Origin of the sequence: Sphaerisporangium rufum, assembly GCF_016863395.1 — a bacterium.
GTDB lineage: Bacteria > Actinomycetota > Actinomycetes > Streptosporangiales > Streptosporangiaceae > Sphaerisporangium > Sphaerisporangium rufum.
This window is the reverse complement of the sequence record NZ_BOOU01000041.1, coordinates 1-112,960: the sequence shown is the minus strand read 5'-3', so window position 1 is coordinate 112,960 and position 112,960 is coordinate 1. Positions and strand designations below refer to the sequence as shown.

At 74.2% G+C, this 112,960-nt stretch carries 105 protein-coding genes (1 of these 105 cut by a window edge); 57 read left to right on the top strand and 48 right to left on the bottom strand.

The annotated features are described in order from the left end of the window. The 3 genes from Sru01_RS14070 to Sru01_RS14060 form a co-directional block, all read right to left on the bottom strand. A protein-coding gene (locus Sru01_RS14070; RefSeq protein WP_203984850.1) for a thioredoxin domain-containing protein crosses the window boundary here: on the bottom strand, window positions 1-1,408 show its 5' portion. 563 nt of this gene lie to the left of the window's left edge; the window shows 1,408 of its 1,971 coding nt (coding positions 1-1,408); it begins with the start codon at window positions 1,406-1,408; the stop codon falls past the left edge of the window. Between the two features lie 109 nt (window positions 1,409-1,517). Beyond that, window positions 1,518-3,506: an ABC transporter ATP-binding protein gene (locus Sru01_RS14065; protein ID WP_239137405.1), complete on the bottom strand. Its 1,989-nt coding sequence runs from the start codon at window positions 3,504-3,506 to the stop codon at window positions 1,518-1,520. Beyond that, entirely contained in the window at window positions 3,503-5,368 is a 1,866-nt protein-coding gene (locus tag Sru01_RS14060) for an ABC transporter ATP-binding protein (RefSeq protein WP_203984849.1), read from the bottom strand. The genes Sru01_RS14065 and Sru01_RS14060 overlap by 4 nt, the downstream gene beginning before the upstream one ends. A 333-nt stretch (window positions 5,369-5,701) precedes the next feature. Here Sru01_RS14060 and aspS point away from each other — a divergent pair, with 333 nt between their 5' ends. Beyond that, window positions 5,702-7,000, top strand: a complete 1,299-nt coding sequence (gene aspS / locus Sru01_RS14055) for an aspartate--tRNA(Asn) ligase (protein WP_203984848.1) — start codon at window positions 5,702-5,704, stop codon at window positions 6,998-7,000. Window positions 7,001-7,050: 50 nt separating this feature from the next. Here aspS and Sru01_RS14050 read toward each other — a convergent pair whose 3' ends face one another. Then, entirely contained in the window at window positions 7,051-8,877 is a 1,827-nt protein-coding gene (locus Sru01_RS14050; RefSeq protein ID WP_203984847.1) for an ATP-binding cassette domain-containing protein, read from the bottom strand. A 303-nt stretch (window positions 8,878-9,180) separates the two neighbouring features. Between Sru01_RS14050 and Sru01_RS14045 the strand changes: the two genes are divergently transcribed. From Sru01_RS14045 to Sru01_RS13985, 13 genes are all read left to right on the top strand, one after another. Next, window positions 9,181-11,952 carry an AAA family ATPase gene (locus Sru01_RS14045; RefSeq protein ID WP_203984846.1) on the top strand — a complete coding sequence of 924 codons (2,772 nt, stop codon included), beginning with the start codon at window positions 9,181-9,183 and terminating at the stop codon, window positions 11,950-11,952. Between the two features lie 202 nt (window positions 11,953-12,154). Beyond that, window positions 12,155-13,195, top strand: coding sequence for a TauD/TfdA family dioxygenase (locus tag Sru01_RS14040; protein WP_203984845.1), 1,041 nt, complete (start codon window positions 12,155-12,157; stop codon window positions 13,193-13,195). 30 nt (window positions 13,196-13,225) lie between these two features. Next, window positions 13,226-14,365: an amidohydrolase family protein gene (locus Sru01_RS14035; protein ID WP_203984844.1), complete on the top strand. Its 1,140-nt coding sequence runs from the start codon at window positions 13,226-13,228 to the stop codon at window positions 14,363-14,365. A gap of 42 nt (window positions 14,366-14,407) precedes the next feature. Then, the gene (locus Sru01_RS14030) at window positions 14,408-15,523 is read left to right on the top strand and encodes a radical SAM protein (RefSeq protein WP_203984843.1); all 1,116 of its coding nucleotides are present in this window, start codon (window positions 14,408-14,410) and stop codon (window positions 15,521-15,523) included. Further along, complete coding sequence (locus tag Sru01_RS14025; RefSeq protein WP_203984842.1) at window positions 15,516-16,433, top strand: TauD/TfdA family dioxygenase; 918 nt, start codon at window positions 15,516-15,518, stop codon at window positions 16,431-16,433. Before Sru01_RS14030 ends, Sru01_RS14025 begins: the two co-directional genes overlap by 8 nt. Continuing rightward, the gene (locus Sru01_RS14020; RefSeq protein ID WP_203984840.1) at window positions 16,430-17,425 is read left to right on the top strand and encodes a Gfo/Idh/MocA family protein; all 996 of its coding nucleotides are present in this window, start codon (window positions 16,430-16,432) and stop codon (window positions 17,423-17,425) included. Before Sru01_RS14025 ends, Sru01_RS14020 begins: the two co-directional genes overlap by 4 nt. Further along, entirely contained in the window at window positions 17,422-18,570 is a 1,149-nt protein-coding gene (locus Sru01_RS14015; RefSeq protein ID WP_203984838.1) for a Rieske 2Fe-2S domain-containing protein, read from the top strand. The genes Sru01_RS14020 and Sru01_RS14015 overlap by 4 nt, the downstream gene beginning before the upstream one ends. Further along, window positions 18,557-19,336 carry an ABC transporter ATP-binding protein gene (locus tag Sru01_RS14010; protein WP_203984837.1) on the top strand — a complete coding sequence of 260 codons (780 nt, stop codon included), beginning with the start codon at window positions 18,557-18,559 and terminating at the stop codon, window positions 19,334-19,336. Before Sru01_RS14015 ends, Sru01_RS14010 begins: the two co-directional genes overlap by 14 nt. Beyond that, entirely contained in the window at window positions 19,329-20,096 is a 768-nt protein-coding gene (locus Sru01_RS14005; protein ID WP_203984836.1) for an ABC transporter permease subunit, read from the top strand. Before Sru01_RS14010 ends, Sru01_RS14005 begins: the two co-directional genes overlap by 8 nt. Further along, a complete protein-coding gene (locus Sru01_RS14000; RefSeq protein WP_203984835.1) occupies window positions 20,093-20,851 on the top strand; it encodes an ABC transporter permease in 759 nt (252 codons plus the stop codon). Before Sru01_RS14005 ends, Sru01_RS14000 begins: the two co-directional genes overlap by 4 nt. A 34-nt stretch (window positions 20,852-20,885) precedes the next feature. Beyond that, window positions 20,886-21,917: an ABC transporter substrate-binding protein gene (locus tag Sru01_RS13995; protein ID WP_203984834.1), complete on the top strand. Its 1,032-nt coding sequence runs from the start codon at window positions 20,886-20,888 to the stop codon at window positions 21,915-21,917. Further along, complete coding sequence (locus Sru01_RS13990; RefSeq protein ID WP_203984833.1) at window positions 21,910-23,157, top strand: glycosyltransferase; 1,248 nt, start codon at window positions 21,910-21,912, stop codon at window positions 23,155-23,157. Before Sru01_RS13995 ends, Sru01_RS13990 begins: the two co-directional genes overlap by 8 nt. After that, window positions 23,150-25,105: a hypothetical protein gene (locus Sru01_RS13985; protein ID WP_203984832.1), complete on the top strand. Its 1,956-nt coding sequence runs from the start codon at window positions 23,150-23,152 to the stop codon at window positions 25,103-25,105. The genes Sru01_RS13990 and Sru01_RS13985 overlap by 8 nt, the downstream gene beginning before the upstream one ends. 384 nt (window positions 25,106-25,489) lie before the next feature. Here Sru01_RS13985 and Sru01_RS36460 read toward each other — a convergent pair whose 3' ends face one another. The 3 genes from Sru01_RS36460 to Sru01_RS13970 all read right to left on the bottom strand — a co-directional run bounded on the left by Sru01_RS36460 (window position 25,490) and on the right by Sru01_RS13970 (window position 31,633). Beyond that, window positions 25,490-26,215: a deaminase gene (locus tag Sru01_RS36460; protein WP_307812019.1), complete on the bottom strand. Its 726-nt coding sequence runs from the start codon at window positions 26,213-26,215 to the stop codon at window positions 25,490-25,492. Then, complete coding sequence (locus Sru01_RS13975; RefSeq protein WP_203984830.1) at window positions 26,212-26,934, bottom strand: RibD family protein; 723 nt, start codon at window positions 26,932-26,934, stop codon at window positions 26,212-26,214. The genes Sru01_RS36460 and Sru01_RS13975 overlap by 4 nt, the downstream gene beginning before the upstream one ends. A 289-nt stretch (window positions 26,935-27,223) precedes the next feature. Then, on the bottom strand, window positions 27,224-31,633 hold the full coding sequence (locus tag Sru01_RS13970) for a cation-translocating P-type ATPase (protein WP_203984828.1): 4,410 nt from the start codon (window positions 31,631-31,633) through the stop codon (window positions 27,224-27,226). 131 nt (window positions 31,634-31,764) lie between these two features. On the opposite strand from Sru01_RS13970, the gene Sru01_RS13965 reads away from it, so the two are divergent. Next, a complete protein-coding gene (locus Sru01_RS13965; RefSeq protein WP_203984826.1) occupies window positions 31,765-32,994 on the top strand; it encodes a hypothetical protein in 1,230 nt (409 codons plus the stop codon). A 422-nt stretch (window positions 32,995-33,416) separates the two neighbouring features. Next, window positions 33,417-34,574, top strand: a complete 1,158-nt coding sequence (locus tag Sru01_RS13960) for a hypothetical protein (RefSeq protein ID WP_239137404.1) — start codon at window positions 33,417-33,419, stop codon at window positions 34,572-34,574. Here the strand turns inward: Sru01_RS13960 and Sru01_RS13955 are convergent. The 4 genes from Sru01_RS13955 to mca form a co-directional block, all read right to left on the bottom strand. Continuing rightward, window positions 34,563-35,594: a hypothetical protein gene (locus Sru01_RS13955; RefSeq protein WP_203984824.1), complete on the bottom strand. Its 1,032-nt coding sequence runs from the start codon at window positions 35,592-35,594 to the stop codon at window positions 34,563-34,565. The genes Sru01_RS13960 and Sru01_RS13955 overlap by 12 nt on opposite strands. Window positions 35,595-35,684: 90 nt before the next feature. Continuing rightward, window positions 35,685-36,005 (bottom strand): GNAT family N-acetyltransferase, encoded by a 321-nt coding sequence (locus Sru01_RS13950; RefSeq protein WP_203984823.1) that lies wholly within the window; start codon window positions 36,003-36,005, stop codon window positions 35,685-35,687. After that, a complete protein-coding gene (locus Sru01_RS13945) occupies window positions 36,002-36,358 on the bottom strand; it encodes a hypothetical protein (RefSeq protein WP_203984822.1) in 357 nt (118 codons plus the stop codon). The genes Sru01_RS13950 and Sru01_RS13945 overlap by 4 nt, the downstream gene beginning before the upstream one ends. Before the next feature lie 277 nt (window positions 36,359-36,635). After that, entirely contained in the window at window positions 36,636-37,517 is an 882-nt protein-coding gene (gene mca / locus Sru01_RS13940; protein ID WP_239137403.1) for a mycothiol conjugate amidase Mca, read from the bottom strand. A gap of 138 nt (window positions 37,518-37,655) precedes the next feature. On the opposite strand from mca, the gene Sru01_RS13935 reads away from it, so the two are divergent. The 3 genes from Sru01_RS13935 (at window position 37,656) to Sru01_RS13925 (ending at window position 40,154) form a co-directional block, all read left to right on the top strand. Then, window positions 37,656-38,078, top strand: a complete 423-nt coding sequence (locus Sru01_RS13935) for a DUF4307 domain-containing protein (RefSeq protein ID WP_203984821.1) — start codon at window positions 37,656-37,658, stop codon at window positions 38,076-38,078. A gap of 89 nt (window positions 38,079-38,167) precedes the next feature. Then, entirely contained in the window at window positions 38,168-38,668 is a 501-nt protein-coding gene (gene greA / locus Sru01_RS13930; RefSeq protein ID WP_203984820.1) for a transcription elongation factor GreA, read from the top strand. A gap of 202 nt (window positions 38,669-38,870) precedes the next feature. After that, a complete protein-coding gene (locus Sru01_RS13925) occupies window positions 38,871-40,154 on the top strand; it encodes a C40 family peptidase (protein ID WP_239137402.1) in 1,284 nt (427 codons plus the stop codon). Between the two features lie 146 nt (window positions 40,155-40,300). Here the strand turns inward: Sru01_RS13925 and Sru01_RS13920 are convergent, their stop codons facing one another. Then, the gene (locus tag Sru01_RS13920; protein WP_203984818.1) at window positions 40,301-40,909 is read right to left on the bottom strand and encodes an acyl-CoA-like ligand-binding transcription factor; all 609 of its coding nucleotides are present in this window, start codon (window positions 40,907-40,909) and stop codon (window positions 40,301-40,303) included. A gap of 97 nt (window positions 40,910-41,006) precedes the next feature. Between Sru01_RS13920 and abmR the strand changes: the two genes are divergently transcribed. From abmR to phoH2, 4 genes are all read left to right on the top strand, one after another. Then, window positions 41,007-41,528: an ATP-binding transcription factor AbmR gene (gene abmR, locus Sru01_RS13915; protein ID WP_203984817.1), complete on the top strand. Its 522-nt coding sequence runs from the start codon at window positions 41,007-41,009 to the stop codon at window positions 41,526-41,528. Window positions 41,529-41,894: 366 nt separating this feature from the next. Continuing rightward, window positions 41,895-43,697 (top strand): phosphoenolpyruvate carboxykinase (GTP), encoded by a 1,803-nt coding sequence (locus Sru01_RS13910; RefSeq protein WP_203984815.1) that lies wholly within the window; start codon window positions 41,895-41,897, stop codon window positions 43,695-43,697. A gap of 168 nt (window positions 43,698-43,865) precedes the next feature. Beyond that, window positions 43,866-44,627, top strand: coding sequence for an isoprenyl transferase (locus Sru01_RS13905; protein WP_203984893.1), 762 nt, complete (start codon window positions 43,866-43,868; stop codon window positions 44,625-44,627). A 309-nt stretch (window positions 44,628-44,936) separates the two neighbouring features. Further along, a complete protein-coding gene (phoH2, locus tag Sru01_RS13900; RefSeq protein WP_203984892.1) occupies window positions 44,937-46,205 on the top strand; it encodes an RNA 5'-3' helicase PhoH2 in 1,269 nt (422 codons plus the stop codon). Window positions 46,206-46,370: 165 nt separating this feature from the next. Here the strand turns inward: phoH2 and Sru01_RS13895 are convergent, their stop codons facing one another. Genes Sru01_RS13895 through Sru01_RS13885 form a run of 3 tightly spaced genes read right to left on the bottom strand, consistent with a single transcriptional unit; the run spans window position 46,371 to window position 49,062 of the window. Beyond that, window positions 46,371-46,958 (bottom strand): hypothetical protein, encoded by a 588-nt coding sequence (locus tag Sru01_RS13895; RefSeq protein ID WP_203984814.1) that lies wholly within the window; start codon window positions 46,956-46,958, stop codon window positions 46,371-46,373. Beyond that, a complete protein-coding gene (locus Sru01_RS13890) occupies window positions 46,955-48,391 on the bottom strand; it encodes a sensor histidine kinase (RefSeq protein WP_239137401.1) in 1,437 nt (478 codons plus the stop codon). Before Sru01_RS13890 ends, Sru01_RS13895 begins: the two co-directional genes overlap by 4 nt. Beyond that, window positions 48,388-49,062, bottom strand: a complete 675-nt coding sequence (locus tag Sru01_RS13885) for a response regulator (RefSeq protein ID WP_203984813.1) — start codon at window positions 49,060-49,062, stop codon at window positions 48,388-48,390. Before Sru01_RS13885 ends, Sru01_RS13890 begins: the two co-directional genes overlap by 4 nt. A 379-nt stretch (window positions 49,063-49,441) precedes the next feature. On the opposite strand from Sru01_RS13885, the gene Sru01_RS13880 reads away from it, so the two are divergent. Both Sru01_RS13880 and Sru01_RS13875 read left to right on the top strand, forming a co-directional pair. Next, window positions 49,442-50,152: an aggregation-promoting factor C-terminal-like domain-containing protein gene (locus Sru01_RS13880; protein WP_203984812.1), complete on the top strand. Its 711-nt coding sequence runs from the start codon at window positions 49,442-49,444 to the stop codon at window positions 50,150-50,152. Window positions 50,153-50,274: 122 nt separating this feature from the next. Continuing rightward, a complete protein-coding gene (locus Sru01_RS13875; protein WP_203984811.1) occupies window positions 50,275-52,290 on the top strand; it encodes a glycosyltransferase family 2 protein in 2,016 nt (671 codons plus the stop codon). Between the two features lie 7 nt (window positions 52,291-52,297). Here Sru01_RS13875 and Sru01_RS13870 read toward each other — a convergent pair whose 3' ends face one another. Then, complete coding sequence (locus Sru01_RS13870; protein WP_203984810.1) at window positions 52,298-52,906, bottom strand: NAD(P)-dependent oxidoreductase; 609 nt, start codon at window positions 52,904-52,906, stop codon at window positions 52,298-52,300. A 78-nt stretch (window positions 52,907-52,984) separates the two neighbouring features. Between Sru01_RS13870 and Sru01_RS13865 the strand changes: the two genes are divergently transcribed. The 3 genes from Sru01_RS13865 to Sru01_RS13855 all read left to right on the top strand — a co-directional run bounded on the left by Sru01_RS13865 (window position 52,985) and on the right by Sru01_RS13855 (window position 54,884). After that, window positions 52,985-53,392, top strand: a complete 408-nt coding sequence (locus Sru01_RS13865) for a winged helix-turn-helix transcriptional regulator (RefSeq protein ID WP_203984808.1) — start codon at window positions 52,985-52,987, stop codon at window positions 53,390-53,392. Between the two features lie 302 nt (window positions 53,393-53,694). After that, a complete protein-coding gene (locus Sru01_RS13860; protein WP_203984806.1) occupies window positions 53,695-54,237 on the top strand; it encodes a sigma-70 family RNA polymerase sigma factor in 543 nt (180 codons plus the stop codon). Continuing rightward, entirely contained in the window at window positions 54,234-54,884 is a 651-nt protein-coding gene (locus Sru01_RS13855) for a permease-like cell division protein FtsX (protein WP_203984804.1), read from the top strand. Before Sru01_RS13860 ends, Sru01_RS13855 begins: the two co-directional genes overlap by 4 nt. A gap of 157 nt (window positions 54,885-55,041) precedes the next feature. On the opposite strand, the gene Sru01_RS13850 is transcribed toward Sru01_RS13855, so the two are convergent. Together Sru01_RS13850 and Sru01_RS13845 are read right to left on the bottom strand one after the other, a co-directional pair. Beyond that, a complete protein-coding gene (locus Sru01_RS13850) occupies window positions 55,042-55,476 on the bottom strand; it encodes an ATP-binding protein (protein ID WP_203984803.1) in 435 nt (144 codons plus the stop codon). A gap of 17 nt (window positions 55,477-55,493) precedes the next feature. Further along, the gene (locus tag Sru01_RS13845) at window positions 55,494-55,811 is read right to left on the bottom strand and encodes a hypothetical protein (RefSeq protein WP_203984802.1); all 318 of its coding nucleotides are present in this window, start codon (window positions 55,809-55,811) and stop codon (window positions 55,494-55,496) included. A 174-nt stretch (window positions 55,812-55,985) separates the two neighbouring features. Between Sru01_RS13845 and Sru01_RS13840 the strand changes: the two genes are divergently transcribed. The 3 genes from Sru01_RS13840 (at window position 55,986) to Sru01_RS13830 (ending at window position 58,020) form a co-directional block, all read left to right on the top strand. Next, a complete protein-coding gene (locus Sru01_RS13840; RefSeq protein WP_203984801.1) occupies window positions 55,986-57,347 on the top strand; it encodes a helix-turn-helix domain-containing protein in 1,362 nt (453 codons plus the stop codon). A gap of 58 nt (window positions 57,348-57,405) precedes the next feature. Further along, complete coding sequence (locus Sru01_RS13835) at window positions 57,406-57,609, top strand: hypothetical protein (RefSeq protein WP_203984800.1); 204 nt, start codon at window positions 57,406-57,408, stop codon at window positions 57,607-57,609. 141 nt (window positions 57,610-57,750) lie between these two features. Beyond that, window positions 57,751-58,020, top strand: coding sequence for a type II toxin-antitoxin system VapC family toxin (locus tag Sru01_RS13830; RefSeq protein WP_239137400.1), 270 nt, complete (start codon window positions 57,751-57,753; stop codon window positions 58,018-58,020). Between the two features lie 143 nt (window positions 58,021-58,163). Here the strand turns inward: Sru01_RS13830 and Sru01_RS13825 are convergent, their stop codons facing one another. Further along, the gene (locus Sru01_RS13825) at window positions 58,164-58,886 is read right to left on the bottom strand and encodes a DUF433 domain-containing protein (RefSeq protein WP_203984799.1); all 723 of its coding nucleotides are present in this window, start codon (window positions 58,884-58,886) and stop codon (window positions 58,164-58,166) included. 102 nt (window positions 58,887-58,988) lie between these two features. On the opposite strand from Sru01_RS13825, the gene Sru01_RS13820 reads away from it, so the two are divergent. Together Sru01_RS13820 and Sru01_RS13815 are read left to right on the top strand one after the other, a co-directional pair. Next, complete coding sequence (locus Sru01_RS13820; protein ID WP_203984797.1) at window positions 58,989-59,516, top strand: AAA family ATPase; 528 nt, start codon at window positions 58,989-58,991, stop codon at window positions 59,514-59,516. 128 nt (window positions 59,517-59,644) lie between these two features. Continuing rightward, window positions 59,645-60,607: an RDD family protein gene (locus Sru01_RS13815; protein WP_203984795.1), complete on the top strand. Its 963-nt coding sequence runs from the start codon at window positions 59,645-59,647 to the stop codon at window positions 60,605-60,607. Window positions 60,608-60,705: 98 nt separating this feature from the next. Here the strand turns inward: Sru01_RS13815 and Sru01_RS13810 are convergent, their stop codons facing one another. Then, window positions 60,706-61,359, bottom strand: coding sequence for a response regulator transcription factor (locus tag Sru01_RS13810; RefSeq protein ID WP_203984793.1), 654 nt, complete (start codon window positions 61,357-61,359; stop codon window positions 60,706-60,708). Beyond that, on the bottom strand, window positions 61,356-62,579 hold the full coding sequence (locus Sru01_RS13805) for a sensor histidine kinase (RefSeq protein WP_203984791.1): 1,224 nt from the start codon (window positions 62,577-62,579) through the stop codon (window positions 61,356-61,358). Before Sru01_RS13805 ends, Sru01_RS13810 begins: the two co-directional genes overlap by 4 nt. Window positions 62,580-62,743: 164 nt before the next feature. On the opposite strand from Sru01_RS13805, the gene Sru01_RS13800 reads away from it, so the two are divergent. Next, window positions 62,744-63,625, top strand: coding sequence for a CPBP family intramembrane glutamic endopeptidase (locus Sru01_RS13800; RefSeq protein WP_203984789.1), 882 nt, complete (start codon window positions 62,744-62,746; stop codon window positions 63,623-63,625). Between the two features lie 28 nt (window positions 63,626-63,653). On the opposite strand, the gene Sru01_RS13795 is transcribed toward Sru01_RS13800, so the two are convergent. From Sru01_RS13795 to Sru01_RS13770, 6 genes are all read right to left on the bottom strand, one after another. Then, window positions 63,654-64,586 carry a CU044_5270 family protein gene (locus Sru01_RS13795; RefSeq protein ID WP_203984787.1) on the bottom strand — a complete coding sequence of 311 codons (933 nt, stop codon included), beginning with the start codon at window positions 64,584-64,586 and terminating at the stop codon, window positions 63,654-63,656. Beyond that, the gene (locus Sru01_RS13790; RefSeq protein WP_203984786.1) at window positions 64,586-65,137 is read right to left on the bottom strand and encodes an RNA polymerase sigma factor; all 552 of its coding nucleotides are present in this window, start codon (window positions 65,135-65,137) and stop codon (window positions 64,586-64,588) included. The genes Sru01_RS13795 and Sru01_RS13790 overlap by 1 nt, the downstream gene beginning before the upstream one ends. 290 nt (window positions 65,138-65,427) lie before the next feature. Next, window positions 65,428-66,843, bottom strand: coding sequence for a class II fumarate hydratase (locus Sru01_RS13785; RefSeq protein ID WP_203984785.1), 1,416 nt, complete (start codon window positions 66,841-66,843; stop codon window positions 65,428-65,430). A gap of 133 nt (window positions 66,844-66,976) precedes the next feature. Further along, entirely contained in the window at window positions 66,977-68,935 is a 1,959-nt protein-coding gene (locus tag Sru01_RS13780) for a serine/threonine-protein kinase (protein ID WP_203984784.1), read from the bottom strand. A 42-nt stretch (window positions 68,936-68,977) separates the two neighbouring features. Next, on the bottom strand, window positions 68,978-70,198 hold the full coding sequence (locus Sru01_RS13775) for a serine/threonine-protein kinase (protein ID WP_203984783.1): 1,221 nt from the start codon (window positions 70,196-70,198) through the stop codon (window positions 68,978-68,980). 96 nt (window positions 70,199-70,294) lie between these two features. After that, window positions 70,295-71,950 carry a fumarate hydratase gene (locus Sru01_RS13770; protein ID WP_203984782.1) on the bottom strand — a complete coding sequence of 552 codons (1,656 nt, stop codon included), beginning with the start codon at window positions 71,948-71,950 and terminating at the stop codon, window positions 70,295-70,297. A gap of 197 nt (window positions 71,951-72,147) precedes the next feature. Between Sru01_RS13770 and Sru01_RS13765 the strand changes: the two genes are divergently transcribed. The 7 genes from Sru01_RS13765 (at window position 72,148) to iolD (ending at window position 79,112) form a co-directional block, all read left to right on the top strand. Beyond that, on the top strand, window positions 72,148-72,462 hold the full coding sequence (locus Sru01_RS13765; RefSeq protein ID WP_203984781.1) for a hypothetical protein: 315 nt from the start codon (window positions 72,148-72,150) through the stop codon (window positions 72,460-72,462). Between the two features lie 233 nt (window positions 72,463-72,695). Further along, window positions 72,696-73,679, top strand: coding sequence for a Gfo/Idh/MocA family protein (locus Sru01_RS13760; protein WP_203984780.1), 984 nt, complete (start codon window positions 72,696-72,698; stop codon window positions 73,677-73,679). Further along, a complete protein-coding gene (locus tag Sru01_RS13755) occupies window positions 73,676-74,575 on the top strand; it encodes a TIM barrel protein (RefSeq protein WP_239137399.1) in 900 nt (299 codons plus the stop codon). Before Sru01_RS13760 ends, Sru01_RS13755 begins: the two co-directional genes overlap by 4 nt. Beyond that, window positions 74,572-75,552: a 5-dehydro-2-deoxygluconokinase gene (gene iolC / locus Sru01_RS13750; protein WP_203984778.1), complete on the top strand. Its 981-nt coding sequence runs from the start codon at window positions 74,572-74,574 to the stop codon at window positions 75,550-75,552. Before Sru01_RS13755 ends, iolC begins: the two co-directional genes overlap by 4 nt. Then, a complete protein-coding gene (locus tag Sru01_RS13745; RefSeq protein WP_203984776.1) occupies window positions 75,545-76,426 on the top strand; it encodes a Cgl0159 family (beta/alpha)8-fold protein in 882 nt (293 codons plus the stop codon). Before iolC ends, Sru01_RS13745 begins: the two co-directional genes overlap by 8 nt. Beyond that, window positions 76,426-77,268, top strand: coding sequence for a 5-deoxy-glucuronate isomerase (gene iolB / locus Sru01_RS13740; RefSeq protein WP_203984774.1), 843 nt, complete (start codon window positions 76,426-76,428; stop codon window positions 77,266-77,268). Before Sru01_RS13745 ends, iolB begins: the two co-directional genes overlap by 1 nt. Further along, window positions 77,265-79,112: a 3D-(3,5/4)-trihydroxycyclohexane-1,2-dione acylhydrolase (decyclizing) gene (gene iolD / locus Sru01_RS13735; protein ID WP_203984772.1), complete on the top strand. Its 1,848-nt coding sequence runs from the start codon at window positions 77,265-77,267 to the stop codon at window positions 79,110-79,112. The genes iolB and iolD overlap by 4 nt, the downstream gene beginning before the upstream one ends. Window positions 79,113-79,127: 15 nt before the next feature. Here iolD and Sru01_RS13730 read toward each other — a convergent pair whose 3' ends face one another. Beyond that, window positions 79,128-80,393, bottom strand: coding sequence for an MFS transporter (locus Sru01_RS13730; protein ID WP_203984771.1), 1,266 nt, complete (start codon window positions 80,391-80,393; stop codon window positions 79,128-79,130). Window positions 80,394-80,489: 96 nt separating this feature from the next. Further along, a complete protein-coding gene (locus Sru01_RS13725) occupies window positions 80,490-80,891 on the bottom strand; it encodes a hypothetical protein (protein ID WP_203984770.1) in 402 nt (133 codons plus the stop codon). A gap of 434 nt (window positions 80,892-81,325) precedes the next feature. Between Sru01_RS13725 and Sru01_RS13720 the strand changes: the two genes are divergently transcribed. Beyond that, entirely contained in the window at window positions 81,326-82,018 is a 693-nt protein-coding gene (locus Sru01_RS13720) for a DUF1707 SHOCT-like domain-containing protein (RefSeq protein WP_239137398.1), read from the top strand. Window positions 82,019-82,122: 104 nt separating this feature from the next. Here Sru01_RS13720 and glpX read toward each other — a convergent pair whose 3' ends face one another. Continuing rightward, window positions 82,123-83,157 (bottom strand): class II fructose-bisphosphatase, encoded by a 1,035-nt coding sequence (gene glpX, locus Sru01_RS13715; RefSeq protein WP_203984769.1) that lies wholly within the window; start codon window positions 83,155-83,157, stop codon window positions 82,123-82,125. 144 nt (window positions 83,158-83,301) lie between these two features. On the opposite strand from glpX, the gene Sru01_RS13710 reads away from it, so the two are divergent. Next, window positions 83,302-83,898 (top strand): TetR/AcrR family transcriptional regulator, encoded by a 597-nt coding sequence (locus Sru01_RS13710; protein ID WP_203984768.1) that lies wholly within the window; start codon window positions 83,302-83,304, stop codon window positions 83,896-83,898. Between the two features lie 62 nt (window positions 83,899-83,960). Then, entirely contained in the window at window positions 83,961-84,509 is a 549-nt protein-coding gene (locus tag Sru01_RS13705) for a DUF4245 domain-containing protein (protein ID WP_203984767.1), read from the top strand. 28 nt (window positions 84,510-84,537) lie between these two features. Here the strand turns inward: Sru01_RS13705 and Sru01_RS13700 are convergent, their stop codons facing one another. Beyond that, window positions 84,538-85,113, bottom strand: coding sequence for a TetR/AcrR family transcriptional regulator (locus tag Sru01_RS13700; protein ID WP_203984766.1), 576 nt, complete (start codon window positions 85,111-85,113; stop codon window positions 84,538-84,540). A gap of 85 nt (window positions 85,114-85,198) precedes the next feature. On the opposite strand from Sru01_RS13700, the gene Sru01_RS13695 reads away from it, so the two are divergent. Continuing rightward, complete coding sequence (locus Sru01_RS13695) at window positions 85,199-85,558, top strand: DUF4267 domain-containing protein (RefSeq protein ID WP_203984764.1); 360 nt, start codon at window positions 85,199-85,201, stop codon at window positions 85,556-85,558. A gap of 240 nt (window positions 85,559-85,798) precedes the next feature. Here the strand turns inward: Sru01_RS13695 and Sru01_RS13690 are convergent, their stop codons facing one another. From Sru01_RS13690 to Sru01_RS13675, 4 genes are all read right to left on the bottom strand, one after another. After that, window positions 85,799-86,212 carry an SRPBCC family protein gene (locus Sru01_RS13690; RefSeq protein WP_203984763.1) on the bottom strand — a complete coding sequence of 138 codons (414 nt, stop codon included), beginning with the start codon at window positions 86,210-86,212 and terminating at the stop codon, window positions 85,799-85,801. A gap of 103 nt (window positions 86,213-86,315) precedes the next feature. After that, window positions 86,316-86,555, bottom strand: a complete 240-nt coding sequence (locus tag Sru01_RS13685; RefSeq protein WP_203984762.1) for an exodeoxyribonuclease VII small subunit — start codon at window positions 86,553-86,555, stop codon at window positions 86,316-86,318. Between the two features lie 154 nt (window positions 86,556-86,709). Continuing rightward, entirely contained in the window at window positions 86,710-87,924 is a 1,215-nt protein-coding gene (gene xseA / locus Sru01_RS13680; protein WP_203984761.1) for an exodeoxyribonuclease VII large subunit, read from the bottom strand. Between the two features lie 133 nt (window positions 87,925-88,057). Next, the gene (locus Sru01_RS13675) at window positions 88,058-89,458 is read right to left on the bottom strand and encodes a hypothetical protein (protein ID WP_203984760.1); all 1,401 of its coding nucleotides are present in this window, start codon (window positions 89,456-89,458) and stop codon (window positions 88,058-88,060) included. A 186-nt stretch (window positions 89,459-89,644) separates the two neighbouring features. Between Sru01_RS13675 and Sru01_RS13670 the strand changes: the two genes are divergently transcribed. Next, window positions 89,645-90,616: a 4-hydroxy-3-methylbut-2-enyl diphosphate reductase gene (locus tag Sru01_RS13670; RefSeq protein ID WP_203984759.1), complete on the top strand. Its 972-nt coding sequence runs from the start codon at window positions 89,645-89,647 to the stop codon at window positions 90,614-90,616. 37 nt (window positions 90,617-90,653) lie between these two features. Here the strand turns inward: Sru01_RS13670 and Sru01_RS13665 are convergent, their stop codons facing one another. Together Sru01_RS13665 and Sru01_RS13660 are read right to left on the bottom strand one after the other, a co-directional pair. After that, a complete protein-coding gene (locus tag Sru01_RS13665; RefSeq protein WP_203984758.1) occupies window positions 90,654-91,475 on the bottom strand; it encodes a DUF6542 domain-containing protein in 822 nt (273 codons plus the stop codon). A gap of 67 nt (window positions 91,476-91,542) precedes the next feature. Continuing rightward, window positions 91,543-92,994 (bottom strand): DNA recombination protein RmuC, encoded by a 1,452-nt coding sequence (locus Sru01_RS13660; RefSeq protein ID WP_239137397.1) that lies wholly within the window; start codon window positions 92,992-92,994, stop codon window positions 91,543-91,545. A 95-nt stretch (window positions 92,995-93,089) separates the two neighbouring features. Between Sru01_RS13660 and ychF the strand changes: the two genes are divergently transcribed. Continuing rightward, entirely contained in the window at window positions 93,090-94,166 is a 1,077-nt protein-coding gene (ychF, locus tag Sru01_RS13655; RefSeq protein ID WP_203984755.1) for a redox-regulated ATPase YchF, read from the top strand. A gap of 111 nt (window positions 94,167-94,277) precedes the next feature. On the opposite strand, the gene Sru01_RS13650 is transcribed toward ychF, so the two are convergent. The 3 genes from Sru01_RS13650 to Sru01_RS13640 form a co-directional block, all read right to left on the bottom strand. After that, window positions 94,278-95,078 carry a MerR family transcriptional regulator gene (locus tag Sru01_RS13650; RefSeq protein WP_203984753.1) on the bottom strand — a complete coding sequence of 267 codons (801 nt, stop codon included), beginning with the start codon at window positions 95,076-95,078 and terminating at the stop codon, window positions 94,278-94,280. 224 nt (window positions 95,079-95,302) lie between these two features. Then, a complete protein-coding gene (locus Sru01_RS13645) occupies window positions 95,303-96,133 on the bottom strand; it encodes an alpha/beta fold hydrolase (protein ID WP_203984751.1) in 831 nt (276 codons plus the stop codon). Window positions 96,134-96,569: 436 nt separating this feature from the next. Continuing rightward, window positions 96,570-97,001, bottom strand: coding sequence for a MarR family winged helix-turn-helix transcriptional regulator (locus Sru01_RS13640; RefSeq protein WP_203984749.1), 432 nt, complete (start codon window positions 96,999-97,001; stop codon window positions 96,570-96,572). A 94-nt stretch (window positions 97,002-97,095) separates the two neighbouring features. Here Sru01_RS13640 and Sru01_RS13635 point away from each other — a divergent pair, with 94 nt between their 5' ends. Further along, window positions 97,096-97,368, top strand: a complete 273-nt coding sequence (locus Sru01_RS13635; RefSeq protein ID WP_203984746.1) for a hypothetical protein — start codon at window positions 97,096-97,098, stop codon at window positions 97,366-97,368. An 80-nt stretch (window positions 97,369-97,448) separates the two neighbouring features. Here Sru01_RS13635 and Sru01_RS13630 read toward each other — a convergent pair whose 3' ends face one another. Continuing rightward, a complete protein-coding gene (locus tag Sru01_RS13630) occupies window positions 97,449-97,769 on the bottom strand; it encodes an ArsR/SmtB family transcription factor (RefSeq protein WP_239137396.1) in 321 nt (106 codons plus the stop codon). Window positions 97,770-97,918: 149 nt separating this feature from the next. On the opposite strand from Sru01_RS13630, the gene Sru01_RS13625 reads away from it, so the two are divergent. Continuing rightward, window positions 97,919-98,599, top strand: coding sequence for an NADPH-dependent F420 reductase (locus Sru01_RS13625; protein WP_203984744.1), 681 nt, complete (start codon window positions 97,919-97,921; stop codon window positions 98,597-98,599). Next, window positions 98,596-99,051: a RidA family protein gene (locus tag Sru01_RS13620; protein ID WP_203984742.1), complete on the top strand. Its 456-nt coding sequence runs from the start codon at window positions 98,596-98,598 to the stop codon at window positions 99,049-99,051. Before Sru01_RS13625 ends, Sru01_RS13620 begins: the two co-directional genes overlap by 4 nt. A gap of 98 nt (window positions 99,052-99,149) precedes the next feature. Here the strand turns inward: Sru01_RS13620 and Sru01_RS13615 are convergent, their stop codons facing one another. The 4 genes from Sru01_RS13615 to Sru01_RS13600 all read right to left on the bottom strand — a co-directional run bounded on the left by Sru01_RS13615 (window position 99,150) and on the right by Sru01_RS13600 (window position 102,434). Beyond that, window positions 99,150-100,019: a CPBP family glutamic-type intramembrane protease gene (locus Sru01_RS13615; protein WP_203984740.1), complete on the bottom strand. Its 870-nt coding sequence runs from the start codon at window positions 100,017-100,019 to the stop codon at window positions 99,150-99,152. Between the two features lie 92 nt (window positions 100,020-100,111). Continuing rightward, on the bottom strand, window positions 100,112-100,906 hold the full coding sequence (yidC, locus tag Sru01_RS13610) for a membrane protein insertase YidC (protein ID WP_203984738.1): 795 nt from the start codon (window positions 100,904-100,906) through the stop codon (window positions 100,112-100,114). A gap of 59 nt (window positions 100,907-100,965) precedes the next feature. Continuing rightward, the gene (locus Sru01_RS13605; protein ID WP_203984737.1) at window positions 100,966-101,277 is read right to left on the bottom strand and encodes a hypothetical protein; all 312 of its coding nucleotides are present in this window, start codon (window positions 101,275-101,277) and stop codon (window positions 100,966-100,968) included. Window positions 101,278-101,414: 137 nt separating this feature from the next. Further along, complete coding sequence (locus Sru01_RS13600; protein WP_239137395.1) at window positions 101,415-102,434, bottom strand: glycoside hydrolase family 113 protein; 1,020 nt, start codon at window positions 102,432-102,434, stop codon at window positions 101,415-101,417. A gap of 115 nt (window positions 102,435-102,549) precedes the next feature. Between Sru01_RS13600 and Sru01_RS13595 the strand changes: the two genes are divergently transcribed. From Sru01_RS13595 to Sru01_RS13580, 4 genes are all read left to right on the top strand, one after another. Beyond that, on the top strand, window positions 102,550-103,170 hold the full coding sequence (locus Sru01_RS13595) for a TetR/AcrR family transcriptional regulator (protein WP_203984735.1): 621 nt from the start codon (window positions 102,550-102,552) through the stop codon (window positions 103,168-103,170). Between the two features lie 3 nt (window positions 103,171-103,173). Beyond that, on the top strand, window positions 103,174-103,713 hold the full coding sequence (locus Sru01_RS13590) for a thioesterase family protein (protein WP_239137394.1): 540 nt from the start codon (window positions 103,174-103,176) through the stop codon (window positions 103,711-103,713). A gap of 213 nt (window positions 103,714-103,926) precedes the next feature. Next, complete coding sequence (locus tag Sru01_RS13585; protein ID WP_203984733.1) at window positions 103,927-104,331, top strand: DoxX family protein; 405 nt, start codon at window positions 103,927-103,929, stop codon at window positions 104,329-104,331. Between the two features lie 163 nt (window positions 104,332-104,494). After that, window positions 104,495-105,118, top strand: coding sequence for a hypothetical protein (locus Sru01_RS13580; RefSeq protein WP_203984729.1), 624 nt, complete (start codon window positions 104,495-104,497; stop codon window positions 105,116-105,118). A gap of 105 nt (window positions 105,119-105,223) precedes the next feature. Here the strand turns inward: Sru01_RS13580 and Sru01_RS13575 are convergent, their stop codons facing one another. The 3 genes from Sru01_RS13575 to Sru01_RS36205 all read right to left on the bottom strand — a co-directional run bounded on the left by Sru01_RS13575 (window position 105,224) and on the right by Sru01_RS36205 (window position 108,838). Continuing rightward, window positions 105,224-105,445 (bottom strand): hypothetical protein, encoded by a 222-nt coding sequence (locus Sru01_RS13575; protein ID WP_203984727.1) that lies wholly within the window; start codon window positions 105,443-105,445, stop codon window positions 105,224-105,226. Between the two features lie 149 nt (window positions 105,446-105,594). After that, window positions 105,595-106,815, bottom strand: a complete 1,221-nt coding sequence (locus Sru01_RS13570; protein ID WP_203984725.1) for a helix-turn-helix domain-containing protein — start codon at window positions 106,813-106,815, stop codon at window positions 105,595-105,597. Between the two features lie 106 nt (window positions 106,816-106,921). Then, a complete protein-coding gene (locus Sru01_RS36205) occupies window positions 106,922-108,838 on the bottom strand; it encodes a serine/threonine-protein kinase (RefSeq protein WP_275412167.1) in 1,917 nt (638 codons plus the stop codon). Window positions 108,839-109,561: 723 nt separating this feature from the next. Here Sru01_RS36205 and Sru01_RS13560 point away from each other — a divergent pair. The 3 genes from Sru01_RS13560 to Sru01_RS13550 all read left to right on the top strand — a co-directional run. Then, window positions 109,562-110,488, top strand: coding sequence for a conjugal transfer protein (locus tag Sru01_RS13560; protein WP_239137392.1), 927 nt, complete (start codon window positions 109,562-109,564; stop codon window positions 110,486-110,488). 120 nt (window positions 110,489-110,608) lie between these two features. Then, the gene (locus Sru01_RS13555) at window positions 110,609-110,878 is read left to right on the top strand and encodes a hypothetical protein (RefSeq protein ID WP_203984881.1); all 270 of its coding nucleotides are present in this window, start codon (window positions 110,609-110,611) and stop codon (window positions 110,876-110,878) included. 38 nt (window positions 110,879-110,916) lie between these two features. Further along, window positions 110,917-112,960 (top strand): TcpE family conjugal transfer membrane protein (locus Sru01_RS13550; protein ID WP_275412166.1); only part of this gene is annotated, 2,044 nt, incomplete at its 3' end.

Below are 112,960 nucleotides of genomic sequence, written 5' to 3'. Positions count from 1 at the left end.
TCTCCCCGGTGACCCCGTACAGCGCCAGCAGGCCCTCGGCCACGTCGGCGTAGTCCTCCAGCACGCCCGCGTTGCCGCCGGCCCGGCCGTCCCGGGAGGTGCGCAGCAGCCGGCCGCCGGAGATGTGCACCCGGTCCAGCAGCCCGGCCGCCTCCCGGGCGGCGTCCACCAGGTGCGGCAGGCCGAGCAGCGCCCCGGTCTCCGCCAGCGCCGCGATGGCCAGCCCGTTCCAGGCGGCCACCACCTTGTCGTCCCGGCCGGGACGCACCCGGCCGGCGCGCGCGGTGAGCAGCTCGGCGCGCACGTCGTCGAGCATGTTCCGATCGTCGGGATCGGCGGGCAGCCGCAGCACCGAGGTCCCGTGCTCGAACGTGCCCTCCTCGGTCACTCCGAAGGCCGCGGCGGCGAAGGCGCCGCGCTCGGCGCCGAGCACCTCGCGCAGCTGGGCGGGTGTCCAGACGTAGAACCGGCCCTCCTCGCCCTCGCTGTCGGCGTCCAGCGCCGAGGCGAAGCCGCCCTCGGGGGTGCGCATCTCGCGCAGCAGCCACCCGGCGGTCTCCAGCGCCACCCGCCGGGCCAGCGGCGACCCCGACGCGCGCCACCAGTGCGCGTACACCCGCAGCAGCAGGGCGTTGTCGTACAGCATCTTCTCGAAGTGCGGCACCACCCAGCCGGCGTCCACGCTGTAGCGGGCGAAGCCGCCGCCGAGCTGGTCGTAGATGCCGCCGCGGGCCATCGCCTCCAGGGTCGCCTCGGCCATCCGGGTCGCCTCCGGGGTGCCGTGGCGCAGCAGGAATTCCAGCACCATGGACGGCGGGAATTTGGGCGCGCCGCCGAAGCCGCCGCGAGCCGTGTCGAACGTCCCGGCCAGGTCGCGCACCGCCGCCTCGGTCACCTCGCGGCCCGGCAGCGGGCCGTCGGGGAGCGTGCCGGTCCCGGCCAGGGCCGCCACGACCTTGGCGCCCTGGGAGACCACCGCGTCCCGCTCGGTGGCCCACGCCTCCGAAACCCCGGCGAGCAGCCGCTGGAAGTGCGCGCGAGGGAAGTAGGTGCCCGCGTAGAAGGGCTCGCCGCCCGGGGTGGCGAAGACGGTCATCGGCCAGCCGCCCTGGCCGGTCATCGCCGTGGTGGCGTTCATGTACACCGCGTCCACGTCCGGCCGTTCCTCGCGGTCGACCTTGATGTTGACGAACCCGTCGTTCATCATCCGGGCGGTGCCCGGGTCCTCGAACGACTCGTGCGCCATCACATGGCACCAGTGGCAGGCGGAGTAGCCCACCGACACCAGCAGCGGGACGTCCCGGCGCCGCGCCTCGGCGAAGGCCTCCTCGCCCCACTCGAACCAGTCGACCGGGTTCCCGGCGTGCTGGAGCAGGTACGGGCTGGTGGCGTGCTGCAAGCGGTTCATCGGGTCCCCTCCCCGTGCGGGCCGCCGGACGCGTGGCGGCGCGGCCGCACCCATTCCCCGTTCTTCTCACCCTAGACCGGCCGCCGCGCGTCCCGGCGGCCGCCGAGGTTCACCGGTAGGCACGCGCCTGGAGTCCGTACAGCTCGGCGTACAGGCCGGCTGCGGCGAGCAGGGTGGGGTGGTCGCCATGCTCGGCCACCCGCCCCCGGTCCAGGACGACGATCTTCCCGGCCATCTTCACCGTGGAGAAACGATGCGAGACGAACAGGGTGATCGCGCCGGACCGGCGGCCGGCCGCGCCGGAGGACGCGGCGTAGCGTTCGAACAGCGCGTGCTCGCCTGCCGCGTCCAGGGCGGCGGCCGGCTCGTCCAGCACCAGCAGCAGCGGGTCCTCGCGCATCAGGGCGCGGGCCAGGCCGAGCCGCTGCCACTGGCCGCCGGACAGCTCGGTGCCCGGACCGTAGCCGTGCCCGAGAAAGCCGGCGAGCCCGCCCGGTACGGCCGCGACGATCGGGTCGGCCTCGGCCCGCCCGATCGCGCCCCGGACCGCCGCGTCGTCGGCCAGCCGGGGCAGGTCGCCGGTGCCCACGTTCTCCCGCAGCAGCAGCTCGAAGCGGGCGAAGTCCTGGAACAGCGCGGCCACCCGGGGCCACCAGTCGGTGACCGGGACGGCGGCGAGGTCGACGCCGTCCACCAGGACGCGGCCGGAGGTGGGCCGGTAGAGGCCGCAGAGCAACTTGACCAGCGTGCTCTTGCCGGCGCCGTTTTCGCCGACCAGTGCCACCGAGCCGCCGGCGGGGATGGTGAGGCTGACGTCGTGCAGCACCGGCCGGTCGGTGCCCGGGTAGGTGAAGCCGACGTTCTCCAGCACGATGCCCTCGCGCAACCGGTCGGGGACCCGGGCCCGCGCGGCCGCCGGACCGGGCCGGGCCGCCGCGCCGCCGGGCGGGAGGGCCGGCGTGGCGGTGGCACCCGCCGGACCGGGCGTGGACATGGCGCCGGTGGCGGAGACGGTGCCGGCGGAGGACACACCATCGATGGGGGACGGGGTGCCGATAGGGGACGGAGTGCCGACGGGAGACACGGTGCCGGCGGGGGCGACGGCGCCGGCCGATGAGGTGGTGCCGGCGGCCGGCCGGGGAGCGGCCAGCGCGGTGAGGCGGTCCAGGGTGCGGGCGGTGCCGTGCAGCGTGGTGAGCAGGGTGGCCACCCCGGCCACCTGCGCACTCACCTGGACGGCCAGCGCGATCACCATGATCACATCACCGGCGCCGGCCCGGCCGGCCACCGCCTGCCACAGCAGCAACGTGACCGCGCCGCCGTAGGCGACGGCGAAGGCGAGCTGGCCGAGGGCGTTGAGCGCGGCGGCCCGCAGTTGCGCCCGGCGCAGCGCCGTGCTCGCCGCTCGCCACGACCGGTCGTGCTCGTCCAGCAGCGGCCGCTCGGCCTGGAACAGCCGGATCTCCTTGATCGACGCGGGGTCGGTGGCGAGCCGGAGCAGATGGCGGGTGCGGCGGGTGTGCTCGGCGGTCTCCTCCTTGGCCCGCTCCACCAGCCCCTGGGCCCGCCGGCCGATCAGCACCGACGGTACGGCCGCGAGCGGCAGCAGGGCGAGCAGCGGGTCGAGGGTGGCGAGGAGCACCGTGGTCACCACCAGCTGGAGTCCCAGCCCGCCGAGCTGGAGCACTGACTCGACGGCGGTCCGGGTCCGGCCCAGGTCCTCGCGGACGAGGTTCACCGTGTCGGCGAAGGCGGGGTCGTCCAGCCGCTCCAGGCTCCCCGGCCCGTTGACCTGGGCGATCAGCTCCTCGTTGAGCGTGCTCTCGGCCAGCTCGCCGACCTCGAAGTAGTACAGATGCGCGAAGTGCCCCAGCATCAACTCCATGATCAGCAGCACTGCCACGGCGCCGGCGGCCAGCGCGGCGGGCCCCGCCCGCCCGGCGACGGCCGCGTCGGTGAACTCCCGCAGCCCGGCCGCCGCGAGGGGAGTGGCCAGGTAGCCGGCGCCCATCAGCGCGATCGCCTTGACGAGGCGGGCGCGGTCGGCGCCGGCGGCGATCCGCAGCACGAACCCCGCGGTGGTCGCGATCCACTTCACTTGCCCGCCTCCGTTCCGGTCCGGAACCGTCGTGCCTGCAGGTGGAACAGGTCCGCGTACCGGCCGCCGGCCGCCAGCAGTCCCTGGTGATCGCCCTGCTCGACCACCCGGCCGTGTTCGAGCACGGCGATCCGGTCGGCCCGCCGCACCGTCGAGAAACGATGCGAGATGATCAGCGTGGTGAGTCCCGCGGTGATCGCCAGGAACCGGTCGTGGAACTCCGCCTCCGCCCGGACGTCCAGCTGGGCCGTGGGCTCGTCCAGCACCAGGATGGACGCGCCCCGCTCGACGGCGAGGAACGCGCGGGCCAGCGCGATCCGCTGCCACTGCCCGCCGGACAGGTCCCGCCCGCCCGCGTACTGGCGGGACAGCGGGGTGGCCAGGCCGGCCGGCAGCGCCTCGATCACCTCGAGCGCGCCGGCCCGGCGGGCCGCCGCCAGCAGCGCCGCCTCGTCGTCCAGCGCCTCGGGGGCGCCGAGGCCGATGTTGACGCCGGCGGGCAGCTCGTAGCGGATGTAGTCCTGGAAGATCACGGCGATCCGCCGCTGCCAGTCCCGCGGGTCCAGCCGCCGCAGGTCCTCGCCGTCCACCGTGATCCGGCCCTCGCCCGGGTCGTACAGCCGGGTCAGCAGCTTGACGAGCGTGGTCTTGCCCGCCCCGTTGAGCCCGACGATCGCGGTGGACCGGCCGGCCGGCAGTTCCAGGTCGAGCCCGGCCAGGACCGGCCGGTCCTTCCGGTATCCGAAGCCGACGCCGTCGAAGCGGATGGCCCGCCGGAGCGGCCGCGCGGCCGGCGGCGCGCCGCGCGGAGCGGTGGTGGTGGCGGTGGTGGCGGCGGCGGACACCCGGCTCTCCAGCTCCACCAGTGCTTGATAGGCGTTCAGCCCGTACTGGGTCTGCACATCGCTTTCCGGGAAGAAGGCGCCGAACCGGATGGCGACCATGGACGCCTGCAGGGCGACCGAGAGTTCCAGCAGGCCGAGCCCGCCCCGTGCGGCGGCCTGCAGCAGCACCCCGCCGCCGGCCAGGCCCACCATGCTGTATCCCACGTAGGGCCACAGCAGGATGCGCCGCCGCCCGGCCCACAGCGCCCGCAGGTATTCCCCGGCATCGTCCCGGTGCCGCCGCCGGTACCAGCCGAGCAGCCCGAGGACGCGGAACTCCTTGGCGGCGGTGACCGCGGTGCCGGTGTCGCGCAGGTAGCCGACCCGGCGGCGCGGCGCGGACAGCTCGTGCCACAGCCGGCCCAGCCGGCCGAACGAGCCGCGCTGCCCGCGCCGGATCGCCAGCGCGGTGGCCGCCGCGACCCCGGCCGCGGCCGGGGAGAGCACGATCGCGACCAGGACCGCCGCGCTCGCCAGGTGGGTGTACCGGGCGATCAGCGTGATCGTGCCGGCCACCGCCTCGCCGGGGGTGGGCGGCAGCCGGCCGAGACCGTCCCGCGCGTCGCCGATCCGGCCGGCGACGTCGTCCCGTTCGAGGAGTTCCATCGGGGCGTCGGTCAGGGTCACCGACATCAGCCGCCGCGCGCACCGGGCGTCCACCCGCCGCGCGATCACCTCGCCCGCCGCCGCCTGGAACGGCACCAGGCACTGCTGCAGGACGTAGGCGCCGACGGCGACGGCCAGGGTGGCGCCCGCGGCCGCCAGGCCGCCGGTCGCGGCGAGCGCCGGAACCCGGCCGAGCAGCACGCTGGTGGCGACGATGAAGCCGGCCGGCAGCAGCCCGAGGATCACGTTCAGGAGTACCGCGGCGGCCAGCGGGCCGGCCCCGGCGTACGGCAGCAGCCGGGCCACGGCGGCGTGCCGGCCGGTGCGGGCGGACCGGCCCGGCCGGCCGGGCCACCTGGGCGCCCGGGTCACCGGTCCCGCCGGCGCGCCGCGGCCGCGATCTCGGATACACTCGGGCGCAAAGCTGCGACGAAGCCAAGTAGGCCTGGATCAGGCGAGTCAGCAGAGAGCCGCCGGTGCTGGAAAGGCGGCCTCGCCCCCCGGCCGAAGACCCTTCCGAGCTGCGGGGAGGAACGACGGCACCGCCAGGGCGGCCGTCCAATGCCCCGCCGGACGGCCTCCGTGACCGGGCCGCGACGAGGCCCCGCCGGCGGCGGGGCGAAGGTGCGGTGGCACCGCGAGTGCAAGGTCCCTGCTCGCCCGCGCCTGCCAGGGACTCCAGGGCGTTCTGACGGCGGAGTTTCCATGCGTATTCTTTCCTCCCAGGTGGCCGAGCATGTCGGGGAAACGGTGTGCGTCGCGGGCTGGCTGCACCGCGTGCGCGCGCTGAAGTCGGTGACCTTCGCGGTGGTCCGCGACCGGGCCGGTCTGGTCCAGGTGGTGGCCGCCGACGCCGAGCTGGTCAAGCGTCTCGGCGAGCTGCCGGAGGAGACGGTGGTCGAGGTGGAGGGCACCGCCACCGCCAACCCGCAGGCGCCCGGCGGCGTGGAGATCACCTCGCCGGTGCTGCGCGAGCTGTCCGACCCCGCCCTCACCCCGCCGTTCGACATCTACCGGCCGGTCGTGACCGCCGCGCTGCCCACCGTGCTGGACAACGCCGCCGTGACGCTGCGCCACCCGCGGCTGCGGGCGCCGTTCGAGATCTCCGCGGCCTCGGTGTCCGGGTTCCGCGGCGCGCTGGAAGGGCTCGGTTTCACCGAGATCCACACGCCCAAGGTGGTCTCCTCGGCCACCGAGTCCGGCGCGAACGTGTTCAAGCTCGACTGGTTCGGCCGCAACGCCTACCTGGCCCAGTCGCCGCAGTTCTACAAGCAGACGATGGTCGGCGTCTTCGAGCGGGTCTTCGAGGTCGGGCCGGTCTTCCGCGCCGAGCCGCACGACACCGCCCGCCACCTCGCGCAGTACACCAGCCTGGACGCCGAGCTCGGGTTCGTCACCGACCACCGGGACGTGATGGCCGTGGTCCGCGACGCGGTGGCGGGAATGGTCGCCGCCATCGCCGAGCGGGCTCCGGCGGCGGTCGAGCTGCTGAAGGTGGAACTGCCCGAGGTGCCGGCCGAGATCCCGTCGATCCACTTCGCCGACGCGCAGGAGCTGCTGGCCCGGGAGACCGACGAGGACCCGCGCGGCGAGCCGGACCTCGCCCCGGCGCACGAGCGCTGGTTGTGCGACTGGGCGGTCCGCGAGCACGGTTCGCAGTTCCTGTTCGTCACCGGCTACCCGATGGCCAAGCGGCCGTTCTACACCCACCCCGACCCCGAGCGGCCGGAGTTCTCCAACAGCTTCGACCTGCTCTTCCGCGGGCTGGAGCTGGTCACCGGCGGGCAGCGGCTGCACCGCCACTCCGACTACCTGGCCGCGCTGGCGGCCCGGGGCGAGAGCCCTGAGCCCTACGCCGGCTACCTGGCCGCGTTCGCGCACGGCATGCCGCCGCACGGCGGGTTCGCGCTCGGCCTGGAGCGGTTCGTCGCGCGGATGACCGGTGCGGACAACATCCGCTGGACCACGTTGTTCCCCCGCGACCTGCACCGTCTGACCCCGTGACCGGCACGCCCCCCACCGGCCCGGCGGGGGGCGGCGGAGCCGGACCCGGTTCAGGCGCACAGGTGCCGCTTCAGGCTGTACAGCGCGGGCCCGGCGAGCAGCGCGGCGACGGCGAGCAGCCAGGCGAGGTGCCCGGCGGCGGCGCGCAGGTCACCGGTGGTGACCAGCGCCCGGGACAGCGCCACCCCGTGGTACAGCGGCGTGGTCTCGGCGAACGCGCGCAGCGGGGCCGGTAGCCGCGCCACCGGGAAGAACACCCCGCTCAGCAGGGTGAGCGGGGTCAGCACCAGCGTGTAGAAGTAGGAGTAGGCGTTGATGGCCCGCACCACGCCGGTGAAGATCAGGCCGGCGCACGCGAAGACCAGCCCGAGCGGGAGCAGGGCGGGCACGGCGAGCGCCGCGGTCGCCGCGGGGGCGTGGCCGAGTGCCGCGACGATCCCGAGGTAGACGGCGGTGTAGACCAGGCAGCGGGTCATCGCCCACAGCAGCTCGCCGAGGGCGATGTCGGCCGGCTCCACCGGGCTGGTGACGGCGGCGTCGTAGCTGCGGGCGTGCCGCAGCCGGACGAACACGTTGTAGGTGACCTCGAAGACGGCGCCGTTCATGGCGGTGACCGCGAGCAGTCCCGGCGCGACGAAGTCCGCGTACGGCGCGCCGAGCGCGGCGCCGTTCACGTAGTACCCGAGACCGATGCCGAGGGCGGCCAGCGAGAAGACCGGCTCGAAGAAGTTGGGGACGATGGTCGTCTTGTAGGACTTGCGGAACAGGGTGAGGTCGCGCCACCAGATCCGGCCGGCCAGCCGGAGGGACGGCCGGGCGACGGCCCGGCGGGCGCGGCCCGGTGGTGGTGGCGGGGCGGCCTCGGGGCCGGGCGGTTCCTCCCGGTCCAGCACCTGCAGCGCGTCCTGCAGCGAGCTCGGGCGCACCAGCGGCGCCGCCACGGCCGCCCCGCCGTCCAGGGCGCCGTCCAGGGCACCGTCCGGGGCGGCGCCGGCGTCGAGCCTGTCGGGGGAGTCGGTGAAGACCAGCAGGCGGTGGCCCATCCGCAGGCTCGGGCGCCCGCCGGCCCAGGCGGGCGCGGGGGCGTCCCGCCGCGCGAGGTCCAGTTCCACCACGTAGGGGGGCACCGTCGCGGCGACCAGCCGCCGGGGGCAGCCGGATCGGCGGATCCGGCCGGCCCGCAGCACGGTGACCGTGTCGCAGAGCCGCTCGGCCTCCTCCAGGTAGTGGGTGGTGATGACCAGCGTCTTGCCGCCGGCGCACAGCGTGCCGAGGAGCTCCCACAGCAGGAGCCGGCTCTCCACGTCCAGCCCGGTGCTCGGCTCGTCCAGCAGGATCAGCTCGGGGTCGTTGACCAGGGCCCGGGCGATGAGCAGCCGCCGCTGCATGCCGCCGGACAGGGTGTCGGGGCGGGCCCGCGCGTGGGCGGTGAGGCCGACGGTGTCCAGCAGCTCGTCGGCGCGGGCGGCGGCGTGCCGGCCGGACAGGCCGTGGTAGCGGCCGAAGGTGGTGAGGTTCTCCCGGACCAGGATCTCGTTGTCGTAGGTCATGCCCTGCGGCACCACGCCGATGCGTGCCTTGACCTGGCGTGGGGCCCGCGCGACGTCGTGGCCGAGGACGCGGAGCGTGCCGCGGTGCGGGGCGAGCGTGGCGCTGATCATCCGCATGAGGGTGGTCTTGCCGGCGCCGTTCGGCCCGACCAGGCCATGCCGCTCGCCGGCCGGGACGGTGAGCGAGATCCCGTCGATCGCGACGTGGGTACCGTGCCGGCGATACAGGTCGCGGCACTCGATGGCCGGCGGGCGCCGGCGGGCCGGTTGCGGGGTGTCGCGCGTGGTGACCGGGGGTTTAGGGCTGACCGAATCAAAAACACTCAACGGTTGAAATACCTCTTCGTGAAGGTCGTGACGGTTCGGCGGCCGGTCCGGAAAGTTCCACCGGCCGGGTCGGTGGCGGTGGGACGGCCGGCGTGCCACCCCCGCGATCCGGCGAGCCGCCGCATTGGCATTCGATCAAGAGAACCGTATTCGACATACCGAATGGAGTAAACAAGACATTTCTGGCGTGAGCCTCCGGGAAAACCCTGAAGTTCTGCCATAAACTAGTGCTCTTCGCTCGATGGCGATGGTGATTCGCTCCACCGCCGGTGCCGGCGGGCGGGGCCGGCCCCGAGAGGAACCATGGACGTTTTCGGCCGGGCCCATGAAATAGGCACGATCGCGACCTGGATCGGCGACGCGGCGCCCGGCCCCCGGGTGGGGGTGCTCGTCGGTGATATGGGTGCCGGCAAATCGACGATCTGGTCCGCCGCGCTCGCCGCGGCCGGGTCCCGCCGGGTGCTCGCCTGCCGGTCCGACCCCCGCGAGACCGATCTGGCCTACGCCGGCCTCGGTGACCTCGTCCGGGGAGTGGAGGACTCGCCCGCGGTACGCGACCTTCCGGCACCGCTGTTCCGGGCGCTCGCCACGGCGCTGTGGTGGGAATACCCCGGCAGCGTGCCCCCCGACCGGCGGGCCGTCGCGCTCGCCGTGCTGGAGATGGTCCGGAGGCTGGCCGCCGACGACACGGTGCTGATCGCCCTGGACGACCTGCAGTCCCTCGACCCGGCGACCGAGGTCGTCCTGTCCTTCGTGCTGCGCCGCCTGGTCCACGAGCCGGTGAAGGTGCTCGCCACCGTGGGCGGCGGCCCGCACGGCGCCGACCACTGGCCCGCCCTCACCCAGGTCGTGCCCGCCGACCGGGTCACCCGCTGGGAGACGCCTCCGCTGTCCCTGGACGCCCTGGCGACGCTGGTCGAACGGCGGCACGGGACGGTCCTGACCCGGCCGGTGCTGCGGCGCCTGCACGAGGCGTGCGGCGGGAATCCGCTGTTCGGCCTGGAGATGGCCCGGCTGTGGGCCGGGCCGCCCGGCCCGGGCGGCGACCCGCCGCTGCCGGACAGCCTGCGCCACCTGCTCCGCGCCCGGATCTCCGCGCTCTCCGCGGAGGCCACCGAGGCGGCACTCGTCGTCGCCTGCGCGGTCCGGCCCACCGTGGCCATCATCGAGCAGGTGACCGGCGAGGTGACCGGGCTCGCCGAGGCGGTCGCCCGGCAGGTCATCGTGCTGGACGGTGAGACGCCGAGCTTCCGCAACCCGCTGTTGCGGGCCGCCGTGCTGGACGCCGCCGGTCCGCTGCGCCGGCGGGAGACCCACCTGAGGCTCGCCCGATCGGTGAGCGATGTGGAGGAACGGGCCCGGCACCTGGCCGTGACCACCAGCGGCCCCGACGCCGCGGTGGCCGTCACCCTGGACGCCGCCGCCCTGATCGCCGCCGGCCGGGGCGCCGCGCTCGCCGCCGGGGAGATGGCGGCGCACGCCGCCCGGCTGACCCCCGCCGACCAGCGAGAGATCGGCCAGCGCCGCCGGTTCACCGCCGCCCGCCATCTGATCGCCGGCGGCGACGGGGCGACGGCGCGCACCGTGCTGGAGGAGGCGCTGGCCCACTGCTCGCCGGGCCCCGGCCGGGCGAAGGCGTACTTCCTGCTCGGGCAGGCGATCTTCTGCGCCGGGGACGTGCCAGGCTCGATCACCCCGTTGCGGCAGGGGCGCGCCGAGGCCGCCGGCCAGGTCGAACTGGTCATCCCGATCACCGCGGTCCTCGCCTACTTCTGCATGCACCACGGTGACCTGCCGGCCGCCGTCGCCCAGGCCCGGGAACTGCTGTCGCTGGCGCGCGGCGCCGGCGACGCCGCCACCGCCGAGGCCGCCACCGCCATCCTGGCGGTGCTGGAGTTCATGGGTGGTGGCCCCGCTCCCGACCTGGCGCTGCCCGTCCACCGCCGCGGGCCCGACCCTCAGGCGCCGTTCCTGGTGGCACTGCGGATGCACGGCTATCTGAGCCGGAGCCGGGGCGACCTGCCGGCCGCCCGCGCCGCGTTCGGCGCGCTGCGCGAGGCGCTCGCCGACACCGGCGCCGCGGACTCGGCCGGCTGGGAGACGGCCTGGGCGGCCGAGGTGGAGTGCCTGGCCGGCGACCTGCGGGCCGCCGCCCGGCACGCCGATCTCGCCGCCCGGGCCGGGCAGGCGAGCGGCCGGCCCTCCGGCGCCGCGCTGCTCGCCGAGGCGCACCTGCTCGCCCGGCGCGGCGAGCTGGACCGGGCCCGCCGGCTCGCCCGTGACGGGCTCGCGGCCGCGCAGGCGGCGGGCCACCGCACGGCCGCGATCGGCGTGCTCGCCCTGCTGGGCTTCATCGAGCTGTCCGACGGCGATCTCATGGCGGCGCTGCGCCGGCTGGACGCCGCCGGCCGGTTGGCCGGGTCGCTCGGCGTCGTCCTGGACACCGTCCACCCGGCGGCGGGCGCCGACCACGTCGAGGCGCTGGTGAAGCTGGGACGGCACGACCAGGCCGCCGAGCGCGCCGATCGGCTGCACCGGGCCGCCCAGGCCGCGGGCCGCCCGGCCGTCCGCGGGCTGGCCGGCCGGGCGCGCGGCCTGCTGCTCACCGCGACCGGCTCGCCGAAACGCGGCAGCGGCGAGCTGCGGGCCGCCGCCGGGGAGTTCTCCGCGGCCGGCATGGCCTTCGAGCTGGGGCGCACGCTGCTCGCGCTGGGCGAGGCCGAGACCCGGCTGCGCCGGCGGGAGGCGGCCCGGCGGACCGCGGCGCGGGCCGGGGCGATCTTCACCGAGATCGGCGCCGACGGGTGGGCGGCCCGCGTGAGCTTGCGGGCACCGCTGGCCACCCCGGGATTCCTGACCCGCTCCGAGGCGCGGGTGGCCTTGCTGGCGGCCGAGGGCCGGACCAACCAGGAGATCGCCGGGGAGCTGGCGGTCGGCGTGAAGACCGTGGAGAGCCACCTGTCCAGCGCCTACCGGAAGCTCGGAGTGCGCAGCCGCACCGAGCTCGCCGTCCGGATGGCCGCGGGTCCGGACGCCGAGCGGCCGTCGTTCCCGGCCCGGCCGGAACATGTATAGGGGTTTCCCCAATGACTCGGCAAGCGGCCCGCTGTTTAATCGAGCTCTGCCGAACCGGTCCCGACATCGGGCGACGGAACCGCCGAAAGGAGTGGTAGGCGGTCCTACCTGATCCGGTTCGCCCGGACCCTCGCCGGCATGCTCGCCGGAATTCGAGGTTCCACGGCAAGCGATCAACTCCGCGAACGGAACGGACAATGTCATGCCAGAATCGCGTGAGCCGCTGACCGACATTTCGGTGGTGGAACTTTCCGACGAGGAGAGAGAGCTTTTCCGGTCGGAGATCACCCCGGTGACCGCCAACCCCTATCAGGCATTCGACCCGTTTATCGACCAGGTGCGCGAACGGCCGCGCGCGCTGCCCGAGCGGATGCGCTCGGCGCTCGCCGACCTGCGGGCCGCCCGGGGGCCGGGCGCGCTGCTCGTCCGAAACCTGCCCATCCCCCACGATCTGCCGCCCACCCCCCGGCGATCGTTCGCCGCGCTTCCGGAGATCCGCGCGGTGGGCACCGAGGCGGTCCTCGCCTGCGCCGCGGACGCGCTGGGCGAGCCGTTCAGCTACCTGGAGTGGGACTCCGGGCACCTGGTGCACAACAAGTACCCCATCCAGGCCCACCGGGACCTGCAGTTCGGCTCGAACGCGGTGGAGTTCCTGCTGCACACCGAGACGCCGTTCCGCGACGTGTCACCCGACTACCTGGCCCTGCTCTGCCTGCGCGCCGACCCCACCGGCCGGGCGAAGACCCGGGTGGCCGACATCCGCCGGGTGGTGGGCACGCTGAGCGAGGCCGAGATCGCGGTGCTCGCCCGGCCGCGGTACGCCTTCGAGACCGACAATCCGGTCGTCGTGCTCGACGGCCGCGGGCTGACCGAGCCGCAGCCGATCATCAGCGAGCGGGACGGGACCCGGGTCATCGAGTACGTGGGCGACCTGGTCGCCACCGACGCCGAGTCGCAGCGGGCGCTGGACGACCTCGGCCGGCGGGTGCTGGCGACCGCGGTGGACATCGCCCTGGAGCGGGGGGACCTGCTGGTCCTGGACAACGGGCGCGTCGTGCACGGGCGCAACGCCATCGTCCCCGCCTACGACGGCACCGACCGCTGGCTGCAGCGCATGCTCGTCACCACCCGGCTGCTGGACGGCACGCACCGGGCCGAGGGGCGGCTGGTGTCCGACCGGCGGTACGCCAACTACCCCACCGACTACCGGCAGGCCCTGCGACAGCCCGCCGCCCGGTCCTGACCGGCGCCACCGCGAAAGGAGGACCCGCGCATGTGGAATGGTCATCCGGTCGTCGACTCCGACGGGCACGTGGTCGAACCGGGCACGCTGTGGACCGAGTACATCGACCCGGAGTTCCGGGAGAACTGCCTGCGGGTGGAGCGCGATCCCGCCGACGGGGACCGCCTCATCATCGAGGGACGGCCGTCCCGGCTGATCCGCCGGCTCGGCGGCGTGCCGTACGACCCCGGCCGCCCGATCGTCGACTGGAACACGCTGCGCCGCGGCGAGTACGCCTCCTACCGGGAGTCGAGCCCGCCCGCGTCCTACGACGGCCCGGCCCGGCTGGCCTGGCTGGACGCCAACGGGATCGAGGCCACCGTGCTGTTCCCGTCGCTCGGGCTGATCTGGCCGCGCGAGCTGGACCCGGCCTCGCCGTACGCGGTCGCCCACCTGCGCGCCTACAACCGGTGGATCACCGATTTCGCCGCCGCCGCCCCCGACCGGCTGGTCCCGGTGGGGCAGCTGGCGCTGTCCCCGCACGCGCCGGTCGCGGCCGAGGTGGCGGCGCTGGCCGGCGCGGGGTTCCGGCACGTGATGCTGCCGCACGGCGTGGCAGGCGGCCTGGACGGCCTCGACCCGTTCTGGGCGGCCGTCCAGGAGCACGGCATGGTGGTGCACCTGCACAAGGTGGCGGTGCCGCACCTGCTGCCGATGCCGCTGCCGACCAGCATCTCCGCGCCGGGCGCGGGCGCCTTCTTCAACCACGTCAACGAGATCCTGCCCGGGCAGCTGTTCCTGGCCGGGCTGCTGGACGCCCGGGTCCCCGACCGGTACCCCCGGGTGCGGTTCGCCTTCCACGAGTGCAACATCGGCTGGCTGCCCGCCTGGCTGGAGCGGGCGCAGGAGTCGTTCGAGACGCTGCGCGAGACCGGGCGGCCCACTCCCGACCACCCGCCGCGGCACTACCTGTGCGACCGCGACGACTTCTTCTTCTCGACCGGGCTCGGCGAGCGGCTGGACGCGCTGCCGGAGGAACTGCACCCCCGGGTCCTGCTCGCCACCGACTTCCCCCACCCCGGCACCCCGTTCCGCCCGGCCGAGGAGTGGGAACCGGTGCTCGCCGGGCTGCCCGCGGGCCTGCGCCCGGCACTGCTCGGCGGCAACGCCCGGCGCCTGCTCGACAAGTGAGCTCGCCGGTCCCGGCGACGCCATCCTGCGACGGAGGATCACATGCCACGAGGCACTCCCCGTGATTCGCTGACTCCGCTGACCCTGGCCAATCTCGACCGCGTGCGCGTCGAGGAGGTCTTCCGCCTCGGCGCGCTGCGCGACGGCGTGCGCTTCGCGACCACCGCGATCCGGCTTCCCCTGCTGGGCCAGGTGCTGCCGCGGGTGGAACTCGTGATCAGCGGGCCGGACTTCCAGAAGAAGATCACGGTACGGGTGAACCAGTCGTCCCCGTTCGTGTTCGACGGCGCGCGCCTGCGCGCCTCGCTCAACGGCGCTGAACGGGAGGTCGCCTGCGAGCAGTTCGTCGACGACGACCGGGCGCCCACCGGCATGTACAACTTCGGGCTGCTGCGGGAGAACGGCACCCGCAGCTTCGTCTTCGACTACCACACCTACTGCGCCTACTCCTGCGACTTCTGCTTCAAGGAGAGCGAATGGGAGGTGCTGGCCGTCCAGGGCACCCGGACCGGCACCTACCAGGCCAACTTCGACAAGTGCCTGGAGTACGTGCGCGACCACGCCACCGACTTCCACACCAAGTACGACATCGTGTGGCTGTGCACCGGCAGCATCACCAACGAGGACCTCGAACTCGACCGGCACCGCCGGATGGCGCGGGCGCTGCGCGAGGCCGGCTACCGGGAAGGCGTCTACGTCTCGCAGGTGATCCCGCCGAGCCTCATCGGTGACCACGCCCGGCGGATCGAGTACCTGACCGCACTGCGCGAGTCGGGCGTGTCCCGGTTCAACAGCGGTATCGAGGTGGTGCGGCCGGACTACCGGCGCCGGCTCATCCACGGCTACAAATCCGGCATCACCTTCGAGGACTACGTCGACGTCTTCACCGACGCGGTCGAGGTGTTCGGCGTGCACAACGTGGGCAGCTGCCTGCTGGCCGGCATCGAACCGGCCGAGGACACCCTGCGCGGCCTGCGGACGATCGCCGAGCTCGGCGTGGTCCCCTCGCCCACGGTGTTCACCGCGTTCGTGGTCAAGCAGCAGCAGATCCCGTTCGTCTACGACCTCGACGGCCTGATCGACGTGCACGTCCGGTTCAACGAGATCATCGACGAGTTCAAGCTCCCGGTGTTCTCGGGGGTGTTCAGCCTTGCCTGACACCCGCCGCGGCGCGCGGCTGCGGCTGCCGCCGGGCCAGGCCGCGGAGGTGGCCCGGTGGTCGGCGGCCGGCGCGTCCGGCGCCTACGGCGGCGACCGGCCGGCCGGGGAGCCCGCCGAGGCGGCCGTCCCGGAGTGGCCGGCCGGCCTGGTTCCGGAGGTGGCCGCGGCGGCGGCGCGCTTCGGCCGGGACCTCGGCGCGGCGGGCGTGCTGCGCGTCGCCGGGGTGGCGGTCCCGGCCGGCCTCCCGCCGACCCCCGGCCGCCCGTACGTGGAGGTGCGCCGTCCGGTCGGCACCGAGCGGCTGCTGCTGGCGCTGGCCGGCCTGGCCGGCGAGGTGATCTCCTTCGCCGACTGGCACGGCGGCGACCGGGTGCAGAACCTGTACCCGCTGCCCGACCAGGCGACCGGGCAGAGCGCGAGCAACGCGGTCCACCTGGAGATGCACACCGAGACGGCGTTCCGGCCGAACACCCCCGACGGGGTGATCCTGCTGTGCCTGCGCCCGGACCAGGAGGCGCGGACCCTGGTGTGCGACCTGCTGGACCTGTGGCCGCGGTTCGACGAGGCCACCCGGCGCGCGCTGGCCGAGCCGGCCTTCGCCTTCCGGCTGCCCGGCGGCACGACGACCGAGCCGAAACCGGTGGTGACCCGGTGGCGCGACCGGCCGCGCTTCAACTACGCCGACGCCCTGTGCGCCACCGGACCCGGTCACGACGCCGCGCTGCGGACCCTGCGCGAGGCCATCGCGGCGGAGGCGGCCACCGTGACCCTGCGGGCCGGCGACCTGCTGTTCATCGACAACGTGCACGTGGTGCACGGCCGGACCGGCTACCGGCCGCGCTACGACGGCACCGACCGCTGGCTGCAGCGCTGCCTGATCCGGGCCGCTCCGGTGGGGGCGAGGTGACGGATACCGCGCCGCCGGTCCGGCTCGGGCTCGCCTGCACCGGCTGGATCGCCGACTGGGCGATCCACCGGCCGATCCGCGACGGCTCGCCCGCCGTGGTGGCGTTCGCGGCCTCCCGGGACGCCGCGCGGGCCCGCCGCTACGCCCGCGCCTGGTCCGTTCCGGCGGCCGGCGGCTGGGCCGACCTGCTCGCCCGCGACGACGTCGACGCGGTCTACCTGGCCACGCCCAACGCGACGCACCTGCCGCTCGCCCTGGACGCGGTGCGGGCCGGCAAGCACGTGCTGTGCGAGAAGCCGCTCGGCCGCGACCCCGCGCTGGTCGCCGCGCTGCTCGCCGAGGCGCGCCGGCGGCGGGTGATCGTCCGCGAGGCGTTCCACTACCGCGCGCATCCCGCCGTCGCCGCCGCCCTGGCGGCGGTGCGGGACGGGGCGGTCGGCGCCGTCCGCCGGATCGACGTCCGGTTCGGCTGGCGGCTGGAGCGGCCGGGCGACATCCGGCTGTCGGCGGCGCTGGACGGCGGCGCGGTGATGGACGTCGGCTGCTACGGCGTCGACCTGGTGCGGCACCTCACCGCGGCCCCGGTGGAGGTGACCGGCGCCCGCGCGGAGATCGGCCGGACCGGGGTGGACCTGACCGGGGTGGTGGCGCTGCGGTCCGGCCCGGTGCGGGCCCGGCTGTGGGCCTCGCTGCGGGCGGCCGGCCCGGTGTGCGCCGCCCGGGTCACCGGCAGCCGCGGCACCCTCGGCCTGCGCGCGCCCTTCCTGCCGGTGCTGCCGGGCGGCGCCGCACCGGTCCGGCGGTTCGCCGCCCGGTGGAGCCCGCGCGCCGGCGCCCCGGACCCGGTGCCCGGATCCGACACCTCCTACCGGTACCAGCTGGACGCGTTCGCCCGCGACGTGGCGGCCGGCCGGTGGGAGGCCGACGACGGCATCACCGACCGGGCCCGGGCGCTCGCCCAGGTCCGTGCACGGATCACAGGAGAAAGATGAGCAACCTCTGCGACGTGGGCGTCGACCCCCGCTGCTGGTATCCCGCCTGCCGTACCGACGAGCTGCGCCCCGGACAGGCCATCGAGGTGCGCTTCCTCGGCCGCTCCTACGTCGTCTTCCGCGACCGGGCCGGCGCGGCGCACTGCCTGGACAACGCCTGCGCGCACCGCCGGGTGGCCCTGCACGAGGGGGAGGTGCGCGACTGCCGCATCGTGTGCCCCTACCACGGCTGGGAGTTCGGCCCGGACGGCGCGCTGGAGCGCATCCCGTACTGGGAGGAAGACGAGGAGCTGCCCCGGCTGCGGGTGCGCGGCTTCCCGGTCACCGAGCGCAGCGGCCTGGTGTGGTTCGTGCCCGAGCCGGTGGACCCGCTGCCGCCGCCACCGCCGGACACCTCGGCCTGGGACGACGGCGGCGAATGGTTCTCCTTCCGCCAGGACCGGGTGTTCCACAACCACTACGGCATCGGCCTGATCAACGGGATGGACTACACCCACTTCCACCTGCACCGCAAGTACCAGCCGTGGTCGCGGCTGCGGCTGCTCGGCCTGACCGCCGACGACGGCCGGGTCTCCGGCTCCTACGAGGTGACCAGCGGGCGGGGGCGGGCCGAGCGCGTGCTGCGGCTGCTGCTCGGCGCCGACCGGGCCGCGCCCACGGTCAGCCACCCGCTGGAGGTGCACTACGACTACCCCCACCACCAGGCCGTCCTCGGCGACGGCATGGTGGTGTGGGTCTTCTTCCGGCCGGAGGAACGCGACCGGGTCACCGTCTACATCACCCTGTACATCCGGGCCCGGCGCGGCACCCGGCGGCTGCGCCAGGTCGCCGAGCCGTTCTTCCGCCGCCTGGTGCTCGCCCGCATCCAGGAGCAGGACGCCTGGATCGGCGTGCGCGAGCAGGTCGCCTGGGAGAGCCGGCCTGACGAGCCGCGCTGCGAGCTCAACCCGGTGTCGGCCGCGGCCGAGCGCCTGCTGCGCGCCCGCTGGCAGTCCTACGCCCGGCAGGCCGGGCCGCCCGCCGGGCGATGGCCCGCCGCCCGCCTGCCCGGACCGGACCGGCGTACCGCGTCGCTCGGGGTGGAGCCCGCGTCGCTCGGTGCGGAGCCCGCGTCGCTTGGGGCGGGGCCCGATGAGAACGCCTGACCGGCGGACCGCCGGCGACGGCGCGGCCATCCACGCCCAGGCCCTGTCCAAGGCCTACGGCTCCGGCCGGGGACAGGTGGCGGCCGTCCAGGACGTCAGCCTGAAGGTCGGCGAGGCGGAGTTCCTGGCGATCCTCGGCCCGTCGGGCTGCGGCAAGACCACGCTGCTGCGCATGGTGGCCGGGCTGGAACGGCCCACCACCGGCACGGTCACCTGCTGGGGCGGGCCGCCGGCCGCGCTGGCCCGGCAGCACCGGATCGGCATGGTGTTCCAGGACCCGGCGCTGCTGCCCTGGGCGTCGCTGCGGCGCAACGTGGAGTTCGTCTACCGGGTGGCCGGGCGCCGCCCGGACTCCGACCGCGTCGAGCAGGCTCTGGAGCTGGTCGGCCTGGCCGGGCTGGCGCACCTGCGCCCCCACCAGGCGTCCGGCGGGATGCGCCAGCGGACCGCTCTGGCGCGGGCCCTGGTCATGGAGCCGTCGCTGCTGTTGATGGACGAGCCGTTCGGCGCGCTGGACGCCATCACCCGGCGCCGGCTCAACGGGGAGCTGGAGCGCATCTGGAGCGCGGTCCGGCCGGCCACCATCCTGGTCACCCATTCGGTGGAGGAGGCGGTGCTGCTCGCCGACCGGGTCGTGGTCATGTCCGGCCGGCCGGCCACCATCGTCCGGGAGATCACCGTGCCGCTGCCGCGGCCGCGGCCCGCGCCCGCCGACGACGCGCTGCGGGACGCGGTCCGCGAGTGCCTGGAGGCGCTCGATGGCTAGCCCCCCGCCGCGGCGCGCCGCCGCGGGGCCCGCCCTGATCCCGGCCCTGCTGCCCGCCCTGTTCCCGGCCGCCGCGCTGCTCGCCGGGCACCGGCCGGAGCCCGGCTGGGCCGGCGAGGTGGCCGCCGTGCTGACCGGGCGCTGGGAACTGCTGGCCGGCGCGGCGGGCGTCACCCTGCGCGCGTCCGCGGCCGGCCTGCTGGCCGGAACGGTGCTCGCGGTGGTGGCCGCCTGGACGGCGCGCGCCGCCGCCGGCACCCGCGTCCCCCTGCAGCACCTCATGCTCGTCTGCTACGCCGTCCCGCTGGTGGCGGTGGGGCCGCTGCTGACCGCTGCGCTGGACCGGGCGGCGATCCCGGTGATCGCCGCGGCGATCAGCGTGGCGCTGCCGGTCTTCTCGGCCGCCGAGGCCGGGCTGGGCGCGGTGCCCGGCCGGCTGCGCGACCTGCTCGCCGTGCACGGCGCCGGGCGCCGGCGCGCCCTGCTCCTGCTGGAGGCACCGGGCGCGTTCCCCTACCTGATCGACGGCGTCCGGTTCGCGGTGCCGGGCGCGCTGCTCGGCGCGCTGATCGGCGAGTGGTTCGGCGCCGAGCGCGGCCTCGGCGTGCTGCTGGTGTCCGGGCTGCGCGAAGGGCAGGACGGCCTGGTGGGAGCGGTGAGCGTGCTGGTGGTGGCGGTCTCCTCGCTGGTGTACGCGGTGTTCACCCGCTGGGCGCGGGCGGTGCGCCGCCGGCGCGGGATGACGGGACGCCGGACATGACCGGTGTCCGGCGGCTGCTCGGCTACCTCCTGCTGCTCGGCGTGCTGGCCCTGACCTGGGTCGCGGTCCGGGCCGGCGGCGCGGTGCCCGCCCTGCTGGTGCCCGATCCGGGACGGGTGGCACGCAGCCTGGTCACCAAGGTCCTGCTGGATCCGGCCGCCCTCGGTCTGACCGTGGTGCGCGCCACGGCCGGCACGGCGCTCGGCCTGGCCTTCGGCACCGCGCTCGCCCTGGCCGCCCACCTGCTGCCGATCCTGGAGCCGTTGACCCGGGCCGGCGGCATGATCATGCGGTGCGTGCCGGTGCTCGCGCTCAGCCCGCTGATCGCGACGCTGTTCGGCTACGGCGGTCCCGCGGCGCTGGCCACCGCCACCATGATGAGCTTCTTCCCGGCATTCGCCCTGGTCGGCGCGGCGCTGGGCCAGGTGCCGCCGGCCCTGGCCGACGTCATCAGGGTCGGCGGCGGCGGCCGGGGCGTCGTCCTGCGTCACGTCTCGGTCCCGGTGGCCCTGCCGGAGTTGGTACAGGCGGCCAAGCTCACCTCGTGTGTCGGCGTCCTGGCCGCGCTCACCGCGGAGTTCCTCACCGCCAACGACGGCCTCGGCGCACTGCTGGCCCGATCGCAGGGACTGCTGGACACCGCGACGGTGTGGGCGATCCTGCTCACCTCGCTGGCCACCTCGCTGCTGGCGTACGAGGTGCTGGACCTGGCCGAGCGCCGCACCCGCGACCGTCTCTCCCTGCACAAGAACTGAACGCACGAGAACGAGAAAAAGGATGGCACCAAGGGTGGAACAACTGACCCGGCGCGGTTTCCTCCGCACCACCACGGCTCTCGGCGGGCTCGGCGCCGCGGGAGTGCTCGCCGCCTGCGCCGCCGCGCCCGGCGGCGACCGGCCGGCCGGCAGCACGCCGGTACGGACCCAATTGTCCTGGCTGAAGTCGGTCACCTTCGCCGGCTTCTACATCGCCGAGGACCAGGGCTACTTCGCCAAGGAGAAGCTCTCGGCCCCGTTGCTGGCCGGCGGGCCGAACGTCCCCGACACCGCGAGCGTCGTCACCGCGGGCGGCGCCGACGTGGCGCTGCTGGACTTCGCCGCGCTGCTCAAGGCGCGCGAGAACGAGGCCGACCTGGTCGCCATCGGCGCGGTGTTCCAGGAGACCCCGGGCGGCTTCGTCAGCCTGGCCGAACGCCCGGTCCGCACCGCCGCCGACCTGGTCGGCCGGCGCATCGGCCTGTCGCCGGGGGCCGAGGTGCTGGTGGAGGCGATCCTGAAGGTCAACGGGCTGCCGAACAAGTACGAACGGGTCCCGGTGGGGGCCGGCACCGCGGCGCTCACCAAGGGGGACTGCGATGTCATGGCGTGTTATGTCACCGCCCAGCCGCTGGCGCTGGAACAGCAGGGCGTGAAGGTGGTCAGCGTGACCCAGGGCAGGCTCGGGCTGCCGGACTACGCGCTCGTCATGGCGGTCCGCCGGGCCGACCTGCGGGCGGACCGCGCGCGGTTCGTCCGCTACCTGCGGGCCGTGGTCCGCGGCTACCAGCACGACCTGCGCGACCCGGCCCTCGGCGTCCGGCTCACCCTCGACAAGTACGGCAAGGATCTCGGGCTCGACCCGGCGGCCGTCCGGCGGGAGAACGAGGTGCAGGCCGACCTCATCCGCGGCACCCAGGACGCCGAGCGCGGTCTGTGCGCCATCGACCCCGCGCACCTGTCCGGCCCGGTCTACGCCGGGCTCCGCGCCCGGGGGATCACCTCGCTGCCTCCCGTCTCGGAGCTGGTGGACACCGGCGTGCTGCGCGAGGCGATCAGTGGCTGAGCGGCCGCGGCCGGACGTCTCGGTCATCATCCCCACCTACAACCGCGCCCGGGAGCTGGCCCGCACGCTGCGCACCCTGGCCTGCCAGGACCTGCCGCCGGACCGCTACGAGGTGATCGTCGCCGACGACGGCTCCACGGACGACACCCGCGCCGTCGTGGCGGCCCAGGACGAGGCGTTCGAGATCGGCTACGTCCACCAGGAGGACGACGGCTTCCGGGCCGGGCAGGCGCGCAACCTCGGCGCGGCCCGGGCCGCCGGGCGGATCCTGGTCTTCCTGGACAGCGGGACCCTCGCCACCCGCGGCCTGCTCTCGGCGCACCTGGCGGCGCACCGGGACGCCGGCCAGGCGGTGATCGGCTACATGTTCGGCTACGACCACGACCTGGCCGGCCGGATCGGGCCGGGCGACCTCGACCGCGACCCCGACGAGCTGGCCGGCCGGCTGCTGGAGTCGGGCCGCCATCTCGACATGCGGGAACCCACCTACCGCGAGCTCGGCGACGACCTGACCCGGTACGCCGCGCCGTGGATCTTCTTCTGGACCGGCAACGTGTCCGTCGGAGCCGACGAGTTCCGCTCGGTCGGCGGCTTCGACCCCGATTTCGTCGGCTGGAGCGGTGAGGACGTGGAGCTGGGCCGCCGCCTGTACGAGAAAGGGCTGGCGTTCCGGCTGGCCCGGGCGGCGGCGATCGTGGAGATCCCGCACGAGCGCGACCTTGCGGCGCTGCGGCCCAGCTATGAGGCGCACGCGTTGCTGCTGCTGAAGAAGCATGTCGACCCGGTCGTCGAGGTGTCGACCGTCTGCTGGGCGCACGAGTTGCACCCCCGGCTGGCCGAGCTGCGCGCGGCGACGCCGCGGCGGCTGGCCCTGGCCCGCGCCCGCGTCGGCCCGCCGGGCGGCGCGCCGGCCGGGCCACCGGCCGGGGCGCCGGGCACGGTGCTGTTCGGCGCCGACTGCCTGCCCGGCACCGGTGGCGCGGTCTGCCTGGAGCCCGATCCCGGCCTCGCCCGGCACGTCCGCCGGCACGCCGCCGGCACCGAGGTGCTCCCGCTGTACGGCATGCGCACGCTGTTCGACGCCGGGACGTTCGAGCGGGCCGAGCTCGCGGCGTCGCTGCGGGCCTATCCCCGCTGGGCCGTCGGCCTGCTGGAGCGGGAGGCGGCGCGGATCGCCCGGGACGTCTGGTGGCGGCCCGGCGGGCCGGACTCCGGCCCCGCCGGGGGCGACCATGCGTGACGCCGCGGCCGGCCCGCGCGTCAGCGTGGCGGTGATGTACCACCCGGACCGGGCGGACCGGATCCCCCGGCTGGCCGAGGCGTGCCGGCCGCTGCGGCCGGTCCCGGTGCCGGACCCCGATCCCGGTTCCTTCCCCAGCCCGCTGCGCACCGCGAAACGGGCCTGGCAGGCCTACGACCCGGCGGCCACCCATCACCTGGTGCTGCAGGACGACGTGCTGCCGGTGCCCGGGTTCGCCGGGCACCTGCTGGCCGCGGTCGATGCCCGGCCCGACGACGTGCTCGCCCTCTACACGCACTGGAACTCCCCCTACAACTCCTACGCGGTCCGGCAGGCCGCGGCGGCCGGTGCCGCCTGGGCACGGCTGGTGCCGGGGGAGTGGGCGCCCGCGCAGGGCCTGCTGCTGCCGGTGAAGCTGGCCGCGGACCTGGCCGGTTACCTGGCGGCCGTCCCGGACGAGGTCCGCGACGACGACACGGTGATCGAGCTGTTCCTGCGGGAACATGACCGGTGCGTGCTGGCCACCGTCCCGCACCTTTTGGACCACGACGAGACGGGCAGCGTCGCGGGCAACGACGCGCACGGGGTGCGGCGCGCCACCGTGTTCCTGCCCGGTGCCGAGCTGCGGCCCGAGCGCTGGCGGGCGGCGCCGCCCGCCGACAAGGGGGCCGTGATGCGCGCCGCCGGCGCGTCCGGCTGGGACTTCTCGGTGACGTTCGCCTTCTCGACGTGCTTTGTGGGTTTCCTGCGCCCGGCGGGCGGAGAGTGCGTGCGGCACCCGTTCGGCCGGTGGAGCGACTGGTGCGGCGTGCTCGGGCTCACCCGGCAGGAGGTGCTCGGCGGGCCGGACCGCCCCGCCGCTCCGGTGCTCGACCCGGCGGCCGTCGCGGAGTCGCGGGCCGCGGTGGAGCTGCGGGCGGCCGCCTACCTGCTCGGCCTGGACGCCGGCCGCACCGGCCACCCGGACCCCGCCCCCACCGGGCACCCGGACGGCGGCAGCACCGGCCACTCGGATGCCGGCGGGCCGGACGCGGGCGCGCTCACCGGGCCGTTGCGGCGGGCGGCCGTCGCCGGCTGGGTCGGTTCGGGGCTGCTGCCCGCCGACCACGCGGCGCTGACCCCGGCCGGCCGGGACGTGCTGATCGACCTCGGCGTCGCCGCGCTGGAGCGAGGTTTGGCGGCCGGCCGGCGGCGCGGCACCGCGCCGCCGAGCAGCTGGTACGAGGCGGCCGATGCCGCACCGGACGGCGCCGCACCGGACGGTGCCGGCCCGGATCTGGCAGACCTCGTCCGGGCACTGGCCGGACGGGAGGCCGCGGTGTTCCAGCGGACCACCTGCCACCCGCCGCCGCTCGACGTTGTGGTGGAGACCTGCCCGGCGTGCGGGGCCGGCGCGGGCGCCGGCGCGGCGTACCTGCGGACGGTGGAGTTCGGCGAGACGCGGGCCGGCCCGTCGCACGGAGCGCACCCGTCCGGCGGCGCCTGGCTTCGGATGCTGGGCTGCGAGGCGCTGCCGGTGCACGCCCTCACCATGATCGCGGATCTGCGCGAGCGGCGGCCGCTGCTGACCGGCGAGTTCGTCACCCGGGCGGCGTTCCTGGCCGGCCAGGGGTTCCGGCTGGACCGGCTGGATCCGGCGGACGCCCTGCACGCGGTGGACGCCGCCGAGTCGCGCTCCGATCCGCGGGCCGGGGCGGTGGGCGGCGTGCCCATCCGGGTGCTGCCGGTGTGCACCGGCCCGAACCCGTGGGCGGCCGGGACGGCCGGCGGGGTGGCCGGCGCCGGGCCGCTCGGCCCGCACGCCAACGGCCCCGGCTGGACCGAGATCACCCGCGCCTACACCGCGCATCGCGACCGGCTGGTGGCCGACCGGCTCACCGAGCTCACCCAGGCCGGCCCGGCCGCGGGAGAGCGGCTGGACGCCCGCCGGTTGGCCCGCCCGTGGTGATCGGGCCGTGATGCTGGAGCCGTGCCGATCGGGCCGTGGGATCAGGGCCGTGCCTGCCGGGCCGTGCCTGCCGGGCCGTGCGGTGCCGTGCGGTGCCGTGCGGTGCGGTGCGGTGCGGTGCGGCCCGAGGGTCCGGGAATCCGGGTGGTGGCGGCCGGACCCGGTCACGCGGTCAGCCGGTCGCGGTGACCAGGTAGGCGACGCCCAGCAGGATCGCGACCGGGATCAGCCACATCACGACCTCGATCGCGAACTCCTTGTTCATGCCACTTCCTCCTGGGATCACGGTGACCGGTACGGACCGGGATGCAGCCTAACGGGTCCCTGGTGCAAGGGTGGTTTGCGCCGTTCCCCGGGCCGCTCGCCCGCGAACCCGGCCGGTGCTCAGCCGGGGAACAGGTGCGCGTTGGCGGCGCGGGCCGGCGCGGCCAGCTCGGGGAGTTCGACGACCTCGACGCCGGCCGCGCGCAGCGACTCGGCTCCGGTGCAGTCGGCGAACAGGTCGGGCTCCCGCCAGGCGAGCACCACCCGGCGCAGGCCGGCGTCGATGATCAGCCGGGCGCAGCCGCGCGGGCGGGAGGCCCGGGTGGTGCACGGCTCCAGCGAGGTGTAGATCGTCGCGGTGGCCAGCCGGGGATCGGCCGGCGTGATCTTGGCCAGCGCGGCCTCCTCGGCGTGTTCGCGCGGGTCGCTCTCGCGGGAGTGGCCGGTGGCCAGCACCTGGCCGCCGGCCGTGACGATCAGCGCGCCCACGGCGTACGCGGTGGTGGAGACCGGGCAGCGGCGGGCCAGCGCGACCGCCTCGGCCAGATATCGCCGGTCGGCCGCCGGGTCGCCGGGCACACCCGGCACGGCCGGGTCCTCCCGGGCCTCCAGAAGATCACGGTCCTCTGGGATGTCATGGTCACCCCGAAGATCGCGGTCCTCTGGGATGTCATGGTCACCCCGAAGATCGCGGCGCTCTGGGATGTCGCGGTCGCCGGGGATGTCGCGGCTCTGGCGGCTCGCCGGGTTCTGCCGGATCTCCGGGATGTCACGGAACTCCGGCGCCTGCGGCGTCTCGGGCGTCTCGGGCGTCTCGGGCGATCCGCCGGCGCGCGGGCCGGTCACCGGGCGTCCTGCGCGGCGCCGGCGGCCGGGCGGTCCGGCGCGGCCGGCGGGACCAGGTAGCGCAGCAGGACCACGTCGCCGATCGGGCGGGCCTCGGCCAGCCGCAGCCGGTCCTGCGGCCCGTACCGGAAGGCGCCGGCGCCGACGAAGCGCGGCGCGGCCGGGTCGCCGACGAAGAACGGGGCGACCACCAGGTGCAACTCGTCCACCAGGCCGGCGGTGAGGAACAGGGTGTGCACCGCGGTGCCGCCTTCGACCATCAGCCGGCCCACCCCGCGCCCGGCGAGATCGGCGAGCACGCCGGGCAGGTCGATCGGGTCGCCGGCGTCCACGACGGTGGCCACGCCCGCCAGGCGCTCCCGGGCCGCCGGGGCCGCCGGGCCGCGGGCGTAGACGAGTTTCTCGACGTCGCCGAGGGTGAAGAAGCGCCGGCCGGGATCGAGGTCGCCGCCGGCGGTCAGCGTGACCTTGCGCGGCGTCTCGGGCAGGCCGCGCCGCGCCCGGGCCGCCCGGCGCTCGGGGGAGCGGACGACCAGCCGGGGGTCGTCGGCGCGGACGGTGCCCGCCCCGACCAGGATCGCGTCGCAGCCGGCCCGCACCTCGTCGACCCGGTCGAAGTCGGCCGCGTTGGACAGCGCCAGCGGGCCGCTCGCACGGTCGTCGATGAAGCCGTCGATCGACATGGCGGCCGACAGCAGGACGTACGGGCGCTCGGCCACCGGCAGGACCTCCTCAGGCGGACTCCTGCCATCATGCCGCACCCGGCCGCCACCCCGGCCGTCCCGGGCGAGCCGGCGGGGGCGGTGTCAGCGCCCGGCGGTGACCGGTGGGTGGCCGGCCGGGCGCGCGGGGCGGTGCCGTCTCAGGCGGCGGCGGGGAGCATGCGGCCGATCCAGACCTGGACCAGGCGGATGACGATGGCCTCGACCAGCATGACGGCGGCCTTGGCGAGCACGGAAGCAAAGAAGCTGGACATTGGAACCTCACGAAGGGGGAGCTGTGCCTGTTTTATACAGGATTAGTGTCGTTCGTGACTAGATGTCCAGATGTCGGGGACGGCTCGGTGAACACCTGGTGAACGTCGTCTTCCCCCGGGGACAGCCACCGGCCGGCCAGCGCGGCGAGCGTGCCGCTGCCCAGACCGATCGTCCAGCCCACCGGGCCCACCGGGCGGCAGCCGAAGACCTGGCTGACGCCGGGCGCGGAGACCGCGGCCACCAGGCAGCCCAGCGAGATCGACGCCGCGACGATCACCGTCCGGTCCCGCCCGCCGACCAGCAGCGTCTGCACCAGCTGGGCGGAGACCAGTCCGATCAGCCCGACGGTGTCCGCCCGCCGCTCGCTGCCGGTCAGCCGCGCGAAGATCCAGGCGCCGGTGGCCGCCGCCGCCGTCGTGGCGGCGCGCGTGTAGATGTCCCGGGTCAGCGCCGCGCCCAACGACGCCTCCGGCCCCTCGTTCAGCAGCTTCTCCGGGCTGGTCGCGGCCGGCGGGCGCACCGCGATCGCCAGCGCGGGCACCATGTCGGTCAGCAGGTTGACCAGTAGCAGCTGCCGGGCGTTCAGCGTGTTGTGCCCGGTGAGCAGGTTCGACCCGACGGTGAAGGCGATCTCGCCGAGATTGCCGCCCAGCAGGACGCCGAGCGCGTCGCGTACCGAACTCCACATCGCCCGGCCCTCCACGATGGCCTCGACGATCGTCTCGATGCGGTCGTCGGTCACCACCACGTCGGCCGCCGCCCGGGCGGCCGGGGTGGCGTGGCTGCCGAGCGCCACGCCGACGTCGGCCAGCCGGATCGCCGGGGCGTCGTTGGCGCCGTCCCCGGTCACCGCCACCACCTTGCCGGCCTTCTGCAGGCCGGCCACGATGCGCGCCTTGTGCGCCGGGCTCACCCGGGCGAAGACCGACACCTGCGGCAGGACCCCGGCCAGCGCCTCGTCGTCGATCCGGTCCAGCTCCGGGCCGGTCATGATCCGCAGGCCGTTCAGCACGCCCAGCTCGGCGCCGATGGCCTCGGCCGTGCTCGGATGGTCCCCGGTGATCATCACGACCCGTACCCCGGCCCGGACCAGGCGGCCGACGCTGCGCGCGGCGGTCGGCCGCACCGGGTCGGCCAGCGCCAGGAAACCGAGGAAGGTCAGGTCCGCCACCCGTGCCTCGTCCAGCTCCTGGCGGGCGGAGGCGGCCCGCTCGGCCACCGCCAGCACCCGATACCCCTGCTGGGCGAGCTGGTCGACCTCCTTGCCCAGGCTCTGCACCGCCTCCTCGTCCACCGGCATCACCACGCCGTCGCTCAGCATGCCCGTGCACCGGGTGATCACCACCTCCGGCGCCCCCTTGACGCTGAGGAGCAGCCCGCCGTCCGGCCCGCCGGTCCGGCCGAGCACCGCGTGATACCCCCGGGCCGGCTCGAACGGCAACTCGGCGATCCGCTCCCACCCGGCGAGCCCTTCGGCGGGCGTCACCCGGGCCCGCTCGGCCCCCTCCAGTACCGCCCGGTCGGTGAGATGCGGGATCACCCGCTCGCCGTCCGGCTGCGGCCCGGCCCGCAGCGCGGCGGCGAGGATCGCCCGGCAGCCGGCCGGCAGCGCGTCCACCGGATGGTCGACCCGCCCGTCGGAGACCCGCCGCAGCGTGATGCGTCCCTCGGTGAGGGTTCCGGTCTTGTCGAAGCACAGCACGTCCACCCGGCCGAGCGCCTCGATGGTGGACGGGTTGCGCACCAGCGTCTCCCGGGTGGACAGCCGCCGGGCCGCGGCCAGCTCGGCCACGGTGGCGATGAACGGCAGCCCTTCGGGGACCGCGGCCACCGCCAGGCTGACCGCCGGGGCGAGCGCGGTGGCCAGCGGCGAGCGGCGCAGCAGGCTGGTCAGCAGCAGCAGCATCCCCGACCCGATCGCGACCGGCATGATCTGCCGGCTCAGCGCGCGCAGCCGCAACTCCACCCCGGTGGGCGGGGCGACCACCCGCTTCCCCTGCTCGGCGGTGCGCCCGGCCTCGGTCGCGGTGCCGGTGGCCACCACCACCGCCAGGCAGAACCCCGCCGCCACCGTCGTGCCCTGGTACACCATGGAGCCGCGGTCGGCCACCGCCGGCGCGGCGGTCGGGGCCGGCGACTTGGCGACCAGGCCGGACTCCCCGGTGAGCGTCGACTCGTCCACCTCCAGGTTGCGCGCCTTGATCACCCGGCAGTCGGCGGGGACCGCGTCCCCGGCGCGCAGCTCGATGACGTCGCCGCGTACCAGGTCGTCCGCGGTCGCCGGGCACGGCCCGTCCGGCCGGCGCAGCCGGACCGGGACGGCGGTGATGTCCGCGAGCCGGGTGAGCGCCCGGTCGGCGCCCTGGCGCTGCACCCCGCCGATCAGCCCGTTGACCAGCATCACGCCGGCGATGAGCACGGCGTCCAGCGCCGAGCCGATGGCCGCCGAGACCCCGGCGGCGGCGCCCAGCACCGGGGTGAGCGGATTGGCCAGCTCCTCGGCGGTCGCCCGCAGCAGCGACGGCGGCCCCGGCGCCTCCCGGCGGCGGCGGTCCGCGGTCCGGCGGCGGGCCGCCTCGGCCGCCGGCAGTCCGGCCGGGCTGGACGACACGCGCTCCAGCACGTCCTGCGCCGGCAGCGCGTGCCAGGGCGTGCCGTCGTCGAGGTGCGGCATGGTGTCGCGGCCGAGGTCGCGGCCGGACCACACCCCGGCGGCCAGCGCGACCATGGAGATGAAGTCGCCGGCCAGCTGCACGCGACGCACCGAGCCCGCGGCCGGGCCGAGCAGGCTCACCGTCCCGGCCAGCGCGGCGCCGCCCGCCGACACCTTCATGCCGCGCCGGCTCGCCTTGCGGGCCGGCCCCAGGCAGGCGAGTGTCAGGTAGGCGGCCTCCGGCCCGCCGACGACGTCGGCGTCCCACGGCGGCCGGCCGGGCCGCAGCAGCACGCCGATGCCGAGGTCGGCCTCGCGCAGCCCTCGGCGCGGGCGGTCGGCGACCAGCACGACGCCGTGGCCGGCCGCCTGCAGGGCCCGGACCGTGGCCGGCAGCCGGGTGCCGCCGCCGACCGGCGCCCCGGTGCCGAGCCGCCAGGCCAGCGTGGGGTCGCCGCCGGCGACCAGGACCCGGCAGGTGCGGCCCGCCGCCTCCACCAGCGCCTCGGCGTACGACCGCAACCGGGGGACCAGTCCGGCGTACGCCACCGGCGTGCCGCGGAACGTCACCACGAACGGCCGGACCCCCTGCTCCGGCCAGTGCGCGGCCTGGTCGGGGACCATCTCCCGCGGCTCGGCGGCCCACCCGTCCTGGACGCGCCGGCCGGCCGCGTCCCCGCCTTCCAGCAACGCGTAGACGCGCGCGTGCAGTTCGTCGGGGTCGATCGAGGTGGCGGCCGGCAGCGGGACCACCTCGTGCACCGTCCAGGAGTCGGCGGTCAGCGTCTCGGCGTCGAAGACGACCGTGTCCAGCCGGTCCATGGACCGCATCGCGTCGCGGTCCAGCACCAGCCCGCCGCGGTGGGCCACCGCCCGGCCGGCCGCGCTGACGAAGGCGTCCCGGCCGAGCCGGGCGGCCTTCGGGGTGCCCGCGATCAGGGTGGCCAGTGCCCGCTCCTGGTCCCGGCTGAGCAGCGCGGTCACCCCGTAGGAGGCCAGGGCGGCGATGCTCACGCTGTCGGCGTACCGCTCGATCGGCCCGTAGGGCAGCGGCACCGGACGTGGCGCGGCGGCCGCGCGGATGTACCGGTAGGCGCCCCGCCGGGCGGCGAAGTCCTCCTCGCGGGCCCGCCAGGCCTGGTGGCCGGCCACCGCCTCGGCGAGCCGGCCGGCGGCGGCCAGCGAGTCGATGAACAGCGCGAACGGCCGCAGGGCCAGGGTCTGGGCGGCGTAGCGGGTGGTGGCGAAGAACACGTCGGCGCCGGGCCGGCCGATGCGGCGTTCCAGCTCGTGCCGCACCCGCGGGGTCGACTCGGCCAGCTGCAGCAGCGCGGGCAGCGCGGCCGGGGCCCTGGTCAGCTGGAACGCCTGGCCGGCCGCGGTCAGGCCCACCCCGATGATGCCGGCGCCAAGCTCGACCAGGGCGCGGGCCCGATTCTCCTTGGCGTGCCGGGAGGTGCGGTTGCCGGCCTCATGCTCGGCGTCACACTCCTCCACGGCCGCGACCAGCGCGCCGGTGTCCACCTCGGCCCGGTCGCAGCCCACGTACACGAAGCCGAGCGCGCCGTTCACCTCGGCCCGGGCGACGCCCGGCAGGCCGCGGAGCCGCTCCTCCAGCGCGCGGGCCCGGCGTTCGGTGCCCGGGCCGCCGATGTTCCGCAGCTCGACGCGCAGCCCGCCCGCGCAGTCGTGCACCTGGCGCGGGCAGGGCAGCAGGCCGCGCACGGCCTCCGGCAGCAGGGACGTCAGCGCTGCGGCCGGGCCTCTCAGATCAGGCAGCGGGAACACGAACGCCTCCGATGGACCGGGTGCCTACATGCCGATCAGGCCGCCTCCCCTCGCGCGGCCTGATCGTTCGCCGGTAAGTCTCCCCAGGTCAGGAGCTTGTCTACCCCTCCATGCCGTGTCCGGACTTTTCCGTGGAGTTCGCCGGTGCCATCATCGGGCGCGGCGGGACCGCCGGGAAGGCCTGGACCGGCCGCATGGCGGGCGGCGGAGCGGGGCGGCCGGCGGCCGCGGAACCGGCGGCGGCCGGCATGCGCTGGGCGGGGGCGGCGGTGGCCGGCACCCGCGGGGCGGCGGCGGTGCCCCGCCCGGCCGTACCGGCGGCGGTGCGCCTTGCGGTGGTGGTGGTCCGCCCCGTGGTGGCCCGCGCGCCGGTGGCCCGTCCGGTGGTGGCGCGCGCGGTGGTGGTCCGTCCGGTGGTGGCGCGCGCGGTCGTGCCGGCCGTCCGCCTGGCCGTGGTGCCGGTGGTGCCGGTGGCGCGCTTGGCCGCGGTCGCGGGCCGCTTGGTGGCGGTGGTGCGCTTGGCGGTGGTGGCGCGCGCGGTGGTGGTCCGTCCGGTGGTGGCGCGCGCGGTCGTGCCGGCCGTCCGCCTAGCCGTGGTCCCGGTGGTGCCGGTGGCGCGTTTCGCCGCGGTCGCGGGCCGCTTGGCGGCGGTGGCGCGCTTGGCGGTGGTGGCGCGCTTGGCGGTGGTGGCCGATCGCCTGGCGGTGGTGGCGGTCCGTCCGGTGGTGGCGCGCGCGGGCGTGCTGGTGGTCCGCCTGGCGGTGGTGCCGGTCGTCCGCCTGGCGGTGGTGCCGGTCGTCCGCCTGGCCGTGGTGCCGGTCGTCCGCCTGGTCGTGGTGCCGGTGGTGGCGCGTTTCGCCGTGGTCGCGGGCCGCTTGGCGGCGGTGGCGCGCTTGGCGGTGGTGCCGCCGGACGTGCTCCGCGACGTCGCCGGCCTGGTCGTGCGCGCGGTCGCCGGCTTCGCGGCCGTCCTGGACGTGCGGGCCGCCGCCGTCCGGCCGGTCGTGCGGGCGGCCGTGGTCGTCCGCTTGGCAGCGGTGGTGGTCCGCTTGGTACCGGTGGCCGCGCGCGACGTACCGGAGGCCGTGCGCGACGTCCCGGTGGCGGCGCGCGCGGTGCCGGTGGCCCGCGTCGCCCGGGCGGCGGCCGTCCGCGCGGTGCGCCGGGCCGCGGTACGGGTGGCGGTGCCGCCGGCCCGGGCGGCTCCGGCCAGCTGGGCGGCGACCTGGGACATCGCCGGGCCGGCCGCCGCCCGCCCGCCGTTGCGGGCGCGCTGGGCGATCAGGGTGCCGACCCCGATCGCGGCCGCCACCGGCCACTCCACCAATCCGAGCGCCGCGAGCATGCCGAGGGCTCCGTAGTAGGCGATGCGCTCCGTCGGTGGCAGGAAGGTGCGGGCCGTCTCCACCGCCCGCTCGATCTCCTGCGTTCGGGACTGCCGTGCGCGCGGCATGTGGAACAGGTGCGGCATCGCCATTCGCGGCAGATGCGGGCGGTGAACGTGCAGGCTGGCGACGGGCGTGTCGAGCGTGATCAGATCGCCGTCGGAAGCAGCTGCCGACCGGGTGCGGTCGCGGGTCGAACGCGACGTCTGCGTCACGGCCATTGCCCCTCCTCAAGGTGGGTGTCCAAATCGTGATTTCACCCTTTGCCCAGGTCAGGGGTGTTGGGTAGGGCCTTTCGTCCCGTCAAAAAGGTGCTGGCGCCCGGGTTCGCGCCGCGTCCGGGCGACCGGCGGCCGCGGCTGTCGTCACCCCGGCCGCTGGGCGTAGGCTCACCGAGCGTGAGAATCGATCCCGACTTCGTCGCCGAGCACGCCGGGCGGCCGGCGGCCGCGCTCACCCGTCGCGACGTCGCCCGTGCCCTGCTCGCGGTGCCCAGCGGGCACGCGCTGGTCGCGCTGCCCGACCTGCGCCGCGCGATGGGCGCGGCGGGCAACGGGCTGTCGCCGGAGTTCTGGGAGTCGGCGCGGGCCGCGCTCACCGGCATCGAGTCCGGCGCCGCGACGGTGGGCGACGTGCAGCGCTGGCTGGAGTCCACCGGCTCCGAGCCCATCCTCATCACCCGCGGCCACTTCGTCTGGCCGGACGAGGAGGAGCGCGGGCCGGTCGCCGGCGAGATGTACGACCTGCTGGTGGCCCACCTGGAGGAGCACGTCGCGCGCGGTGCCATCGACCCCGACCGGCTGGCGGCCGGTGACCAGGCGGCCCGGCGGGAGTACGAGGCGGTGCAGGACCGCTGGCTCAACACCGCGCTGCCGGACGGCCGGGTGCCGGCCGAGGCGGTCGAGGACGAGCTGGACGAGGGCCTGACCGCGTCCTTCGACGAGGAGGAGGCGTTCGCGCTCGGCGAACTGCGCCGGCTGCTCGCCGACCTGCCCGAACCGGAGCTGCCGGCCGGCGAGCTGGCCGCCGCCGCCGCCCGGCTGCGGGCGTCGCTGGCCGAGTCCGGCTACCCCGGGTCGGTGCTGCGCGCATGCGCGGGCTTCGACGGCGCGCCGCCGGCCGACGACACCGAGCTGTGGCTCGCGGTGGCGGCGGGCATCGCGGCGCCGCTGTCCGACCTGGCGGACGAGGACCTGGCCGGCGAGGACGGTGACGGTCGCTGGGACGTCGACGGCGCGCTCGGCGAGGAGGAGTCGGTGCTCGCCGCGCTGTGCACCATCCACCACGCCGACTGGCTGGCCGCCGTCGCCGAGCTGTCCCGCCGCGGGCCCGGGGTGCTGGCCTCGCCGGAGCGCATCGCCCGGTTCGTGGCCGAGTCCGAGGACATCGACGTCGAGATGGACGAGCCGGATGACCTGCGGACCACCGAGGCGCTGTTCCGTTCGGTCACCCCGCTGTGGCGCCACCTCGGCATCGTGGACGAGCACTCCGTGCTCACCCCGCTCGGCCGGTGGGGCCTGCCCAGGGCCCTGGAACGGGCCTGGTCACCCGACTGACCGCCGCGCCGCCGGGTGCCGGGCCGCGGTCCGGACCAAAAGGACCGCCACGGCGAGATAGGCGAGCCCGCCGAGACACGACTGCACGATGGTCGCGGGCAGATACCGGGGCGGTCCGTCGGAGATGACCGCGGGGACCGGCTCGCCGCCACCGCCGGCGACGAAGAACGGCATTCCGAGGGACGTGACGACCATCAGCAGCAGGATCGGACATCCCACGGCGCCGGACCAGACCAGCAGCGGCGCGGACACCCCCGCACGCCAGGCGATCAGCGAGGGCGCCGCCAGCGCGACCGCGGCGGCCGCCAGCAGCGCGGCGTACACCCAGCCGCTGTCGGCGACCCCGGTCAGGTAGCTTTCGCCGGTGCTCGCGTGCCGGGCCGGGTCGAAGTCCAGCCGGGCGATCCGGCGGGCCTGGTCCACCGCGACCATCGTCAGCACGGTCATGTTCAGCCCGGCCAGCGCCAGGTGCCCGGCGGCCAGCGGCACCGCGGCCGGCGCCGGTGCGGTCCGCCGGCCGGCCCCGGCGCGGGTGGCCCGATGGACTCCGGCGAGGTGGGCCAGCGCGGCGGCGCCGAGCACGGCGCCGCGCACCGGGGCGTACCAGGTCGCGAGCTCCATCTCGGGGAACTCGCCGCCCCAGTCGGACGGCACGCCGACGAAGGCCACGCCGAGCAGGCAGCCCAGGTAAAGCGGCGTGCACAGGCCCAGCAGGAGCCGCCCGATCGCGGTCGCGGCCGGCGAGCCGCGCTTCAACAGGAGTGCCACCCCGGCGAACAGGACCGCCGGCACCGCGAAGAGCACCACCACCCACAGCGTGCAGGTCGCGGCGATATCGTCGTGTCTGGCGGCCAGGACCCACGCGTCCGGCGGGGTCTCGAAGGGCCGGATGGCGCCGGGCGCCGCCTCGGCCAGCGCCAGGCGGTCGATGGCCAGGACCGCCAGGCCGCACAGTGCCATCCGCCGGGACAGGGTGAACGCCCGGGCCGCTCGGCGCCCGCCCGTCCCGTCCGCCGCCATGGTCGCAGGATCTCACGTCGAGGGCCGGCGGTGCAGGCCGGCGGGACGGCCGGGGTTCCGCCGGGACGAGGGCCCGTGGAACGGCGGGGATCAGTCGGGGGCGACGAGGCCGGCGTACTGCGGGTGGCGGTCGATGTAGGCGGCGACGAAGGGGCAGCGGGGCACCACCGTCTCGCCGGCCGCCCGGGCGGCGTCCAGCGCGGCGCCGACCAGCCGGCCGCCGAGACCTCGGCCCTCGAACTCGGGGGACACCTCGGTGTGTGTGAAGACCAGCCGGGTGCCGCGCCGGCGGTACTCGGCGAACCCGGCGAGCCGGCCGGCCACCGTGATCTCGTACCGGGAGGCGTCGGGGTTCTCGGCCACGGTGACGGCGTCGTCGGCCGGCCCGCTCTCGGCCGCGGGGCCGGTCATCGGGCGTCGCCCGGCCGGTGGCCCGGCTCGTCCGTCTCGGGCCCGGCGGCCCCGGGCTCGGGCCCGAGGGTGCCGGTCTCGGAGCCGGGGGTGCCGGGCTCGGGCCCGGCGGTGGTCTCGGAGCCGGGGGTGCCGGCCGCTCCGCTCTCGCCGGTGCGCCGGCCGGCGCCGATCTCGGCCTCGCGGGGCACCTCGATCTTGGACATCTGCTTGTTCATCGACTTCACCAGGAAGTAGAGCGCGACGCCGATCGCGGCCACGATGATGAAGGCGACCCAGCCCGGGCCGACCGGCGCCGGCGCGGCCGCCAGACCCGGCGCGGCGGCGGTCACGGGTGCGGTGAAATCAGTCACCCGTCAAGTCTGCCACCGGCGGGTCCCGCCCCCGCCGCCGCCCGCCCCGCCGGTTCCCGCGCGGCGCCGCCGGACGACATCGGCCGTCTCGACGACCGAGATCGCCAGTGCGTTCGAGTCCACGAGGCGGTCCCCGAGCCGGGGCCGGCGCGGGCGGACGCGGCGGGCGACGGCCCTCCGGCACGGCGCGCCGGCCCCGGCACCGGGCTGACGATCGGCCGAAGACGGCCTTCCCAGGTGCGCGGCCGGCGCCTGGCCGCGCGTTTCGGGCCGGCGTTCAGACGGCGCGCGAGACCTCGCCGGCGTGGATGCCGGTGAACAGGTCGCTCTCCGGGAGCTCGGTGTCGACCAGGGAACGGGCCAGGTGGTAGTCCTCGGTGGGCCACACCTCGCGCTGCAGCTCGCGCGGGCAGACGAACCAGAAGCCGTCCGGGTCCACCTGGGTGGCGTGCGCGAGCAGGGCCAGGTCGCGGGTCTCGAAATGGTCGCCGCACGGCACCCGGGTGGTGACCTCCCACTTCTGCGGGCGGTCCTCCCACCGGGCGATCCAGTCGGCGTACGGCGAGCCGATGCCGCGCTCGGTCATCGCCGCGTGCAGCGCCTCGAACCGCTCCCGGGTGAAACCCATGTGGTAGTAGAGCTTGAGCGGCTGCCAGGGGTCGCCGAGGCCGGGGTAGCGGTCGGGGTCGCCGGCCGCCTCGAACGCCTCGACGGACACCTTGTTGGTCATGATGTGGTCGGGGTGCGGGTAGCCGCCGTCGTCGTCATAGGTGAGGATCACGTGCGGGCGGAACTCGCGGACCGCCGCCACCAGCGGGGCCGCGGCCGCCTCCAGCGGCTGCAGCGCGAAGCACCCCTCGGGCAGCGGCTCGTTCTCGTCCTCCGGCAGCCCGGAGTCGACGAACCCGAGGAACCGCTGCCGCACGCCGAGGATCTCCCGGGCCCGGTCCATCTCCTGCCGCCGGACCTCGCTGATGTCGGCGAGGATCTCCGGCCGGTCCATCTTGGGGTTGAGGATCGAGCCGCGCTCGCCACCCGTACAGGTGGCGACCAGCACCTCGACACCCTCGCTCGCGTAGCGAGCCATGGTGGCGGCACCCTTGCTCGACTCGTCGTCTGGGTGCGCGTGAACGGCCATCAACCTCAGCGGTGCACTCACGGCTCGGTTTCTCCTCGGATGGGACGGACAGCTCCCCCAAGGGGAGAGGCTGGTCACTCCTGGGGCGACGCGGAGGGCGAAGCCCCGTGGGGGACAATTGTCTCCTGCAACACCGATCCACCGCTGGGAGATTCCGCCATGGCCGACCACGACGCCGGTTCGCCGGCGCCGGTGCTGGGGACGCCCGCCGATTATCCGGCGCGTCCCCCAGATAAGCGGCGAACCTGGCAGACCGTCCTGCTCATCCTGTTCGCGGCCGTCCTGGTGGCGGCGATGGGCGGCTGGGGCTACGTGATGATGACCGCGCGGCCGGACACCCGGGCCACCGTGTTCTCCTTCGACCCGGCCGCCGACCAGGTCATGGTCACCTTCGAGGCGCACCGGCCGGAGGGCCGCGGGATGGTCTGCCGGCTGCGCGCCCTGGACGCCCGGCAGGCGGAGGTGGGCGCGCGCGACGTCCGGGTGCCGGCCGGCGAGGGTGACGTACGCCTCACCGAACGGCTGGTGACCAGCGCCCGGGCCACGACGGTGAGCGTCCAGGGCTGCTATCTCGTACACTGAGACTTTTGGGAAAGCGTTCGACCGGGATAACTTGTTAGTCTCCCGGAATTCGAACGCTCGCAACTCCGATGAGCACGCAAGGAGAACCCGTGGTCGACTCCCGCGAAGAGAACGTCACCTGGTTGACGCAGGAGGCGTACGACCGCCTGAAGGCGGAGTTCGAGTATCTCTCGGGGCCCGGGCGCGTCGACATCGCCAAGAAGATCGAGGCGGCCCGCGAAGAGGGCGATCTCCGCGAGAACGGCGGCTACCACGCCGCCAAGGAGGAGCAGGGCAAGATGGAGGGCCGCATCCTCCAGCTCCGCCAGCTCCTCGACCAGGCGCGGGTCGGCGAGGCGCCGCGCACCGAGGGCGTGGTCGGCCCGGGCATGACGGTGACCATCCGCTTCGCCGGCGACGACGACGAGGTCACCTTCCTGCTGGCCTCCCGCGAGGAGAGCGGTTCCCCGATCGACGTCTACTCGCCGCAGTCGCCTCTCGGCTCGGCCATCAACGGCAAGAAGATCGGCGAGCGGGCCACCTACACCCTGCCCAACGGGCGGGAGAACACGGTCGAGATCCTGGAGGCCGTCCCCTACATCGGCGGCTGACGCGCGCCGTCCCCCTTGCCACACCGATCCGCCGGAGACGGGTTCCTACCGGCGGATCCTTGATGTCCGGTCCGAAACACCGGACATCCGCCGCGGATTTCGCGACAATCGGGCGTAGGGAGACGGCGTACGTCTGGACGAGCGGTCAGGTATGCGGCACTCTCAGACGTCCGGCACAGGCATCGGGGAAGAGGGGTGGAACGTGCTCGATCGGCGACCGCGGGGATCGGCCGTCGTCCGAGAGGCTCCCCCCTGGGGGCAGGTCCGGGCGCCCGCCGGCCCGCAGTGGCCGGCGCGCGTCGTACGGCGCCGCCTGGTCCCGGTCGTGGCCGGCGCGCTGATCGCCCTGCTGGCCGCCGACGTGATGGTGCTGCGCGACATGGACGCCCACCACACCGCGGCGGCCGAGGCGGCCCGCCGCGCGCGGCCGCCGGCCCGCGATCCCGGATACGTGGCGGCGGCCCGCGAGGTGCCGGCCGCGCCCGCCGCGGCGGCCGTGGCCACCCCGGCCCCGGTGGCACCGCTCGGCGCGCCGCGGGCACCGCACCTGTTCGTGGTGTCGTCCCGGACGCTGCCGGAGGCGGCGGTGCGCCGGGTGCGCGCGGCCCGCGGCGTCCGGGCGGTGGAGGCGGTCGACGCCGCCGACGTCGCGATGGACGGCAAGCGCGTGCAGACCATGGGCGTGGACCCCTCCACCTTCCGCGCCTACACCCCCCGGTCCACCGCCCGGTCCGACGCGCTGTGGAACAGCGTCGCCGCCGGTGACGTGGCGGTGTCGTTCATCCTGGGCAGCGACGGCGGCGTGAAGCTCGGGTCCACGGTGACCGCGGGCCCGCGGCGGCTGCGGGTCGGCGCCTACGCGACCATGGGCATGGGCTCGATCAACGCCGTGGTGTCCCGGGACACCGCGCGGGCGCTGGGCGTCCCCGAGCGCAACGGCCTGGTCGTGAGCGCCCCCGGCGCCGACCTCACCCGGCTGCGCGAGCGGCTTTTGAAGGTGCTGCCGAAGGGCAGCCAGGTGGCGCTGATCAACCCGGTGCTGCGGCCGCCGGCGCGCGGGCGGACCTCCTGGCCGACCGGGTCCTACATCGCGGCGGACCAGATGAAGGCCATCCTGGCCGCCGCGGCGAGCAAGCTGGGCCGGCCGTACGTCTGGGGTGCGGAGGGGCCGGACACCTTCGACTGCTCGGGCCTGGTGCAGTGGGCCTTCCGGCAGGCCGGCGTGGTCATGCCGCGGGTCACCCACCAGCAATGGGCGACCGGCCCGCAGGTGCCGCTGTCCCAGGCACAGCCGGGTGACCTGCTGTTCTGGCGCAGCGACCCGACCAACCCCGGCTACATCTCGCACGTGGCGATCTACTGGGGCGACGGCAAGATGCTGCAGGCGCCGCGCACCGGCGACGTGGTGAAGTTCTCCCCGGTCTACACCCGCAACCTGGCCGGCGTGGTGCGGGTCGTCCCGTCGGTGGCGGCCCGGGTTCGCTGACCGCGCCCGATCCGCTGACACTGCCGGGTCCGCTGACAGTGCCGGGTCCGCTGATCAGGCCGATCCGCTGACACTGCCGGGCCCGCTGATCGGGCCGGACGCCACCGCCCCCGGGACACGTGGAGCCCCGGGGTGCCCGGAACGCCTCAGAGCGGGAGACCGGCCTCCAGCAGGGCCAGGGCTCGGTCCATGAGCTCGGGCAGGGGTTCGGCGCCGCCGGACCCGGCCCAGCGTTCGACGGTGGCGATCCAGGCGCCGGTGACGGCCCCGGCGCAGACCTGGACGTCCAGGTCGCCCGGTGCGCGGCCGGTCCGCCGGGCGATGACGCCGGCGAGCATGGCCATGGTGTTCACCTGGCCCTCCAACTGGCGGGCGCGCAGCGCGGGGACCGACCAGACCAGCCGGACCCGGCGCAGGATCGTCTCGTGGTCCTCGGCGAAGACCTCGTCGAACACCTGGCGGACGGCCCGGCGCATCGCGGCCAGCGGGGGCATCGACTCCGGCTGCGCGAGGAAGGCCGCGGCCAGCAGGGGGTCGTAGTCGTCCCGGGCCACCACGTCCTCCTTGCTGGGGAAGTAGCGGAAGAAGGTGCTCGGGGAGATCTCCGCGGCCTCGGCGATCTGCTCGACCGTGGTCGCCTCGTACCCCTGCTCGGTGAACAGGCGCAGGGCATGCTCCTGCACGGCCCGCCGGGTGCGGGCCTTCTTGCGTTCCCGGAGGCCGAGATGGCCCTCGGTCCGGGCTGGTGAGCTCATCTTCCGATTCTTGCCTGCCGGAGGGGTGCTGGTCTCCTCCCGCGCTGCCCGGTCCGGCCCTCTTGAACCGGGCGGCCTGCTATGTAATGTTGATTACATGGAAAACGAAGAAGCAGTGATCGTCGCCTGGTTCACCGGGCGGCTGCCCGACGGGTGGTTCTCCGGGCCGCCGGAGTTCCAGCTGGACCGCGAGGAGGTCTCGATCGTCGGGACGCTGCCGGTCCCCCAGCCTGCCGAGGGCACCGAGGGAGCCGAGCGGGCGGCGCTGATCGAGGGACACGTCCAGCGCTTCCGCGAGGAGACCCGGGAGCGGCGCATGGAGATCGCCCGGGAGGCCGAGCACCGGTTCCGCCGGAAGGTGTCCTGGGGAGCCGTCTGCGACGACCGCACGGTGATGTTCACCACCCTGTCGGTCCCGGTGATGACCCGGCTGCGCCAGCAGGAACGCCGGGTGCTGGACACCCTGGTGGCCGCCGGCGTCGCGCGCAGCCGCAGCGACGCGCTCGCCTGGTGCGTGCGCCTGGTCGGCACGCACACCGACACCTGGCTCGCTGACCTGCGCGATGCGCTCCAGCATGTGGACCGGGTGCGCTCCGCCGGCCCCGACCTCGGCCAGTAAAATGGTGTGAACCAATCCTTTAACAGGTCCAGACCATTCCGATTGGCCTATACCAATGTGTGGGCTCCGGTCGCCGGGTAAGAGGGGGCGGTGGCCGGGGCCGCTTTTTTGCCTCGGTCAGGTGTGGGTAAACTCCCACGCACCATCGCGTCCCCTGCCTGCCGTTACGTCGCTCGTACGGGCAGCGGACAGGGGTCACGGCGGCGCCGGGAATTCAATGAGTGGAAAAGGGAAATGAAGCGGCTGCGAGCGATCTCCTCTTTTGGGGGACCCTTGGGCCGCATTTTCATCGACTGGTCTACGCCAATTGGATCCCGCGCGGTTTGTCGTTAATGATGACTGGCCTGAGAGTAAGGAGCCGGCCCCGTGTCAGTTACCAGTGAAACGCCCGCCCCGACCTCCCACGCCGCCCTGGCCGCCTGGGTACAGGAGATCGCCGAGCTGACCCGCCCGGACCGGGTGGTCTGGTGCGACGGCTCGGAGACCGAGTGGACGCGCCTGACGAACCAGCTGGTCGCCCAGGGCACCTTCGTCCGGCTGGCCAAGCGCCCGAACAGCTTCTACGCCGCTTCCGACCCCTCCGACGTCGCGCGGGTGGAGGACCGCACCTTCATCTGCTCGGAGGATCCGCAGGACGCCGGCCCGACCAACAACTGGATCGCGCCCAAGGAGATGCGCGAGACCTTCGACGAGCTGTTCGCCGGCTGCATGCGCGGCCGCACGATGTACGTGGTGCCGTTCTGCATGGGCCCGCTGGGCGGCGAGATCTCCCAGCTCGGCGTGGAGATCACCGACTCGCCCTACGTCGCGGTCTCCATGCGGATCATGACCCGGATGGGCGAGGAGGCGCTGCGGCTGATCGAGGAGCGCGGTGACTTCGTCAAGGCGGTGCACTCCGTCGGCGCCCCGCTCACGCCCGGGCAGCAGGACGTGCCCTGGCCGTGCAGCACCACCAAGTACATCAGCCACTTCCCCGAGACGCGGGAGATCTGGTCCTACGGCTCCGGCTACGGCGGCAACGCGCTGCTCGGCAAGAAGTGCTACGCGCTGCGCATCGCCAGCGCCATGGCCCGGGACGAGGGCTGGCTGGCCGAGCACATGCTCATCCTGAAGCTCACCCCGCCGGACGGTGCCACCCGGTACGTGGCCGCGGCGTTCCCGTCCGCCTGCGGCAAGACCAACCTCGCCATGCTCCAGCCCACCATCCCCGGCTGGAAGGTCGAGACCGTCGGCGACGACATCGCCTGGATGCGGTTCGGCGCGGACGGCCGCCTGTACGCGATCAACCCGGAGGCCGGCTTCTTCGGCGTGGCGCCCGGCACCGGGCAGTCCACCAACGCCAACGCGATCCGGACGCTGTGGGGCAACAGCATCTTCACCAACGTGGCGCTGACCGACGACGGCGACGTGTGGTGGGAGGGCCTCACCGACGAGCCGCCGGCGCACCTCACCGACTGGCGCGGCCGGGACTGGACGCCGGACTCGCCCGAGCCCGCCGCGCACCCGAACGCCCGGTTCACCACCCCGGCGGCCCAGTGCCCGACCATCGCCCCCGAGTGGCGCGACCCCAAGGGCGTGCCGATCTCGGCGATCCTGTTCGGCGGGCGCCGGGCCACCGCGGTGCCGCTGGTCACCGAGTCCTTCAGCTGGCAGCACGGCGTCTTCCTCGGTGCCAACGTCGCCTCGGAGAAGACGGCGGCGGCCGAGGGCACGGTGGGCGAGCTGCGGCACGACCCGTTCGCCATGCTGCCCTTCTGCGGCTACAACATGGGCGACTACTTCGCCCACTGGCTCAAGGTCGGCGCGGCCGCCGACCCCGGCCGGCTGCCCCGCATCTACTACGTGAACTGGTTCCGCAAGGACGCCGCCGGCCGGTTCCTGTGGCCGGGCTTCGGGGAGAACAGCCGGGTGCTCAAGTGGATCGTCGACCGCCTCAACGGCGCCGCCCCGGCGGTGGAGACGCCGATCGGGCTGCTGCCGCCCAAGGAGGCGCTGGACACCGAAGGGCTGGACATCGCGCCCGCCGACCTCGACACCCTGCTGTCGGTGGACACCGAGGTGTGGAGGCAGGAGGCGTCGCTGATCCCCGAGCATCTGGAGACCTTCGGCGATCACCTGCCGGCCGAGCTCTGGGATGAATACCACGCGCTGGTCAAGCGGCTGGGCTGACCCGGCGGGCTGGGAACGGGCCGCCGGGCCGCGCACGTACGCGGCCTGGCGGTCCTCGCCCTCGACGAGGCCCCCTTGCCCGATTCGGGACGGGGCAAGCGCCCGGGCACGTGATAATTGCGTGTGGTCAGCGTCCCGGAGCGGACGAGCGGCGAAGGGGAGACCTCCATGGGCGTGCGCGATCTCGTGTACCGGCTGTACGAGCGCAGGCTGGAGCGCAAGCTGTCCCCAGGGCAGATACCCCGGCACGTCGGCGTGGTCGTCGACGGCAACCGCCGCTGGGCGCGGGCCATGGGCCTGCGCGACGTCAGCCACGGCCACCAGAAGGGCGCGGACAAGATCTCCGAGCTGCTGGTCTGGTGCCGGGAGGCCGGGGTGGAGGTCGTCACCCTTTGGCTGCTGTCCAACGACAACCTCACCCGCCCCAAGGAGGAGCTCGACCCGCTGATCGAGATCATCGAGGGCACGGTGCAGCGGCTGGTCGCCGGCGGCTGGCGGGTGAACACCATGGGCGCCCTCGACCTGCTGCCCGATCGGACGGCGCGTGTCCTTAAAGATGCGAAAGAGGGGACATCCAGGCGTCCTGGGCTGATTGTGAACGTTGCGGTTGGGTATGGAGGAAGGCGTGAGATCGCTGATGCGGTGCGCTCCCTCCTCCAGGAGCACGCCAGCAAGGGCGCCAGCATCGAGGAGCTCGTCGAGGTCCTCGATGTGGAGCACATCGCCGAGCATCTCTACACGCGCGGCCTCCCCGACCCGGACCTCCTCATCCGCACCTCGGGAGAGCAGCGACTCTCCGGATTCCTGCTCTGGCAGAGCGCCCACTCGGAGTTCTACTTCTGCGAGGCCTACTGGCCCGACTTCCGCAGGGTCGACTTCTTGCGGGCGCTGCGATCGTACGCCGCGCGGCACCGGCGGTACGGCAGCTGAGACGCCCCATGACCGCCCCCGGCCGTCCACCGACCGGCTGTTGGGCAGGGACGTTTCACGACGTACCTTAATGAGTAGGCAGTCCATCCGGCCTACTTCGGGAGAGGGTCCGCCCTTGCGTCGCCAAACGACGAGGAGGGCCGGCATCCGGCGTCGCCTCGCTCCGGCGGCGGCACGAGAACGGATCCGGTCCGATCACCACCTCATCTGGCAGGGCGCGCGGTTCCGGCGCCCGGGGGAGAACGCGTGGCTGTGTCCTCGAGCAACCCGTCCACTACCTCTGACGGCCCGTCGTCCCGGCGGACCTACATTGTGGACACCTCCGTCCTGCTCGCCGACCCGGCGGCGATGAGCCGCTTCGCCGAGCACGAGGTAGTACTACCGATCGTCGTCATCACCGAGCTGGAGGCCAAGCGGCACCACCCGGAGCTGGGATACTTCGCCAGGAAGGCGCTGCGCTTCCTGGACGACCTGCGGGTGCGGCACGGCCGGCTGGACGAGCCGATGCCCATCGGAGACGGCACCATCAGGGTCGAGCTCAACCACAGCGATCCCGCGATCCTGCCGGCCGGCTTCCGGCTCGGCGACAACGACACCCGCATCCTGACCGTGGCCCGCTCGCTGGCCGCCGAGGGCTGTGACGTGGTGCTGGTCTCCAAGGACCTGCCGATGCGCGTCAAGGCCGCCTCCATCGGCCTGGCCGCCGAGGAGTACCGCGCCGACCTGGTCGTAGAGTCCGGCTGGACCGGCATGGCCGAGCTCCAGGTGACCGACGAGGACGTCGCGACCCTCTTCGACAGCGGCTCGGCCGAGCTGGAGGAGGCCCGCGAGCTGCCCACCCACACCGGCCTGCGGCTGCTGTCCAGCCGCGGCTCGGCCCTCGGCCGGGTGCTGCCCGACAAGTCGGTGCGCCTGGTGCGCGGCGACCGCGAGGTTTTCGGCCTGCACGGCCGCTCCGCCGAGCAGCGCATCGCCCTCGACCTGCTGATGGACCCCGAGGTCGGCATCGTCTCGCTGGGCGGCCGGGCCGGCACCGGCAAGTCGGCGCTGGCGCTGTGCGCGGGCCTGGAGGCCGTCCTGGAGCGCCGCCAGCACCGCAAGGTGATCGTGTTCCGCCCGATCTACGCGGTCGGCGGCCAGGAGCTCGGCTACCTGCCCGGCTCGGAGAACGAGAAGATGGGCCCGTGGGGCCAGGCGGTCTACGACACCCTGGGCGCGGTCACCACCCCCGAGGTCATCGAGGAGGTGCTGGACCGCGGCATGCTGGAGGTGCTGCCGCTGACCCACATTCGCGGCCGGTCCCTGCACGACGCCTTCGTGATCGTCGACGAGGCGCAGTCGCTGGAGCGCGGCGTGCTGCTCACCGTGCTGTCCCGGATCGGCGCCAACTCCCGGGTGGTGCTCACCCACGACATCGCCCAGCGCGACAACCTGCGGGTCGGCCGGCACGACGGCGTGGTGGCCGTGGTCGAGAAGCTCAAGGGGCACCCGCTGTTCGCGCACGTCACGCTGACCCGCTCCGAGCGCTCGCCGATCGCGGCCCTGGTCACCGAGATGCTGGAGGACATCACCATGTGATCCCGCCCGGGGACGGGCGCCTTCGCCGCCCGTCCCCGGGCTCCGCCCTTCCCGGGCGCCCGTCTTCAGGTCCACCCTTCCCGGCCTGCGCTTCCCGCCCGTGCTTCCCGGCCTGCGCTTCCCGGACGCCGTGGCGGTCGGACGCGACCCGGTCCGGCGGCCGGCTCAGGGGGGCAGGTTGACCGTGTCGGCGGCCAGGTCGTGGTACTCCCGGCAGGTGTGCTCGCCGAGGGCCGTCGGCCCGCCGTTGGTGGTCTGGGTGATCTTCACCGCCCAGATGTCGTCCCGCAGCCGGGCGGTGCAGGTGATCTGCGCCACCGCCGTCCGGCTCAGCCGCCCGGGGCCGTTCACGATTACGTGCAGCCGCAGGCCGACCGGGTTCTCCGGGTCGTTGCGCACCCCGCTGTTCACCCCGTACCTGCTGAGGACGCTCTGCTCCAGCCGGTACCCGTCGAGCGCCGTGCCCAGCCCGTCCCCCGGCCGGCGGCCCAGGTCGAACAGCGCCGCGATCACGTCCTCGGCCGCCGCGGAGGCCGTCGCGACCTTCTTGGGGGCGAGCCGCCCGTCGCGCAGCAGGTAGACCGTCGCCACCGCGCCCTTGGCGCTGATCACCGGGGCCGGCCCGCCGTCGATGACGCCGGTCGGCTGCACGCCGCACCCCGCGGCGCAGGCCAGCACGGCCGCGGCGGCCGGCGCCGCGAGCCGGTGCCGCCACCCGCGCCGGGCGGGCGCGTCGAGCACGGGTGGGGTCATGGGCGGGGGATCCAGACGACGAACTCGGTGCCGGGGTCGCGCGCCTCGACGCGGATGGTGCCGCCGTGCAGCTCGGCGTTGGCCTTGGCGATCGCCAGCCCCAGGCCGCTGCCCTCGCTGCGCGCCCGCCCCGCCCCGGCCTTGTAGAAGCGCTCGAAGACGTGCGGCATCGCCTCGCGGGGGATGCCCTTGCCGCGGTCGCGCACCCGCACCTCAAGGCCGCTGCGCAGCACGCGCGCGGTGACCGTCACCGGGGGCGCGCCATGGTGCAGGGCGTTGCCCATCAGGTTGGCCACGATCACATCGAACCGGCGCGGATCCAGCCAGAACGACAGGTCGGCCGGCACGTCCAGCCGGATCCGGCCGGTCCAGCCGCGGATCTCCAAGGCGTCGGCCAGCGCGGTGCCGACGTCCACGTTCTCCCGGACCAACACGGCGGTGCCCGAGTCCAGCCGGCTCGCCTCGATGAGGTGCTCCACCAGCACGCGCAGCCGGTCGATCTCGCGGACCACGATCTCGACGGCCTGGCCGGCGTCCGGCGGGAGCCGTTCGGCCTCCTCGGTGAGCATGTCGGTGACCGCCGTCATCGCGGTGAGCGGGGTGCGCAGCTCGTGCGACACGTCCGCCACGAAGCGCCGGGACATCGCCTCCAGGGCGCGCAGCTCCGAGACGGTGCGCTCCAGGGCCGAGGCGGTGTCGTTGAACGTGGCGGTCAGCCCGGCCAGCTCGTCCCGGCCGTGCACCGGCAGCCGGGTGTCCAGCCGGCCGGCGCCCAGGGCGCGCGCGGCCTCGCCGAGCCGCCGTACCGGCAGCAGGACGCTGCGGGCGGACACCAGGGCGACGGTGAGGGCGATCGCCAGGGTGATCCCGGACGCCTGGGCGAGCGCGGTGCGCAGCCGGGAGAGCACCCCGTCCTCCTCCTTGAGGGAGACGAAGACGAAGACCGACATCCCGGTGCGCCGCACGATGCCGGTCGGGGTCTGCCGGTAAACGTCGGTGGCGATCAATCCCCACGGCTCGCCGTTGATCGACCGGCGCTGGTAGGCCATCCGGCTGCCGGCCGGCCGCCGCAGCGTCGCCGGCACGTCGTCCAGGCCGAACCTGGCGCCGCTGCTCAGCCGTACCTGGTCGCCGTACCGCAGGACTACCTGCCGGTCCGGCCCGCCGAGGGCGCCGGCCAGGTCGTTGAGGTCGCTCTCGGTGACGACCGACTGCGGCCACAGCAGGTCGGTGGTGCCGATCGGCAGCGAGGTGCGCCGCAGCACGTCGCGCACGTCCGCCAGCGCGGTGGTCTCGGCCCGGTCCAGCAGGGCGCGGCGCACCAGCTGGTATCCGATGCCCGCGACCAGGGCCGACGCCGTCACCGCGACCAGGACGAAGGTGATGACCAGCCGGCCGCGCAGCCCGGTGGGCCGCCGGCTGCCGATGCTCACGGGGGGCTGAAGCGGTACCCGAAACCGCGCACGGTGTGGATGTAGGCGGGCTCGGCCGGCACCGGCTCGATCTTGGCGCGGATCCGCTGCACGCACGCGTCCACCAGCCGCGAGTCGGCGACGTGGTTGTGGTCCCAGACCGCGCGCAGCAGGTAGCGGCGGTTGAGCACCTGGCCGGGGTGGCGGACCAGTTCCAGCAGCAGCCGCAGCTCGGTCGGGGTGAGGTGGATCTCGCGGTCGCCGAGGGTCACCTTGAGCGCGCCGCGGTCGACGACGAGGTCGCCGAAGGAGATGCGGTCGGCGGACGCCGATTCCAGCCGGCGCAGCACGGCGCGGATGCGCGCGTCGAGCACCCGCGGCTCGACCGGCTTGACCACGTAGTCGTCCGCGCCCGCCTCCAGGCCGACGACGATGTCGAGGTCGTCGCCGCGCGCGGTGAGCAGGATGACCGGCAGCGGGTCGAGCCGGCGGATGCGGCGGCACACCTCCACCCCGTCGATGCCGGGGAGCATGACGTCGAGGATGACGATCTCCGGGCGGCGGGCGCGCACGTGGTCCAGGGCCTCCTCGCCGGTCGCGTACGCCGTGACGGTGTGGCCCTGCCGGCTCAGCGCGAGCTCGAGGCTGGTGCGCACGGAGGGGTCGTCTTCGACGAGAAGGATGCCGGCCACCCGGACATTATTGCTGAAAGCTCGTGATCCTCTTGCGTGTCATCGAACCGTGACGCGGCGCGGACGTGGTCCGCACAGTGACCGGGGACCCTGAAGAGGCCTACGCCGCGTGCCGGACTCGGGGGCCGGCGCCCGGTGGTCCCGCCCACCACCGTGCGCCCCGGAGCGACCGTCCGCGCGCCGTTCCGCCGGCCGGGGAGCCGGAAGACCGGCCCGAGGTTCGGGTGCTGTGACGAAAATCACACGAACCCGGAAAACCCACGTTATCTACCAGATCCGCGACAGTCCGCCGTTGCCATTCATCCCAACTTCTCCGTTCCGGTTGCAAAGCACCCCCCAAGACACGGCAAGCTCGTCAATCGTGAGCTCAGGTCAGCGATTGCGGGACAAGCCAGGCACCGACGAGTACGCCCGGCCGCCACGCGGGCGCGCCCGCCAGCGCGGGTCACTGCTGACTCCCAAGCGCGTGGCGGGTGCCGGCGTCTCGCTGGCGCTGGTCGGTGCGCTCGGTGTGTTCACCGTGCGCACCATGCAGGAGAACGCCGAGCTGGCCCGCACCACCAAGCCGCTGCTCTTGGACGATTTCAGCCGGATGGCCGGCGACCCCTTCGCGCCCGACCCGAAAGCGGACGCGCTGAAGCTGCAGGCCGCGCAGGCCGCCCGGGCCCGGGCGCTGCAGGACTCCCGGGACGACGGCGCGCCGAAGTGGAGCCCCATCAAGATCGTGAAGAAGGCGCCCGGTGGCGCCGGATTCAACGCCTCGGCGTTCCCGCCCGGCTCCAAGCCGAACCCCGGCAGCAACAAGGCCATCGGCCAGAAGATGAACGCCGCCCGCGGCTGGGCGAGCGAGTGGGGCTGCCTGGAACGGCTGTGGGACAAGGAGAGCGGCTGGAACGAGCGGGCGATGAACCGCAGCAGCGGCGCCTACGGTGTCCCGCAGTCCCTGCCCGGCAGCAAGATGGCCAGCGCCGGCGCCGACTGGCAGACCAACCCGGCCACCCAGATCAAGTGGGGTCTCGGCTACATCGCCTCCCGCTACAAGTCTCCGTGCGGCGCTTGGGCGCACTCCCAGTCCGTGGGCTGGTACTGACACGGCACCGCACCGGCCGGTGCCCGCGCCCTTCCTGCCCGGCGCGAACTCTTAGTCAGGGTTGCTTGAGGTTTCGGCAAGCCTGACGCCGTTTCACCGCCGTCCGGCGCACGCTGGCCCGCATGGGTGTCAAGGTCAGCGTGGTGGTGCCGGTGGCGGAGCCGGGGCCGGACGACGACGCGTTCGACGCGTGCGTCCGCTCGCTCCTGGAGCAGTCGCTGCCCTCGGACGAGTACGAGGTGATCTTCGCCGATGAGGGCTGCGGGGAGGCGACCCGCGAACGCCTGGACGCCGTCGCCGCCGTCCGGCCCAACGTCCGGGTGCTGCACCTGGACGACGCCGGCGGGCACCCCGGCCGCGGCCGCAACGTCGGCCTGGCCGTCGCCCGCGGCGACTACGTCTACCTGCTGGGGCAGCAAGACCGGCTGGAGCGGGTCGCGCTGGAGATGATGCACCGGGCCGCCACCGAGACCGACGCGGACATCCTGATCGGCCGGCTGGTCCGCGGGGACAACCCGCCGCCGCGGGTGTTCGGCCGCAACCGCGAGCGGGCCGACGTGCTGGCCGACGGGCTGCTCGGCCTGCCCACCGCGCACAAGCTGTTCCGCCGCGCCTTCCTCGACGGCCGCGGCATCCGCTTCCCCGACATCGACGCCGGCCCCGCCGAGCAGGCCTTCGTCGTCCGGGCCTACCTGGCGGCCAAGGTGATCGCCGTGCTGGCCGACCAGGTCTGCTGCCACCTCGGCCCGGCCCCCGAGGCGCCACCGGAGCCGCGCGCCCACGTCGCCGGGCTGCGCGCCGTGCTGGACGCCATCGACGAGTGCACCGACCCGGGGGAGACCCGCGACCGGCTGTACGCGCACTGGCTGCGCACCGGCGTGCTGCGCCCGCTGGGCGGGCGCCGGCTGCTCGCCGCCCGGCCGGACCAGCGGACCGCGCTGCTCGCCGCGCTGCGCGAACTGGCCGCCGAGCGCCTCCCGCCGAGCCTGGACCGGCACGTGCCCGTCCACCTGCGGGCCCGCGCCCGGTTGCTGCGGGCCGGCGACCTGGCCGGCCTGGTGGCGCTGGCCGAGGCCGGCCGGGGGGCCGGTGTCCGGGCCGAACTGCGCGACGTGTCCTGGGACGACGGCGTGCTCGACCTGGACCTGGCGGTGGAGATGGTGGACGGCGCCGGCCGGCCGGTGACCTTCCGCGCCGACGGCGACCGGCTGCTGTGGGTGCCGCCGCTGCCAGGGCTGGCCCTGCCGCCCGACCTGGCCGACGTGACCGGCGCCGTGGGCCAGGCCCGGATGGAGGTCTACGTCCGGGACGCCGACAACGGCCTGATCTTCTTCCTGCCGGTGTCCGGCGAGGTCTGCCGGTCCCGGGAGGGCGACCGGGTCCGCCTCTGGGCGGTCGGCCGGGCCCGGCTGGACGTGGACACCGCCGCGCTCGGCCGGCCGCTGCCGCGCGGCGAGTGGGAGGTGCACGTGCGGATGTACAGCGGCGTGCAGCAGGCCCGCACCCGGGTCGCCGGGCAGCGCGGCAGCCGGCTGAGCTGCGTCGGCATCCTCGCCGGGCGGCAGCGCCGGCTGGCCATCCCGTGCTGGTCGGAGCGGCGCGAGCTGAGCGTGTGCGTCGAACCGCGCTCGTTCGCCGACTCCATCCGGCTGGTGTCCCCGGCGGCCACCGCGCTGCACCGCGAGGGCGGCGTGTTCGTCGTGCTGCCGGTGCCCTACGTGCCGCCGAGCGGCGGGCCGCCCGCCGAGCTGGTGCTGCGCCAGATGGCCGCCCGGCCCCGGGACGTCAGCGTGCCCGCGCTGGTCGAACCCGGGGTGCCCGGGCGGTTCCCCGGCCAGCTCGTCGCCCGGGTCGCCGTCCGCCGGCTGCCCGGCGAGGGCCACCTCACGCCCGGCCTGTGGACGCCGGCGCTGCGGGTGGACGGCGCCGAGACCGACCTGCGCTTCCTGCTGGAGGTGGGCCGCAGCGGCCGCACTCGGGTGCAGTCCGCCGGCGAGCCCGGCACCCTGGCCGCCCGGCCGTCGCCGCTGGCCCGGCTGGCCGCCCGGCTGCCCGGCGGCCCGTGGCTGCTGCGCCTCGGCCGCGCCCTGCACGATCGCTACCTGCCCGCCCCGCCCACCACCGAGACCCCGAAATGACCCGGGCTCAGCTGCTGATGGCGGGGGCCTGCCGGAGGTAGGTCCGGTCGGTCACCTGGCCGAGCAGGAAGGCGGCCAGGTCGGCGCGGCTGGTGGAGAGCGAAAGGACGCCGTGGCCGTAGTGGCCCACCTTGACGTCCCCGCCCGCGGGCCGGTCGTTCAGCTTGGCCACCCGGACCAGCGTCCAGTCCAGGTCGGCGACACGGACCAGCTCGGCGGCCCGGCGGACCTCCCGATACGGCTTCGGCGCGACGGTCCGGACGAACCGGGCCAGCGCCGCGAACTTCGCGTCCGGCCGGTCCCCCGGGTCCGGGACGCTGCACGTCGAGACGACCACCAGCCGCCGCACGCCGGTCTTCTCCATGGCGGCGATGATCCGGCGGGTGCCGTCGCTGACCGAGCCGACCCCTTCGATCACCGCTTCGGCGTCCTGCACGGCCCGGACGATGGCCGCGTCGTCGTCCATCCCGCCGGCGACGACCGACAGCGCGGGATGCGTGATGCTCAGCCGGCCGGGGTTGCGGGCGTAGGCGGTGACGGTGTGCCCGGCGTCCAGGGCCCGGCGGACCAGCAGGTGGCCGGTCCGCCCGGTCGCGCCGAAGATCGTGATGCGCACTGTCGCTCTCCTGTCCACCGGGGTGCCCGACAACCGCTAAAGAAGCTTAACTGCTAAAGAATCTATAGTGGTACTAGAATGGTCGTCAACATGGACCAGGTCAGCGACACCCAGGTAGCGCGTTGCATGCAGATCCTGTCCGTCATCGGCGATCTGTGGACGCTGGCCATCGTCATGACGCTGCAGGCGTCGGAGATGCGGTTCAACGAGTTGCAGCGGGCCATCCCCCGGGTGAACGCGGTGACGCTGAGCGGCCGGCTGAAGAAGATGGAGGAGGCCGGCCTGGTCAGCCGGACCACCGAGTCGCGGGGCCGGCAGTCCACCGTCTACGCGCTCACCCCGCTCGGCGAGCGCCTGTCCCCGATCATGGACGCGCTCCGGCAGGTCGCCCTCGACCTGGAGCGCTCCGGCTACGCCCCGCCCGGTCCCCCCGCCTCCCGCCTCCTGCCCCGGCGACCGGACGACAAAGACCAGCCGGGCCCCTGACCGCCGGAGTCCGTCCAAGCCGTGGGGTGGTATCCTCGCGTCATAAGCCCCGGTGATGCCTCTGCTGAGCACGCAGCCGGGGCACAGCCTTGTCTGGGCCGGTCGAATCTCACCATGTAGCCCAAGATCGTGCAGGGCATTCGGCGGGGAAGGATGCCGGCCAACCTCTTACGTCGCATTTGCGGCGACTCGTGATGCCTCACCGAGCGAGTTGGATGCACGAGGAGAGGCCACCTGCCGCCCCAGATCGGATCCGCGGGCGAGGGAAGCAGCGGATCGGCCCGGCTTCGCGTTCACAGGACATGAACCGCGAGATTCTCCGGCTGGAGACCACCGCACCCACCTCGGTGCCCGCGGCCCGCTCCCCGGACGCCGGGCTGGTCGCCTTCTACCGCGACCATCGGCTCGACCTGGTGCGGCTGGCGGTGCTGCTCGTCGGCGACCGGGAGACGGCCGAGGACGTGGTGCAGGACGTGTTCGCCCGGCTGCACGCCAGGTGGCGGCCGGGCGTTACCACGCTCGCCTACGTCCGGACCTGCGTGCTCAACGGATCCCGGTCGGTGCTGCGCCGCCGGGCGGTCGCGCTGCGGCGCACCGAACGGGTCACCGACCTGGCCGACTCGGCGGAGACCGCCGCGCTGATCGGAGAGTCCCGGCGGGAGATGCTGCTCGCGCTGGCCCGGCTGCCGCGACGCCGCCGCGAGGTGCTGGTGCTGCGCTACTACCTCGACCTGCCCGACGCGGAGATCGCCGAGATCCTGCGCATCCGGGAGAGCACCGTGAGATCCACCACCGCCCGGGCACTGGCCGGGCTGCTTCGCGAACTGGGGGACGACACCGCATGAACGACATCGAGGACCGGCTGCGTGACGCCATGACGGCCCGCGCGAGGACCATCGACGACGACACCCGCCCGCTGCCCCCGCCGCACCGTACCGTCCGGGGCCACCCGCTCCGGGTCACCGCCGTCGCTCTGGCGCTCGCCGTGACGGTGCTCGGCGTGGTCCGGTTCGCCGCCGTCTCCGCCGGAGGCGGGCAGGAGAAAATCGTCGCCATGTCGCTGAGCGGCGCGGCATCGTCCGACCGGCCCGAGGTCGCGGTCTTCCTCTGCAAGGACGACGACGCCTTCCCGGGCTGTGCGGGCGGGGCGATCACCGCGGCGGAACGGGAGAACCTGCAACGCGCCATGACCACCCGGCCCGAAGTGGAGAGCGTCGCCTTCGAGGACCGGAAGCTGGCCTGGGAGAGTTTCCGGCGGCGGTTTCCCAAGTATGCGGACGAGGTGAGACCCGAGGACATGCCCGAGTCCTTCCGCCTCCAGCTCAGGCCGGGGGCGAACATTCCGGCCGTGGCCCAGGCGCTGAGCGAGCTGCCCGGCGTGTCCAACAGCGTGGACCAGTCCTGCATGGCCGATCGCGGCTCGTGGTGGGGGGTGATCGCCTACTTCCTCGGCCTGGGTGACCAGTGCACCTTCCTCGGTAAGGGCCGCTGACCCGGTTGACCTTCACCTTCGGGGATCACCGGCAGGGACACCCCCGCCGCCGGGTTCGCCGTCCCGTTACGCTGATCGGCGCCGGCGGCCTGCACGCCGCCGGCGCCGATCGTGGCGCCGGCCATTCCCGGCGGGGTTCGGGGCGAATCTCACCACGTCACCGGGCGCCCTCTGGCGTCCGGTGGGCCGCTTGCCGGGTAGCCGGGGCCGGGGAGAGTTCGAACCACAGGGTGTGGGCGGGCGGGTTCGCGGTGAAGCCCCAGCGGGTGGCCAGCGCGCGGATCAGCAGGATGCCGCGCCCGGAGGACTTCAGGTCCTCGGGGTCGCCGGCGAGGCTCGGGATGGTCGGGGCGCCCTCGTCGGCGACCTCGACGCGGACGTCGCCGTTCTCCTCGACCGTCACGGTCACCCCGATGGTCGCGGTGTCGGTGTACACGACCGAGTTGGTGGCCGCCTCGGACAGCAGCAGGACGGCGTCGTCGCAGCGCGGCCGGCCGTCCAGGATCTTGCGCAGCCAGCGCCGCGCCTCGGCCACCGAGGTCTCGGTTGCCGGGAAGTCGGCGGTCTCGATGCGCCGGGGAGTCTCGCTCACGTGGGCGTCCTGGTGGCTCAGGCGGCCGGGGCGGCGGGCCGGGGCCGGGCGGCGGTGTCCCGCTCGGCCTCGCGCATCAGGGCGCGCAGCTCCGGCGCGGTGGCCGCCTCGATGATCAACGGCTCCGCGGTCGGGAAGACGGCGAGCGCGTAGAAGCGGCGGCTCCACGGGCCGTAGATGACCGTCCAGTCCGGCTCCAGCCGGTCGACCAGCACCGCCGCCGCCCGGGCGCCGGGGTCCGGTGCGCCGGGCTCGACCGGCGCGTAGGGCCGGCCGGCGGTGTGCCTGCCGCGAGGGCGCCCGCTCCGGCGCCACAGGTTTCCAAGACGTCGCACGCCGCCGTCCCTGCCTTCCTGATCAGGGATCCGCCCGGCCTCGCGGTCGCCGGTCGATCCCGCCGATTTCCCTTCGCTACCGAAGGTAGCGGTGTCATCATTGTGGGTGATCGATCGTGCTGGAAGCGTGACGAAGTGGCAGCTACGTGGTCCACGTCCATCGAGGAGGCGGTCATGGCGCAAGACCCGATCGACCCGCACGTGTCGCCCTGGCACCTGTTCGGCGCGGTGATGCGGCACTGCCGGGAGAGCCGGCCGAACCTGTCGTTGCGGCGGGCGGCCCTGGCGTTGCACGTGGACTTCTCCAACCTGGCCCGATGGGAGCGCGGCGAGCGGATGCCCCCGGCGGAGCTGGTGCCGGCCCTGGACCAGGTGTACGGCGCGCACGGCATCCTCACCGCCCTGTACGACAAGCTCACCTCCCCGGACACCGTCACCGGGTCCGCCTCGGGTACATGCTGGGCGAACCCCGCATATCCCGCCGGAGGTGACGACATGGAACGTCGGGCCATGCTCCACCTTCTCGCCGGACTCGGCGCCGTCACCCCGTTCGGCGCGGTGGGCTCGTTCGGCGCGCAGTCCGAGCCGCTGCGGCAACTCCTCGACGCCTCCCTCGGCCGCGAGCATCGCAGCCTGGAGGACTGGGAACTGGCCTGCGCCGACCACCTGCACGCGATGCGCACCCGGCCGCCCGCCCAGGTCACCGCCGACCTGCTCATCGACCTGCACGCGCTCCACCGGCAGCTGGCCGCCGCCGGCCCCGCCGACGCGGTCGAGCTGCGGCGCTGCCTGGCGGTGCTCTCGTCCATCCAGGCCAACGTCCTGACCCGCCTCGGCGAGCACGGCACCGCCCTCCGCTGGTGGCACACCGCCCGCCACGCCGCCGACACCTCCGGCGACCTGGACCTCCGGCTCATGGTCCGCGGCGAAGAGGCCGGCCACGGTCTATACGGGCAGCGCCCCCCAGAGGCCATCCTCCAGCTCGTGCGTGACGCTTGCGAGCTCGCCGGCGGTCAGAACGTCGACCTGCTGACGACCGAGGTCAAAGCCCTCTCCATGCTCGGCCGGCACGACGAGGCACTCGACAGGCTGAACGCTCTCCACGCTCTCGCCGACAAGGGCGTACATCGAGACCCGTACGGCTTCTGGAAGCTGAACCAGCTGCACTTCGCCGAGAGCTGGGTCTACGCCGCGGCCGGTGCGGAGGAGCCAGGGCGCCGGGCGCAGGAGAGCCTGATGAAGCTCACCCAGGACTACCAGTACTGCGCCAACGTCCAGCTTCACCAGGCCCTGTGCACGGTGGTCCGGGGCGGGGTGGACGAGGGGACGCGGCAGGCGGCGGCCGTCATCGACGCGCTCGCCCCCGGCTACCGCACCCGGCACATCCTGGAGACCGCCCACCTTGTCCTGCGCGCTGTCCCCCAAGCCCAGCGCCACCACCCCGCCCCCACCGACCTCCGTCAGGCTCTGGCCGCCGACCCCTCCGGCAACGCTTGTACCACCCGCCCATATGGTGGCACATCAGGAAAGAGATGACCGGAATCGGGGCCGGGGTTCGCTGCGTCTCTCGGCCCGCGCCACCTAGACTGAGACTATGAGCGCGATGCGCGAGGAACTGCACCACCTGGTGGACCGGTTGCCCGAAGCCGAGCTTCGGCCGGCGCTGGAACTCATTCGCGGTCGACTGGATGAGCCTGCTGCCAAGGGGCGAGATCTTCCGTTTTTCGCGTCGTTCGATGCCGAACCGGATCTCGCCGCCCGTCATGAAGAGATTCTGCGTTTCGAGATGGGCCGCTGACGTGCTCCTGTGCGACACGGGAGTCCTACTCGCTGTAGGCAACGCCAAGGATCAGTATCACAGGGCCTGCATCGGTCTGCTCCGAGAGGCTGAAGGACCGCTTCTCGTGCCGTCTCCCGTCATGGGAGAGGTGGGCATCTCTTGGAGTCGCGGGTCGGTCCGCAGGCCGAGATCGCGTTCCTGAAGTCATTCGGCGGTGATGGATTCCAGGTGGCCGAGCTGGAAGATGAAGATCTCCCCCGTATGGCGGAACTGGTCGAGAAATATGTCGACCTTCCTCTTGGATTGGTGGACGCCGCCGTGATCACGATTGCGGAGAGGCTGAAACTGCGAGAGGTCGCGACGGTCGACCACCGGCATTTCCGGGTGGTGCGCCCGCGCCACATCGAAGCCTTCAAGCTGCTTCCTTAGGTCGAGCGCGAGCGAGGGGTAGAACGCCAGGCATTCAAGGTCGCGTCGCCTGGTGGGGCCGCTCGGCCGTGATCAGGGCCCATCCGGCGGCCCGGAGCAACTTGGGAACCGCCACCCGTCCCAGGCTGCGGTCGACGAAGAACCTACGCGGCTGTTCGAGTGGCGACACGGAGAGCGTCCTCGACCTCGTCCCGGCTGAGTCCGAATTCCTCGGCCACCACATCCACGGGTTCTCCGGCCTGGAAAAGATCGATGACGTCTTCCAGCTTCGCTCCGCCGTGCGTGAAGCGAGGACGTCCGAAGGCGTGCGCGGCGTCGACCGTGACGGTGGCGGTCCGGTACTGGGGCAAGGTGATGACTTGGGCGTATCCGTCCGAAGCGAAGTCGACCCGGCGAAGATAACTGGCGACGATGTCGGAGAACACGCGCTGGTTGTTACGGACGACCACGAGTTCCCGGGCCGACTCATCACCGACATGTTCGGCGTAGTCGTACAGAACCTCGGCGCCATCAGTGAACAGACGCCTGCTGGCCAGGGCATGGGCGAGCCCGAGTTCCTCCTCCAGCGCGTCGATCGCCGGCCTGATGCGCTGCAGCGGCACGCCTGCCTGGCGGAAGGCGGCCAATGCGAAACCTTCGGCCAGCCCGATGAACGGTACGGCGGCCTCGTTCGGCCGATCAGGACGCGCCGCGGTGATCACGGGTTTGCCTTCGATGGCGCGTCCGTCACGCCGGCGCCGCTGATAGCCGAAAGCCCAGGTCGTGAACGTGGACGGCGGCACGGCAAGGTAACGGGCCGCCTCGGCGATGCCGTACAGCGGTGTCGTGAACCGATCGATGACCATCCGCACCTCCTGGACAGTCATCGTCTCAGACGAAGCCGGTCGTCGTAGGAGCACGACGCATGACGGGCGAGCTGGAGCTCCGGATTCCTGCCGGGCCGGACATGCGGCCATAGCATCGATTCCGTGATCGTATGGCTGAACGGCACTCACGGTGCGGGCAAGACGACGACCGCCGCGCTCGTGCAGCGCCTGATTCCCGGTTCGCGGGTGTTCGACGCCGAGAAGGTGGGCGAGACGCTCATGGACATCACGCCGGGCCTGCCGGCGACGGACAACTTCCAGCACTGGCCGCCGTGGCGGCCGCTCGTAGTGGAGACCGCCCGGCGCGTACTCGCCTACACCGGCGGCACCCTGGTGATGCCCATGACCGTCCTGGTCGAGGAGTACTGGCGCGAGATCAGGGCGGGTCTCGCCGAACATGCCGTTCCGGTGCGGCACTTCGTTCTCCACGCCGACCAGGACACCCTCCGCAGGCGCATCGAGGGGGACACCGTTCTCGCCCTCCGCCCCTCGCCCTTCCGTCTCGCCCATCTTGAGCCCTACGCCGAGGCGGTCCGCACCTGGCTCCCCGGCGAGGCCGAACTCGTCGACACCACGCACCTGACACCCGAACAGGCCGCGCTGCGGATCGCCGAGGCCGTCAACGGCTGAGGTCCGCTGTTCGAAGCGGGTCATCGGCGCGGACCAATCGCTAAGGTGTCCACCTCGGTCGTGAAAGGAACATCTTGTCGAACTCCCCCTGGTTATCGAGGCCGGCGTTGTCGCTGTGGATGGCGGCCATGGCGGTCGCCGCCTGGCCGTCCTGGGAGGAGTGGCGCTTCCGGCTCCAGCCAGGGGAGGTCGAGTTGACCTATTGTGCCGGCTTGGGGCCTTGGGGGATATCGCCGCTCGAACCCCTGCGCAGTGATCTCGACATGGTCATGGAGAACCTGGTGGCCGCGGCCGTTCCGGCGATCCTGGTCGTGATGGGATTTCTCGCCTGCCTGCGCCGTCCGGATCTGTGGCAGGCGGGTCGGCGAGCGGCAGGTGGCCTGGTGCTGATCGCCGTCCTGGAGCCGGCCACGCCTGCCTACGCCTCGCCGGACGCCTGCGGCGTGATCCCCCTGCTCAGCGCCGAGTGGTTCGCCACGATGATGGACGCCTGGGGAAGCACCCAGTGGTGCCTGTTCGGGGCCGCCGCACTCGTACTGGTCGCCACCCGGATGACGAGCACCGCCCCCTTGCCGCGGCCGGTGGCCGCCCGGCCGGCCGGGGTGACCTGGCACAGGCCCGCGGCGTTGCTGGTGGACTACACGATCGTTGTCGCCACGTTCACCTTCGCCGTCCCGCTCTTCCTGCTCCTGACCGGCCTGGAGGGGTTCTTTTGGTTCCATGTCGAGGGAGGGGTGGTCAATGCGTTGCGCCTCCTATCGGTCGCCCCCGATCCGGAGCGGTTGATCGGCGTCTTCTTCATCTTTCTGTACTTCTGGGGGCAGCACCGCCGGTGGGGCCGGACCCTGGGCAAGCGACTGTTGCGGATCCGGCTGGTGTCCGTCGATGCTGCCGGGCAGCCGGCGAAGCGCAGGACGGCGCTCCGCACGCTGCTCTTTCCGCTTCTGCTGTTCGTGCCGGTCATCGGGCCGCTCGCACTCATCGCGGACGTCCTGTGGGTGATCCTCGACCCCGGAGATCGAACGCTGCACGACCGGTTGGCGCGCACTGAAGTCGTGCGCCGGATCCCGGACGCCCGACTCCCGGCCTGATCGCTCTTCCGGCGGAACGGAGTGGGCCCGGGGGCCGGCCAACTGGGGATCCGCTGTCCGAGCCCGCGCCATAGGAGGGTGGCGCCTTTGGCGCTCATTCAGGTGGCGGGGGAGCCCGGGGTGACGATGCCGGTCTCGTAGGCGATGATCACTGCTTGGGTGCGGTTGGCGGCGTCCAGCTTGGTGAACAGGTTGCCGACATGGGTCTTCACCGTCTCCAGGCTGATGACCAGGCGCTGGGATATCTCGGTGTTGGACAGCCCGGTGGCCATCAGCCGGAGGATCTCGGTCTCCCGGCCGGTGAGCCGCGGGTGCCGTACGGCGGCAGGCGGGGCCGGGCGAGCGGTGACCAGCGCGCGGACCGCGTCCGGGAACAGCAGCGACTCCCCGGCGTCGAGCAGCCGGATGGCGTGCGCGATCTGCGAGAGTCTGGCGCGTTTGAGGAGGAACCCGGCGGCGCCCGCACGCAGCGCGTCGTACACGTGGTCGTCGTGCTCGAACGTCGTGATGACCAGCACCTTGGGCGGCTCGGCCAGCTCGGCGCGCAGCAGTCCGGTGGCCCGGATGCCGTCCAGCTTCGGCATCCGGACGTCCATCAGCACGACGTCCGGGCGGCGCTCGACGACCAGCGGCAGCACTTCGGTGCCGTCGGCCGCCTCGGCGACCACCTCCAGGTCGGGCTCGGTGGACAGCAGCGAGCGCAGGCCGGTCCGGGTGAGCTCGTCGTCGTCGGCGATCAGCAGGCGGATCACGGGGTGGACCCTAGCGGCAGCCGGGCGGCGAGCCGCCAGCGGTGCCCCGCGTGATCGGTGACCGGGCCGGCGGTGACCTCGCCGCGCAGCACCTGGACCCGTTCGGCGATGCCGGCCAGGCCTCGCCCGCCGCGCCCGCCCGCGACCTCCGGTACCCGGCCGGCCGCGATCGGGTTGGTCAGCTCGATGTCCAGGTGGTGCGGGCCGACGTCGATCCGGACGGTGACCTGGCCGGACCGGCGTATCGCGTTGGTCAGCCCCTCCTGGACGATCCGGTACGCCTCGCGGGACACGGCGGCCGGCACCTGGCGTGGATCGCCGGTGAGCGTCACGTCGACCGGGGTGCCGCCGCTGCGGACCCGGTCCAGCAGCGGGTCGAGGTCGGCCAGCGTGTACTGCGGCTCCCGTGGCGAGGCGCCGTCGCGGAGCACGCCGAGCACGTGGTCGAGGTCGTCCAGCGCGGTGCGCGCCGCCTCCTCGATGCCGCTCATCGTGTGCCGGGCCCGCTCGGGGTCCGACTCGACCAGAGCGCCGGCCACCGCCGCCTGGATCGTGGTCGCGGTGAGGGTGTGCCCGATCGAGTCGTGCAGCTCCCGGGCCAGCCGGTTGCGCACCGCGAGCCGGTCGGCGTGCCGCCGCACGGCCGCCATACGCTCGGCGGCGCTCGGGCCGAGCAGGTACGGCGCCACCCGGCGCAGCGCCGCGGTGTACCCGGCGCCGGCGACCCCGGCGAGCGTGACCAGCCCCAGCGCCACGGCCAGGGTCCAGCTCCCCGGCAGGCCGCCGCTGATCGTCGGTGACATGCCGGGCAGCACGAGGTCGCCGCCACCGCGGGCCCAGATGGCCGGCAGGGTCACCGCCGGCAGCAGGGCACCGAACACGACGCTCAGCAGCGCGGCGCCGGACACGGCGTGCAGCAGGGTCCAGCCGGCCGAACGGAGCCGTACCGGCCGGCCGCGGGCCGCCGGCGCGACGGGGAACGTGGTGCGCAGCAGCGCGTTGCCCAGCCGGATCGCGACGGGCCGGGTGACCCCGACCAACCCGCCCAGCAGGACGAGCAGGACCGTCGTGGCCGCGAACACCTCGGTGCGGACCGGGGCGGGGACGGCCAGACCGGCCACCGCGCCGCCGGTCGCCGCCGGCAGCCAGATCGCGGCGCCGATGATCGCGTGGACCCAGCCCAGCAGGTAGGGGACGGGTGCCGGAAGCCTGTGCGACATGCGTCGATTCTGCTGGCCGGGCCGGTCCCGCACCTCCCACCCTGGAGCCATTTCCGGCCGGCACTCCGGTGCCGGTCCAGATTCGCCCCCGATCGCCAGGTGCCGGGACGTCGCGGTGCGACACGGTGTTCGCCGTCCTGTTCCCTGTCGTGAGGAGCGTCGCGGTGCGCAACCGTGGAGTGATCGTCTATCTGGTGCTGACGTTCGGCCTGACGTGGTCGCTGATGGTCGGGGTGCGCTTCGGCCTGGGGATGCCGCTGGCCGACCCGCGGGCGCAGCTGTTCTTCGCGTTCGTCCCGGCGCTGGTGGCGATCGTCGTACGCCGCTGGGTGACCCGGGAGGGGTTCGCCGACGCCGGGCTCGCCCTGCGGCTGCGCGCGGCCTGGCGTTACTACCTGATCGCCTGGTTCGGCCCGCTCGGGCTGCTCGGCGCGGGCATCCTGGTCGCGGTGGCCGGCGGGTGGTATTCGCCGGACACGAGCGCGTTGCGGGACTTCGCGCCCGGCGTGCCGCCGGTGGTGCTGATCGCCCTCCTGCTGATGGTCGCCCTGGCGCTGACTCCGGTGTACTGGGGTGAGGAGTTCGGCTGGACCAGCTACCTGCGGCTGCGGATCCACCCCGGCCGCCCGCTGCTCGCCACGCTGGCGACCGGGTTGATCTGGGCGGTCTGGCACTTCCCGCTGGCGTTCCTCGGCTACGCCGACTACCGCAACGTGCTCATCGGCCTGCTGTGGTGGACCGCCGGGTTCGTCTGCCAAGAGGTCATGCTGACCTGGCTGCGGCTCCGGTCCGGCACGATCTGGACGACGAGCCTGGCGCACGCGGGCAACAACATGGTGCTGTCGCTGGTCGCCGACATCATGCTGAGCGGTGGCGCCGGCCTGGACGATCTCGTGGTCATGCCGATCATGCTCGTCCCGCAGCTCGCGGTGGCCGCCTGGATCCTGCTGTCCGGCCGGTACCGCGCGGCCGCCCCGGCGGCCCCGCCCGCCGCCGTGCCCGTGGCGTCGGGCCCGCGCCTCGGGGCCGGCCACGCGCCGGACTGACGGCCGACGCCCCCCTCTGGCATCGAGGTCAGGGGCGGTCGCCGGCGTGGTCGACGAGGCGGGTCTCCAACTGGGCCGTCCAGGTCAGCGGGGTGCCGGCCTTGACGAGCCGCTTGCCTTCCTGGCCGAGGTCCCAGGTGCGGTCCGCGGTCGTCACCCCGTAGGTGCCGAGGAACCGGTAATCGTCGGGGCTGAGGATCAGGTCATATCTCAGGTCCCGGCTCGAATGGCTGAAAGCCACCCCGTGCCGGCCTGCGGCATCGGCGGCGTTCTGGGTCACCGTGACTCCAGGGATCATCGGGAGCGCGCGGAACAGTGCGGCACGGACCCGGGCCGGCAACTGCTGCTCGCCCATCAGCTGGTAGATCGCTTTGAAGCGCAGCTCGTCCTTGGACGGTGGCGGCCCGCTGGTGACCTGCAGATCGGGCAGCGCGGCGCTGATCCGCTGCAGCAGGCTCTGCGGGGTCACCGGTTCGGCGTCGAGCCGGTCCGCGCTCAGGCCCGGGAAGGTCCCCTGCTCCAGCAGCCGGCCGTCGGTGTACCAGGCGGTCCGCTGCCCGTCGACGCTCGCCCACTGCTCCCAGTCCTCGAACCGGCCCGGGTCGACACCGACACCTTCTGGATCACTGATCGCCGCCTGGCGCTGCTTGATGTAGAGCCACTGGCCGGCGCGGGCTTCGGGCACCGGCGTGTCCTCCGCGGCCCGCGCGGCCCGCTCGCCCAGTTCCACGACTCCGGCCACCGGCGTCGTCTCCGGCTGTCCTCGGGTCATCACCACCCCGGTGCCGGCCAGCACGGCGAGCATGGCGGCAAGGGCCGGACGCCACCGGAGTTTCGGCCGGGGACGCGACCCGGGGGCCTGGGCGGCGTTCATGAACGCGTGCCGGGCCGCGTCCCGGGCCGCCGGGGTGATCTCGGGCAGGTCGCGGCGCAGCGTGCGCACCGCCTCGAACTCGTCCATCACAGCTCCTTCTTGATCGTCTTACGGGCGCGGTGCAGCCGGGAGCGCACGGTGCCCACCGGGACGCCGAGCGCGTGCGCCGCCTCCTGGTAGCTGAGGTCCTCCCAGGCGATCAGCAGCAGCACGTCGCGTTCGCCACGCGACAGCCTCGCCAGCGCCCCCGCCAGCCGGCGTTCCTGGCTCTGCGCCGCGACCCGGTCGACCAGCTCGTCCTCGATCGACGCGCCGATCGGGTCCACCCCGGTCCGGGCGAGGGCGCGCAGGAACCGTTCCTCGGCCCGCCGGTGCCGGGCGATGAGCCGGGTGGCGATGCCGTACAGCCAGGGCCGGGCCATCCGGTACGCCTGGTCGTAGTTCTCCCGCCGCCGGAACGCGGCCAGGAAGGTCTCGGACACGATGTCGTCGGCGTGCGGCGTCCCCAGCCGCCTGGACACGTACAGATGGATCTGGGCGACATACCGCTCGAACACCGCGCTGAACTGCTCGGGGTCGGCCACGGACCGCCTGATCAGTTCGGCGTCGTCCAGCTCGGCCGTTTCCACTGCATCCACGAGTCTCCTTCATCCGCCTGCCGGTCACCCGGTTGTCTCCCGACCGGCGCCAGGCGGTTCCCGCGGAGCGTGAATCGCCCGCCGGTCCGCTCATCGGCTCAGGTGCGTGTCGTCCGTTCCGCGGCGGGCCGGGTCGGTCGGTGGTCGAGCTCCTGGTGGAACGAGTTCGGGTCGGACACCGAGGGGATCACCCGGTCGGGTACACGAAGCGCCCCCGGCCGGTCGTCTGGCGGGGGCGCGCGATCGATGGTGATCTGCGGGCGCGGGCGGGGGTCGGCCGCCGCGTGATGTCAGATTCGGTCCGGCTGGTCGGGGGCGGGGGGCGGGGTGGTCATGGCGAGGACGTCTAGGGCGGCGTCCAACTGCTCCTCGGTGAGGCGGCCGGCCGAGACGTGGCCGCGTTCCAGCACGACATCCCGGATCGTCTTGCGCTCCTTGAGGGACTGCTTGGCGATGCTGGCCGCCTCCTCGTAGCCGAGGTGCCGGTTGAGCGGGGTCACGATGGACGGCGAGCTCTCGGCGTACTCGCGCAGCCGGTCGGCGTTGGCGGTGATGCCGCTGACGCACCGGTCGGCCAGCAGCCGGGACACCCCGGTGAGCAGCCGGACCGATTCCAGCACGTTGCGCGCCATCACCGGCATCATCACGTTCAGCTCGAAGCTGCCGGAGGCCCCGGCGAAGGTGACGGCGGCGTCGTTCCCGATGACCTGGGCGGCCACCATGCACGCCGCCTCGGGCACCACCGGGTTGACCTTGCCCGGCATGATCGAGGACCCGGGCTGCAGATCGGGCAGGTTGATCTCGCCCAGCCCGGCCCGCGGGCCCGAACCCATCCAGCGCAGGTCGTTGCAGATCTTGTTGATGGACACCGCGACCACCCGGAGTTGCCCGGACAGCTCGACCAGCGCGTCCCGGGCGCCCTGCGCCTCGAAGTGGTCCGGCGCCTCCCGGAACGGCAGTTCGGTGGCCTCGCGCAGCTTCTGGACGACCTCGGCCGCGAACCCGGGCGGGGTGTTGATGCCGGTGCCGACCGCGGTGCCGCCGATCGGCAGCTCGGCCAGCCGGGGCAGCACCGAGCGGACCCTGGCCAGGCCGTTCTCGATCTGGGTGGCGTACCCGCCGAACTCCTGGCCCAGGGTCACCGGGGTGGCGTCCATCAGGTGGGTGCGCCCGGCCTTGACCGTCCGCTCGAACTCCAGCGACTTCTGCCGCAGCGCGATGGCCAGGTGCTCCAGCGCGGGCAGCAGCTCGTAGGCGACGTCGATCATCGCCGCCACGTGGATGGACGTCGGGAACACGTCGTTGGACGACTGGGACGCGTTGACGTGGTCGTTCGGGTGCACCGGCCGGCCCAGGCGCTTCTCGGCCAGCGTGGCGACCACCTCGTTGGCGTTCATGTTGGACGAGGTGCCCGACCCGGTCTGGAAGACGTCGATCGGGAACTCGCCGTTCCACTCGCCCTCGGCGACGTCGGTGGCCGCCTCGGAGATCGCCTCGGCCATGTCCGGCTCCAGCACGCCGAGCTCGCCGTTCACCTCGGCCGCGACCGCCTTGATCAGCCCGAGCGCGGCGATGTGCGCCGGCTCCAGGCCGCGGCCGGATATCGGGAAATTCTCCACCGCCCGCTGCGTCTGCGCCCGCCACTTGGCGGCCGCCGGGACGCGCACCTCGCCCATCGAGTCGTGTTCGATCCGGAAGTCTTCCATGCCTCCAGTCTCACCCCTGCCCCCGCCCGGCGCGGCACCGAGCGGGGTGAGCCTGCCCGCCACATGCGGTTCATCTCCGGTGGCCGTCCGCCACCTCCGGCCGGAACCGGTCCGTCCCGGCGAGAGGTGACGGTCAGCCGGAGATGGCGGCGAAGATGAGCAGGACGATGGCCAGCAGGCCGATCAGCGCCACGGTGAGCAGGATGATCATGCCGACCGGGCTGCTGCCGGATCGAGCCGGTTCGGCGCCCTGCAGGGCGAACAGGTCGGTGCCCAGCCCTCGGGAGCCCGCCGGTGCCGCGGGGCCGTCCGGCGATGCGGTGGTGGCCGGTTCCGCTGGATCCGCCCGGTGCTCCGCCGCGGCGGCCGACCCGGGGCCGGTCCAGGGCGGGGTGCTCCCGGGCGTGGCGGCCGGCCCGGCCGCGCTGTCCGGCGCGGATGCGGTCGCCGGCCCGGTCCCGGGTGGCGGGGTGCCGCCGGGAGCGAATCCGCCGGGTCCCGAGGCCGGTCCGGGCCCCGGAGCGGGACGGCTGCCGGGCGCGGCCGGCGGCGCGGGCGGCAGCCCGGGGCCGGACCGTAGGGCAGTGCCGGTGGGCATGCCGTGCGCGGGGCGCCGCACCACGGTGGTGGCCCGGTCCTGGTCGGGCAGCTCGCCATCGGCGGCCGGCCCGGACGGCGCCGAGCCACCGGAGCCGCCGGGGGAGCCGGAGCCACCAGGGGCACCGGGGGCGCCTGGGGCACCGGGGGAGCCGGAGCGGCCGGGGCCGCCGGGCGTCGCCGGGCGGGCCGGTGCGGCGGGCGTCGCCGGGCGGGCGCCCGCACCCGTGGCGGCACCCGCCCGGCCGGGCCCGGTCGCCTCCGGCGTCCCGCCGGCGGGGATGGCCAGGCCGCCCTTCGGGCGGATGATCACCATCGTCTGGTTCGGATCGACGCCGTCCGGCTCATCGTCATCGATGCCGCCCGGTGCGGGACTCCGGGCCGGGTCCAGGCCGGACGAGGCGGCGGCACCGGTGCCCTCCGGCACGCCGGCCGGCCGCGCGCCGGTCTGACCGGGCCCGCCGGGCGGCGGACCGCCGGGGCGCGCGGGCGGGCGAGCGGTCTCCGGGCGGCCGCCGGGCTGGCCGGCCGCCGTCGAGCCCCCGGGACGGGCCGCGGCGGCGCCGGGGCGGGTCGGCGGGTCGGCGGGCGGGCGGGTGGCGGCCGGGCCCGGGGACGGGCGGTGCGGCCCGGCCGGGGCCGGCCCGGCGGGCGGCGGGACGGGGGAGCCGGACGGGGTGCCGGCGACGGCGCGGAGCAGGGCGAGGGCGCGGTCGTGCGGCACCCGCCTGGTGTGGTCCTTCTCCAGCAGCGCCTCCAGCACCGGGCGCAGCGGGCCGGCCTGGGTGGGCGGGTCGGCCTGCTCGGTCATCAGCGCGGCGAGCGTCTCGCTGACCGACCGGCGCTCGTAGGCGGGGCGCCCTTCCACCGCGAAGTAGAGGGTGGCGCCGAGCGACCACAGGTCGGACTCCGGCCCGGTGTGGTCGCCGCGGGCCCGTTCGGGCGCGGTGTAGCCGGGGGAGCCGATCACCATGCCGGTCTTGGTGATGGTGCTGTCCCCCTCGGCCTTGGCGATGCCGAAGTCGGTGAGCACGACCCGCCCGCCGTCGGTGAGCAGCACGTTGGCCGGCTTGACGTCGCGGTGCAGCACGCCGCGCCGGTGCGCCTCGCGCAGCGCGTCCAGCAGGTCGACGCCGATCTCGGCGACCAGCCGGGGCGGCAGCGGCCCCTCCTCATCGATCACCTGCTCCAGCGACCGGCCCTCGACCAGCTCCATGACGATCCACGGGCTGCCGTCGACCAGGATGGCGTCGTGCACGGTGGCGACCGACGGGTGGGAGATCTTGGCGGCGGCCCGGCCTTCCCTGATCATGCGTTCTCGCAGCTCACCCCGCTGGTCGGGGCGCAGCCCCGGGTCCTGCCGGATCTCCTTGATCGCGACATCCCGGCCGAGGAGGCGGTCATGGGCGCGCCAGACGGTGCCCATCGTCCCGCGGCCGAGCGGGGCGATCAGCTCGTATCTGGCGGCGAGCAGCCGCGTCTGCTGTTCCGGCATGACTAAGAAGATAGCGATACCCGGCTGAGAATCGCTTTCGCCTCACTTACGCATGTATTTGGGCCAGAACCGGCGAGGCACTACCAGCCGCATGAACTCCGACAACTGGCGCATCACCCCCGGCTGCGGCGCGGGGGCGCGGCGGCGGCCGGGGGCGGGTTCGGCCTGCTTGCGGTGCGTGCCCTCGGTGCCGCGGCGCTGCGCGGGCACCTGCCCCGGCCGGCCCACCTCGCCGGACGGAGCCTGGTCCGGCTGCCCCGCCGGGACGTGCGGCGGGCGTTCGGCGCCCGCGCGGTGCTGGCCCCGGTGCGCCGGACGGCGGCCGGTCACCGGCAGCCCGGGCAACCCCGGCAGCCCCGGCAGGCCGCGGCCGCCGCCGCGCGGCGGGGTGGTGGCCTGGGTGGACATCCGGCGCGGTGGCCCGCCGAGCGGCTCCTCGGCGGCGCCGCCCGCGGCCACCCGGGCGAGCATCAGCGCGGCCCGGGAGGCGTCCAGCCGGACGGCGGGGTCGATGCGCAGCAGCCCGGTGAGCACCGGGGCGAGCGGTCCGGCCCGCTCCATCGGGATCGGCTCGCCGCTGGTGAGCGCGGCGAGCGCGGCGGCGGCGGTGCGCCGGCCGTGCAGGCCGCGGCCCTCGACGGCGGTGTAGAGGGTGGCCCCCAGGGACCACAGGTCGGCGGACGGGCTGGCCCGGTCGCCGAGGACGCGTTCGGGGGCGATGTAGCCGGCCGAGCCGAGCACGATGCCGGCCTGGGTGATCGATGCGTCGCCCTCCAGGGCGGCCAGCCCGAAGTCGGTCAGCACCGCCCGGTCCTCGGTGACCAGCACGTTGCTGGGCTTGACGTCGCGGTGCAGGATGCCCTTGCCGTGCACGGCGCGCAGCGCGGCGAGCACCTGGCGGCCGATCTCGGCCACCCGGCGGGGCGGCAGCGGGCCCTGCTCGCGGACCAGGTCCTCCAGGGAGCGGGCACGCAGCAGCTCCATGACGATCCACGGCCGGTCGTCCTCGGTCACCACATCGAAGACCGTGATCAGTGACGGGTGGGCGACCATCGCGGTGGCCCGGCCCTCGCGCTCGGTGCGCGCGCACAGCTCGGCGCGCAGCTCCTCGTCCAGCACCAAGGGCAGCCTGACCTCCTTGACGGCCACCTCGCGTTCGAGCAGCTCGTCATAGGCGCGCCAGACCGTCCCCATCCCGCCGCGCCCGACCGGCTCGACGAGCCGGTATCGCGAGGCAAGCTCGTATCCGGCCGGGGCGCGCATGAACGGCAGCTTACCTATTCGTTTGTCACCGCCTGTAGAGGCCATGCCGATTCTCTGTTGAGATCTTGTGTCAGGAAGTACTTACGTACCGGATTCTCAGCGCCGCCGGCCGATGCTGAGCACCGGGCCGGCGGTGTCTTGGAAGAAGTCGCCGCCCTTGTCGTCCACCACGATGAACGCCGGGAAATCGACGACCTCGATCTTCCATACCGCCTCCATGCCCAGCTCCGGATATTCCAGAACCTCCACCTTCTTGATGCAGTCCTGCGCGAGCCGGGCGGCCGGGCCGCCGATCGAACCGAGATAGAAGCCGCCGTGCGCCTGGCAGGCGTCGGTGACCTGCTTGGAGCGGTTGCCCTTGGCCAGCATGACCAGCGACCCGCCGGCCGCCTGGAAGCGCTCGACGTAGGAGTCCATCCGGCCGGCGGTGGTCGGGCCGAACGAGCCGGAGGCGTAGCCTTCCGGGGTCTTGGCCGGGCCGGCGTAGTAGACCGCGTGGTCGCGCAGGTAGGCGGGCATCTCCTCGCCGGCGTCCAGCCGCTCGGCGATCTTGGCGTGCGCGATGTCCCGGGCCACCACCAGCGGGCCGCTGAGCGAAAGGCGCGTCTTGACCGGGTGGCGGGACAGCTCGGCACGGATCTCGGCCATCGGCCGGTTCAGGTCGATCGGCACCACGTCGCCGGACAGGTGCTCGTCGGTGGTGTCGGGCAGGAACCGCGCCGGGTCGGTCTCCAGCCGCTCCAGGAAGACCCCGTCTGCGGTGATCTTGGCGAGCGCCTGCCGGTCGGCGCTGCAGGAGACCGCGATGGCCACCGGGCAGGAGGCGCCGTGCCGGGGCAGCCGGATCACCCGCACGTCGTGGCAGAAGTACTTGCCGCCGAACTGGGCGCCGATGCCGAGCCGCTGGGTGAGCTCGAAGACCTTCTTCTCCATCTCCAGGTCGCGGAAGCCGTGCCCGGCGGGCGAGCCGGACGCGGGGATGGCGTCCAGGTACCGGGCCGAGGCGTACTTGGCGGTCTTGAGCGCGTACTCGGCGCTGGTGCCGCCCACCACCACCGCCAGGTGGTACGGCGGGCAGGCGGCGGTGCCGAGTGAGCGGATCTTCTCCTCCAGGAACTCCAGCATGCGGCGCTCGTTGAGCACCGCCTTGGTCTCCTGGTACAGGAACGACTTGTTGGCGCTGCCGCCGCCCTTGGCCATGAACAGTAGCTTGTACTCGTCGGGGTGGCCGTGCGGGTCCTCGGCGTACAGCTCGATCTGGGCGGGCAGGTTGGTGCCGGTGTTCTTCTCGTCCCACATGGTCAGCGGGGCCATCTGCGAGTAGCGCAGGTTGAGCTCGGTGTAGGCGTCGTACACGCCGCGGGCGATGTGCGCGGCGTCGCCGCCGTCGGTGAGGACGTGCCGGCCGCGCTTGCCCATCACGATGGCGGTACCGGTGTCCTGGCACATGGGCAGCACGCCGCCCGCCGAGATGCTCGCGTTCTTCAGCAGGTCGAGCGCGACGAACCGGTCGTTTCCGCTGGCCTCCGGGTCATCGATGATCTTCCGGAGCTGGGCCAGGTGGGACGGGCGCAGGTAGTGGGAGATGTCGCGGATCGCGGTGGCGGTCAGCAGCCGCAGCGCCTCCGGTTCGACCTCGAGGAACCTCCGGCCGGCCGCCTCGACGCGCCGCACCCCCTCGGAGGTGACCAGGCGGTAATCCGTCTCGTCCGGCCCCAGTGGAAGCAGGTCGGTGTAGTCGAATCCGGGCATCCCTCAGGCTCCTCCGCGCTTCGCCGCCGTCGTTCCCAGTGCAGGGTACGGCGCGGCGGCCACTTCTCCTGACCGGGGGTTGTCCACTGTTGGGGAAATGATGGGCAATCAGTGGCAACCCTGGGCGTTTTATAACTCGAAGTCCCCTTTATAGCCGTTCGATAATCGAGTTGAAGCGAGCGTGATGGGAGGCGGCCATGGACATGGGCTACATCGTGGTGGTGATCCTCGGTGTGATCGTCGTGGCGTCGGCACTGGGTGTCGCGCTGGTCGCCATCGTGCTGCACGGCATCCACGGCGATCCGGTCGAGTGGCCGGTCAGCGAGCCGCGGCAGCCGGCCGGACCGCGACGGCTCGCCCCCCGCCGGCGCGTCGCGTCGCTGACCGCGGCGCGCGACGACGGCACCAGGCATCCCGAGTGGACCGGCGGCGAGCTCGCGGGCGAGGACCTGCGGCCGGTCGGCACGCACGAGGAGAAGCACGCCGTGCCCGGCAGGGCACGGTGGTGGTGACGCCTGGCGTCCCACCGGCGGACCCGGACCGCCCTACCACGCCGGAACGTCCGGGTCCGCCACCAAGCCCGTGGCCTGGGCGGCTTCGCGCCGTCCAGGCCACGGTCATTTGCCGGCATTAATGCCGCGATTCTCGACAGCTCATCCGAATGTCCGGACAAAGTCTTGACGGTGGACATCCCGGTACGTAGAAGATGGGGGGCGGGTCCGGACGAGCTGAGCGCGGAGGCGGCATGCGGGTAGGTCTTGTAGGTCTCGGCCGCATCGGCGCCTTCCACGCGGCGACGCTCGCCGCCCATCCCGACGTCGGCGAACTGGTGCTCGCCGACGCCGACGAGGTGCGGGCCAAGGAGGTCGCCGGCCGGGTCGGCGCCGCCACCGGAGACCCGTTCACCGCCGACGCCCTGGTGGTGGCCACGCCCACCGCCACGCACGCCGCGCTGATCCTGCGCGCCTGCGCGGCCGGCCTGCCGGTGTTCTGCGAGAAGCCCGTCGCCCCGGACCTGGCGGAGACCGAGCGGGTGGCCGCCGAGGCCGGCCGGGCCGGCGTGCTGGTGCATATCGGCTTCCAGCGCCGCTTCGACGCCGGCTACGCCGCCGCCCGCCGGGCACTGCGCGGCGGCGAGCTCGGCGACCTGCACCGGGTGCACATGCTGACCGCCGACCCGCGCCCGCCCGCCGCCGAGTACATCCCCCGATCCGGCGGGATCTTCCGCGACTGCCACATCCACGACTTCGACGCACTGCGCTGGGTGACCGGCCGGGAGGTCGAGTCGGTGTTCGCCATCGGCGCCAACCGGGGCGCGGAGTTCTTCGCCGCGGCCGGCGACGTCGACAACAGCGCCGCGCTGCTCACGCTGGACGACGGCACCCTGGTCACCATGCAGGGGTCTCGGTACAACGGGGCTGGGTACGACGTCCGCATGGAACTGGCCGGCACCCGCCGCACCCTCGTCGCGGGCCTGGACGACCGCGTGCCGCTCGCCTCGGCCGAACCGGGTGCGGGCTACCCGCCCGGCGAGCCGTGGCCGGATTTCGGCGCGCGGTTCGAGGCCGCCTACGTCGCCGAGATGGACGCGTTCCTGCGCGCGGTGCGCGACGGCGGCCCGAGCCCCTGCCCGGTGGACGACGCGCTGGCCGCGCTGCGGGTCGCCGAGGCCGCCGAGGCGTCCCGGCGCGCCGGCCGTCCGGTGCGGGTCGCCGAGGTGACCGCGTGACCGGCGGGCCGCGGATCGCCGCGGCGCCGATCTCCTGGGGCGTGTGCGAGGTCCCCGGCTGGGGCCACCAACTGGACCGGGACCGGGTGCTCGGCGAGATGCGCGACCTCGGGCTGGCCGCCACCGAGCTGGGCCCGGACGGCTTCCTGCCGCCGTCCCCCGAGCGGCGCCGCGCGCTGCTCGACTCCTACGGGCTGACCGGCATCGGGGGGTTCGTCCCGCTGGTGCTGCACGAGCCGGACCACGACCCGCTGCCGGAGGCGCGGGCCACCTTCCGCGGCTTCGCCGAGGGCGGGGTGGACATGGTGGTGCTCGCCGCGGCCACCGGGGTGGACGGCTACGACGAGCGGCCCGCCCTCGACGCGGCCGGCTGGCGGGCCCTGCTCGGCAACCTCACCCGGCTGGCCGAGGAGGCCGGCCGGTTCGGGCGGGCCCTCACCCTGCACCCGCACGTCGGCACCATGATCGAAACCCGGGACGAGGTCGACCGGGTGCTGGACGGCTCGTCGGTGCCGCTCTGCCTGGACACCGGGCACCTGCTGATCGGCGGCACCGACCCGCTGGACCTGGTGCGCCGGGCCGCCGGCCGGATCGCCCACGTGCACCTGAAGGACGTGGACGCCGCGCTGGCCGGCCGGGTGCGGGCCGGCGAGATCACCTACACCGACGCGGTGCGGGCCGGCGTCTACCGGCCGCTCGGCCGGGGCGACGTGGACGTGGCCGGCATCGTCGCCGGGCTCGGCGCGGCCGGTTACCAGGGCTGGTACGTCATGGAGCAGGACGTCGTGCTGGCCGCCGAGCCGCCGCACGGCGGCGGCCCTCGCGCGCAGGTCGCCGAGAGCCTCGCCTACCTGGCCGCGCTGCCCGGCGGGCCGGCCGCGGGCGGTGCCGGGTGACCGAGGTGCTCACCATCGGCCGGGTCGGGGTGGACATCTATCCGCTGCAGGTCGGCGTGTCGCTGCGCGAGGTGGAGACCTTCGGCAAGTACCTGGGCGGCAGCCCCACCAATGTGGCCGTCGCCGCCGCCCGGCTGGGCCGCGCCGCCGCCGTCATCACCCGGACCGGCGCCGACCCGTTCGGCGCGTTCGTCCACGACGCGCTGCGCTCCTACGGGGTGGACGACCGGCAGGTGACCGAGGTGCCGCACCTGCCGACCCCGGTGACGTTCTGCGAGATCCACCCGCCCGACCACTTCCCGCTCTACTTCTACCGCCACCCCAAGGCCCCCGACCTGGAGATCCACCCCGAGGAGCTGGACCTGGCCGCCGTCCGGGACGCCGGGCTGTTCTGGGCCACCGTGACCGGGCTGTCGCAGGAGCCGTCCCGCGCCGCGCACTTCGCCGCCTGGGAGGCGCGCGGGCGGGCTCCGCTGACCGTGCTGGACCTGGACTACCGGCCGATGTTCTGGGAGTCGGCCGCCGAGGCCGGCCGGTGGGTGCGCCAGGCGCTCGGGCACGTCACCGTGGCGGTCGGCAACCTGGACGAGTGCGAGGTCGCGGTCGGCGTCCGCGAGCCGCGCGCGGCGGCCCGGGCGCTGCTGGACCTGGGCGTGGAGCTGGCCGTGGTCAAGCAGGGGCCGGCCGGGGTGCTCGGCATGACGGCCACCGAGACGGTGGAGGTGCCGCCGGTGCCGGTGGAGGTGGTGAACGGCCTCGGCGCCGGGGACGCCTTCGGCGGCGCGCTGTGCCACGGCCTGCTCGCCGGCGGCGACCTGGCCGAGGTGCTGCGGTTCGCCAACGCGGCCGGGGCGATCGTCGCCGGCCGGCTGGCCTGCGCGCCCGCCATGCCCACCGCCGCCGAGGTCGAGGCCGTGCTGGCCGGCCGGCTGGACATCGCCGCCGGCGCGCCGCTGCCCGGAGCCGGCCGTGCGTGACGAGGACCGCCGCAAGCTCGCCGAGATCCGCGCCCGGCACCCCGGCCGGATCGCCGAGGCGGCCGCCGAGCGCCGGCGCCGCCCGCTGCTGGCCGGGCGCGAGCAACTACTGATCATCGCGGCCGACCACCCGGCGCGCGGCGCCCTGGGCGTGCGCGGCCGGCCGATGGCGATGGGCAGCCGGATCGACCTGCTCGACCGGCTGCGCGTGGCGCTGGCCCGCCCCGGCGTCGACGGCCTGCTCGCCACCCCCGACGTCGTGGAGGACCTGCTGCTGCTCGGCGCGCTGCACGACAAGATCGTCATCGGTTCGATGAACCGTGGCGGCCTGCACGGCACGGCCTTCGAGTTCGACGACCGATTCACCGCCTACGACACTGGTTCGATCGTCCGGATGCGGCTGGACGGCGGCAAGATGCTCTGCCGGATCGGGCTGCGCTCCGCCGAGACCGCCGGCACCTTGGAGGCCTGCGCCCGGGCGATCACCGGCCTGGCCGGGGAAGGGCTGGTCGCCATGATCGAGCCGTTCTGGTCGCACCGCGACGAGGGGGTGGTGCACCACGACCTGTCCGCCGAGGGCATGATCCACGCCATCCACGTCGGCCAGGGCCTCGGCGCCACCTCCGCGCACACCTGGCTGAAGATCCCGGTGGTCGCGGACATGGAGCGGGTCATGGAGGCGACGACCCTGCCCACCCTGCTGCTCGGCGGCGACCCCTCCGCCGCGCCGGACGACGTCTACGGGTCGTGGGGCAAGGCGCTGCGGCTGCCGGGCGTGCGGGGCCTCGTGGTCGGCCGCGCGCTGCTCTACCCTCCTGACGACGACGTCGCCGCGGCCGTCGACATCGCCGCCGGGCTGCTGGAGGTCCCCTGATGTCCCACATTCCCGCCGGTGCGACCGCCGCCGCCCCCTGGGCGCTGCGCGTCACGCCCGAGCTGGCCGGCTGGACGTACGCCGGGCTGCGGGTGCTCAACCTCAGCGGCGAGACGGTGGAGTTCGACACCGGCGAGGAGGAGATGCTGGTGCTGCCGCTGTCCGGGTCGTGCCAGGTGGAGTGCGAGGGCACCACCCTGGCGCTGCGCGGCCGCGAATCGGTCTTCACCGGCGTCTCCGACTTCGCCTACCTGCCGGTCGGGGCCACCGCCAGGGTCACCGGGCACGGCCGGTTCGCGCTGCCGTCCGCCCGGGCCGAACGCCGGCTCCCGGTGCGGTACGGCCCGGCCGGGCGGGTGCCGGTGGAGATCCGCGGCGCCGGCCAGGCCGCCCGGCAGGTGAACAACTTCTGCGCCCCGGACGCCTTCGAGTGCGACCGGCTGGTCGCCGTCGAGGTGCTCACCCCGGAGGGCAACTGGTCGTCCTACCCGCCGCACAAGCACGACACCGCCGGCGCGGGCGAGGCGGTGCTGGAGGAGATCTACTACTTCGAGGGCGGCCCCGGCTACCAGCGGGTGTACGGCTCGCCCGGCCGGCCCATCGACGTGCTCGCCGAGGTGTCCTGCGGCGACGTGGTGCTGGTCCCGCACGGCTACCACGGCCCGTCGATGGCCGCCCCCGGGTACGACCTGTACTACCTCAACGTGCTGGCCGGCCCGGCCGCCGAGCGGACCATGGCCTTCTGCGACGACCCCCGGCACGCCTGGATCAGGGACACCTGGGCCGGGCAGGCCGCCGATCCGCGGCTGCCGATGACCTCCGCCCCGAAGGAGGGCTCATGACGACCGTCCGGCTGACCGTGGCGCAGGCCCTGGTCCGCTTCCTGGCCGCGCAGTGGAGCGAGCGCGACGGCGTCGAGCAGCGGCTGATCGCGGGCTGCCTCGGCATCTTCGGGCACGGCAACGTGGCCGGCGTCGGCCAGGCGCTGGCCGAGAGCGGCGCCGGCCTGGCCGACCCGCTGCCGTACTACCTGGCCCGCAACGAGCAGGCCATGGTGCACACCGCGGTGGGCTTCGCCCGGGCCCGCGACCGGCTGTCCACCTTCGCCTGCACCACCTCCATCGGCCCGGGCGCCACCAACATGGTCACCGGGGCGGCGCTGGCCACCATCAACCGGCTCCCGGTGCTGCTGCTGCCCGGCGACGTGTTCGCCACCCGGGCGGCCGGCACCGTCCTGCAGGAGCTGGAGGACCCGCGCTCCTACGACGTGGGCGTCAACGACTGCCTGCGGCCGGTGTCGCGGTTCTTCGACCGGATCCACCGGCCCGAGCAGCTGCCCGCCGCGCTGCTCGCCGCGATGCGGGTGCTCACCGACCCGGCCGAGACCGGCGCGGTCACCATCGCGCTGCCGCAGGACGTGCAGGCCGAGGCCTGCGACTGGCCGGCCGCGCTGTTCGACCGGCGGGTGTGGCACGTGGCCCGGCCGGTCCCGGACGCCGCCGCGCTCACCCGGGCCGCCGCCGCGATCCGGGCGGCCCGCCGGCCGCTGGTCGTCGCCGGCGGCGGCGTCGTCTACAGCGAGGCGTGGGCGGAGCTGGCCGGCTTCGCCGCCGCGCACGGCGTCCCGGTGGGGGAGACCCAGGCCGGCAAGGGCGTGCTGCCGCACCACCACCCGTGCGCGCTCGGCGCCATCGGGCACACCGGCACCCCGGCGGCCAACACGATGGCCCGCGAGGCCGACCTGGTGCTCGGCATCGGCACCCGCTACACCGACTTCACCACCGCCTCGCGCACCCTGTTCGGCGACGCCCGGTTCGTGAACCTCAACGTCACCGCGTTCGACGCGGCCAAGCACGCCGGCGAGATGCTCGTCGGCGACGCCCGCGAGGGGCTCGCCCTGCTGCGCGCCGCGCTGGCCGGCTGGACGGCCGACCCGGCGTGGACCGCCCGTGCCGCCGAGCTGTCGGCCGCCTGGCGGGCGCGGGCCGCCGAGCTGACCGGTGGCGGCACGCTCACCCAGCCCGTGGTGCTCGGCGCGGTCAACGACGCCGCCGGCACCGACGGCGTGGTGGTGAACGCGGCCGGCTCCATGCCGGGCGAGCTGCACAAACTGTGGCGGTGCGCCGGCCCGAAGTCCTACCACGTCGAGTACGGCTACTCATGCATGGGCTACGAGATCGCCGGCGGCCTCGGCGTGAAGTTGGCCGCGCCGGACCGCGAGGTGTTCGTGCTGGTCGGCGACGGCTCCTACCTGATGATGGCCCAAGAGATCGCCACCGCGGTGCAGGAGGGCGTCAAGCTCGTCGTGGTCATCGTCGACAACCAGGGCTTCGCGTCCATCGGCGGGCTGTCGGAGTCGGTCGGCGCCCGGCGGCTCGGCACCGCCTACCGCGCCCGGATACCCGGCGGCGGGCTGGACGGCGACCGGCTGCCCGTCGACCTGGCGGCCAACGCGGCCAGCCTGGGCGCCGACGTGCTGCGGGCCGCCGACCCCGACTCGCTGCGCGCCGCGCTCGCCAAGGCCCGCGAGGCCACCCGCACCACCGTGGTGCACGTCGAGACCGTGCCCGGCGCGGCGCCGGAGACCACCGCCTGGTGGGACGTCCCGGTCGCCGAGATCGCCGCGGACCCCGGCCCGCGCGAGCGCTACGAGCAGGCCAAACGCGCCCAGCGCCCCTACCTGTGACCCCCCGCCGCCGGGCTAGGCGGGTTCGGTCCGGACGGGGGCGGGTGATGGGGCGGGGACGCGGGGGCGGAAACCGCCGGCCAGCACGATGATCGCCGCGGCGAGCAGCAGCGGCGCGGCGAACGCCACCCGGTAGCCGGCCGGGTCAGCGATCCCGCCGACCAGCGCGGCCCCGGCGACGAAGCCGACATAGTTGAACATGTTGACCCGGGCGACGGCCACCGCCGCCCGTGCCGGGTCAAGCCGCCCGGCGGCCGAGAACGACTGCGGCGCCACCACCGACAGCCCTACCCCTGCCAGCCCGAACGCCGCCACCGCGAGCGTCGCGTCCGGCGCGGCGACCACGCCGGCCAGCCCGAGGGCGGCCAGCGCGCCCCCGGCCCGGACGATCGCCGCCGGGCCGAACCGGCGGACCGCCCGGTCGCCGCCCACCCGGACCAGGAAGGTGGCGGCCTGGTAGGCGCCGAGCGCCCAGGGGACCAGCGCGGCCCCCGCGTGCAACTCCTTCTCCAGGTAGACCGAGCCGAAGTTGGAGATCGACGCGTCCCCCACGTACAGGAACGCCATCGCCAGGCAGAGCGGCAGGATCGGCCGCCACGGCATCCGGCGGCCGGACCGCGCCTGGTCGGCCGGGTCGTACGGAGAGCGCGGGACCTCCGGGCCGCCGCCGGTCGTCGCGAGGTGCTCGCCGGCGTCCCCGGCCGGGGGGACGTGCTCGTCGGCGGTCCGGTACAGCACCGGGGCGGCGATGCCGGCCACCACGGCGGCGGGCACCATCGCCGCCGCGAAGGTGGCCGGCAGGTCCAGGCCGAGCCCGCCGGCCACCGACGCCCAGCCCGCGCCCAGCACGGCCGCCGCGCTCCACACCGCGTGGAAGCCGGTGAGCACCGGCCGGCCGTACCGCCGCTCCACCGCCACCGCCTGCATGTTCATCCCGGCGTCCACCGCGCCCAGGCACAGGCCGAACAGCACGTTCGCCGCGACCAGCGCCGGCACCCCGGGCGCCAGGCCGGCCAGCACCACCGCCACCGCGGCCAGCGGCTGGGCCGCGCGCAGCACCGGACGGCTGCCGTACCGGCGGGCCAGCTCGCCGGCCAGCACGCTGCCGAGGCCGGCGATGACCGGCACCGCCAGCAGCAGGATCGCCAGCTCCCCGTCGCCCAAGGCGTGCCTGCGCTGCAGCGCGGCCACCTGGGTGAGCAGGGTGGCGAAGGTCAGCCCCTGCACCGCGAACACCGCGGACACCGCGAGTCGGGCACGCCGGTCACGGGAAGCGGGCACCACGGCCTCCGGAGAACATGAGCCAGAGTCAGATCCGGCCAGGCTACGAGCCCCGTCCCCCCGGGTCAACGCCCTGGGTCGTCGTCCGCCAGGTGGTCAGGGCCAGATGCGGTCGGGGCGGGGGAGGCCGGGCGGGGGGTCGAGCCGGACGGCGCGGAAGTCTCGCACGGTGAAGCCGTCGACGAGGTGCCCGTCGTGCCGCAGGAAGCCGACCAGCGCGGCCACGGCCTGCGCGCCGCCGGCCGCCCGCGCGTGCCCGGTGAGCAGGTAGACGCGGGTGGCGGAGAGCTGGTCCAGCAGGTAGTTGCGGCCGTGCCGGCGGACCTCCTTGAGCGTGCGGACCGGGATCGCCGAGTGCGCCTCGAACCACACCGCGACCTCCCAGATCGGCAGCGTCGGCTCGGCGTCACCGGACAGCTGGTAACAGGGAGCGCAACCGTGCCGGGCGTCGTACCCGTGCGGGCACGCCCAGTACGCGGCGTCGTCCCGGACGGTCACCAGGTCGGCTCCTTCGGCAGCGGGCGGGCCGGCACGGCCGTCGCGGCGGGCGCCGGGGTGCCGCCCGCACCGCGACGTGCGGTGACGGTACGAGCCCAGTCTCGCCGATCCGGCGCCCCACCTGGGCACGATGACCAAGGGAAAGGGGCCCGCCGGGTGCCGGCGGGGTGATCCGGTCGCCCGTCCGGGTGCGGAACGCCGGCGATGGGAGTCCGCCGGGTGCCGGGCGGTTCGCCGTCCGGGCCCGGTGGCGGAGACGAAGGCGCTCGCCGGCGGCCGGAGGGGTGATCCGGTCGCCCGCCGGGTCCGGGGGAGCGGGAGCGGGGGGTACGCCGGAAGCCGTGGGGGTGATTTGCCGGTCCGTCCGGGACCGGGTGGCGAGGCAAGGGGGTCTGGAGCGCGCCGGACACCGCTTTCCGGGTTACTGTCGAAGCGTGGACGCGTGGCGCGGTGCGAGTCGGCACCAGTTGGCAGGCCAGTGGCGGCGGCAGGGCGCGCCCGCCCTGCGGCAGTTGATCTCCGGGGTGCTGGCGAGCACCCAGCCCGCGCCGACCGCCGGCACGTACGAGCTGCGGGCCTCCGACGAGGACCGCGAGCGGGTGGCGGCCGTACTGCACGACGCGGTCGCCGACGGCCGGCTCCGGCCCGACGAGCACGAGGAGCGGGTGGAGGCCCTCTACCGCGCGCGCACCTTGGGCGAGCTGGCCGCCCTCACCACTGACCTGCTGCCCGAGCACCAGCAGCCGCTGCGCGCCGACGGGCGCCCGGTGATGGCGGTGTTCCAGGCCGAGGAGCGCAGCGGGCGGTGGGTGGTGCCCTCGGTCTACCCGGTGACCGCGGTCGGCGCCGGGGTCACCCTGGACCTGCGGGAGGCGCTGCTGCAGAGCAGCCACGTCACCGTACAGGCCCGGGTGGTCGGCGCGACCCTCACCCTGGTCGTGCCGCGGGACGTGCGGGTGGTCGTCTCCACCACGGGCATGCTCGGCGGCCGCCGGCATCACGTGCCGGTGGACGCGCCGCCCGGCGCGCCGGTGATCGAGGTCACCGGCACGATCATGATGGGCAACGTCGTCGCCAAGGCGCCGAAGCCGCCCCGCGCCTCGCGCTTCGGCCGCCGCCGCCGCTAGGCCGGCCCCGGCGCCGCACGGCACCCGGCCATGGCCGGGTGCCGGATTCGCCGCGGCGGCGGGCACCGGATGGGCGAAGCCCGGGTCGACGTGGGTGAGCGGCGTCAGGTGGCGGTGTCGAAGTTGATGGCGCTGTAGGCGCGCAGCTTCCAGAGCTGGTGCTCGCTCTCCACCTTGCGCACCGTGCCCGACCGGCCGCGCATGACCAGCGAGCTGGTGACGGCCGCTCCGCTGCGGTAGCGGACGCCGTACATCAGCTCGCCGTCGGTGATGCCGGAGGAGGCGAAGAACACGTCGTCGGAGGTGACCAGGTCGTCGGTGGTCAGCACCCGGTCCAGGTCGTGCCCGGCGTCCAGGGCGCGGCGCCGCTCCTCGTCGTCGCGCGGCCACAGCCGGCCCTGGATGACGCCGCCCAGGCACTTCAGCGCGCAGGCGGCGATGATGCCCTCCGGCGTGCCGCCGACGCCGAGCATCAGGTCGATGCCGGTGTCCCGGCGGGCGGCCATGATCGCGCCGGCCACGTCGCCGTCGGTGATGAACTTGATGCGGGCCCCGGTCTCCCGGATCTCCTTCACCAGGCCCTCGTGGCGCGGCCGGTCCAGCACCACCACCGTCACGTCGGACGGCGAACACGTCTTGGCCCGGGCCACCGCGGCGATGTTGGCGGCCACCGGCGCGTTGATGTCGACCGCGTCCGCCGCCTCCCGGCCGGTGACCAGCTTGTCCATGTAGAACACCGCCGACGGGTCGTACATCGACCCGCGCGGGCTCACCGCGATCACCGAGATGGCGTTCGGCATGCCGAGCGCGGTCAGCCGGGTGCCGTCGATCGGGTCCACCGCCACGTCGCAGGCGGCGCCGCTGCCGTCGCCAACCCGCTCGCCGTTGAACAGCATGGGGGCGTTGTCCTTCTCGCCCTCGCCGATCACCACCGTGCCGTCCATCGACACCGTGTTGATCAGCTGGCGCATCGCGTTGACCGCCGCGCCGTCGGCGCCGTTCTTGTCGCCGCGGCCGACCCACCGGGCCGCGGCCATGGCGGCCGCCTCGGTCACCCGGACGAGTTCGAGGGCGAGGTTGCGGTCGGGGGCGCTCTCGCTGGTGGCGAGCGCCGGCGGCACGGACGTCTGTTCCGACATGGTGACAAGCCCCTCAGATATGTACGAACGCCGATCGGGACGCCCTGTACTGGACCTACCTGGTTCCCTGCTTTCTAATCCAGCCTGGGCCAACGATCGTAGTTGCCGCCCTCCGGCGGGGAGCGGGCGGCTACTGTCGCCTGCATGAGCAGCGACACGGAACGACAGGTGACTGTGCGCACCTCGGAACGCGGCGCCGCCACGCGCGGCGCGCTCCTGGACGCCGCGAGGGAGATCTTCGTCTCCCGCGGGTTCGCCGAGACCGGGGTCACCGATGTCGTCTCCCGGGCCGGCGCGAGCGTCGGCAGTCTTTATCACCATTTCTCAGGAAAGGCGGATCTTTACCTGACCCTGTTCGACGAATTCCAGGCCCGGCAGACGCAGCGCACCAAGCAGGCCGTCCAGGCCGCGCGCGCCGAGGGCGAGACCGACCCGATGCGCCTGTTCGTCGCCGGCGCCCGCGCCTACCTGGAGGGCTGCTTCGACGAGCGCGAGCTCGCCGCGCTGTTCCTGCGCGGCGACGGCCCGCCCGGTTTCGAGGTCGTCATGCGGGACCGGATGCGGCAGTGGGCCCGCCGCAACGCCGCGCTGTTCGAGGACGACCGCGGCGCGCTGGTCACCGTGGTGACCGGGGCGCTGGCCGCCGCGGTGTCGGAGGTCGCGCTCGCCGAGGACGTGGCCGCCACCCGGCGGCTCGCCGAGGACGTCCTGACCATCATCGGGCGGATCCGCCGCCCCTAGCCGCGCCGCGCGAGGGAAGTCCGGTCCGGGACCGCTGCCACCGGCCGGTATCCTCCCTGGTTGTGCGCCGCTTCACCGAAGGTTTCCACGGCTACGCCTTCGCCGTGCTGCTCTGTCTCGCGATCGTCGGCGTGCTGCTGCTGATCAGGCCGATCCAGGCGCCCGAGCACATCCCCAAGGTCGACTACACGATCAGCCTGGCCAACGTGCGCCGGGCCGCCCCGTACGAGGTGCGGGTGCCGAAGGCCGTCCCGGCCGGCTGGGTGCCGACCAGCTCCACCGTCGAGACCAGCCCGCACGTCACCTGGCGGCTCGGCTTCGCCACCGCCCGCCGCTCGCACGCCATGCTGGCGCAGAGCGACGAGCCGGGCCACGAGTTCGCCAACCGGATGGCCAACAGCGACAAGAACACCGGCAGCCGGCAGATCGGCGGCGCCACCTGGCAGGAGCGGTTCCGCCCGGACAAGAAGCAGCGCTCGCTGGTCAGCATCGGCCCGGACGTCACCGTCGTCGTCACCGGCCTGGCCGGCTGGGACGAGCTCGCCCAGCTCGCCGCCACCCTCCAGCCGCTGCCCCGGCCCACCGCCGCCCCCTCTCCCGCCGCGTCCTGAGCCGGTGGCGTCCGGCGCCCGCCGCCGGTCAGTGCACGGCGCCGAGCCGGTCGAGCAGCAGGGCCAGCCGGGCCTCGCGCCCGGCGGGGGGAAGCCGGCCGGCGCGGGACAGCGCGATCAGCCCGTGCAGGGCGCTCCAGACGACCTCCGTCAGGATCTCCGGGTCGCCGCGGCCGGCGAACCGGGCGACCCCTGACAGCAGCGCCTGGAAGCCGGCCCGCAGCGGCTCGGGGGTGTCGTCCTGGCCGAACGGCAGGTCCACGGCCATCGTGAACATGGCGTCGTACAGCGCGGGGTTCTCCTCGGCGAACGCCAGGTAGGCCCGGGCCAGCCCCTCCAGCGTGGCCCGCGGCTCGTCCGCCGGCGTCGCGGCGCGCAGTCGCGCGGCCAGTTCCGTGAAGCCCTCCAGCGCCACCGCCGCGACGATGGCGTCCTTGCCGGCGAAGTGGCTGTACAGGACCGGCTGGCTGTACTCGATCTCGTCGGCCAGGCGGCGGGTGGTCACCGCGTCCCAGCCCTCGGACTCGGCCAGCGTGCGTGCGGTCTTGAGGATCAGGTCGTGGCGCTGGGCGCGCTCGCGTTCTCTGCGCTGCTGGGTGGACACTCGAAAAATTCTAGCACCGCTAGCTAATTGAGCGGCGTTAGGCTAGCGTTGCTAGAAATTCTAGTAATGAACATAAGGAGACAACATGGTCATCATCGCCACCTGGCTCGCCGGACTGGTCGCCCTCGGGATCATCCTCATCGGCATCCGATTCCTGCTGCGGCCGGTCGCGTCGGCGGAGGGCTTCGGGGTGCCGGTGTCCATGAACGCGTACCTGACCGTCAAGGGCGTGCGGGACATCACGGCCGGGCTCGTCGCCCTCCCGGCCCTGGTGACCGGGAACCAGCACATGCTCGGCTGGCTGGTGCTCGCCAGCGTGTTCGCCCCGGCGGGCGACATGGTCGTCGTGCTCCGGAACGGCGGGCGGCGGGCGGTGGCGTTCGGCGTCCACGGCCTCACCGCCGCGGTGATGGTGGCGATCGCGGCGGTCCTCATCCTGGGATGAGGCGCCCGTCGAGCGATGTTCCAGGGGCCGTGGCGGCGGCGCGGCGGGCCGGCCACGGCGCGATCGCCGTCGGCGCGGGCCTCGCCCGTCGGTACGGCCGCCGCGTCACGCGCCGCCGGGGCGTATCGCCGGCCCCGGCCGGTCGCGCGGCAGGCCGGTGCCGGGGCCGGTCAGGTGCCGGTCAGGTGCCGGTCAGGTGCCGGTCAGGTGGCGGCCCGGGGCCGGCGGGCCGGGCCCGGGTCAGCCGGCCGGGGTGTCGTTCTGTCCGCCCACCTGGTCGGCGAGCTTCGCCAGGCTCTCGTCCAGGGTGCGATCGACCTGGTCGGCCGGCGGCGCGTGGCTCTCGTCGAAGAACGACAGGTGCACGGTGACCTCGCTGGCCCCGGCACCGCTGTCGGCCACCTGCAGCCACCCGCTGTAACCATCGGTGTCCCGGGTGCCCCACTCCAGGCGGAGCTGCTCGGGCACCGCGCGGAACAGCGCGCGGGCATCCTGCCCGCTGCCGTCCTCGTGCACCGTCACCGCGGGCGGGTCGTCCGCGCGCACGTGCAGCTCACCGGGCAGCCAGGTGTCCAGCCGGTCCAGGTCGGACGCCTGCTCGAACACCAGCTCCGCCGGCGCCGGCATGGTACGGGAACGCTCGAACTCGCTCATCGCCGATCACTCCTCGTCATCACGGTTCGACCGGCCCGTACCCCGCCTGCCGCGGTCCATCCGCCCGCCCGGCGATCTTCACGGCGTCTCCCGCGGGAGGGATTCAGAAGGGCGTCTCGTCGGCCGGGGCGGGGCCGTCCTCGCGGCGGGCCATGGCGGCGGCCAGCCGCACCCGGGCGCCCTGCAGCCACTCCGCGCAGACCGCGGCCAGCCGCTCGCCGCGCTCCCACAGCTCGATCGACTGCTCCAGGGTCAGTCCGCCGGCCTCCAGCCGCCGCACCACCTCGGTGAGCTCCTCGCGGGCCTGTTCGTACGTCGGCGTCCCCGCCTTCTCCTCAGCCACGCCCCCACCCTACGGGCATCGGCCCGCCCGCCGCCCGCACGGCTCGGACCTGGACGTACCCGCCCGCGCTCGGGCGCGGCCGCGAGGTTGGACGCCGGCTCGGACCCGGGGTTCCCGGCCCGCCTCGGGGGCCGGCGCCCGAGGCTCGGCGCGATCAGGAGGCGGGCGGTTCGGACACCACGACCGGCACCCGGTCGTCGGCGAACCGCACGGTCAGCGGCTGCCCGGGCGCCAGATCGGCCGCGCGGCGCACCACGTCCCCGGCCGGGTGCTGCACGATCGCGTACCCGCGCTCCAGGGTGGCGGCGGGCGACAGCGCCACCAGCCGGGCGCGCAGGTGCTCCAGCGAGTCCTCGGCCCGGTCCAGCGAGGACGACAGGGAGCGCCGCGCGCGGTCCCGCAGCGCCTCGGCCTGCTCGGCCCGGCGTTCGACCTCGCGGACCGGATCCGCCAGCGACGGCCGGGAGCGCACCGCGGCCAGCCAGGACTCCTCGCGGTCCAGCCGGCCGGTGACCACCCGGCGTCCCCGGTCGCGCAGCTGGCGCACCAGGGTGAGCTGCTCGCCGACGTCCGGCACCACCTTCTTGGCCGCGTCGGTGGGCGTCGAGGCCCGGACGTCGGCCACCAGGTCGAGCAGCGGGCTGTCCTGCTCGTGCCCGATCGCGCTGACCACCGGGGTGCGGCAGGCCACCACCGCCCGCACCAGAGACTCGTCGGAGAACGGCAGCAGGTCCTCCAGCGACCCGCCGCCCCGCGCGATCACGATCACCTCGACCTCGCCGTCCGCGTCGAACTTGCGCAGCGCCTCGGTCACCTCGCCCACCGCGTACGGCCCCTGCACGGCCACCGGCTCCACCTTGAAGCGGACCGCCGGCCAGCGGCGGCGGGCGTTCTCCAGCACGTCGCGCTCGGCCGCCGAGTCGCGGCCGCAGATCAGCCCGATGGTGCCGGGCAGGAACGGCAGGCGGCGCTTGCGCTCGGCGTTCGCCAGCCCTTCGGCCACGATCACCTGGCGCAGCCGCTCCAGCCGGGCCAGCAGCTCGCCGACGCCCACCGGGCGCATCTCCAGCGCGGTGAAGGCGAACGACCCCCGGTTGACCCAGAAGTCCGGCTTGATCAGCACGACGACCCGCGCTCCGTCCACCGGACGGGGGACGGTCGCCTCGTACACCCCGCGCGGGCAGGTGACCCGGGCGGACACGTTGGCGACCGGGTCGCGCAGGGTGAGGAAGACCGTGCCGCCCCGGGAGGACAGCTCGGTGATCTGCCCCTCGGCCCAGACGGTGCCGAGCTTGCCGATCCACTGGGCCACCATCTGCAGCACCGAGCGGATCGGCAGCGGCTGCTCCGGTGAGGTCTTCGCCGTCATGCGGGCAGCCTACAAACCATCACCGGCCTGGCCGTGTCGCCCGGCCTGGCCGTGTCGCCCGGCCTGGCCGTGTCGCCCGGCCTGGCCGTGTCGCCCGGCCTGGCCGGGTGGCCGGCGGCCGGGCGGCGCGGATTCACTCGCCGGTCTCCATCTTGGCCAGCCGCCGGGCGTACATCTGCATGACGTCGTCGCGCGCCGAGGTGCCGCGCTCGTAGTCGATCATGGCGCGGAGCTGGTCGGCGGACTTGCCGCGCATCCGGGCCCGCAGCGAGGCCACGGTCAGCTCCGAATAGCCCGGCAGCGGCTCGGCCAGGGTGGCGGCGGTGCCCGCCGGGGAGTCCGCATCCGCGACTCCGGCCGCGGTGGGCGGTGCGGCGCGCAGCGCGTCGGCCAGCTTCCCCTCGCCGGCCCCGGCCGTCGCCGTCCCGGCCGCGGCGGCTCCGGCGGCCGGCGCGGTGGCGGGCTTGGCGGCGGGCTTGGCGGTGGCGGCGGTGGTGGGGGTGGCGGCGCGGGTGGTCCGGCGCCTGGCGGTCCCGGTGCCGGCCTTGCCCTTGGCGCCTTCGCCCTTGGCGCCCTCGGTCGGGACGCCTTCGCCCTTGGTGCTCCCCGCCGCGGCACTCTCGGTCGTGGTCGCGGCCTCGGTCGTGGCCGCGGACCTGGTGCCGGTCCCGGCGGCCGCGGCCTTCGGCTTCGCCGCGGCCTTCGGCTTGGCGGCCGGGCCGGTCGTCGCGGCGGTCTTCGGCTTGCGGGCGCGCGCGGCCGGCTTGGCGGGCGCCGCGGCGGGGCCGGCGACCGGCTCGGCGGTCTCGGTGGGCTTGATGGGTTCGGCGACCGGCTTCGGGGCCTCGGCCACCGGCGCGGGAGCCTCCGCGACCGGCTTCGCCGGCTCGACGACCGGCTTCGCCGGCTCGGCGACCGGATGAGCGGCGGCGGCCTCGGGCTCGGCGGGCTTCGCCGGCTCGGCGGCGGCGGTCTCGGGCTCGGCGGGCTTCGCGGCCGCGGCGGACCCGGCCGCCGGACGCGCCGGAGCCGCGACCTCGTCCACCGGCGCGGGCGGCTCGGCGGCCGGCTCGGCGGCGGTGGCGCCGGCCTTGGCCGGTCCGGCGGCCGGCTTCGGGGTCTCGGCGGCCGGCGCCGGCTCGGGGGAGGGTGCGGGCTTCGCCGCCGGCGCCGCGCCCGCTCCCGAGGCCTGCGCGGTGCCCGAGGACCCGTTCAGCCCGTCCGGAGCGGCGGCCGGGCGGAAGATCACCGGCTCGCGCCGGGCCGGCTTGGCGGCCGGCTCGTCGCGGGCCTCCTCACGCTCGTCCGGTTCGGTCACCACGACCGGCCGCGCGGCGTCGGCGGCCTCCTCCTCGCGCTCGTCGCGGAACATCCGCTTGATGCCCGAGCGGATGCGGTCGCTCAGCATGAGCGCCTGGCCGACTCCGCCGAGCGCCGTCTGCAGCACGTTGAGGGGGAGGTCCTTGGCCTTGTCCTTCAGCTCACCCGGCCGGACGTTCTTGGTGAGGCTACGGACGATGTCACTGACTGACATGCCGGCTCCTAAGGGGTCTGATTTCCGGACGACCAGTCGTGTTTCGGACTGTGCCGCATGAGGTCGAGGGCGGACGGGACACCGTCGCACGCCCCTTCAAGCATAGGAAAGCAGAAAAACAGGGCGGGCCGGTGGAACTCGGCGGTCCGCGGCAGTAGGGATCCGCGGAGCACATACCATGAGGACATGGTTTCCGAGACCCTCCCGGCCCGTCGTGTCCTGGTCGCCAAGCCGCGTGGTTACTGCGCGGGCGTCGACCGCGCCGTCGAGGCGGTCGAGAAGGCGCTGGAGCTCTACGGCGCGCCGATCTACGTGCGCAAGCAGATCGTGCACAACACCCACGTGGTCAGAACCCTCGAGGAGCGCGGCGCGATCTTCGTGTCGGAGACCGACGAGGTGCCGGAGGGCGCGATCGTCGTCTTCTCGGCGCACGGGGTCGCCCCGGCCGTGCACGAGCAGGCCGCCCGGCGCTCGCTGAAGACCATCGACGCCACCTGCCCGCTGGTCACCAAGGTGCACAACGAGGCCAAGCGGTTCGCGGCCCGTGACTACGACATCCTGCTCATCGGCCACGAGGGCCACGAGGAGGTCGAGGGCACCGCCGGCGAGGCACCCGACCACGTCCAGCTGGTGGACGGGGTGGCCGGTGCCGACTCCGTCCAGGTGCGCGACCCCGACCGGCTCGTCTGGCTGTCGCAGACCACCCTGTCGGTGGATGAGACCAACGAGACCGTCGCCCGGCTGAAGGAGCGGTTCCCCAACCTCCTCGACCCGCCGAGCGACGATATCTGCTACGCCACGCAGAACCGCCAGGTGGCCGTGAAGGAGATCGCCCGCGAGGCCGAGCTGGTCATCGTGGTCGGCTCCACCAACTCCTCCAACTCCAAGCGGCTGGTCGAGGTCGCCAAGGACGCCGGCGCCGACGCCGCGTACCTGGTGGACGACGCCTCCTTCGTCGACGACGGGTGGCTGGCGGGGGTCGCCACGGTCGGCGTCACCAGCGGCGCCTCGGTGCCCGAGGAGCTGGTCGACGGCGTGCTGGCCTACCTCGCCGAGCGCGGCTTCGCCGATGTGCGCGAGGTCGAGTCCGTTCCGGAGAACGTCCGCTTCGCGCTCCCGCACGAGCTGCGCCGCGACCTGCGCCCCGCCGCCCGCTGATCCGCCCGGCACCGCCGCCCGGCGCGCCGGCGCCGGGTCAGTCCGTGGGCTCGCGGGGCGAGCCGTACACCCGGGGTTCGAAGTAGCCCTCCGGCTCGGGAGCGTAACCGGACCCGGCCGCCGGCCGCCGCCGGGCACCCCGCCGCCCGCCCGGGCCCTTCGCCTCCCGCTCGCGGGGCACCGGACGGGTGGCGCCCTCCGGCCCCGCGGCCGGGACGCCATCCCCGCCGGGCCTCGCGGAGCCCGAGGCCACGCCGCCGGCCCTTCCGGGCGCCGGTGTCCCGCCGCCGCCCGGCGTTTCGCCTGCCACGCCCCTGGCCTTCCCGGGTCTCGCCGTCCCGCCGCGCGGCCTTCCGGGTCCTGGCGCAGCGCCGCCCGGCCGGCCGGGCGGCGGCGCCGCACCGGCGGCTGCACCGGTGTCCGGCGCTCCCGCCGGGGCGGCGGCCGCGTCGGGCCGCGCGGCCGCCCGGCTCGCCCGCACCTCGGCCCGTATCTCGCGGACGTTGGCCGGCAGCCCGCGGAACCACGCCACCGCCAGCACCAGAGCCGAGCCACCGAACAGCCACGGGGCACCGGCCGACAGGCCGGTGACCAGGCCCAGCCCGAGCGCCTGTACCAGCGACGGCGCGCCCAGGGCGCCCGTCAGCGCGCTGACCAGGGTGGCGGCGAAGAAGATCACGGGTGGGGTGACCACCAGGGCCAGCAGGTCGCGGTGCTGGACCAGCAGGACGGCGCCCAGGCAGGCGCCGCAGAACACCAGCCCGATGATCATCGCGACCCCGGTGATCTCGGCCGCGATGGTGACCACCAGAATGAGCGCCGCGGCGCCCCGGGCGGTCAGCCGCAGTCCTGGTCGCACTCGCTCCTGTGTCGCCACTGTCGCCCCCTCCGGCCCCGGTCGCCGGTATCGCGGCCGGCGGCCGGCCCTACGACAAGTCTCGCGCCAACTTACCGTTCAGGCGAGGCCCGGGGAACGAGCTTGCCGTCTCTTCACCGGGCGCTTGCCCGACCTCTGCTACCGGCTCCGGATCGCCGTCCGGATCGCCGTCCGGATCGCCGTCCGGATCGCCCGGCACGGGCGCCTCCCGAGTCCCGGAGATCTGGGCCACGTCCGTCTGATCAAGGCCGTCGGGGGCCGGGCCGTCCAGCAGCTCGGGCATGGACGGCCGGCGGGGCTGGTCCTCGACCAGCTCCGGCTGGGGGAGGTCCCCGTCCACCACGCCCAGGTCGTTCAGCCGCCGGGCGCTCACCAGAACCCGGCTCTCCAGCGAGCCGACCGTCTTGTTGTAGGCGACGACCGCGCGGCCGAGCGCCTTGCCCACCGCATCGACGTTGCGGCCGAGCGCGCCGAGCCGCTCGTACAGCTCCTTGCCCAGGTCGAACACCGCGCGCGCGTTGGCGCTCAGCGCCTCCTGCTGCCAGGCGTACTGGGCGGTGCGCAGCATGGTGATCAGCGTGGTCGGGGTGGCGATGTGCACCCGCCGGCCCATGGCGTGCTCCAGCAGCGCCGGGTCGCGCTCCAGCGCCGGGGCCAGGAACGCCTCGCCCGGGATGAACAGCACCACGAACTCCGGCGCCGGCGAGAACGCCTGCCAGTACGACTTGGCGGCCAGCCGGTCGACGTGCTCGCGCAGGTGGCGGGCGTGCGCGTCCAGCCGGTCCTGCTGCATCTCGGCCTCGCCGGCCTCGGCGGCGGCCAGGTAGGCGGCCAGCGACACCTTGGAGTCGACCACGATGTTCTTGCCACCGGCCAGCCGGACCACCATGTCCGGCCGCAGCACGCCGTCCGCGGTGGCCGCGCTCGCCTGCTCGTCGAAGTCGCAGAACCGGGCCATCCCGGCGATCTCCGCGACCCGCCGCAGCTGCAGCTCGCCCCACCGGCCCCGGGCCTCGGGCCGGCGCAGCGCCCGCACCAGCGCCCCGGTCTGGGCCTTGAGCTGCTCGGAGCTCTGCCGGACGAACTCCATCTGCTTGCCCAGCTCCGCCTGGGCGACCCGCTGCCCGGTCTCGCTCTCCCGCAGCCGCTCCTGCAACCGGTCGAGGGTCTCGCGCAGCGGGCCGACCAGGTTCTCCACCGCCTGCCGGCGCTGTTCCAGGTCGCCGGCCGCGTCCGCGCGCACCGCCGCCAGCCGGCTCTCGGCCAGCTCCAGGAAGCGCAGGTTGTTGACGTCCAGCGCCCGGTTGGACAGCGACTGGAACCGCTGGGCCATCTGCTCCTCGACATAGGCGACCTTCTCCTCGGCCGCCGCCGCCCGCGCCTCGGCCAGCGCCGCCCGGCTCTCGGCCGCCGCCGCCCGGGACCGGCCGAGCGCGAAGCCGATCACCAGGCCGGCGGCCAGCCCGGCCAGCAGCTGGAAGGCCAGTGTCGTCACGTCCACCTCCCGCATGATTCCAGTCCCCGGGGCCCGCCGTGGGCCTCCGAGTCCGTCGCGCGTGTCCGATCCGCGGCACGCGCCCCGTAAACTCGGCAGACGTGAGCCTGAGCATCGGCATCGTCGGACTGCCCAACGTCGGCAAGTCCACGCTGTTCAACGCGTTGACCAAGAGCGGGAACGCCCTCGCGGCGAACTACCCGTTCGCCACCATCGAGCCCAACGTGGGCATCGTCGGTGTGCCCGACGCCCGCCTGGCGAAGCTCGCCGAGATCTTCAACTCCGCGCGGGTGCTGCCGGCCAAGGTGGAGTTCGTGGACATCGCCGGCCTGGTCAAGGGCGCCTCCGAGGGGCAGGGCCGGGGCAACCAGTTCCTGGCCAACATCCGGGAGACCGACGCCATCTGCCAGGTCATCCGGGTCTTCACCGACCCCGACGTCACGCACGTGGACGGCGACATCTCACCCGCGCGCGACATCGAGACGATCAACACCGAGCTGATCCTGGCCGACCTGCAGACCCTGGAGAAGGCGCTTCCCCGGCTGGCCAAGGAGGCCAAGTTCAACAAGGAGCGCAAGGCCGCGCTGGAGGCCGCCGAGGGCGCCGCCAAGATCCTCGACTCCGGCACCACCCTGTACGCCTCCGGTACCGACCTGGCCGACCTGCGCGAGCTGCACCTGCTGACCGCCAAGCCGTTCCTGTACGTCTTCAACCTCGACGCCGACGAGCTGGAGGACGCGCCGCTGCGCGCTAGGCTGGCCGAGCTGGTCGCGCCGGCCGAGGCGGTCTTCCTGGACGCCAAGATCGAGTCGGAGCTGGTGGAGCTGCCGGACGACGAGGCGCTGGAACTGCTGCAGTCGGTCGGCCAGGAGGAGTCCGGGCTGAGCCAGCTGGCCCGGGTCGGCTTCGCCACCCTCGGCCTGCAGACCTACCTGACCGCGGGCCCGAAGGAGAGCCGGGCCTGGACGATCCGCAAGGGGGCCACCGCGCCGGAGGCCGCCGGGGTCATCCACACCGACTTCCAGCGCGGTTTCATCAAGGCCGAGGTCATCTCGTTCGACGACCTGGTGGCCGCCGGCTCGATGACCGCCGCCCGCGCGGCCGGCAAGGCCCGCATCGAGGGCAAGGACTACGTGATGCGCGACGGCGACGTCGTGGAGTTCCGCTTCAACGTCTGAACCGGCGTCGTCCGCGCGCGGTCATCGCCCGGCCGGCCGGCCACCCGCTCGGCATCGCCATCTCCGCCGGCCGCTCGGGTCCGGCGGCGTCCGGTGCGGGCGCCGCGGGGGTCAGGCCGGGTGGACGGGTTGCTGCAGCTCGGTGACCCAGTCCGACTGGTCGGTGCCCTTGGCCTCGACGTGGACCTCACGACAGGGACCGGCGGGGGCCTGGCCGTTGGCGGTCAGCCACGCGTGCAGGCCGGCCCAGGTCGCCGCGATGCCCTCCATCGCGCCGAGATGGACGGCGCAGACCGCGGCGGCCACCTCGGGCAGATCGATGACCTCCAGACCGGGCACCGACCCGCCGGTGAAGTCGTAACCGCACAGCACGGACATCCCTTCGTCATGGCCGTCCCAGACGGAGACACCGGTCTGAGGGCAGGCCCCCGCGGCGTCGATCGCCTGCGCGGCCCGCTCGAAGAGCGGCTCGACGACCTCCGCGGCGTTCTGGTCCTCCGGGACCACCGCGCGCAGGCCGGCGAGCCGGCGTGGGGGCAGGGTCTTGGTGACGTACTCGGTCTGCGGCATGGCGGACTCCTGTTCGATGAGGTGGAGACGGTGCTCGACCGAGGCCAGCGCGGACCGTGCCCGCTCGACCTCGACGGCCAGCTGGCTGCGACGCAGCCGCAGCATGCCGCGCAGCTCGGTCGGGTCGAGCCGGTCGCCGAGGATCCGCTCGATCTGCCCGAGGGTCAGGCCGAGGTCCTTCAGCGCGACGATCCGGTGCAACCTCGCCAGCTGGTCCGGGGCGTAGTCGCGGTAGCCGCTCGCGGCGTCCACCTGCGCGGGCCGGAGCAGACCGATGGCGTCGTAGTGCCGCAGCATCCGCACCGACACCTGGCCCAGCCGGGCGAAGTCCCCGATTTTCATGGTGACCATTGGTAGCGCCTCACGCCGTGTCAGGGTCAAGACCGGATGCGAGTCGAGGACGACCTGTTCCGGTCCGGGCGGTCCCGCGTGGCGGAGCCGGCTGTCGGAACTCGACGCCGGCCACGGCCCGGACGACCTGCCGGACGCCTGGCCGCGGCGGGCGGACCGTGAAGCGGCGGCCCGCCCACCTCCCGAGGTGGCCGGGCCGGACGAGCCGGAGGGGACTACTCCTGGACGAAGGCGAGGATGTCGGCGTTGAGGACCTCGGGGTGGGTCGACAGCATGCCGTGCGGATAGCCCTCGTAGGTCTTGAGCGTGCCGTTTTTGAGCAGTTCGACGGACTTCGGGGCCGAGTCGGCGTACGGGACGACCTGGTCGTCGGTGCCGTGCATCACCAGGACGGGGACGTCGATCTTCTTGAGGTCCTCGGTGAAGTCGGTCTCGGAGAAGGCCTTGATGCACTCGTAGTGGGCGTTGGCCGCCCCCATCATCCCCTGCCACCACCACCGGTCGATCAGCCCCTGGGACACCTCGGCCCCGGGCCGGTTGAACCCGTAGAACGGCCCGGCCGGGACGTCGATGAAGAACTGGGCCCGGTTGGCGGCGAGGGCGGCGCGGAATCCGTCGAACACCTCGATCGGGGTGCCCTCGGGGTTGGAGTCCTTCTTCACCATGACCGGGGGCACGGCCGCGACGAGCACGGCCTTGGCGACCCGGCCGGGCTCGGCCCGCGCCACATACCGCGCGACCTCGCCGCCGCCGGTGGAGTGCCCGACGTGCACCGCGCCCTGAAGATCCAGCACGCCGGTCAGCACGCTGACGTCGGCGGCGTAGGTGTCCATCTCGTGGCCGGTCGCCGGCTGGCCCGACCGTCCGTGCCCCCGGCGGTCATGCGCGATGACGCGGTATCCCTTGTCGAGGAAGTACAGCAACTGGGCGTCCCAGTCGTCGGAGCTGAGCGGCCAGCCGTGGTGGAAGACGATCGGCCGCGCGTCCCGGGGACCCCAGTCCTTGTAGAAGATGGTGGTGCCGTCCGGCGTGGTCACAGTGCTCATATCGGTTCCTTCGCTGATCGCGCGGTCGATGATCGTGAACCGGGCACTCGCCGGCAACGAGGTCAGGCCGGCCGCCACGGCCTGGACGCGGGCCATGGACTTCGTCCGCCGGCCGGAGCACGAGATTCGCGCAGATGCGCCCGGTGGTTGAGTGGTACCCCGGGCTCGGCTCGCGCACCACCTCGAAACCACCAGGACGGCCCGAGTGAGCCGGTCGGTCACCCGACGAGGGCCCGAGGGTCGCGCCCGTTGATGTTACTAACATCAACGTTAGTAACATCGATGTTAGTAACACGTGCCGAGTTCCCCCGCAGACTCAGGCGCGCACGGTGCTGGCGGCGAGCGGAATCGACTCTCCGGGACTGGACGCGGCTACGGTCCGGGCGACCTGCTGGCCGCCTGGCCGCTGTGAGCGGACCGCGGGCCCCGCGGCCCGCTAGCGCACGAGATCTTCGGGGTGGGGGGCGGCCTCGACGATGTGGGCCAAGGCGTTCTTGAGGTCCTGGAGGCGGCCGGCGCCGACGACGGCCGCCCAGCGGGCCTCCATCTCGGCGAAGTAGGCGTCGCTGACCTCGGCGGCGCGGGTGCCCCGGTCGGCGTAGACGACGACGCGGCCCCGGCCGTCGGCCGGGTCGGGCACCCGCCGCACGTAGTCGCGCTTCTCCAGGTACGCCACCAGCTCGCTCATCGCCTGTGGGGTCATTCCGGCGCGGCGGGCCAGCGTGCCGGGCCGGGTGCCGTCGCAGTCCATGAACCGGAACACATTGAGGCAGTGGGTGGGCCGCAGGTCGTCGTACCCGGCCTGCACCAGGTAGCGGTACAGGCCGTCCAGCATCAGGTCGAACGCCGCGCTGATGAGCTGCGGCATGAACGGCTCCGGCCTTGCAGATACTTCGGACACCTTATAAAGTCACCTTCTAAGGTTACTGAACTAGTGTCACCATATCTGATCGGGGGCCGTCATGTCTCAACCACAAGAGCCGTCCATCTCCCGCCCGACCACCGCGCGGTCCCGTCCGACCTGGCGCAAGGTCGCCCGGGTCGTCGTGGCGGCCGTCCTGATCCTGCTCGGCGCGCTGTGGACGTTGCAGGGGACGGGCATACTCCGGATCGAGCCGATCATGTGCGTCGCCGACTGCCGGCCGGTCACCGGCGGGTCGGCCGGCTGGACGGTGGCCGGCCTGGTGACCCTGGCCATCGGGTTGCTGGTGCTGCTCAGGCCGCGCCGGCGCTGACCGGCTCGACCCCTGCCGGCCGGCGCCGGCGGCCGGGCGCGGCCCGTGCCGGCGGGAGGGGCGCGTCCGCGCCGGTGCCGTCACAGGGCGGCGGACAGGGTGTCCAGGAAGCGGCGCACCGCCTGCTCGTCGCGCTTGTAGAAGTGCCAGGGGCCGATCTTCCGGCGGGTGACCAGCCCTGCCTGGTGCAGGATCTTCAGGTGGGCCGAGACGGTGGGCTGCGACATTCCCGCGCGGTCCTGGATGACCGACACGCACACGCCCTCCACGTCGAAGTCGCCGACCGCCTGGGGCCCGAAGTTGCCGGCCGGGTCTTTGAGCCAGCGCAGGATGTCCAGCCGGGCGCCGCTGGCCAGAGCGCGCAGGACCTCCGCGTCGACCCGCAGTTCCACGTCGCTCATGAGAACAGGGTACCCGCGAACCCGTCTAGATAGAGATATCGCTATTTAGCTATATAGCGATGCTACGATGGGCGTGCGCCGGTTGATCACGGTCGGCGCTGCTACCTACCCGGGCTCGCATCGGCCCGGCGGCACAGAGGGGTATCACCATGCAGATCGGCGTTCTGGGGACCGGGCGGATGGGAGTCCGGCTGGCGGCGATGTACGCCGCGGCGGGCCACCAGGTCGTGCTCGGCTCCCGCGATCCGGCTCGGGCCGGCAAGATCGCCTCCGGGCTCGGCCGGGCGAACCTCACCGCGGGAGGATACGAGCAGGCACTGGACGCACCGGTGGTGCTACCGGCGATCTTCATCCGGGACGGGCTGCTGGACCGGCTGGAGGCCATGCGGGACGCGCTCGCCGGCAAGATCCTGATCGACATCACCAACCCGTTCAACGACGACTACACCGACTTCATCACCCCCTGGGACACCAGCGGTGCCGAGCAGATCGCCGCGCGCCTGCCCGAGACCCGCGTGGTGGGGGCGTTCAAGAACGTCTGGTGGGAGGTCTTCGACGCCCCCGAGTTCGACGGCACGGTCAGCGACGTCTACGTCGTCTCCGATGACGAGGAGGCCAAGGGCCAGGTCATCGCGCTCGGGGAGGGCACCCCGTTCCGCCACCTGGACGCCGGGCGGCTCGCCAACGCCCGCACCGTCGAGCGGATGACGCTGCTCAGCGGCGAGCTCGGCCCGCGCTACGGCTTCTTCCCGCGCATGAACTACAAGCTGCTCGGCGAGCCGTGGACCCCCGGCCAGGCCGACCACACCGTGGGCCCGCTGATCGCGTGAGCGGCGTCCTCGGCCGCCTGGCGGCCGCCGGCCTGCACCTGCCGGAGCCGCCCGCGCCGCTCGGCGCCTACGTCCCCGCCCGGGCGGCCGGCGGGCTGCTGTTCCTCAGCGGGATGCTTCCCCTGCGCGACGGAGTCCTCATGGCCGCCGGGCGGCCGGGACAGGCACCTGACCTGGAGCGGGCCAGCGACGCGGCCGCGCAGGCGGCACTGAACGCGCTGGCGGTGGCGCACGCGCACACCGGGCTGGACGCCGTCGCGGACGTGGTACGGCTGGCCGTGCACATCGCCTGCCCTCCCGAGTTCGCCGGGCACGCCGCCATCGCCGACGGCGCCTCGCGGGTGTTCGACGTCGCCTTCGCCCCCGCCCGGCACAGCCGGCTCGCCTTCGGCGCGAGCTCGCTGCCCGCCGGCGCGCCCCTGGAACTGGAAGTGGTCATGGCCCTGCGCTGAGCGGCCGCCTCCGGAATCGGTGGTGCCGGCCGCCCCGTGCGCGGGGCGGGGGCGGCCGGCACCGCTCACCCGGCCGGTCCCCGAACGTCCCGGGGAGCTCAGCCGGGCGCGACACGGCCCCCGGCGGGCCGGTCACCGGAGCCGCGGATGCCGCCGTTCCCGCCGCCCGGCCGGGGCCGCAACCGTCCGGCCACGACGAGCAGGGCGGCGCAGGCGACCAGGATCGGCCCGGCGACGGCGGGATCGTAGTGAGAACCGCCGTTGGGGAACAGCCCGTCGCTGACGTTGACCATGTCGTGGAACAGCACCGCGCCGAAGACGCTGCCCCCGTCGTGGACGTAGAGTGTCACGATCATCACCCGGATCGCCACCGTGGCCACCCCCTGCCAGGCCACCCACATCCAGTCGTGACCGGTGTGCCAGGGCAGCACGTGCACCGCCGCCCACACCACGCCGAGCAGGACTCCGGTGCCGAGCGTGCCGTAGCGCCGTAGCAGCGGGTCGGTCGCGTACCCGGTCCAGCCCGCCTCCTCGCAGACGGCACCGACCAGGAACGCCAGGGCCAGCAGCGGGATCGCCGCCGGCGGGATGTGCGGCTCGGGCAGCGGGCGGCCGGTCGCCCGCATGACGAGATAGGCGAGGGTCAGCGAGGCCGGCATCAGCAGCACGAGTGGCACGTACCAGGCCCGGCGGGTGATACGCCGGTGGTCGGCGAGCCGGGCCAGCAGCCGCCGGACCCCGATGGCCCCCTCGGCGCGGTGTACCAGGAGGGCGGCCACCACGATCGGCGAGACGAACTGCAGGGCACTGGCCGGCAGGTTCATCGGCAGCCAGGGAAGGGGCCCCGCCACGATGTCCAGTGCCCAGAACGGCACGCCGGTGACCGCCATCAGCAGGCAGAACAGCAGCGGCGAGCGGGACGGCGGCATGATTCCGCCGGCGGTCGCCTCGCGGCGGGGGCCGCTCATCGGTGCACCGGGGGCGCGGACACTCGGCGCGCTCCACACGCGTCCATCGTGGCCGAACCTACCAGGTGGCCGGACATTATGATCACGCCGGTTCAGCGGCCGATGCGGGCGGCGGCGGGTGATCCGGGGGTGGGGAACCAGCGCAGGACGGCCGCCGACTGGCCGAGCGTCCACAGCGCGTTGCACACCCAGTACACGAGCAGCGCCACCGGGACGACGCCGCCCGCCACCAGCAGCCCGAGCGCCGACAGCGTGGGCATCATCTGCTGCGCCCGCACCATCATCTCGGGGGCGTCGGCGAGCACGGTGTTCGGCGCCACCAGGTACCGCTGGGTGACGTACGACAGCAGGGCGGCGGTGCCGGCCAGCCCGGCGACCACGAGCAGGTGCGTCCAGCCGCCGCCCAGATAGCCGCGCTCGGCCAGCGGGACGCCGAGCAGGGTGGCCGTGCCGAGCGACGCGACCAGGTCCGGCCCCAGCGCGCCCACCGGCACTCCGGCCGCGACGTCGGAGAGCAGGTGGTACAGGGCCATCCAGAACGGCAGCTGCACCAGCGCCGGCAGGCAGCCCAGCCGGGACATCCGGTGCTCGGCGGCGATCCGGCGCCGTTCGGCCATGAACGCGCGCACGCTCTCCGGGTCCTTGCGGCCCCGGTGGCGCCGGGCCAGCTCGTCCAGCCGCGGCCGCGCCCGGGCGGCGGCGTGCGCCGAGCGCACGCCGTACGCGGCCAGCGGAAGGATGGCGAGCCGGACGGCGGTGACGACGGCGGCGACGCACAGCACCCAGGTGGCACCGGACGCCGGATCGGCGCCCAGCGAGGTGAGCCCGGTGTGGGTGGCCGCGGCGACGGCGGCCAGGGCATGCGAAAGCGGATCGAGCAACGACATGAAGGGATCTCCTGGACGAGAGACGGGAATGGGCCGTGAGGCTCGCCCGGGGGCGAGCGTCAGGCCGGTCCAGGAGCGCGGGGCCGCAGCGGGTGGTGCACCGGGTCGGTGACCCGGCCGGGCAGCACGGGGGGCGGGTCGTCGCGGCCGGGCGGCACTGTGCTCACCGCGCGGGCCGCCAGCGCGCCGCAGCGGTTGGCCACCCGCACCAGCACCGCCAGCGACAGCGCCATGGTGAGCACGGCCAGCGTGACGTTGCCCGGCGCGTCGGCCGCGAGCAGCGCCGGGGACAGCAGGATGAAGGCGACGCCGGCCACGGCGGCGAGCAGCACGCGGACGCGCGCCGCGGTGTCCAAGGCCCGCCGGTTCATGCCTTGATCCTACGCACCGCCCGCCGCCCACGGCGGGCCGGGTCCGTCGGCGCCCGGCGCCGGTCGTGCGGTACGTGCCCGCGCCCGGGAGTCCAGGCATCCTTGACCGGCCCCCGCGGATCGCGCGACCGGCCCGTTCAGTGCTCCCGGTAGAAGTCGGCGAGGGCGGTGAACGCGGCCTTGGGCTCCCAGGGCAGGTCCGGGTAGGTGGCGCCGAGCCGGTCCTCGTACACCTTGACGATGCCGTAGCTCGCCAGGTCGAGGTCGTCGCGCGGATCGCCGTCCGGGCGGTGCACGTGGTCGTACAGCGCGAAGGTGAACACGAACGCGGCGTCCACGCCGCAGGCTTCGAAGACCTCCAGCAGCTCGCGGACGTAGGCAGCCTGGCCGGCCTCGTCGCGGGCGTACTCGCCCTTCAGCCGGACCGGGCCGTCGTCGTCGTACTCGACGATCTCCAGGCCGCTGGCGCCCCGATCGCCGGCACCGCGGTAGCCGGCCGAGCCGAACTCGGTGATCGCGACCGGCCTGCCCTGCGCGACCAGGGCGCGGACGCCGTCGGCGAACCGGCCGGCGACCTCGGCCGTCCGGTAGAGGTCCACGGACGTGATGTCGAACAGGGTCCAGTCGACGCGCTCCAGCGGTACGGCGGCGTAGGTCAGCCGCCCGCCGAAGCGCTCCCGGACCAGCGGGACGGCCTCGCCCAGGAATTCGTTGACGCGGTCGCCGACCTCGCCGAGCCGCTCGCGGAGGAAGTCCGGTCGAAGGAGCGCCGCGACCCGCTCGTCGATGCTGCCGCCGGGCACGAATCCCGGGTTCATCAGGCTGAGCTCGGCACCGGTGACGAACACGACCTCGGCGCCACGTCGCCGGAGCCGTTCCGCGCGCTCGGCGCAGTCGGCGAACATCGCCAGCATCTCGCCGGCGGCCAGTTCGAGCGGGTAGGGAGAGAACCAGACCTCCAGCCCGAGATCGGCGGCGTACCCGGCCGCGAGCTCGATCCGGTCCGGGTCGCCGCCCATGACACGCACCGCGGTGCAGTGCAGGTCGTCGCGGATGACGCGCAGCTCGCGCTCCACCACGCGCGGGTCGAAGTGCCGGCGAGAGGTCTTCCCGTGCCGGACGAACCCGGTGTCGTAACTGATGCCTTTGGCGCGCATGCGTCATCGCTTCCCTTCGCCCGATTTAAGGTACGTAACGTACCTTAGTTGCCGGACAATGAGCTGGGCAACCAGAATGGCAAGGTACGCGCGGTACCGAGCAAGGAAGGGGAACATGGCCGACGATCCGGGAACGCGGTCAGGAACGGGACAGACACGCCGGCGTGGCGCCGCCCTGGAGGAGGCCATCCTGCGGGCCGCGGTGGACGAGCTCACCGAGTCCGGATACGCCGCCCTGACCATGGAGAAGGTCGCCGCTCGGGCCGGTACGAACAAGAACGCCGTCTACCGCCGCTGGCCGAACCGCCTGGCACTCGGCATCGCCGCCTACCGGCAGCTGTCCACGACGGTTCCGCTCCCGGACACCGGCGAGCTGCGCGGCGACGTCCTGGCGTTCCTGCGGCTGGCCAACCGCCACTGGAGCTCTCCGCTCGGCGCGATCCTGCGCGAGCTGCTGTCGGCGGCCGGCGGCGCTCCGGAGCTGCTGGCCCGGATGCAGGGCCAGTCCGGCGACGCCGCCGCCGCGCCCTGGCTGACCATCCTTGGACGTGCGGTCGCCCGGGGGGAGGCGGCGCCCGAAGCGCTCCATCCGCGGGTCGCCACGGTGGCCATCGTCCTGCTGCGCAACGAATACGTCGTGCGGGGCGTCCCCACCGCGCCGGACGAGGTGCTCGTCGAGATCGTCGACGAGGTGTTCCTGCCGCTGGTGCGCCGGCGCGGCCCGTCCTCCGGCTGAGCGGTGACTCTGTCCCAGCAGGGCCGGTTGCGGATGGAAGCGCTGATCACCCTCGGCCGGCTGGACGACGCCGGCCCTTGGTGGTCGCGCGCGGCGCCGGTCGAGCTGCCGCCCGAGCCGGAGTGCCTGCTCGCCCCGCCCGAGGCGCCGGGCGGGATCGCCGTACCGCTGATGGGGGTGCTCGAAGTGCGCATCCACCCCGGCCACCTCGGCTTCGGCCTGGGTGACGGGCGGCGGGACGGGGTCATCGGCAGCTGGCAGCGGCTGGCCGACGGCTCGGACTGGGATCCGGTGAGCCTGCTGGTCGCCCTGTACGCCGTGCCGCCGGTCACCTACAACCTCGACCTGCCCGGCTGGATGCCCACCATCCAGCTCTCCGCCTACATCCGCCGGCTGCCCGCGCCGGGGCCGCTCCGGGTCCGGCTGGCGGCCACCGACGTGGGCGGCGACCGCATCGACCAGTCGGCCCAGGTGTGGGACGCCAAGGACCGGCTGATCGCCCAGTCCACCCAGCTCGCCGCGGTGCGGGTCCCCGCGGCCTGACCGTCCGCCGGCCGGCACGCGTCCCGGACCCGGCGCCCGTCCCGGACCTGGCGTCCGTCCCGGACCCGGTGCTCGGTCACCTCCGGTGACGTCCGGAACCTCGACGGCCCGCCGGGCGGGCGGTGTGGTGCCGGTTCGCCGTCCGGCGATGTCCGGAACGCCGGGCCGGTTCCGACGTCCCCTCCACAGAACGACCCGTGGAGGAGAAACGTCATGAACACCAACGAAGCCCTGGCCGGCCGATCCCCGGCGGCCCGCCGGATCGGCACGGCCGCCCGGTGGGTGCTGCAGATCGTGCTCGCCGCGCAGTTCGCCGCGGCCGGCCTGCTCAAGCTCGCCGGCGACCCGCAGATGGTCGCCATGTTCGGCCAGATCGGCGCCGGCCAGTGGTTCCGGTACCTGGTCGGCGTGCTGGAGGTGGCCGGCGCGGCGGGACTGCTCATCCCACGCCTGGCCGGCTGGGCCGCGCTCGGGCTGGCCGGGCTGATGGCCGGCGCGGCGGTGACCAACGTCGCCGTACTGCACACCGGCCCGCTGCTCCCGCTCGCCTACCTCGCCGCCGCCCTCCTCGTCGCCTGGCTGCACCGCGCCCGGCTCCGCCACGCGATCGACCGCTGACGCCCGGCGGCCGGCACGGGACGACGCCGGCACGGGACGACGCCGGGGCGACATCCCCGGCGCGGCGGGGGCCATCCCGAGCCGCGATTCTCCGGGCCGCCCCAGAGACATGGCGGGCGCCCGGATGATCGACTGGGTCCCCTCCGACGAGAGGAAGCAGACGATGCGGCAACACGATCGGCGGGCGATGATCGGCACGGCGGCCGCGCTGGTCGCCGGCGGCGTCTCGGTGACGGCGGCCGGCCGGCCGGCCCGGACCGGGACCTCCGGAGAGCAGGCCCGGGAGTCGTTCAAGGTGGTGGACCGCCGGGGCCGCCAGCGGTTCCTGGCCAGCGCCGCCAAGCCACCCGTGATCATCGGCGGGAAGACGTACCCCGCCGACCAGCGCCAGGGACCGGACGGCACCTATCTCATCTTCAACGATGAGGCCGGGAACGAGAAGGGCGGGATCATCGCCTCCTCAGTGGGGGCGAGCCTCTCGCTGGACTACCCCAACGCGCAGGCGATCACCGTGGCCACCCGCTGGGCGGGCACGAACGGCGCGGCGGTGCTGGAGATGAAGCAGATGCCCGACCCCGCGCTCCCGCCCGGCCAGGTGCCCGCCACTCCCGCCCGCGTCCAGCTCGGCTACAGCACCCCGGATGGGACTTTCCTGGTGCTGAACGACTCGCGCGGCCGGCCGCGGATCGTCCTGGAGATCGACGGCGACGACCGGCCCACGATCAAGATCCTGGACGCCGCCGGCGAGGTGGTCTCCCGCCTCCCCGCGGCCTCCGGCACCTCGTGACCCCGGCCGGCGATCACCCGTGGCGGTCGTCGTAGAACCAGACGGCGGCGATGAGGGCGCACAGGCCGATGAAGACCAGCAGGGTGGCGGCGGGATGGTGGCCGGTCACGCGGTGAGCGCGAGCAGGGCCAGCGACTCCTGCGCGGCGATCTCGCCGCACAGCTGCGGCCAGTCGTCGCCGTCCACCGTACGGGCGGCGCCCAGCTTCTCCGCGGCCTCCCCGAACCGCTCCTGCCGGGTGGCCCACAACCGCCCGGCATCCGACCGGAAGATCCGCCATCCCGGAACGGTGTCCCGGGGTGCGGTGGTGATCGCGTCATTGGACATGGGTGTACTCCTGCGCGTTCTCCGGGCCCTGCGGTTCTGTGCACATCGCCGACAGGGCGCCTTGTGACGGACGCACCACGCTGAGTAGCGAATGCGTGCGGCGAACGTAGAACGCGGAGCGCGGAACGAGTTTCACAGCCCTGTGAAACTCAGGCGGCAAATCCCCCCATACGGCGGGCGAGCAGGCGTAGCTGTGGCGAAAGCCGGCGCCGTACGTCCAGCAGGCGAGTCACCGTCTCGCGGGCCATCGGATGATAACGGGTTCGCTGCGCCGCGAGCCGTTCCGCGGTCAGTAGGCTCTGAAGGGCCTGGTCCCACCTGCCCGCCCAAAGCCATGCGCGGGACAGGTCGATGTAGTGGTGGGAACTGCGTTCGGCGGCCAGCGACGCCGGCAGTCGCAGGCCCGCTCCACGCCGGATCGCCTCGTCGGCGTCTCCCAGTTCCACCGCCACGGCGACGTCATGGATAGCGGCGTTGGTGGGTCCGAACAGCAGGTCGTAATCCTTGGTGTCCACTCTCACCCGGGTCGCGAGTTCGTGCGCTGCCGACATATGGTCCCAGGCCAGGGTGGCCCGGTTCGTCTGTGCCGCGAGGACCGCCGCGCGCAGGTGGACGGTTCCCCGGACACTCAGAGTGGGGCTGTCGGACCGATCGGACTCCAGGGCCGCGCGTACGTCGTCCAGTAAACGGAGACCACCGTCGTAGGCGCCGGAGGCCACGAACGCCATACTCCGCCGCATGCGGGCGACATGAGGAAGCAACGGATCGTCGGTGTGCCCGGCCGCCCACGCCAGGCGTTCGACGGCGATGTGGAAGAGGTCCAGGTACCCCAGCTTGTACGCCATCGAATCAGCGGCGCTGTACGCCGTGGTCAGCAGGTGGAAAGCGGTCGAACGGTCCTCGCCGCCCATCGTGTGGACATGGGTGATCAGCTCTTTGATCAGCGACGGCAGCGCAGTACCCAGCTCGACATATCGCGCTCCCTGCCGTAGCCGGGTGCAGCGGTCGACTTCCCGTCGCAGTTCGTCCAGCGGGCGAGGTGGCACATCGCGCCCAGGGGTGACGTCCCAGTACACCAATGCTTCCCGAATGTCGGGGATCGTGGCGTGTATGCGGTCGGTCGCGGCGGTCCGGCCGCGATACGGCTGCCCCGTCAGCTCGGTCACCTCGACATGAAGCGCGCGGGCGACGGCTCCGGTGAGCGAACGGGTGGCCGGTTTGTGGCCACCCTCCACCTGGCTGATCAGGCTCTTGGAACAGGGGACCCGATCGGCCAGTTGCTGTTGGGTCAGGCCGCGAAGTTTGCGCGCATAGGCGATGCGCCGCCCGATGGTGTCATCGGCGAATCCGGCCGTTTCACGCTCGCCCATCGGTTCCGCCCTTCCGTCAGGCTCGAACGGCTCCCAGGTTAAGGCGCGCCACCGTACTTCTCCACGGCCTGCCCGCGCAGGCGAAAGGGGAATCGGCGGCTACCGGTCAGCGGTAGGCGGCGAGGGCTTGGGCGGCCATGGAGGCGGTGAGGTCGGGACGCCCGTAACCCGAGGTGCGCAGGGTCAGGTAGACGGTGAGGGTGACGTTGCCCTGGCGGATCAGGATCTGGCTGCGGTACAGCGGGGTGTCGACGATGACCTCGCGCCGGATGTAGCTGAAGGACTCCTCGCCGAGCTTGGGACCCTTGCGGACCTTCGTCCCGGGATTGCGGCGCGGCTCCTCGGCCATCGTCTTCAGCATGCCCAGGTACATCTGGTGGGCCTGGTCGGCCGTCGGCATGCGGGTGGCGGTCACGTTGATGAAGGAACCGGTGTCCTCGCGCTGCCACATGCACGCGGACTTGGTGAGGAAGCGTTGCTTGGCCTTGCCGCCGAGGATCTTCGTCGCCTGCTGGACGCTCAGCAGGCGACACGCCTCCGGTTCCTTGGTATAGCGGATCTGATCGTCGCGGGCCTTGGCCGGATTCTCGCGTCCCGCCTCCGGCGTGGCGCGTCCGGTTCGCGCCGCCCCGGTCTCCGGCAGGACGGTGTCCGGTTCGCTCAGCACCCACACCAGGGCGGCGCCGCCGACCACGATGGCGACGCACACCGAGATGGCCAGGCCGGTGAGCAGCGGCGAAAGGAACCCGCCCGGCGCGCGCCGGCCGCGGCGGGTGGGCGGGACGGCGGACGGCCCGGGCCGCCCGCTGCCGGGGAAGCGGGCGGATCCCGGTGCGCCCGCCGGCCCGCCGGACGGCCGCACCCCCGGGTGAGGGCCGGCGAGGTGCGGCCCGGGCCATCCCGCGGCGACGCCCGGCCCGGCCGGCGGGCGCGGGCCGCCGTGCGACGGGATGCGCGGATCGGAGGCGTGCGCGCCGCCGTGCGACGGGGCGCGCGGCGCGGAGGCGGCCGGGCCGCCGTGCGGCGGGGTGCGCGGTCCGAGGTCGTGGGGCGGGGTGCTCGATCCCGAAGGGTACGACCGCCCGGGCGGCGGGGTGTGCGGTCCGGAGGCGTACGGCGAAGGGTGCGGTCCGGACGGGTGGGCCAGGTCGGGCGGGACCGCGGCAGGCGATCCGGCGGCGGGCCGGCCGGCGCCGGCGGCGATGGGGCGGAGCAGGGCGGCGGCGCGGTCGGCGGGCAGCCGGCGGTCCGGGTCCTTCTCCAGCAGGCCGGTGATGACCGGCGCCAGCGGCCCGGCGTTGCGCATCGGGTGCGGCTCGTACAGCAGCACCGCGGCCAGCACGGCGGTCTGCCGTTCCCGCGCGTAGGGCGACCGGCCCTCGACCGCCGCGTACAGGGTGGCGCCGAGCGACCACAGGTCCGACTCGGGGCGGTCGTCGGCGCCCTGCAGGCGTTCGGGGGCCATGAACCCGGGCGAGCCGGAGACCAGGCCGGTCTGGGTCAGCGTGCTCTCCCCGGCCAGCACGGCGATGCCGAAGTCGGTGAGGACCACCCGCCCGTCGTCGGTCAGCAGGATGTTGGCCGGCTTGACGTCCCGGTGCGTGATGCCGAGGCCGTGCGCGGCGGTCAGCGCGTCCAGCAGCCGCAGGCCGATGGCGGCGACCCGGCCGGGCGGCAGCGGGCCGTGCTCGCGCACCGTCTGGTCCAGGGAGTGGCCGTGCAACAGTTCCATGACGATCCACGGCCGGTCGCCGTCCACCACGACGTCGTGCACGGTGACGATGGACGGGTGCGCGCGCAGCCGGGCGGCCGCGCGCGCCTCGCGCAGGGTGCGCTGGAACAGCTCCGCGGCGGCGGCCTCGTCCAGGTCGGGCGGCAGCCGTACCTCCTTGACGGCCACCTCCTGTTGCAGCAGCTCGTCGGTGGCCCGCCACACCGTGCCCATGCCGCCCGTCCCGAGCGAGGACGTCAGCCGGTACCGCCCGGCGAGCAGGTGGTCGGAGGGCACGGAGGGTGCGGTCACGAAAGGGAACATAGCGCCCGGCAGTCCGGTGTTCCCGGCGAATCGCCCCGGACGCCGGGACTGCGGCGCGCCGGAGGCGGTCGGCGGATAGCAATGCATGGCCGTCAGGTAACCGGGCTCGTGGGGCCGCGCCGCGTAGCGTGCCATGCGGGCGGGAACGGACCATGCGGGTCTCCCGCCGGCGCGGAGCCCGGCCGGGCTCTCGCCCGGTGAAGGGCGGTGACGGACGGACGAGCGTCAGGAGGCAGGGTGCGGGCGGTCCACGGTTCCGGTCGCCATGCTCCGCGCTCCGGCTGCCACTCCCTGTCCGCCGAATCCCGTTTTTCGGACATTTCCCCTGTTTGTCGCCCGGTTCATCGCCGTGTTCCGCGATGTGCCGGCGGCCCGCCGGAAGGGGCTTCTCCGTCCGTCCGGCGTACCCGCGCATGCCTGCCGATCCGGGGGTTCACTTCGCAAAACCGCAGGAAGACCGACTTGGTCTGCTACGGCGTTGCCTGCAGCATGGGCGCGACTTTCCTGAGACAATTGGTGAGGCCGCTAAGGTGAATACTTCACCATGGTCGACAGGATCGAAAGTAAGACGACAGCGCGCCGGCCGGGGGGACCGGCGTGAGCGGAGGCGTGATGGCTCGCAGGTCGAACGTCCAGCACGGTCCGCGGACCGCTGGCGAAGCCGACCCTTCCACGTACCCTCTGACGCCCTACGATCCCGATCCTGAGCCCATGCCTGGGCGAGGGCGGGCCGCGCCGCGCCGCCGCGGCGGGTGGTCCGGCGGCGGCGGGCGGTGGCTGGTGTGGATCGGCCGGGCCGTGCTGTGGGCGCTGATCGTGGTGATCGTCGTGAACGGCGTGCGCGCGCCCATCGAGCGCTTCACCCAGGGCGACCAGCCGACCGGCGCACCGGTCGCGCCCACCTCCAGCGGTTTTCCGGAGGCGGAGGCAGCGGCGTTCGCCAACCAGTTCGCCCTGGTCTATCTGAATTTCGACGGCACCAAGCCCGACCAGCGCATCCAGCGATTGAAGCCATTCGTCGCCGAGGGCGTCGAACAGCTGGGGTGGAACGGTCTCGGCAGGATGGGGGCCGGTGCCGCGCAGTTCAGCGGCATCGAAGTGCTGGACAAGCAGAATGCCGTGGTCACCGTGGTGGTGCAATCCGAAGCACAGCGGTGGAAACTGTCGGTGCCGCTTTATTACGCCGATGGGCGGTTCGTGGTGAACGGCCGCCCGGCGCTGCTGCCGGCCGGTGGCGCCGCGGCGCCGCCCCAGCAGCCCGAGCCCGACCGGGACGAGAGCACCGAGGCCGAGCTGCGCCCGCAGCTGGAGGGCTTCTTCAAGGCGTACGCCGCCGGCGACGACACCCAGCTGCAGCGGTTCGTCGCGCAGGGCGTGACGCTGGACGGGTTCGGCGGCAAGGTGACGCTGGACGACCTGGCGAGCGTCGTGGCCCCGCCCGGCGGCACCACCCGCGAGGTCATGGCGAAGGTCGTCTGGAGCCTCGCGGGCAGCGGGAGCCCGTCGCCCGGGCCGAATTCCACCGATCCGGCCGCGCAGGCGGGCACGCTGGAGCAGGCGTACCGGCTCACCGTGGAGAAGCAGGGTGACAACTGGTACGTCAAGGACATCCGTGGCGCTACCCGGCCGGTGGAGTGAGACCGGGGTGGCGAGGGGCAGCGAGGAAGGGTCGATGGGAGCGCGCGGATCCCGGACCGGCCGGCAGGCCGGCCCGCGCGACCACGAGCAGGAGGGCCAGAGTTGATAGTCAGAACGATCATGGAGGGCGCGCTGGAGGCCATGGCGCCCTCCGCGCCGCCCACCGGCGGCGTGAACACCGCGGGGCTCGCGGACTTCCTGCGAAAGTTCTTCGCCCCGCTGTTCCTCGTCGTGGTCTCGGTAGTGGCGATCTTCTTCCTCTTCACCCGGGAGATCACCAGGTTCGTCCAGTTCATCATCCTGGCGATCGCCATCGGAGTGATCTTCTACGTGCCCAACATCATCGAGGTGACGGCCCGGGCGATCGCGGGGGCGCTCGGCATCAAGTGACCACGACCGGATGCCTGTGACACGGAGAGGAGGATCGGGTGGACCTGCCCACGTACACCAACATCTGGCGGATCGAGAAGCGGCTCTACAAGCTGTACGACCTCCGGCTGCCGATGCCGCTTCCCATCGTGTGGATCGGTGTCTTCCTGGGCGTGCTGGTCCCCTGGTCGCTCCTGCTCGCCCTGGTGGGCGTCCCGCTGGAGACGCCGTGGCACGTGCTGTACCTGGTGCCGCCGGGCATCGTCACCTGGCTGTCCACCCGTCCGGTCATCGAGAGCAAGCGGCTGAACGAGCTGCTGCAGTCGCAGCTCCGCTATATCGGCGAGCCCAAGGCCTGGTGCCGGCTGGCCCCGGTCGAGGAGCCGGACGAGATCACCTTCACCGCGCGCGTCTGGCGGGCCGGCCCGCAGGCCGCCGCGGTCCTGGCCGCCGGCACCGCACCGGCGGCCGCCAGGGCCCGCCGCGGCGGCCGGGCCCGGCCCAAGCACACCGCGCCGCGGCGGCGGGCCGGGCTGCCCGCGCTGCCCGCGTCCGGCGCCGCCGGACGGCTGCCGTCGGTCAAGCCACAGCCGCGCCCTGAGCTGCCGGCGCCCGGCGAGATCCGGCCCGCCGTGGCCGCCGCGGCGGCGGCGGTCACCACGCTGCCGGCCGTCGAGCCGGGGCCGGTCGGACCGGATCGCGCCCGGGTCACCTGGCGTGGCACGGCGGCCGGCGTGCCCGTCACATCACATCCGGTGGTGGAGCCGACCCCCGGGCCGCCGGTCTCCCGCCCGACGGTGGAGCGGACCCGCCGAGCGGGGATCTCCCGCCCGGTGGCCGAACCGGCCGGCGGACCGGCGGTGCCCCGCCCGGCACCCGGCCGGGACGACCCGCCCGGCGTCCCGGCGCCGCCCAGGCCCGGGCGGGCGCTGGGTCGGGCGGACCAGGCACCGGCCCGCTTCCAGGACCCGGCCCCGGTCGAAGAGCCGCCCCGTACTGAGGAGCCGGCCCGCGCTGAGCAGCCGGTCCGCATCGAGGAGCCGGCCCGCGTTGAGGAACCGGCTCGGGTCGAGCAGCCGGTCCAGGTCGAGCAGCAGGTGCGTGCCGAGGAGCCGGCCCGCGTTGAGGAACCGGCCCGTGCCGAGGAGCCGGCCCGTGCCGAGGAGCAGGTGCGTGCCGAGGAGTCGGTGCGTGCCGGGGAGCAGGTGGCCGGGGAAGACGGGGCGGGCAACGCGGAGCCGGGGCCGTATCGGCCGGCGACCGTGCCGCCGCCGATCGGCACCGAGGCGCTCCGTCGGCTGCGCCGGCTGGCGGCCTCGGCGGAGAGCCGCCGCGCGTCCGGCGGCGCCACGCCGGAACCGGCGTCCGAGTCCGCAGCCGACCCCACGGCCGCCACCGATGGTCCAGCCGGCCCCCAGGTCGTGCCGGGCATTCCCCGGGCCGGCCAGGCGCGGCTGGGCAGTACCGGATTCGTCGAACGCTCGCCGTTCCCCGCCGAAGGCATCCCCCTGTTCCGCGACCCCGCCCCCGCGTCCTTCGGTTCGGTGCCCGAGCCCGCCGCCCTCGCCGCGGAGCCGGCCGGTACCGCTGCCGAACCGGCTGGTACCGATGCGGAATCCGCCGGTACCGCTGCCGGACCTGCCGCCGCGGGTTCGGCCGCTGCCGCCGCCGAGCCTGAAGTCGCGGCGCAAGAGCCCGCCGCCGTCCGGCAGCGACCGGTCACCGAGCCGGACGCCGGACCGGACGCCGGGCCGGACACGCGCGACGCCGGACGGGAGGAGCCGGTCGCCGGTCCCGTCGAGGCCACCGCACCCGTCGCTGAACCGACGCCGGCGGAATCGGCGGACGAGCCCGAGCGGCCGGCGGTGTCCGGTACCGAGACGGTCCCGCCGGCCGGCAAGGCGCCACGAGCCGGCGGGCCCATCTCCTCGGGCCGCCGACCGCGTGCCATGCCGGACGACCGGGACCAGCACCGCAGGGGGCAGCCACCGCGACCCGGCGGTCTGGCCTCGCGGCCCACGCCCGCCCACCCCGCCGTGATCCCGCCGGCGCGGCCTCCGGCGCGCCCGGTGCCCCCCGCCCCGGCCCGGTCGGCCGAGCAGG

What these genes read in the sequence shown, in the direction of transcription:
- aspS (WP_203984848.1), top strand. Translation starts at nt 5,702, where the DNA reads ATGCGTATTCTTTCCTCCCAGGTGGCCGAGCATGTCGGGGAAACGGTG.
- Sru01_RS14045 (WP_203984846.1), top strand. Translation starts at nt 9,181, where the DNA reads ATGGACGTTTTCGGCCGGGCCCATGAAATAGGCACGATCGCGACCTGG.
- Sru01_RS14040 (WP_203984845.1), top strand. Translation starts at nt 12,155, where the DNA reads ATGCCAGAATCGCGTGAGCCGCTGACCGACATTTCGGTGGTGGAACTT.
- Sru01_RS14035 (WP_203984844.1), top strand. Translation starts at nt 13,226, where the DNA reads ATGTGGAATGGTCATCCGGTCGTCGACTCCGACGGGCACGTGGTCGAA.
- Sru01_RS14030 (WP_203984843.1), top strand. Translation starts at nt 14,408, where the DNA reads ATGCCACGAGGCACTCCCCGTGATTCGCTGACTCCGCTGACCCTGGCC.
- Sru01_RS14015 (WP_203984838.1), top strand. Translation starts at nt 17,422, where the DNA reads ATGAGCAACCTCTGCGACGTGGGCGTCGACCCCCGCTGCTGGTATCCC.
- Sru01_RS14010 (WP_203984837.1), top strand. Translation starts at nt 18,557, where the DNA reads ATGAGAACGCCTGACCGGCGGACCGCCGGCGACGGCGCGGCCATCCAC.
- Sru01_RS14005 (WP_203984836.1), top strand. Translation starts at nt 19,329, where the DNA reads ATGGCTAGCCCCCCGCCGCGGCGCGCCGCCGCGGGGCCCGCCCTGATC.
- Sru01_RS14000 (WP_203984835.1), top strand. Translation starts at nt 20,093, where the DNA reads ATGACCGGTGTCCGGCGGCTGCTCGGCTACCTCCTGCTGCTCGGCGTG.
- Sru01_RS13985 (WP_203984832.1), top strand. Translation starts at nt 23,150, where the DNA reads ATGCGTGACGCCGCGGCCGGCCCGCGCGTCAGCGTGGCGGTGATGTAC.
- Sru01_RS13955 (WP_203984824.1), bottom strand. Translation starts at nt 35,594, where the DNA reads ATGGCGGCGGACGGGACGGGCGGGCGCCGAGCGGCCCGGGCGTTCACC.
- Sru01_RS13950 (WP_203984823.1), bottom strand. Translation starts at nt 36,005, where the DNA reads ATGACCGGCCCCGCGGCCGAGAGCGGGCCGGCCGACGACGCCGTCACC.
- Sru01_RS13935 (WP_203984821.1), top strand. Translation starts at nt 37,656, where the DNA reads ATGGCCGACCACGACGCCGGTTCGCCGGCGCCGGTGCTGGGGACGCCC.
- Sru01_RS13920 (WP_203984818.1), bottom strand. Translation starts at nt 40,909, where the DNA reads ATGAGCTCACCAGCCCGGACCGAGGGCCATCTCGGCCTCCGGGAACGC.
- abmR (WP_203984817.1), top strand. Translation starts at nt 41,007, where the DNA reads ATGGAAAACGAAGAAGCAGTGATCGTCGCCTGGTTCACCGGGCGGCTG.
- Sru01_RS13905 (WP_203984893.1), top strand. Translation starts at nt 43,866, where the DNA reads ATGGGCGTGCGCGATCTCGTGTACCGGCTGTACGAGCGCAGGCTGGAG.
- Sru01_RS13895 (WP_203984814.1), bottom strand. Translation starts at nt 46,958, where the DNA reads ATGACCCCACCCGTGCTCGACGCGCCCGCCCGGCGCGGGTGGCGGCAC.
- Sru01_RS13875 (WP_203984811.1), top strand. Translation starts at nt 50,275, where the DNA reads ATGGGTGTCAAGGTCAGCGTGGTGGTGCCGGTGGCGGAGCCGGGGCCG.
- Sru01_RS13865 (WP_203984808.1), top strand. Translation starts at nt 52,985, where the DNA reads ATGGTCGTCAACATGGACCAGGTCAGCGACACCCAGGTAGCGCGTTGC.
- Sru01_RS13860 (WP_203984806.1), top strand. Translation starts at nt 53,695, where the DNA reads ATGAACCGCGAGATTCTCCGGCTGGAGACCACCGCACCCACCTCGGTG.
- Sru01_RS13855 (WP_203984804.1), top strand. Translation starts at nt 54,234, where the DNA reads ATGAACGACATCGAGGACCGGCTGCGTGACGCCATGACGGCCCGCGCG.
- Sru01_RS13840 (WP_203984801.1), top strand. Translation starts at nt 55,986, where the DNA reads ATGGCGCAAGACCCGATCGACCCGCACGTGTCGCCCTGGCACCTGTTC.
- Sru01_RS13835 (WP_203984800.1), top strand. Translation starts at nt 57,406, where the DNA reads ATGAGCGCGATGCGCGAGGAACTGCACCACCTGGTGGACCGGTTGCCC.
- Sru01_RS13825 (WP_203984799.1), bottom strand. Translation starts at nt 58,886, where the DNA reads ATGACTGTCCAGGAGGTGCGGATGGTCATCGATCGGTTCACGACACCG.
- Sru01_RS13815 (WP_203984795.1), top strand. Translation starts at nt 59,645, where the DNA reads ATGGCGGTCGCCGCCTGGCCGTCCTGGGAGGAGTGGCGCTTCCGGCTC.
- Sru01_RS13805 (WP_203984791.1), bottom strand. Translation starts at nt 62,579, where the DNA reads ATGTCGCACAGGCTTCCGGCACCCGTCCCCTACCTGCTGGGCTGGGTC.
- Sru01_RS13795 (WP_203984787.1), bottom strand. Translation starts at nt 64,586, where the DNA reads ATGGACGAGTTCGAGGCGGTGCGCACGCTGCGCCGCGACCTGCCCGAG.
- Sru01_RS13785 (WP_203984785.1), bottom strand. Translation starts at nt 66,843, where the DNA reads ATGGAAGACTTCCGGATCGAACACGACTCGATGGGCGAGGTGCGCGTC.
- Sru01_RS13780 (WP_203984784.1), bottom strand. Translation starts at nt 68,935, where the DNA reads ATGCCGGAACAGCAGACGCGGCTGCTCGCCGCCAGATACGAGCTGATC.
- Sru01_RS13775 (WP_203984783.1), bottom strand. Translation starts at nt 70,198, where the DNA reads ATGCGCGCCCCGGCCGGATACGAGCTTGCCTCGCGATACCGGCTCGTC.
- Sru01_RS13770 (WP_203984782.1), bottom strand. Translation starts at nt 71,950, where the DNA reads ATGCCCGGATTCGACTACACCGACCTGCTTCCACTGGGGCCGGACGAG.
- Sru01_RS13765 (WP_203984781.1), top strand. Translation starts at nt 72,148, where the DNA reads ATGGACATGGGCTACATCGTGGTGGTGATCCTCGGTGTGATCGTCGTG.
- Sru01_RS13760 (WP_203984780.1), top strand. Translation starts at nt 72,696, where the DNA reads ATGCGGGTAGGTCTTGTAGGTCTCGGCCGCATCGGCGCCTTCCACGCG.
- iolB (WP_203984774.1), top strand. Translation starts at nt 76,426, where the DNA reads ATGTCCCACATTCCCGCCGGTGCGACCGCCGCCGCCCCCTGGGCGCTG.
- iolD (WP_203984772.1), top strand. Translation starts at nt 77,265, where the DNA reads ATGACGACCGTCCGGCTGACCGTGGCGCAGGCCCTGGTCCGCTTCCTG.
- glpX (WP_203984769.1), bottom strand. Translation starts at nt 83,157, where the DNA reads ATGTCGGAACAGACGTCCGTGCCGCCGGCGCTCGCCACCAGCGAGAGC.
- Sru01_RS13710 (WP_203984768.1), top strand. Translation starts at nt 83,302, where the DNA reads ATGAGCAGCGACACGGAACGACAGGTGACTGTGCGCACCTCGGAACGC.
- Sru01_RS13695 (WP_203984764.1), top strand. Translation starts at nt 85,199, where the DNA reads ATGGTCATCATCGCCACCTGGCTCGCCGGACTGGTCGCCCTCGGGATC.
- Sru01_RS13690 (WP_203984763.1), bottom strand. Translation starts at nt 86,212, where the DNA reads ATGAGCGAGTTCGAGCGTTCCCGTACCATGCCGGCGCCGGCGGAGCTG.
- xseA (WP_203984761.1), bottom strand. Translation starts at nt 87,924, where the DNA reads ATGACGGCGAAGACCTCACCGGAGCAGCCGCTGCCGATCCGCTCGGTG.
- Sru01_RS13675 (WP_203984760.1), bottom strand. Translation starts at nt 89,458, where the DNA reads ATGTCAGTCAGTGACATCGTCCGTAGCCTCACCAAGAACGTCCGGCCG.
- Sru01_RS13670 (WP_203984759.1), top strand. Translation starts at nt 89,645, where the DNA reads ATGGTTTCCGAGACCCTCCCGGCCCGTCGTGTCCTGGTCGCCAAGCCG.
- Sru01_RS13650 (WP_203984753.1), bottom strand. Translation starts at nt 95,078, where the DNA reads ATGAAAATCGGGGACTTCGCCCGGCTGGGCCAGGTGTCGGTGCGGATG.
- Sru01_RS13645 (WP_203984751.1), bottom strand. Translation starts at nt 96,133, where the DNA reads ATGAGCACTGTGACCACGCCGGACGGCACCACCATCTTCTACAAGGAC.
- Sru01_RS13640 (WP_203984749.1), bottom strand. Translation starts at nt 97,001, where the DNA reads ATGCCGCAGCTCATCAGCGCGGCGTTCGACCTGATGCTGGACGGCCTG.
- Sru01_RS13635 (WP_203984746.1), top strand. Translation starts at nt 97,096, where the DNA reads ATGTCTCAACCACAAGAGCCGTCCATCTCCCGCCCGACCACCGCGCGG.
- Sru01_RS13630 (WP_239137396.1), bottom strand. Translation starts at nt 97,769, where the DNA reads ATGAGCGACGTGGAACTGCGGGTCGACGCGGAGGTCCTGCGCGCTCTG.
- Sru01_RS13625 (WP_203984744.1), top strand. Translation starts at nt 97,919, where the DNA reads ATGCAGATCGGCGTTCTGGGGACCGGGCGGATGGGAGTCCGGCTGGCG.
- Sru01_RS13615 (WP_203984740.1), bottom strand. Translation starts at nt 100,019, where the DNA reads ATGAGCGGCCCCCGCCGCGAGGCGACCGCCGGCGGAATCATGCCGCCG.
- yidC (WP_203984738.1), bottom strand. Translation starts at nt 100,906, where the DNA reads ATGTCGTTGCTCGATCCGCTTTCGCATGCCCTGGCCGCCGTCGCCGCG.
- Sru01_RS13605 (WP_203984737.1), bottom strand. Translation starts at nt 101,277, where the DNA reads ATGAACCGGCGGGCCTTGGACACCGCGGCGCGCGTCCGCGTGCTGCTC.
- Sru01_RS13600 (WP_239137395.1), bottom strand. Translation starts at nt 102,434, where the DNA reads ATGCGCGCCAAAGGCATCAGTTACGACACCGGGTTCGTCCGGCACGGG.
- Sru01_RS13595 (WP_203984735.1), top strand. Translation starts at nt 102,550, where the DNA reads ATGGCCGACGATCCGGGAACGCGGTCAGGAACGGGACAGACACGCCGG.
- Sru01_RS13585 (WP_203984733.1), top strand. Translation starts at nt 103,927, where the DNA reads ATGAACACCAACGAAGCCCTGGCCGGCCGATCCCCGGCGGCCCGCCGG.
- Sru01_RS13580 (WP_203984729.1), top strand. Translation starts at nt 104,495, where the DNA reads ATGCGGCAACACGATCGGCGGGCGATGATCGGCACGGCGGCCGCGCTG.
- Sru01_RS13575 (WP_203984727.1), bottom strand. Translation starts at nt 105,445, where the DNA reads ATGTCCAATGACGCGATCACCACCGCACCCCGGGACACCGTTCCGGGA.
- Sru01_RS13570 (WP_203984725.1), bottom strand. Translation starts at nt 106,815, where the DNA reads ATGGGCGAGCGTGAAACGGCCGGATTCGCCGATGACACCATCGGGCGG.
- Sru01_RS13560 (WP_239137392.1), top strand. Translation starts at nt 109,562, where the DNA reads ATGCCTGGGCGAGGGCGGGCCGCGCCGCGCCGCCGCGGCGGGTGGTCC.
- Sru01_RS13555 (WP_203984881.1), top strand. Translation starts at nt 110,609, where the DNA reads ATGGAGGGCGCGCTGGAGGCCATGGCGCCCTCCGCGCCGCCCACCGGC.